This window comes from Ectothiorhodospira mobilis, assembly GCF_900114895.1.
Lineage (GTDB): Bacteria > Pseudomonadota > Gammaproteobacteria > Ectothiorhodospirales > Ectothiorhodospiraceae > Ectothiorhodospira > Ectothiorhodospira mobilis_A.
The window spans coordinates 1-114300 of the sequence record NZ_FOUO01000001.1; the positions used below are offsets into that span (position 1 = coordinate 1).

At 68.1% G+C, this 114300-nt stretch carries 102 protein-coding genes (1 of these 102 only partly in view); 30 read left to right on the forward strand and 72 right to left on the reverse strand.

Annotated features, from left to right (window positions below; all coding sequences use genetic code 11):
• Positions 1-156: 156 nt before the first annotated feature.
• Positions 157-1365, reverse strand: coding sequence for a tyrosine--tRNA ligase (tyrS, locus tag BM214_RS00005; RefSeq protein WP_090483157.1), 1209 nt, complete (start codon positions 1363-1365; stop codon positions 157-159).
• A 172-nt stretch (positions 1366-1537) separates the two neighbouring features.
• Between tyrS and BM214_RS00010 the strand changes: the two genes are divergently transcribed.
• Positions 1538-2677, forward strand: a complete 1140-nt coding sequence (locus BM214_RS00010; protein WP_218149015.1) for an anhydro-N-acetylmuramic acid kinase — start codon at positions 1538-1540, stop codon at positions 2675-2677.
• Between the two features lie 6 nt (positions 2678-2683).
• Here the strand turns inward: BM214_RS00010 and BM214_RS12890 are convergent, their stop codons facing one another.
• From BM214_RS12890 to argC, 3 genes are all read right to left on the reverse strand, one after another.
• Positions 2684-3334: a tetratricopeptide repeat protein gene (locus BM214_RS12890; protein ID WP_090483159.1), complete on the reverse strand. Its 651-nt coding sequence runs from the start codon at positions 3332-3334 to the stop codon at positions 2684-2686.
• A 13-nt stretch (positions 3335-3347) separates the two neighbouring features.
• Complete coding sequence (gene erpA / locus BM214_RS00020) at positions 3348-3710, reverse strand: iron-sulfur cluster insertion protein ErpA (protein ID WP_090483160.1); 363 nt, start codon at positions 3708-3710, stop codon at positions 3348-3350.
• Between the two features lie 170 nt (positions 3711-3880).
• Positions 3881-4927 (reverse strand): N-acetyl-gamma-glutamyl-phosphate reductase, encoded by a 1047-nt coding sequence (gene argC, locus BM214_RS00025; protein ID WP_090483161.1) that lies wholly within the window; start codon positions 4925-4927, stop codon positions 3881-3883.
• A gap of 393 nt (positions 4928-5320) precedes the next feature.
• On the opposite strand from argC, the gene BM214_RS00030 reads away from it, so the two are divergent.
• Entirely contained in the window at positions 5321-6145 is an 825-nt protein-coding gene (locus BM214_RS00030; protein WP_090483162.1) for a c-type cytochrome domain-containing protein, read from the forward strand.
• Positions 6146-6302: 157 nt separating this feature from the next.
• Positions 6303-6812, forward strand: a complete 510-nt coding sequence (locus BM214_RS00035; protein WP_090483163.1) for a TlpA family protein disulfide reductase — start codon at positions 6303-6305, stop codon at positions 6810-6812.
• A gap of 21 nt (positions 6813-6833) precedes the next feature.
• Here BM214_RS00035 and ptsP read toward each other — a convergent pair whose 3' ends face one another.
• Together ptsP and BM214_RS00045 are read right to left on the reverse strand one after the other, a co-directional pair.
• Positions 6834-9110, reverse strand: a complete 2277-nt coding sequence (gene ptsP / locus BM214_RS00040) for a phosphoenolpyruvate--protein phosphotransferase (RefSeq protein ID WP_090483164.1) — start codon at positions 9108-9110, stop codon at positions 6834-6836.
• A gap of 41 nt (positions 9111-9151) precedes the next feature.
• On the reverse strand, positions 9152-9673 hold the full coding sequence (locus tag BM214_RS00045; RefSeq protein WP_090483165.1) for an RNA pyrophosphohydrolase: 522 nt from the start codon (positions 9671-9673) through the stop codon (positions 9152-9154).
• 145 nt (positions 9674-9818) lie between these two features.
• Here BM214_RS00045 and BM214_RS00050 point away from each other — a divergent pair, with 145 nt between their 5' ends.
• Positions 9819-10478: a histidinol-phosphatase gene (locus tag BM214_RS00050; RefSeq protein ID WP_090483166.1), complete on the forward strand. Its 660-nt coding sequence runs from the start codon at positions 9819-9821 to the stop codon at positions 10476-10478.
• 27 nt (positions 10479-10505) lie between these two features.
• Here the strand turns inward: BM214_RS00050 and rd are convergent, their stop codons facing one another.
• A complete protein-coding gene (gene rd, locus BM214_RS00055; RefSeq protein ID WP_090483167.1) occupies positions 10506-10670 on the reverse strand; it encodes a rubredoxin in 165 nt (54 codons plus the stop codon).
• Between the two features lie 85 nt (positions 10671-10755).
• On the opposite strand from rd, the gene thiD reads away from it, so the two are divergent.
• The 4 genes from thiD (at position 10756) to BM214_RS00075 (ending at position 14504) form a co-directional block, all read left to right on the forward strand.
• Positions 10756-11595 carry a bifunctional hydroxymethylpyrimidine kinase/phosphomethylpyrimidine kinase gene (thiD, locus tag BM214_RS00060; protein ID WP_090483168.1) on the forward strand — a complete coding sequence of 280 codons (840 nt, stop codon included), beginning with the start codon at positions 10756-10758 and terminating at the stop codon, positions 11593-11595.
• Positions 11573-12214: a thiamine phosphate synthase gene (thiE, locus tag BM214_RS00065; RefSeq protein ID WP_090483169.1), complete on the forward strand. Its 642-nt coding sequence runs from the start codon at positions 11573-11575 to the stop codon at positions 12212-12214. The genes thiD and thiE overlap by 23 nt, the downstream gene beginning before the upstream one ends.
• A gap of 110 nt (positions 12215-12324) precedes the next feature.
• The gene (hemL, locus tag BM214_RS00070; protein ID WP_090483170.1) at positions 12325-13605 is read left to right on the forward strand and encodes a glutamate-1-semialdehyde 2,1-aminomutase; all 1281 of its coding nucleotides are present in this window, start codon (positions 12325-12327) and stop codon (positions 13603-13605) included.
• Between the two features lie 110 nt (positions 13606-13715).
• Positions 13716-14504 carry a sulfite exporter TauE/SafE family protein gene (locus tag BM214_RS00075; RefSeq protein WP_090483171.1) on the forward strand — a complete coding sequence of 263 codons (789 nt, stop codon included), beginning with the start codon at positions 13716-13718 and terminating at the stop codon, positions 14502-14504.
• Positions 14505-14519: 15 nt separating this feature from the next.
• Here the strand turns inward: BM214_RS00075 and trxA are convergent, their stop codons facing one another.
• From trxA to BM214_RS00115, 8 genes are all read right to left on the reverse strand, one after another.
• A complete protein-coding gene (trxA, locus tag BM214_RS00080; RefSeq protein WP_090483172.1) occupies positions 14520-14885 on the reverse strand; it encodes a thioredoxin in 366 nt (121 codons plus the stop codon).
• Between the two features lie 86 nt (positions 14886-14971).
• On the reverse strand, positions 14972-15550 hold the full coding sequence (locus BM214_RS00085; protein ID WP_090483173.1) for an LON peptidase substrate-binding domain-containing protein: 579 nt from the start codon (positions 15548-15550) through the stop codon (positions 14972-14974).
• Positions 15547-16176 carry a flavin prenyltransferase UbiX gene (locus tag BM214_RS00090; RefSeq protein WP_244887780.1) on the reverse strand — a complete coding sequence of 210 codons (630 nt, stop codon included), beginning with the start codon at positions 16174-16176 and terminating at the stop codon, positions 15547-15549. The genes BM214_RS00085 and BM214_RS00090 overlap by 4 nt, the downstream gene beginning before the upstream one ends.
• A 96-nt stretch (positions 16177-16272) precedes the next feature.
• Entirely contained in the window at positions 16273-18258 is a 1986-nt protein-coding gene (locus tag BM214_RS00095) for a diguanylate cyclase (protein WP_177217528.1), read from the reverse strand.
• A 17-nt stretch (positions 18259-18275) separates the two neighbouring features.
• Positions 18276-20621, reverse strand: a complete 2346-nt coding sequence (locus tag BM214_RS00100; protein ID WP_090483176.1) for a putative bifunctional diguanylate cyclase/phosphodiesterase — start codon at positions 20619-20621, stop codon at positions 18276-18278.
• A 78-nt stretch (positions 20622-20699) separates the two neighbouring features.
• Positions 20700-23039: a putative bifunctional diguanylate cyclase/phosphodiesterase gene (locus BM214_RS00105; RefSeq protein WP_177217529.1), complete on the reverse strand. Its 2340-nt coding sequence runs from the start codon at positions 23037-23039 to the stop codon at positions 20700-20702.
• Positions 23040-23147: 108 nt separating this feature from the next.
• Entirely contained in the window at positions 23148-23789 is a 642-nt protein-coding gene (locus BM214_RS00110; RefSeq protein WP_090483178.1) for a class I SAM-dependent methyltransferase, read from the reverse strand.
• A 27-nt stretch (positions 23790-23816) separates the two neighbouring features.
• Entirely contained in the window at positions 23817-24020 is a 204-nt protein-coding gene (locus BM214_RS00115; protein ID WP_090483403.1) for a heavy-metal-associated domain-containing protein, read from the reverse strand.
• A gap of 303 nt (positions 24021-24323) precedes the next feature.
• Between BM214_RS00115 and pufA the strand changes: the two genes are divergently transcribed.
• Both pufA and pufB read left to right on the forward strand, forming a co-directional pair.
• A complete protein-coding gene (gene pufA / locus BM214_RS00120; RefSeq protein ID WP_090483179.1) occupies positions 24324-24533 on the forward strand; it encodes a light-harvesting antenna LH1, alpha subunit in 210 nt (69 codons plus the stop codon).
• A gap of 16 nt (positions 24534-24549) precedes the next feature.
• Positions 24550-24687: a light-harvesting antenna LH1, beta subunit gene (gene pufB, locus BM214_RS00125; protein WP_025281777.1), complete on the forward strand. Its 138-nt coding sequence runs from the start codon at positions 24550-24552 to the stop codon at positions 24685-24687.
• A gap of 241 nt (positions 24688-24928) precedes the next feature.
• On the opposite strand, the gene BM214_RS00130 is transcribed toward pufB, so the two are convergent.
• From BM214_RS00130 to BM214_RS12315, 4 genes are all read right to left on the reverse strand, one after another.
• Positions 24929-25999 carry a nucleotidyltransferase domain-containing protein gene (locus BM214_RS00130; protein ID WP_244887796.1) on the reverse strand — a complete coding sequence of 357 codons (1071 nt, stop codon included), beginning with the start codon at positions 25997-25999 and terminating at the stop codon, positions 24929-24931.
• Positions 26000-26031: 32 nt separating this feature from the next.
• On the reverse strand, positions 26032-26904 hold the full coding sequence (locus tag BM214_RS00135; protein ID WP_090483181.1) for an HprK-related kinase A: 873 nt from the start codon (positions 26902-26904) through the stop codon (positions 26032-26034).
• A gap of 62 nt (positions 26905-26966) precedes the next feature.
• Positions 26967-27323 carry an HPr-rel-A system PqqD family peptide chaperone gene (locus BM214_RS13065; protein ID WP_090483182.1) on the reverse strand — a complete coding sequence of 119 codons (357 nt, stop codon included), beginning with the start codon at positions 27321-27323 and terminating at the stop codon, positions 26967-26969.
• Positions 27324-27350: 27 nt separating this feature from the next.
• Entirely contained in the window at positions 27351-27908 is a 558-nt protein-coding gene (locus BM214_RS12315) for a hypothetical protein (protein WP_143096315.1), read from the reverse strand.
• Between the two features lie 649 nt (positions 27909-28557).
• Between BM214_RS12315 and BM214_RS00145 the strand changes: the two genes are divergently transcribed.
• On the forward strand, positions 28558-28854 hold the full coding sequence (locus BM214_RS00145) for a hypothetical protein (protein ID WP_090483183.1): 297 nt from the start codon (positions 28558-28560) through the stop codon (positions 28852-28854).
• A 22-nt stretch (positions 28855-28876) separates the two neighbouring features.
• A complete protein-coding gene (locus BM214_RS00150) occupies positions 28877-30295 on the forward strand; it encodes a right-handed parallel beta-helix repeat-containing protein (protein ID WP_090483184.1) in 1419 nt (472 codons plus the stop codon).
• A gap of 23 nt (positions 30296-30318) precedes the next feature.
• Here BM214_RS00150 and BM214_RS00155 read toward each other — a convergent pair whose 3' ends face one another.
• The 9 genes from BM214_RS00155 to BM214_RS00190 form a co-directional block, all read right to left on the reverse strand.
• Positions 30319-31266, reverse strand: coding sequence for a glycosyltransferase family 2 protein (locus BM214_RS00155; protein ID WP_090483185.1), 948 nt, complete (start codon positions 31264-31266; stop codon positions 30319-30321).
• Positions 31263-32060 carry a class I SAM-dependent methyltransferase gene (locus BM214_RS00160; protein WP_090483186.1) on the reverse strand — a complete coding sequence of 266 codons (798 nt, stop codon included), beginning with the start codon at positions 32058-32060 and terminating at the stop codon, positions 31263-31265. Before BM214_RS00160 ends, BM214_RS00155 begins: the two co-directional genes overlap by 4 nt.
• A 78-nt stretch (positions 32061-32138) precedes the next feature.
• Complete coding sequence (locus BM214_RS00165; RefSeq protein ID WP_090483187.1) at positions 32139-33377, reverse strand: glycosyltransferase; 1239 nt, start codon at positions 33375-33377, stop codon at positions 32139-32141.
• A gap of 15 nt (positions 33378-33392) precedes the next feature.
• Positions 33393-34406, reverse strand: a complete 1014-nt coding sequence (locus BM214_RS00170; protein WP_177217533.1) for a sugar-transfer associated ATP-grasp domain-containing protein — start codon at positions 34404-34406, stop codon at positions 33393-33395.
• 326 nt (positions 34407-34732) lie between these two features.
• On the reverse strand, positions 34733-35539 hold the full coding sequence (locus tag BM214_RS00175) for a sulfotransferase family 2 domain-containing protein (protein ID WP_143096316.1): 807 nt from the start codon (positions 35537-35539) through the stop codon (positions 34733-34735).
• Positions 35540-35673: 134 nt separating this feature from the next.
• Positions 35674-36432, reverse strand: coding sequence for a sulfotransferase family 2 domain-containing protein (locus tag BM214_RS12320; protein WP_143096317.1), 759 nt, complete (start codon positions 36430-36432; stop codon positions 35674-35676).
• A 59-nt stretch (positions 36433-36491) separates the two neighbouring features.
• On the reverse strand, positions 36492-37280 hold the full coding sequence (locus tag BM214_RS12325; RefSeq protein ID WP_143096318.1) for a sulfotransferase family protein: 789 nt from the start codon (positions 37278-37280) through the stop codon (positions 36492-36494).
• Positions 37277-38311, reverse strand: a complete 1035-nt coding sequence (locus tag BM214_RS00185) for a glycosyltransferase family 2 protein (RefSeq protein WP_090483191.1) — start codon at positions 38309-38311, stop codon at positions 37277-37279. Before BM214_RS00185 ends, BM214_RS12325 begins: the two co-directional genes overlap by 4 nt.
• Before the next feature lie 49 nt (positions 38312-38360).
• Positions 38361-40160, reverse strand: a complete 1800-nt coding sequence (locus tag BM214_RS00190; RefSeq protein WP_090483192.1) for an ABC transporter ATP-binding protein — start codon at positions 40158-40160, stop codon at positions 38361-38363.
• Positions 40161-40361: 201 nt separating this feature from the next.
• Here BM214_RS00190 and BM214_RS00195 point away from each other — a divergent pair, with 201 nt between their 5' ends.
• Together BM214_RS00195 and BM214_RS00200 are read left to right on the forward strand one after the other, a co-directional pair.
• Positions 40362-41369 carry a glycosyltransferase family 2 protein gene (locus tag BM214_RS00195; protein ID WP_090483193.1) on the forward strand — a complete coding sequence of 336 codons (1008 nt, stop codon included), beginning with the start codon at positions 40362-40364 and terminating at the stop codon, positions 41367-41369.
• Positions 41370-41401: 32 nt separating this feature from the next.
• Positions 41402-42949 carry an asparagine synthase-related protein gene (locus BM214_RS00200; protein ID WP_090483194.1) on the forward strand — a complete coding sequence of 516 codons (1548 nt, stop codon included), beginning with the start codon at positions 41402-41404 and terminating at the stop codon, positions 42947-42949.
• Here BM214_RS00200 and BM214_RS00205 read toward each other — a convergent pair.
• From BM214_RS00205 to BM214_RS00235, 7 genes are all read right to left on the reverse strand, one after another.
• Positions 42910-44760 (reverse strand): hypothetical protein, encoded by a 1851-nt coding sequence (locus BM214_RS00205; protein ID WP_090483195.1) that lies wholly within the window; start codon positions 44758-44760, stop codon positions 42910-42912. The two genes, BM214_RS00200 and BM214_RS00205, sit on opposite strands and share 40 nt — an antisense overlap.
• On the reverse strand, positions 44757-46157 hold the full coding sequence (locus tag BM214_RS00210) for a putative O-glycosylation ligase, exosortase A system-associated (RefSeq protein ID WP_090483404.1): 1401 nt from the start codon (positions 46155-46157) through the stop codon (positions 44757-44759). Before BM214_RS00210 ends, BM214_RS00205 begins: the two co-directional genes overlap by 4 nt.
• A 68-nt stretch (positions 46158-46225) precedes the next feature.
• Positions 46226-46828, reverse strand: coding sequence for a tetratricopeptide repeat protein (locus BM214_RS00215; protein ID WP_177217534.1), 603 nt, complete (start codon positions 46826-46828; stop codon positions 46226-46228).
• Positions 46829-46924: 96 nt separating this feature from the next.
• On the reverse strand, positions 46925-47659 hold the full coding sequence (locus tag BM214_RS00220; protein WP_090483197.1) for a GNAT family N-acetyltransferase: 735 nt from the start codon (positions 47657-47659) through the stop codon (positions 46925-46927).
• Complete coding sequence (locus BM214_RS00225) at positions 47656-48534, reverse strand: hydrolase 1, exosortase A system-associated (protein WP_090483198.1); 879 nt, start codon at positions 48532-48534, stop codon at positions 47656-47658. The genes BM214_RS00220 and BM214_RS00225 overlap by 4 nt, the downstream gene beginning before the upstream one ends.
• Entirely contained in the window at positions 48531-49346 is an 816-nt protein-coding gene (locus BM214_RS00230) for a hydrolase 2, exosortase A system-associated (RefSeq protein WP_090483199.1), read from the reverse strand. Before BM214_RS00230 ends, BM214_RS00225 begins: the two co-directional genes overlap by 4 nt.
• Positions 49347-49372: 26 nt before the next feature.
• Positions 49373-49627 (reverse strand): acyl carrier protein, encoded by a 255-nt coding sequence (locus BM214_RS00235; protein WP_090483200.1) that lies wholly within the window; start codon positions 49625-49627, stop codon positions 49373-49375.
• Between the two features lie 149 nt (positions 49628-49776).
• Here BM214_RS00235 and BM214_RS00240 point away from each other — a divergent pair, with 149 nt between their 5' ends.
• Together BM214_RS00240 and BM214_RS00245 are read left to right on the forward strand one after the other, a co-directional pair.
• Positions 49777-51621: an asparagine synthetase B family protein gene (locus tag BM214_RS00240; protein WP_090483201.1), complete on the forward strand. Its 1845-nt coding sequence runs from the start codon at positions 49777-49779 to the stop codon at positions 51619-51621.
• A complete protein-coding gene (locus BM214_RS00245; protein ID WP_090483202.1) occupies positions 51621-52796 on the forward strand; it encodes a glycosyltransferase family 4 protein in 1176 nt (391 codons plus the stop codon). Before BM214_RS00240 ends, BM214_RS00245 begins: the two co-directional genes overlap by 1 nt.
• Here BM214_RS00245 and BM214_RS00250 read toward each other — a convergent pair.
• From BM214_RS00250 to BM214_RS00270, 5 genes are all read right to left on the reverse strand, one after another.
• Complete coding sequence (locus BM214_RS00250; protein ID WP_244887781.1) at positions 52784-53773, reverse strand: polysaccharide deacetylase family protein; 990 nt, start codon at positions 53771-53773, stop codon at positions 52784-52786. The two genes, BM214_RS00245 and BM214_RS00250, sit on opposite strands and share 13 nt — an antisense overlap.
• Positions 53770-54996 carry a glycosyltransferase gene (locus BM214_RS00255; RefSeq protein WP_090483204.1) on the reverse strand — a complete coding sequence of 409 codons (1227 nt, stop codon included), beginning with the start codon at positions 54994-54996 and terminating at the stop codon, positions 53770-53772. The genes BM214_RS00250 and BM214_RS00255 overlap by 4 nt, the downstream gene beginning before the upstream one ends.
• Positions 54997-54998: 2 nt before the next feature.
• The gene (locus BM214_RS00260) at positions 54999-56342 is read right to left on the reverse strand and encodes a phenylacetate--CoA ligase family protein (protein ID WP_090483205.1); all 1344 of its coding nucleotides are present in this window, start codon (positions 56340-56342) and stop codon (positions 54999-55001) included.
• Positions 56339-57100: a class I SAM-dependent methyltransferase gene (locus BM214_RS00265; RefSeq protein WP_090483206.1), complete on the reverse strand. Its 762-nt coding sequence runs from the start codon at positions 57098-57100 to the stop codon at positions 56339-56341. The genes BM214_RS00260 and BM214_RS00265 overlap by 4 nt, the downstream gene beginning before the upstream one ends.
• Before the next feature lie 91 nt (positions 57101-57191).
• Positions 57192-60425: a DEAD/DEAH box helicase gene (locus tag BM214_RS00270; RefSeq protein WP_090483207.1), complete on the reverse strand. Its 3234-nt coding sequence runs from the start codon at positions 60423-60425 to the stop codon at positions 57192-57194.
• 255 nt (positions 60426-60680) lie between these two features.
• On the opposite strand from BM214_RS00270, the gene BM214_RS00275 reads away from it, so the two are divergent.
• Complete coding sequence (locus tag BM214_RS00275) at positions 60681-61742, forward strand: 3-deoxy-7-phosphoheptulonate synthase (protein ID WP_090483208.1); 1062 nt, start codon at positions 60681-60683, stop codon at positions 61740-61742.
• 144 nt (positions 61743-61886) lie between these two features.
• On the opposite strand, the gene BM214_RS00280 is transcribed toward BM214_RS00275, so the two are convergent.
• The 12 genes from BM214_RS00280 to BM214_RS00335 form a co-directional block, all read right to left on the reverse strand.
• Entirely contained in the window at positions 61887-63782 is a 1896-nt protein-coding gene (locus BM214_RS00280; RefSeq protein WP_090483209.1) for an XrtA/PEP-CTERM system amidotransferase, read from the reverse strand.
• A gap of 45 nt (positions 63783-63827) precedes the next feature.
• On the reverse strand, positions 63828-65000 hold the full coding sequence (locus BM214_RS00285; protein WP_090483210.1) for a TIGR03088 family PEP-CTERM/XrtA system glycosyltransferase: 1173 nt from the start codon (positions 64998-65000) through the stop codon (positions 63828-63830).
• Complete coding sequence (xrtA, locus tag BM214_RS00290) at positions 64984-66549, reverse strand: exosortase A (RefSeq protein ID WP_177217535.1); 1566 nt, start codon at positions 66547-66549, stop codon at positions 64984-64986. Before xrtA ends, BM214_RS00285 begins: the two co-directional genes overlap by 17 nt.
• Positions 66550-66595: 46 nt before the next feature.
• Positions 66596-67822 (reverse strand): TIGR03087 family PEP-CTERM/XrtA system glycosyltransferase, encoded by a 1227-nt coding sequence (locus BM214_RS00295; RefSeq protein WP_090483212.1) that lies wholly within the window; start codon positions 67820-67822, stop codon positions 66596-66598.
• Entirely contained in the window at positions 67822-68886 is a 1065-nt protein-coding gene (locus BM214_RS00300; protein ID WP_090483213.1) for a FemAB family XrtA/PEP-CTERM system-associated protein, read from the reverse strand. Before BM214_RS00300 ends, BM214_RS00295 begins: the two co-directional genes overlap by 1 nt.
• Entirely contained in the window at positions 68879-69709 is an 831-nt protein-coding gene (locus BM214_RS00305; RefSeq protein ID WP_090483405.1) for an XrtA system polysaccharide deacetylase, read from the reverse strand. Before BM214_RS00305 ends, BM214_RS00300 begins: the two co-directional genes overlap by 8 nt.
• Before the next feature lie 38 nt (positions 69710-69747).
• A complete protein-coding gene (locus tag BM214_RS00310) occupies positions 69748-70773 on the reverse strand; it encodes an XrtA/PEP-CTERM system-associated ATPase (protein WP_090483214.1) in 1026 nt (341 codons plus the stop codon).
• A gap of 3 nt (positions 70774-70776) precedes the next feature.
• Positions 70777-72219: a TIGR03016 family PEP-CTERM system-associated outer membrane protein gene (locus BM214_RS00315; RefSeq protein ID WP_090483215.1), complete on the reverse strand. Its 1443-nt coding sequence runs from the start codon at positions 72217-72219 to the stop codon at positions 70777-70779.
• Positions 72216-73061, reverse strand: a complete 846-nt coding sequence (locus BM214_RS00320; protein WP_244887782.1) for an XrtA-associated tyrosine autokinase — start codon at positions 73059-73061, stop codon at positions 72216-72218. Before BM214_RS00320 ends, BM214_RS00315 begins: the two co-directional genes overlap by 4 nt.
• A gap of 254 nt (positions 73062-73315) precedes the next feature.
• Entirely contained in the window at positions 73316-74881 is a 1566-nt protein-coding gene (locus BM214_RS00325; RefSeq protein ID WP_090483217.1) for an XrtA system polysaccharide chain length determinant, read from the reverse strand.
• A gap of 74 nt (positions 74882-74955) precedes the next feature.
• On the reverse strand, positions 74956-75573 hold the full coding sequence (locus BM214_RS00330) for an XrtA/PEP-CTERM system exopolysaccharide export protein (protein ID WP_090483406.1): 618 nt from the start codon (positions 75571-75573) through the stop codon (positions 74956-74958).
• Positions 75574-75773: 200 nt separating this feature from the next.
• Positions 75774-76190, reverse strand: coding sequence for an OsmC family protein (locus BM214_RS00335; protein ID WP_090483218.1), 417 nt, complete (start codon positions 76188-76190; stop codon positions 75774-75776).
• A gap of 191 nt (positions 76191-76381) precedes the next feature.
• Here BM214_RS00335 and crp point away from each other — a divergent pair, with 191 nt between their 5' ends.
• Complete coding sequence (gene crp, locus BM214_RS00340) at positions 76382-77020, forward strand: cAMP-activated global transcriptional regulator CRP (RefSeq protein ID WP_090483219.1); 639 nt, start codon at positions 76382-76384, stop codon at positions 77018-77020.
• 1054 nt (positions 77021-78074) lie between these two features.
• Here crp and recQ read toward each other — a convergent pair.
• From recQ to pepN, 3 genes are all read right to left on the reverse strand, one after another.
• The gene (recQ, locus tag BM214_RS00345) at positions 78075-79892 is read right to left on the reverse strand and encodes a DNA helicase RecQ (protein ID WP_090483220.1); all 1818 of its coding nucleotides are present in this window, start codon (positions 79890-79892) and stop codon (positions 78075-78077) included.
• A 92-nt stretch (positions 79893-79984) separates the two neighbouring features.
• Entirely contained in the window at positions 79985-80212 is a 228-nt protein-coding gene (locus tag BM214_RS00350; protein WP_090483221.1) for a DUF2061 domain-containing protein, read from the reverse strand.
• 111 nt (positions 80213-80323) lie between these two features.
• Positions 80324-82960 (reverse strand): aminopeptidase N, encoded by a 2637-nt coding sequence (pepN, locus tag BM214_RS00355; RefSeq protein ID WP_090483222.1) that lies wholly within the window; start codon positions 82958-82960, stop codon positions 80324-80326.
• A 128-nt stretch (positions 82961-83088) separates the two neighbouring features.
• Between pepN and BM214_RS00360 the strand changes: the two genes are divergently transcribed.
• Positions 83089-84105: a CobW family GTP-binding protein gene (locus BM214_RS00360; RefSeq protein WP_090483223.1), complete on the forward strand. Its 1017-nt coding sequence runs from the start codon at positions 83089-83091 to the stop codon at positions 84103-84105.
• A 19-nt stretch (positions 84106-84124) separates the two neighbouring features.
• Here BM214_RS00360 and BM214_RS00365 read toward each other — a convergent pair whose 3' ends face one another.
• The 6 genes from BM214_RS00365 to BM214_RS00390 form a co-directional block, all read right to left on the reverse strand.
• A complete protein-coding gene (locus BM214_RS00365; protein WP_244887783.1) occupies positions 84125-84760 on the reverse strand; it encodes an REP-associated tyrosine transposase in 636 nt (211 codons plus the stop codon).
• 1384 nt (positions 84761-86144) lie between these two features.
• Positions 86145-88322 carry an HAD-IIB family hydrolase gene (locus tag BM214_RS00370; protein WP_090483225.1) on the reverse strand — a complete coding sequence of 726 codons (2178 nt, stop codon included), beginning with the start codon at positions 88320-88322 and terminating at the stop codon, positions 86145-86147.
• Positions 88288-89694 carry a glycoside hydrolase 100 family protein gene (locus BM214_RS00375; protein ID WP_090483226.1) on the reverse strand — a complete coding sequence of 469 codons (1407 nt, stop codon included), beginning with the start codon at positions 89692-89694 and terminating at the stop codon, positions 88288-88290. Before BM214_RS00375 ends, BM214_RS00370 begins: the two co-directional genes overlap by 35 nt.
• A 46-nt stretch (positions 89695-89740) precedes the next feature.
• Entirely contained in the window at positions 89741-90826 is a 1086-nt protein-coding gene (locus tag BM214_RS00380; protein WP_090483227.1) for an EAL domain-containing protein, read from the reverse strand.
• 171 nt (positions 90827-90997) lie between these two features.
• A complete protein-coding gene (locus BM214_RS00385) occupies positions 90998-91384 on the reverse strand; it encodes a type II toxin-antitoxin system VapC family toxin (protein WP_090483228.1) in 387 nt (128 codons plus the stop codon).
• Positions 91381-91632, reverse strand: a complete 252-nt coding sequence (locus BM214_RS00390) for a type II toxin-antitoxin system Phd/YefM family antitoxin (protein WP_090483229.1) — start codon at positions 91630-91632, stop codon at positions 91381-91383. The genes BM214_RS00385 and BM214_RS00390 overlap by 4 nt, the downstream gene beginning before the upstream one ends.
• A gap of 72 nt (positions 91633-91704) precedes the next feature.
• Here BM214_RS00390 and msrB point away from each other — a divergent pair, with 72 nt between their 5' ends.
• Positions 91705-92127, forward strand: coding sequence for a peptide-methionine (R)-S-oxide reductase MsrB (gene msrB, locus BM214_RS00395; protein WP_090483407.1), 423 nt, complete (start codon positions 91705-91707; stop codon positions 92125-92127).
• Here msrB and BM214_RS00400 read toward each other — a convergent pair.
• Positions 92066-93073: a glutathione S-transferase family protein gene (locus BM214_RS00400; protein ID WP_090483230.1), complete on the reverse strand. Its 1008-nt coding sequence runs from the start codon at positions 93071-93073 to the stop codon at positions 92066-92068. The genes msrB and BM214_RS00400 overlap by 62 nt on opposite strands.
• A 155-nt stretch (positions 93074-93228) precedes the next feature.
• On the opposite strand from BM214_RS00400, the gene BM214_RS00405 reads away from it, so the two are divergent.
• Positions 93229-94455 (forward strand): SAM-dependent methyltransferase, encoded by a 1227-nt coding sequence (locus BM214_RS00405; protein ID WP_090483231.1) that lies wholly within the window; start codon positions 93229-93231, stop codon positions 94453-94455.
• 81 nt (positions 94456-94536) lie between these two features.
• Here BM214_RS00405 and BM214_RS13105 read toward each other — a convergent pair whose 3' ends face one another.
• The 6 genes from BM214_RS13105 to BM214_RS00430 all read right to left on the reverse strand — a co-directional run bounded on the left by BM214_RS13105 (position 94537) and on the right by BM214_RS00430 (position 99709).
• Positions 94537-94653 carry a DUF3024 domain-containing protein gene (locus BM214_RS13105; protein ID WP_483392428.1) on the reverse strand — a complete coding sequence of 39 codons (117 nt, stop codon included), beginning with the start codon at positions 94651-94653 and terminating at the stop codon, positions 94537-94539.
• Between the two features lie 60 nt (positions 94654-94713).
• Positions 94714-94902: a type II toxin-antitoxin system HicA family toxin gene (locus tag BM214_RS00410; RefSeq protein ID WP_090483232.1), complete on the reverse strand. Its 189-nt coding sequence runs from the start codon at positions 94900-94902 to the stop codon at positions 94714-94716.
• Entirely contained in the window at positions 94899-95111 is a 213-nt protein-coding gene (locus tag BM214_RS00415; protein WP_090483408.1) for a hypothetical protein, read from the reverse strand. The genes BM214_RS00410 and BM214_RS00415 overlap by 4 nt, the downstream gene beginning before the upstream one ends.
• A 337-nt stretch (positions 95112-95448) precedes the next feature.
• Entirely contained in the window at positions 95449-96639 is a 1191-nt protein-coding gene (locus BM214_RS00420; protein ID WP_090483233.1) for an efflux RND transporter periplasmic adaptor subunit, read from the reverse strand.
• A gap of 47 nt (positions 96640-96686) precedes the next feature.
• Positions 96687-99050, reverse strand: coding sequence for an ABC transporter permease (locus BM214_RS00425; protein ID WP_090483234.1), 2364 nt, complete (start codon positions 99048-99050; stop codon positions 96687-96689).
• Complete coding sequence (locus BM214_RS00430; RefSeq protein ID WP_090483409.1) at positions 99050-99709, reverse strand: ABC transporter ATP-binding protein; 660 nt, start codon at positions 99707-99709, stop codon at positions 99050-99052. Before BM214_RS00430 ends, BM214_RS00425 begins: the two co-directional genes overlap by 1 nt.
• Before the next feature lie 197 nt (positions 99710-99906).
• Here BM214_RS00430 and kaiC point away from each other — a divergent pair, with 197 nt between their 5' ends.
• Together kaiC and BM214_RS00440 are read left to right on the forward strand one after the other, a co-directional pair.
• Positions 99907-101583: a circadian clock protein KaiC gene (kaiC, locus tag BM214_RS00435; RefSeq protein WP_244887784.1), complete on the forward strand. Its 1677-nt coding sequence runs from the start codon at positions 99907-99909 to the stop codon at positions 101581-101583.
• Positions 101580-101861 carry a circadian clock KaiB family protein gene (locus BM214_RS00440; RefSeq protein ID WP_090483236.1) on the forward strand — a complete coding sequence of 94 codons (282 nt, stop codon included), beginning with the start codon at positions 101580-101582 and terminating at the stop codon, positions 101859-101861. The genes kaiC and BM214_RS00440 overlap by 4 nt, the downstream gene beginning before the upstream one ends.
• A 60-nt stretch (positions 101862-101921) precedes the next feature.
• Here BM214_RS00440 and gshA read toward each other — a convergent pair whose 3' ends face one another.
• Positions 101922-103541, reverse strand: a complete 1620-nt coding sequence (gene gshA / locus BM214_RS00445; RefSeq protein WP_090483410.1) for a glutamate--cysteine ligase — start codon at positions 103539-103541, stop codon at positions 101922-101924.
• A gap of 128 nt (positions 103542-103669) precedes the next feature.
• Between gshA and BM214_RS00450 the strand changes: the two genes are divergently transcribed.
• The 4 genes from BM214_RS00450 (at position 103670) to BM214_RS12895 (ending at position 106389) form a co-directional block, all read left to right on the forward strand.
• A complete protein-coding gene (locus tag BM214_RS00450; RefSeq protein ID WP_090483411.1) occupies positions 103670-104446 on the forward strand; it encodes a M90 family metallopeptidase in 777 nt (258 codons plus the stop codon).
• A complete protein-coding gene (locus BM214_RS00455; protein ID WP_177217537.1) occupies positions 104443-104922 on the forward strand; it encodes a DUF2058 family protein in 480 nt (159 codons plus the stop codon). The genes BM214_RS00450 and BM214_RS00455 overlap by 4 nt, the downstream gene beginning before the upstream one ends.
• An 83-nt stretch (positions 104923-105005) precedes the next feature.
• The gene (locus BM214_RS00460; protein WP_090483238.1) at positions 105006-105431 is read left to right on the forward strand and encodes a flagellar basal body-associated FliL family protein; all 426 of its coding nucleotides are present in this window, start codon (positions 105006-105008) and stop codon (positions 105429-105431) included.
• 106 nt (positions 105432-105537) lie between these two features.
• Entirely contained in the window at positions 105538-106389 is an 852-nt protein-coding gene (locus tag BM214_RS12895) for a DUF2914 domain-containing protein (RefSeq protein ID WP_143096319.1), read from the forward strand.
• 7 nt (positions 106390-106396) lie between these two features.
• On the opposite strand, the gene BM214_RS00470 is transcribed toward BM214_RS12895, so the two are convergent.
• Positions 106397-108298 (reverse strand): ATP-binding cassette domain-containing protein, encoded by a 1902-nt coding sequence (locus BM214_RS00470; RefSeq protein WP_090483412.1) that lies wholly within the window; start codon positions 108296-108298, stop codon positions 106397-106399.
• A 205-nt stretch (positions 108299-108503) separates the two neighbouring features.
• On the opposite strand from BM214_RS00470, the gene BM214_RS00475 reads away from it, so the two are divergent.
• Complete coding sequence (locus tag BM214_RS00475; RefSeq protein WP_090483240.1) at positions 108504-109466, forward strand: GGDEF domain-containing protein; 963 nt, start codon at positions 108504-108506, stop codon at positions 109464-109466.
• Between the two features lie 56 nt (positions 109467-109522).
• A complete protein-coding gene (locus BM214_RS00480) occupies positions 109523-110746 on the forward strand; it encodes a TraB/GumN family protein (protein WP_090483241.1) in 1224 nt (407 codons plus the stop codon).
• Here BM214_RS00480 and BM214_RS12900 read toward each other — a convergent pair.
• Both BM214_RS12900 and BM214_RS00490 read right to left on the reverse strand, forming a co-directional pair.
• Entirely contained in the window at positions 110645-111787 is a 1143-nt protein-coding gene (locus tag BM214_RS12900) for a hypothetical protein (RefSeq protein WP_090483242.1), read from the reverse strand. The two genes, BM214_RS00480 and BM214_RS12900, sit on opposite strands and share 102 nt — an antisense overlap.
• Positions 111784-113211, reverse strand: a complete 1428-nt coding sequence (locus BM214_RS00490; protein WP_090483243.1) for an adenylate/guanylate cyclase domain-containing protein — start codon at positions 113209-113211, stop codon at positions 111784-111786. The genes BM214_RS12900 and BM214_RS00490 overlap by 4 nt, the downstream gene beginning before the upstream one ends.
• Positions 113212-113407: 196 nt before the next feature.
• On the opposite strand from BM214_RS00490, the gene BM214_RS00495 reads away from it, so the two are divergent.
• Positions 113408-114300: the 5' portion of a hydrogen peroxide-inducible genes activator gene (locus BM214_RS00495; RefSeq protein ID WP_090483244.1), read on the forward strand. The gene runs 43 nt beyond the window's last position; 893 of the gene's 936 nt are visible here — the first part of the coding sequence; it begins with the start codon at positions 113408-113410; its stop codon lies off the right edge, out of view.

Sequence of the window (114300 nt, forward strand, 5' to 3'; positions counted from 1 at the left end):
GCTCTTCACCGCCTCGCCGTTGGAGAGCGCGCATTATAGGCCATCCAGAATAACCGTCAATACCCCTACAACTCTTTTTTGACAGTTTTTTGAAAAAAATAATACAAACAAAGACTTATTCACCCAACACCAAGGCGGCCCCTCCCGGGGTCTGCCTCACCCCTCGGGGATGAGGCGGATCCGGGCGAAGCGGCGCTTGCCCACCTGGAACACCCCCTCCTCCCCGGGGGGGATGCGCAGGGCCGTATCCTCCATGCGCTCGCCATCCCGGCGCACCGCCCCCTGGCGGATCATGCGCAGGGCATCGGAGGTGCTGCCCACCAGTCCCGCCTGCTTGAGCAGGTTGGGGAGGGGCAGGCCCTCGGCGGGGGCGGCGATCCGCGTCTCGGGCAGATCGTCGGGCATGGCCTTCTTCTGGAAACGGGCGATGAAGTGCTCCCGGGCCCGCTGAGCCGCCTGCCGGTCATGGAAGCGGGTCACCAGCTCCTCGCAGAGCAGGAACTTGATGTCCCTGGGGTTGGCCCCCTCGGCCACGGCCTTGCGGTGTCCCTCGATCTCCGACAGGGGGCGGAAGGAGAGCAGTTCGAAGTAGCGCCACATGAGGTCGTCGGAGATGGACATGAGCTTGCCGAACATCTCGTCCGGGGGCTCCTGTACGCCCACGTAGTTGCCCAGGGACTTGGACATCTTCTGCACACCATCCAGCCCTTCCAGGATGGGCATGGTGAGCACCACCTGGGGGGGGTGGCCGTACTGCTTCTGTAGTTCCCGCCCCACCAGAAGGTTGAACTTCTGGTCCGTCCCCCCCAGCTCCACGTCGGCCTGCAGGTGCACCGAATCGTAGCCCTGCACCAGGGGATAGATGAATTCATGGATAGCGATGGCCTGGCCCGTGGTGTAGCGCTTGTGGAAGTCGTCCCGCTCCAGCATCCGCGCCACGGTGTGGCGTGAGGCCAGCTGGATCATGTCCGCGGCCGTCATGCGCCCCATCCACTCGGAGTTGAAGACGATGCGCGTACGCTCCGGGTCCAGGATCCTGAAGATCTGTTCCTTATAGGTGCGGGCATTGGCTGCCACCTCCTCCGATGTCAGGGGCGGACGGGTGGCGCTCTTGCCGCTGGGATCGCCGATCATCCCGGTGAAGTCGCCAATGAGGAAGTAGGTCTCGTACCCCAGATCCTGGAACTGGCGCATCTTGTTCAGCAGGACCGTGTGCCCCAGATGCAGGTCCGGCGCCGTGGGATCGAACCCGGCCTTCACCCGCAGCGGCCGCCCCGCCTTGAGGCGCTCGGCCAGTTCACTCTCCAGCAGCACCTCATGGGCTCCGCGGCGCAGGGTCTCGAGGGCATCGTCTTGGGGGGTCATGTCCTTCCTCTTGTCAACGGGATCACACGCCCCCGGGCGGCACGGGCAAAAGGCCACGCGCCGGTACACGGGGGCCGGGAATCAGGGCATGATACTAAGCGGGCCGAAGGCAAGGCCAGCGGCCAGCGGCCAGCGGAGCCATCCCCCCTACATTCCGTGCCGGAGGATCCCTTTGAACCCTCGCTTCATCGGTCTGCTTTCGGGCACCAGCATGGATGCGGTGGACGCCGCCCTGGTGTCCTTTGAGGACGCCGGTCCCCGGTGCCTGGCCACCCATTCCCATGCCATCCCCGAGGACCTGCGCCAGGGGCTGCGTACCCTGGCCGCCCCGGGCGCCCGTTCCGATCCCGACACCTGGGGCCGGCTGGATGCCCGCACCGGGGAACTGATGGCCGCGGCCGTGCAGGCCCTGCTGGAGAACCATGGCATCGATGCCGCCACGGTGCGCGCCGTGGGCAGCCACGGGCAGACCCTGCGTCACCGCCCACAGGAGCGGCCTCCCTTCAGCCTGCAGATCGGCTGCCCCCATCGCATCGCCCAGGCCACGGGCCTGACGGTGGTGGCGGACTTTCGCCGCCGGGACATGGCCGCGGGCGGCCAGGGGGCCCCCCTTGTCCCGGCCTTTCACCGCTACGCCCTGGGGGCGGAGGATGAGCAACGGGTCATCCTGAACCTGGGGGGGATCGCCAATGTGACGATCCTGCCCGCAAGGCGGGACGAAGCGGAACACGGGACCCCGGTGCGCGGCTTCGACACGGGGCCGGCCAACGCCCTTTGTGATGCCTGGATCCGGGTCTGCCGGGGGGATGCCTTCGATGCCGGGGGGGGATGGGCGGCGCAGGGCCGCGTGGATGAGGCCCTGCTGGCGGCGATGCGGACCGATCCCTACTTTCACCGCCCGGCCCCCAAGAGCACGGGCACGGAGCACTTTCATCTGGACTGGGTACGTGGCCACCTGGGGGGGCGATCGCTGGCCGCAGTGGACGTGCAGCGCACCCTGGTGGAACTGACCGCGCGCAGCGTGGCGGCGGCGATACTGGAGACGGCGCCGCGGGCGCGGCGCCTACTGGTCTGCGGCGGCGGGGTGCACAACCGCTGCCTGATGGAAAGCCTGGAGGCCAACCTGCCCGGCTGGGACGTGGCCTCCACCGCGGTGCTGGGGGTGCCCCCCGACTGGGTGGAGGCCATGGCCTTCGCCTGGCTGGCCCGGGAGACCCTGGCGGGGCGCCCCGGCAACCTGCCCGCGGTCACCGGGGCCCGGGAGGCGGTGGTGCTGGGGGCCATCCACCCGGGACGGGACGGACGTATCTGACGCCGCTTAGCCCGCCCCGGAGACCTCCCCGGCAGGCAGATCCACCTGGGGATACCCCTCTCCGGGGGTCCAGGCGCGGGCCATCTCCCGGGCCTGTTGGATCTGCGCCTCGGTCATGTGAGTGGCGAAGCGGTCCCGGTTGTCCCGGGCCAGATCGTATCCCTGGGTGGCGGCCAGATCGGACCACATGTAGGCCCGCACCCAGTCCTGGGGCACACCGCGGCCATTGGCATAGAGCACCCCCAGGTTGGACTGGGCAGAGGCGTTCTCCAGATCCGCGGCGTAGCGATACCAACGGGCCGCCTCGGCCTCATCCTGCTGCACCCCCCGGCCGTTGAGATACATGAAGGCCAGGTTGCACTGGGCGGTGGTGCTGCCCTGCTCCGCCGCCTGACGGTACCACTGCACCGCCTGGGCATCGTCCTGCGGCACGCCCCGGCCGTTGACATACATCAGGGCCAGGTTGCATTGGGCGTTGGCGTCCCCCTGCTCCGCCGCCAGACGGTACCATCGCACCGCCTCGGCATCGTCCCGGGGCACGCCCTGTCCATTGGCGTACATGAAGCCCACATTGAAGCGGCCGGTGGCATGGCCCAGGCGGGCCATGAGGTAGTACCACCGGAACCGCCAGCGGGCGAGGGTCTGACGCACCTGCATGCCGCGCCCCGGATCAGACGGAGAAGGAGGAACCGCAGCCGCAGGTGGTGGTGGCGTTGGGGTTGCGGATCACGAACTGGGCCCCCTGCAGGCTCTCGGTGTAGTCGATCTCCGCACCCACCAGGTATTGGTAGCTCATGGGGTCGATGAGCAGCGTCACCCCGCCCTTTTCCACGGTGGTATCCCCTTCGTTGATGTTCTCATCGAAGGTGAAGCCGTACTGGAACCCGGAGCACCCCCCGCCGCTGACGAAGACCCGCAGCTTCAGCGAGGGGTTGTTCTCCTCCTCGATCAGGGCCTTCACCTTGGCGGCGGCCGCGTCGGTGAAGTTCAGGGGGCTGGGGGTGGTTTCGTTCGCGGTCTCGGTTGCGGTCATGTCTGCGCCTCCGTTATCGGGGCCGCCCCGTTGGGCGGCGGGTTGCTGCGGTGTATCCGGCCTTTCGGGTGGGGTTGGATCCTCTGATCCCACCGGGGTTCCCGTCCGGTTCACACCGGCCATGGGGTGAACATACCCCAAGACGCCGGCGTTGCGCATCCGCCCCGATCTCAGGGCAGGATGGCAATCCCCTCCAACCCCTGGGTCTCGGGCAGGCCGAACATCAGGTTCATGTTCTGAACCGCCTGCCCCGAGGCCCCCTTGACCAGGTTGTCGATGGCGGAGACCACCACCGCCGTTTCCCCCTCCTGGGGCCGCTGCACGGCCAGGCGGCAGAGGTTGGTGCCCCGCACACTGCGGGTCTCGGGCAGTTCCCCCGCCGGGAGCACGTCCACACAGGGCTCATGGGCGTAGCGGCGCTCGAACAGGGCCTGCAGATCGGTCTGCGGCTGCAGCAAACGGGTGTAGAGGGTGGCCAGGATGCCGCGCACCATGGGCACCAGATGGGGCACGAAGGTGAGCTGGGGCTGCACGCCGGAGACCTCCCCCAGAGTCTGGAGGATCTCGGGCAGATGGCGATGCCCCCCCAGGGCGTAGGCGCGGAAGTTCTCCGCCGCCTCACAGAACAGGGAGCCCACCTGGGCCTTGCGCCCGGAACCGCTGACCCCGGATTTGGCATCCGCCACCAACTGGGCCGGATCCACCACGCCGGCCTCCAGCAGGGGCAGAAGCCCCAGGGTCACCGCCGTGGGATAGCACCCCGGCACGGCGATCAGCCGGGCCGCGGGGATGCGGGCGCGATTCAGCTCCGGCAGGCCATAGACCGCCTCTTCCAGCAGCTCCGGGGCCCCGTGGGGCTGGCCATACCACTGGGACCAGAGCTGCGGGTCGCGCAGCCGAAAATCCGCGGACAGGTCGATCACCCGTGTGCCGCGCTGCAGCAGATCCCCGGCCAGGGTGTGGGCCACACCATGGGGGGTGGCAAAGAACACCACATCGCATTCCCCCAGGGCACCGGCGTCCGGCGCCTGGAAGCGCAGATCCCCCTGCCCTCGCAGGTTGGGGAACAGCGCGGACAGGGGCGTGCCGGCCTGCCCCCGGGAGGTGACCACCGCCGGCCGTACCCGGGGATGGCCCAACAGAAGCCGCAGCAATTCCACCCCGGTATAACCGGTGGCACCAACGATACCCGCCCTGATGACCGAAACCTCTGACACGTATTCCTACCCTGTTCTGTAGCCGAATCGATCCCACCCAACGGCCCCTCGCCGGGGCCATCCTGAAACCGTTAGCATATCAGATGCCACCCGCCGCGATGGACTGCGCCGCAAAGGCTCGCCTTTCCTGATGAACCGCAGCGGGCAGACCAGGCCCGACGGCCCGGTCTCGAAGGGAACATAGCGATCCTCCGCAAAGGGCTCACTGGATGTAGCGTTGAGGCCTGGAGGTGGAAGCCGGTAAGATTGTGCATCCTGCGTTTGCGGTTACTCAACCCTGCACCCTGGCGCTACGGCCCAGGACGGGGCGGCTCGCGGGAACCAGCGGCAGTTCCTTGGCCCGCAACGGGCAGCCATTGCCTCCACTTGTCTACCAATCTTAAAGAGTAAGAGATGGGTATCGATTCGATCTACCGGTTTTTGGAGTTCCTGGGGTACACCCATCCGATTCACCCCATCCTGGTGCATCTGACCATCGGCCTGGTCATCGCGGCGCTGCTCTTCTCGCTCCTGTCCCGGATCCCCCGCTACAGCAAGTTTGCGGTGACTGCGCAACACTGCGCCACCCTGGCGTTCTTCTCCATCTTTCCCACGGTGTTGCTGGGGCTGATGGATTGGTTCCACTACTATGGTGGGAGCCTGATCTACCCGATCAAGATGAAGATCTTCCTGGCCAGCGGCCTGGGGGTAGTGCTGCTGCTCGCGGTCCTGCTCCACGTCCGCTTCAGCAGCCGCTCCGGCGTGATGATCACGATCTACCTCCTCGCACTCTCGGCCGTGACGGGTCTGGGGTATTTCGGGGGCGAGTTGGTCTTCGCCTCCCACTCCCCGGAGGGGCAAACGGCGGAGAAAAGCACCGTGACGGCCGAGGAAACGGGGCCCATCGTCTACGCCGACCTGAAAGGGATCCTCCAGAGCCGCTGCGTACAGTGTCATAATGAGGAGAACCCCCTGCGGGGTCTCGATCTCAGTTCGTATGAAGGGACGATGGCGGGCAGCGAGAACGGCCCAGTCGTCATCCCCGGCGACCCCGCGAAGAGCGCGCTCATCCAACGCATCAAGGGGATCACCCAGCCGCGTATGCCGCTGGTGGGGCCTGCGCTCACCGAGGACCAGATCCAGAGCTTCGAGGCCTGGATCGAGGCCGGCGCCCTCAAGGCACCCTCCGACAATAGGCTGGCGGCACCGCAGCAGCCCCCCGGGGAGTCCGGGGCGTAAGGCGTGGGGCGGATGACCCCGTTTCCGCCGATCAAGAGCGCCCCCTGACCGGCCCGGGACCCAGATTCCGGGCATCCGTCCTTGACCGGCGGGGGCCTTCATAGAATCCTTTCCGGTTGCATTCACGCCAACGAATTCGATCGCAAGGGGTAGACAGGTGAAGAAGCGAGACCTACTGGCCGGGTTATTCCTCCTCGTACTTATGGCCGGGATCACCCTCCTGTGGCTGGCCCCCGGCGGCGGCCGCGCCATGCCCGCCGTCACGCTGCCCACCCTGGAAGGCGACCCCCTGGACCTGGGAGGCCTCCGGGGCCGTCCCCTGCTGATTACCTTCTGGGCCAGCGACTGCAGTAGCTGCCTGGAGGAGATCCCGCACCTGAACGCCCTGCATCGGGACTACGGTCAGCGCGGGGTGGAGGTGATCGGCATCGCCATGCACTACGATCCGGCCAAAGAAGTGGCCCGGACCGCAGAGCGCCGCGGGATCGCCTACACCGTGGCCCTGGACCGCAAGGGGGATGCCGCCGAGGCCTTCGGCAATGTCCAGCTCACCCCCACCACCTTCCTGATCTCGCCCAAGGGGCGCATCGTCTATCAGAAAATGGGGCCACCGGACTGGGAACGGGTGGAAGGGACATTGGAGGACTGGCTCGCCGGGCGCGCCTGACCCGGCGCGGGACACCCCAGTTCAGGCCCGCCCGGCCCCTCGCACCAAGCCCCCCAGGCCCGCCTGCACCAGGGCGTTGTCCAGCAGGGCTCGGATGGCGGCGGGCTCCTCCATGGTCAGGCACTGCTCCAGCAGGTGCCGGGCCCGGGCCCTGGAGAAGCTGCGCACCACCCACTTCACCCGCGCCAGGGCCGCCACGTTCACGCTCAGGGCATCGATCTCCATGCCCAGCAGCAGGATGACGGAGGCGGGATCGGCGGCCATCTCGCCGCAGACGCTGATCTGCTTGCCCGCCCGATGCGCCCCCTCGGCGGTCTGCACAAGGGCATGCAGCACCGCCGGGTGCAGGGCGTTGTAGAGATCCGCCACGCGGGCGTTGTTGCGGTCCACCGCCAACAGGTACTGCACCAGGTCGTTGGTGCCCACGGAGAGGAAGTCCACCCGCCGCGCCAGGGTCTCCGCCAGGTAGACCGCCGAAGGCACCTCCACCATCACCCCCACCCGGGGCACCGGGATGACGTAGTGCTCGTCCAGCAGTTCATCCCGGGCCCGCTGCAGCAGCTGCAGGGCCCCCTTGAGTTCCGCCAGGGAGCTGATCATAGGGAACAGGATGTTGAGATTGGTCAACCCCTGGCTGGCCCGCAGCATGGCCCGCAACTGGGTGAGGAAGATCTCCGGGTGATCCAGGGTGATGCGGATGCCGCGCCAGCCCAGGAAGGGGTTGTCTTCGGAGACGGGGAAATAAGGCAGGGACTTGTCCCCGCCCACATCCAGGGTACGCAGGGTCACCGGACGCGGGTCGAAGGACTGCAGGATCTCCCGGTAGATCTCCGTCTGCTCATCCTCACCGGGAAAACGCTCCCGGATCATGAACGGCACCTCGGTGCGGTAGAGCCCGATGCCGTCGGCCCCCGACTGGATGGAGGGGGCGATATCCGCCAGCAGCCCGCTGTTGGCATAGACAGGGACCTCGTGACCGTCCTTGGTCACCGCCGGCTCCTGGGCCAGGGCCCGCAGACCGTCCGCCAGCTCCCGCTCCTCCTCCTGCAGGTGGCGGAACTCCTCCAGCAATTCCGGGCTGGGCTGGATGTAGAGGCTGCCGCGATAGCCGTCCACCACGAGCTCGCGCCCCTCCAGACGCCCCACCGGCAGGTCCGAGACCCCCATGACCGCCGGGATCCCCATGGCCCGGGCCAGGATGGCCACATGGGAGGAACCGGTGCCGCGGGAGGACACCACCCCCGCCAGCCGCTCCGAGGGCACCTCCGCCAGCTGCGTCGCAGTGACGTCCTCCCCCACCAGGATGGTGCGGCCGGGGAACTCCTCGGGATCGCGCACATGGGACTGCAGACGCATGAGGATGCGCCGGCCGATATCGCGCACGTCCGAGGCCCGCTCCCGCAGGTAGGGATCGTCCATGTCCTCGAAGTTGCGCGTGCTCTCCCGCACGGTGTCGCGCAGCGCCGCCGGGGCCCAGCGACCGCCGCGGATGCGCTCCACGGTGCCGTTCACCAGGCTGTCGCTGCCCAGCATCATCACGTAGGCATCGAACAGCAGGCGCTCCTCCGGCGGCAGCACCGACTCCATGCGGTCGCGGATCTCGGCCAGCTCGTCCTGGACGGCCTGAACCGCCTGCCGGAAGGCCCGCTCCTCCTCCTCCACGGAGGAGGCGGCCCGATCGGGTACCGAGTCCAGATCCGCCAGGGCATAGGCCACCACCCCCTGCCCCACGGCCACACCGGCGGCCCCCGGGATACCCCGGATCTGCACGTTCTCCTGCTGGAGGAGCTCGCGGCGGTTGTCCACCTCGCCGATGAGCTCCGCATGGCTGATGGCCCCCGCCAGCTGGGCCGCCAGGGTGATGAGGAAGGCCACGTGCTCATCGTCGAAACGGCGCCGCTCCCGCTGCTGCGCCACCAGCACCCCCAGCAGGCGGCGGTGGTGCACGATGGGCACGCCCAAAAAGGCGTGATAGCGCTCCTCGCCGGTCTCGGGGAAGTACTTGAAACGGGGATGGTCCGGAGCGTTCTCCAGGTTCACCGGCTCGGCCCGCTCCGCCACCAGGCCCACCAGGCCCTCCCCGGCGTTCATGATGACGTGTCCCACCGCCTCCGGGTTGAGCCCCTCCGAGGCCATGAGCAGGAGGCGCCGATCGTCCCCGTCCGGATCCCGCAGATAGACGGAACAGACATCGATGGCCAACTCCTGCTTCACCCGACGGACGATGATCTCCAGTGCCTCCGTCAGGTTGCCGGCGGCACCCACCTCCAGGACGATCCGTCTGAGTACATGCAACATGGGCGCGGGGTCGGGGTGCGGGCCGCCTCGGCGGCGATGGATCAAAGCCGGCGGCGGCTGCGCCGTTCGGCGGTATCGGAGGGCAGGCCGCCGTCGAAGAGCAACGGCGCCAGTTCCTTCAGGGCACGGCGATAGACCTGGCGCTTGAAGAAGACCACCTCGCGGGTGGGCTGCCAGTAATCCACCCAGCGCCAGGCATCGAACTCCGGATTGGACATGGCATCCAGGCGCACGCAGGACTCATCCCCCACCAGGCGCAACAGGAACCAGATCTGCTTCTGGCCGATGCATACGGGATCGGAACGCCGCCGGATGAGATGCTTGGGCAGACGATAGCGCAGCCAGTCCCGGGTACAGCCCACCACCTCCACATGCTGGGGCTGCAGGCCGGTCTCCTCCTCCAGCTCGCGGTACAGGGCCTGCTCGGGGGTCTCCTCCTGCCGGATCCCCCCCTGGGGGAACTGCCAGGCCTGCTGGCCGATCCGCTTGGCCCAGAACAGACGGCGCTCCGCGTTGCTGAGGATGATCCCTACATTGGGCCTATAACCATCGCAATCAATCACTTACAATGCCATCCGGATGCCGTTTCCTACGCCGCATTTTTCCATAAGCCGGGCGGCGCGGCAAATGCCCGACGGCCTGCGTGGCACATACAGGCCGCAGGCGGGTATCATGGGGCTCCATCCGCATCGACCCTGGAGGATTGGCGTGAGCCTGGCCCTGTTCGACCTGGACAACACCCTGCTGGCGGGCGACAGCGACTATGAATGGGGCCGCTTCCTGGTGGAACTGGGGGTGGTGGACCCGGAGACCTACCGGCAAAAGAACCGGGAGTTCTTCGATCAGTACCGCGCCGGCACCCTGGACATCCACGCCTTCTGCCGCTTCTCCTTTGCCCCCCTGGCCGCCCATCCCCTGGAATCCCTGCAGGACTGGCGGGCACGCTTCATCGACGAGCGCATCCGCCCCCTGCTGGCCCCCGGGGCCCGGAACCTGCTGCAGCACCACCGTGCCCGGGGGGACACCCTGGTGATCATCACCGCCACCAACCGCTTCGTCACCGAGCCCATCGCCCGCCTGCTGGAGGTGGAGCACCTGCTGGCCACGGAACCGGAATTCCGCGACGGCAGCTACACCGGTGAACTCGCCGGTATCCCCTGCTTCCAGCACGGCAAGGTGCAGCGCCTGGAGCATTGGCTCCAGGCACATCCCGAACTGGACCTGGAGGACAGCTGGTTCTACAGCGACTCCCACAACGACCTGCCCCTGCTGGAGCGGGTCCCCCACCCGGTGGCAGTGGACCCGGACGAGGACCTGGCGGCTACGGCCCGGGCCCGGGACTGGCCGCGCATCAGCCTGCGGGGCTGAGGGCTTCCCCAGCGTACCGCACCGGCCTCATTCGGCCATCAGCTCGAAATCCTCCTTGCTGGCCCCGCATTCCGGACACACCCAGTCCTCGGGGAGATCCTCCCAGGGCGTCCCCGGGGGATAGCCCTCGTCCGGCAGACCCTGGGCCTCATCGTAGATGTAACCGCAGATCACGCACTGGTACTTCTTCACGGCGAACCTCCTGCCATTGCCCTGCCCCGGTCCCGGGGGTGAAGCGGATGATACACTCGGTGCAGACACACTGCGGGAGCTTACCATGATCATGCAGCCGTCGGTCCCCATCGTCATGACCCTGGCCGGCAGCGATCCCACCGGCGGGGCCGGCATCCAGGCGGATATCGAGTCCATCCTCAGCATGGGGGGGCATGCCGCTCCCGTGATCACCGCCGTCACCGTGCAGGACACCCGTGACGTGGTGGCACTGGCACCCATGGACGGGGAACTGATCATCCAGCAGGCACGGACGGTGCTGGAGGACATGCCGGTGGCCGCCCTCAAGGTGGGTCTGCTGGGTTCCATGGAGGCCGTGGAGGCCCTGCACGCCCTGCTCAACGACTATCCCGAACTGCCGCTGGTCCTGGACCCGGTACTGGCCGCTGGCGGCGGCGCCGCCCTGGCGGACGAGGAGATGGTGGACGGCATCCTGCAGCTACTGGTGCCCCGCACCACCGTACTCACCCCCAACACCCTGGAGGCCCGGGCCCTGGCCCGGGGTTCCGATACCCTGGACGCCTGCGCCATGGCCCTCCTGGACCAGGGCGCGGAATATGTCTTCATCACCGGCACCCACGAGCGCACCAGCGAGGTGCACAACACCCTCTACGGCAACCATCGCCGTCTGGAGGTCTTCCCGGTGCCGCGCCTGGAGGGGGAATTCCACGGCTCCGGCTGCACCCTCTCCGCCGCCATCGCCGCCCTGCTGGCCCAGGGGACGGCGGTACCCGTGGCGGTCCACGAGGCCGTGAGCTACACCTGGCACAGCCTGCAGGCCGGCCGCCGCCTGGGCATGGGCCAGAAACTCCCCAACCGCCTGTTCTGGGCCCGGGACGAAGCAGACGAGGACGACACCGACGATGGCCCGCACGAACCCCACTGAAGCCCTGCGCGGCCTCTACCTCGTCACCCCCGAAGAGGCGCCCCACACCCTGCTGCCCCGGGTGGAACAGGCCCTGCAGGGGGGCGCCCGCATCCTGCAGTACCGGGACAAATCCGGTGACGCCACCCGCCGTCTGGAGACCGCCCGGGCCCTGAAGGCCCTGTGCGCCGATCATCACGCCCTGTTCCTCGTCAACGACGACGTGGAACTGGCCGCCGCGGTGGCGGCGGATGGCGTGCACCTGGGACGCGAGGATGCCGGCCTGGAAGAGGCCCGGGCGGCACTGGGCCCCGAAGCCTTCATCGGCGTCTCCTGCTACGACCGCCTGGAGCGGGCCGAGGACGCCGCCGCCCGCGGGGCCGACTACGTGGCCTTCGGCGCCGTCTTCCCCTCCAGCACCAAGCCCGGGGCCGTGCATACCCCCCTGGCGCTCATCCGTGAGGCCCGGACACGCCTGCACCTGCCCATCGCCGCCATCGGCGGCATCACCCCGGACAACGCCGCGCAGGTGGTCCATGCCGGCGCCCACATGGTGGCGGTGATCCAGGGGGTGTTCGCAGCACCGGACATCCGTGCCGCCGCCCAAAGCCTCCAGGAACGGTTTGCGCAGCAACCGTAATCACGCCCCGGGGCCGGCCTGCGCCGGGGCCCCGGTTTTATGCCCCGGGGCAGATGGAGTATCTTTTCTCCTTTGCCCTTCACCCAGTGACTCAGGAAAAAGAGCAGGCCATGACGAAAACCCATGAATGCTTCGAGGCAGCCCAGAAACACATCCCCGGCGGGGTGAACTCCCCGGTGCGCGCCTTCCGGGGCGTCGGCGGCGAACCCATCTTCATGGAGCGGGCCCAGGGGGCCTATATCTACGACGTGGACGGCAACCGCTACATCGACTACGTGGGCTCCTGGGGTCCCATGATCGTGGGTCATGCCCATCCGGAGGTGATTGAGGCGGTGCGCGAGGCGGCCCTCAACGGCCTCTCCTTCGGCGCCCCCACGTCCCTGGAGACGGAGATGGCGGAGCGGGTGTGCGAGCTGGTGCCCTCCATGGACATGGTGCGCATGACCAGCTCCGGTTCCGAGGCCACCATGAGCGCCATCCGCCTGGCCCGGGGCTTCACCGGGCGCGACAAGATCGTCAAGTTCGAGGGTTGCTACCATGGCCACGGCGACTCCCTGCTGGTGAAGGCCGGATCCGGGGCCCTGACCCTGGGGGTGCCCAGCTCCCCGGGGGTGCCCGCCTCCCTGGCGGAACACACCCTCACGGTGCCCTACAACGACCTGGAGCAGGTGCAGGAGACCTTCTCCCGCTTCGGTGATCAGATCGCCTGCATCATCGTCGAGCCGGTGGCGGGCAACATGAACTGCGTGCCCCCGGCCCCGGGCTTTTTGGAGGGGCTGCGCAGCGTATGCGATGACCACGGCGCCCTGTTGATCTTCGACGAGGTGATGACCGGCTTTCGCGTGGCCCGGGGCGGCGCCCAGGAGTTGTACGGCGTCAAGCCCGACCTCACCACCCTGGGCAAGGTCATCGGCGGCGGCATGCCGGTGGGCGCCCTGGGCGGGCGCCGCCAGGTGATGGAATACCTCTCGCCCCTGGGTCCTGTCTATCAGGCCGGCACCCTCTCGGGGAACCCCATCGCCATGACCGCCGGACTCAAGACCCTGGAGATCCTCTCGGCCCCCGGCTTCCACGACGACCTCACCGCCAAGGCCGAGACCCTGGTCTCCGGCATCCTGGGGGAGGCGCAGAAGGCGGGCGTGCCCATGGCCGCCAACCAGGTGGGCGGCATGTTCGGCCTGTTCTTCACCGACCAGCCCCAGGTGGGTAATTTCCAGCAGGTGAGCCAGTGCGACACCGAGCGCTTCGGCCGCTTCTTCCACGCCATGCTGGACAAGGGGGTCTACCTGGCCCCGTCCGCCTTCGAGGCGGGCTTCATGTCCAGCAGCCACAGCGCGGGCGACGTGGAGACCACCATCCGGGCCGCCGGCGAAGTGCTCCGGGAACTGTGATCCACGCCACCGGGGGCTGGAGCCCCCGGTGCCCGGTTCTCCTGGACGCCCCGCCATGCCACGCGCACGGCGGGGCGTTTTCATTCACCGCAACGCTTCGGGAAGGCGTGATGCTGGATCTGCTGGGCTATCTGTCGCTGGGGGCGGGCACGGGGGTGCTGGCGGGGCTCCTGGGCATCGGCGGGGGACTGATCATCGTGCCCGTGCTGGTGGGGCTGTTCACCCTGCAGGGTATGCCCCCCGGGGTCATCACCCACCTGGCCATCGGCACCTCCCTGGCCACCATCGTACCCACGGCCATCGCCTCCACCCGCGCCCATCACCGCCACGGGGCGGTGCGCTGGGATCTGCTGCGGGCCCTGGGCCCGGGGGTGGCCCTGGGGGCCTTGCTGGGCAGCACGGCGGCCGCGGCCCTGAGCACCCAGGCCTTGGGCCGGGTGTTCGGGGTCTTCGAGGTGCTGATGGGGGGCTGTCTCCTGGCGGGGCGACCGCCCCGGCCAGGGCGCATCCTACCGGCCGCGCCGGTCCTGGGGGGCTGGGGCGGGCTCATCGGGGGGGTCTCGTCCCTTTTGGGCATCGGTGGCGGCACCCTGACGGTGCCCCTGCTGACCTGGTTCAACGTCCCCATGCGCCAGGCCATCGCCACCGCCGCCGCCACCGGTCTGCCCATCGCCCTGGCGGGGACGGCGGGCTTCATCGTCCACGGCCTGGGGGAGCCGGGCCTGCCCGCCGGGGCCACCGGGTATGTCTACTGGCCGGCCTTCGTCGGCATCGCCCTGGCGGCCTTCTTCACCGCCCGCATCGGCGCCGCCCTCACCCACCGCCTGCCGGTGGCCACGGTGCGGCGCCTGTTCGCGGGCATGCTCATCCTGCTGGGGATCCGCATGCTCTGGGCATGACGCAATCCCGCAGGCTCAGCCCTCCTGCTGCTGCTCCACCTGGCGGCGCACCTCGTCCATGTCCAGCTCGGCCACCTTGCCCAGCACCTCGTCCAGCTGGCCGGCGGAGAGCATGCCCGGCTGGTTGAAGACGATGATGCGCTCGCGGAAGATGGTCAGCGTGGGGATGGAGCGGACCTGGAACATGGCCGCCAGCTCCTGCTGTTCCTCGGTGTTCACCTTGCCGAAGACCACATCGGGGAAGCGCTCCGAGGCCTCCTCGAAGATGGGGGCGAAGGCGCGGCAGGGCCCGCACCAGGGGGCCCAGAAGTCCAGGACCACGATGTCGTTGTCGTTGATGGTGGATTCCAGGTTGTCCTGGGTGATGTCGGTGGCGGCCATGGCCGGGCTCCCGTATATGAGAATGGACTAATACAATACCTTAGCAGTCCACTCCGGTAGGGTGTCAACACGCACGCGCCGGGGAATCAGCCGCCGGCGGCCAGCATGGCCTCCCGCAGCCGGAACAGGCGCGCCAGGTGATCGTCCATCTCCAGCAGGGCCTGCTTCTCCTCCAGGGGCAGGGGCATCAACTCCGTCAGGCGCGCCCCCACCCAGCCGGCGCGATCATGGCCCCCCTGCAGCAGGTGATACGGCGCCGGCATCTCCCCCAATACCCGCTGCAACAGGGCCGAAAGGGACAGGAACTCCTCCGGCAGGGGCACATCCTCGGGCCATTCCCGGGGGGTGACCTCGGCCATGAGCAGCCGGTCCTTCTGCACCCAGGTGCTCTTTACGTAAAAGCGCTGTTCCCCCAGGAAGGTGATCCCCAGGAGCCCGTCGGGGCGGCGATCCCAATCCACGATCCGGCCCCAGGTCCCCACCGGATGGACCTGCGCCGCCTCCCCGGCCTCCTCTCCTTCCCGGATCAGGCAGATGCCGAAGGGGGTGCCGTCGCGCATACTGCGGCGCACCATGTCGATGTAGCGGGTCTCGAAGATGCGCAGGGGCAGCACCCCGCCGGGAAAGAGGACCGTGTTCAGGGGAAACAGGGGCAGTTGCATCAGTCCATCCCTCCCGGCACTTCCCCCCAGCGGGGGATGAGATCGTTACGGATACCCAAGTGGTCCAGGGTACGGGCCACCACGAAGTCCACCAGGTCGTCGATGCCTTCCGGGTGGTGGTAAAAGGCCGGGGACGCCGGCAGGATCACCGCCCCCATGCGGGTCAGGCGCAGCATGTGTTCCAGATGGATCTCCGAGAGCGGGGTCTCGCGCACCACCAGGACGAGGCGGTGGCGCTCCTTCAGCATCACGTCGGCGGCGCGTTCCATGAGGGAGCGGCTGGACCCGGTGGCCACCGCCGCCAGGGTCGCCGTGGTGCAGGGACAGATGGCCATGGCCTGCGGCGCCGAGGAGCCGCTGGCCACGGGGGCGGTCCAGTGCTCACGGCCGAAGACCCGCAGCTGCCCGGGCCCGGCTGCGAAATGCCCCGTCAGCAGCCGCTCCATGTCGGCAGGCGCCTCGGGGAGGGTCAGGTCCGTCTCCAGCTCAGTGACCAGGCGCCCGGGCTCGGAGACCATCAGATGCACCCGCACCCCGGCCTGCAGCAGGCATTGCAGGAGACGCAGGCCGTAGCGCGCCCCGGAGGCGCCCGTCAGGGCCAGGGCCAGGGTGTCGGGGGGATGGGGCAAGGGGGCCTCCTGCGGTTGCGATGGATCCGGATCCCGCCGGGCCGGGATACCGGCCCCATGATACCCCATGCGGCCGGATATGCCTGCCGCCTTGCTTCAGTATTCGCCGCCGGAGGGCCACATCTGCGCCTCGAAGCGCACCACCCGGTTGCGTCCCCGCTCCTTGGCGGCATACAGGGCCACGTCGGCATATTTGAGCACCTGCCAGAAGGCCTGGGCATCCCCCGGATACTCCGCCAGGCCCACGGACAGGGTCTTGCGCAGCTCCCCGCCGGACACCTTGAACACGGTCTGCTCCACGGCGCCGCGGATCTTTTCCGCCACCTCCATGGCGGCGTCGGCCCCCGTATCCACGAGGATGACGAGGAACTCCTCGCCGCCGTAGCGCAGCACCAGGTCCGATTCACGCAGGTGGGTACGCAGGATCCCGGCCAGTTCCCGCAGGATCTGATCGCCCACGTCGTGGCCATGGGTATCGTTGACGGTCTTGAAGTAGTCCAGATCCAGCATCATCAGGGTCATGGGCCGCTGCCGGCGCCGACTCTGGGCCACCAGGGTGGGGGAGTACTCCTCCAGGAAACGGCGGTTGCGCAGCCCGGTCAGGGTGTCGTTGAGGCTGGATTCCCGCAGGCTGGCCATCAGGGCCTTGGCCTGAAGCACCGGGGCCGCCTCGCGCAGGTAGGCCCCCACCAGGGGCCGGGCGGCCCTGAGGCGCGCCACCTCCCCGGCGGGGACCACCAGCTGCACCACGTTGCCCACGCCGCCGGACTGGATCACGGGGATGCACAGGTAACGCATGCCCTCCTCCAGGGCCTGACCATCGAAGGCCCGGCACAGGCCCGGCTGCTCCAGTCCGTCGATGGGATGGCCGGTGCGCACCACACGGCAGATGGTGCAGCTCTCCAGGATATCCGGGCTGCACCAGCGCACGGACTCCGCCGGCATCCCGTCCACCAGGGCCACCCGCATGGTCTTGCGCTCCCGGTCCACCGCATAGATGGAGAAGTGCTCCAGGGCGAACTCCTGGCGCAGCACCTCACCGATGCGCAATACCACCTCTTCGGTGGATTGATCCTCCTCGATGGCCTGCTTGAACTGGGCCACCCGCACCAGGCCCGACACGGTTTCGGCGGTGTCGTTGAGGAGATTGCCCCGGGGATCGGGCAGGGCCTGCACCAACTGCGCCACATGGCCACGGATCTCGGTGAGCTTGGTGGTGATGCTGCGGCTCATATGATTGAAGTCCGTGGCGATCAGGCCGATCTCGTCATTGCCGCGCCGCTTCACCCGCTGGCTGAAGTCGCCTTCCGCAGCCCGGCTTGCGGCCTCCTGGATCTCGGCGGTGGTCTCCACCAGGGGCCGCAGCAGACGGCCCAGGAAGTACATGGACAGGGCCGCGAAAAAACCGACGATGAGCACCAGCAGGAGGGCGGTGGCGATGCCCAGGGTCTTCATGTGATCCATGGAGGCGGTCAGGGTCACCGCCCCCAGGGCGGCCCCCTGCGGGGCCACGTGACAGGTCATGCAGTTCACATCCCCCCGCGACTCGGCCACATAGGGGATGGTGGCGCGGAACTCGCTGCCCAAAAGCCCGCCGGTCACCCCGAAATAGGGTGTGCCCGTAGCCAGCACGCGGCGGTCGATGCGGTCCACCCGGGTCTCCAGGGGCAGCCCCTCGCCGTACTGCTGGATCACCAGGGGGCCGCGCACCACGCGCACCTCCTCCAGGCTGTGTACCTCACCCAGCCGTTGCAGGAGGGAGGCCCGGCGGTCGATGGTGCCGTTGAGCATGGCCTCGGTGAGGGCAACCCGGATCATCTCCGCGGCGGTGCGCGTATGTTCCGCCGCGGAACGCATGGAAAAGTCCCGCAGCAGGGCCATGCTGGAGACCCCGATGACCAGGGTCATGATCAGCATCACCACCAGCAGGGCCAGCTGGGTCTTGGTCTGCAGGCGCACGATGCGCCCGCCCCGGCGACGGGCGACCGCCCGCCGGGCCAGGACACGGCGCAGGCGGTGACCGATGGCCCCCAGGCGCCGCTGCATGCGAACCAGGGGATCGAGGATGGTTGTGGGGATCATGCCTTGCAAACTCCGTTTCATGATTCCGGCAAGGCCTCCTTGGCCGGCAATATGCCCGCCGCCAGCAACCGCTCACAGGCCTCGGCGGACTGGGGACGGGCGTAGAGATAGCCCTGGGCCTGGCGGCATCCGCGGGCGCGCAGCCAGTCCGCCTGGGCACGGGTCTCCACCCCCTCGGCAACACAGGTCAGGCCAAGGCTCTGCGCCAGGGCGAGGACGGCCCCGGCGATCACCTCGGCGTCCCCGCCGGCTTCCAGATCGCCGACGAAGCGCTTGTCCAGCTTGAGGCAGTTCACGGGGAACCGCCGCAGGTAGGCCAGGGAGGAATGGCCGGTGCCGAAGTCATCCACCGAAAGCCCCACCCCCATGGCCCGCAGTTGCGCCAGCACCTGGCAGGCGGTGCCCATATCCTCCATGAGCCCGGTCTCGGTGAGCTCCAGCTCCAGGGCCGTAGCGGGCAGGCCGGAGGCCTCCAGGGCGGCCCGAACCCGGTCCACCAGATCCGCCTGATAGAGCTGTACCGTGGACAGGTTCACCGCCACGGCAAGCCCCCCCAGACCGGCCTGTCGCCAGTGCTGAGCCTGGCGGCAGGCGGCATTGAGGACGAAATCACCGATGGCGATGATGGTGCCGTTGGCCTCCGCCCGGGGGATGAAGACATCCGGCGGGATCCATCCCCGTTGCGGATGATGCCAGCGCAGCAGGGCCTCCAGGCTGACGATGCGCCCGTCCTCCAGGTCCACCTGGGGCTGGTACACCACATGGAACTGGCCCTGATCCAGGGCCCGCTCCAGGTCGTGGTCCATCTCCACCAGGCGGGTGTGACGGGAGAGCATCCCGGGCTCGAATTGCAACCAGCGCGATCCCGGGGTGCCCTTGGCCCCCTCCACGGCGATGCCCGCGTGGGCCAGCAACTGCGAGCCGTGCTCGGGATAGGGCGGACAGGCCACCAGACCCGCGTGGCCATTCACCTCGATGCGCCGCGCCCCCACCTGGAAAGGGGTATCCAGCACCGCCAGCAGTTCCATCACCCGCCCCTCCCGCTGGGCCACGGAGAACCCCTGGCGCAGGATCACGCCGAACTGGTCGCCGTAGATCCGCGCCAGCAGGCCGTCATGGCCCACCTGCGCGGCCAGGCGCGCCGCCACCTGATTGAGGATCTCGTCGGCCACGGCATCACCCCAGATGCGGTTGATGTCGGAAAACCCCGCCAGATCCACCAGACACAGCCCCAGGGGGCGCCGGGCCTCCCGCGCCTGACCCAGTTCCACATCCAGCAGCTCGGTAAAGTGATGCCGGTTGGGCAACCCGGTGAGGGCATCGTGACGCACCAGGTATTCCGCCCGGTCCAGGGCCTGCTGATGGCTGCGGTGGCGCCGCATCAGATCCCGCACGATGGCGGCGGACAGGGCCAATACCAGGAGCAGGAGCACCCCGCCCGCCACCGACATCCAGGCAAAGCCCCGCCAGGCCCCGCTGCGGGCGGCCCGGGCCCGTTCCAGGATGCGCTCTGCCACGTTCTGCTCCAGGGAGCGCAGGCGTTCCAACCGCTCACGGGTGAGACCGAACCACTCCACGGCGCTCAGATGGGGCGGACGGCTGGCGACGCCGTGGTTGATGATGGCGGCGCGGGCCGCCCGCAGGGACTGGTAGGCGGTCTCCGATTCCAGCATGAGGAGTTCGTTGCCGAGCGCCGGCGGGGCCAGGGAGAGGAACTGGCTACGCTGCTGCTCCTGGATGGCCTGGTTGCTCAGGTAACGGTAGAAGACATCCGGGTCCTCGCTGGCGCCGCTGAGCCAGGCACTGCCCAGGGCCCGTTCCAGGGCGGCATGCTCCTTGAGCAGGAGCAGGGGCCGGTAGGCGTTGAGCAGCCCCGAAAAGTCATCCCCACGCCCCTCCCCCGTGAGATGAGCGGCGACGAGGATCAGCCGCTGGATGAGGCGATCGTAGACCGGCAGCACCTCCAGCGGGGGCAGTTGCAGGCGGTCCACCCGGTTGCGGTGGGCGTCCAGGTCCGCAAGATCGCGGCGGATCCCCGCCATCAACCCCTCCAGGGAGGGAGGCACCTGTTCAGCGCGCTGCCGAAAGCCCTCCATGACCTCATCCGTGCGCCGCCGCGCCCGCTCCAGGATGGAGAAGAACTCGTTGTCCCGCCCGCTGAGATAGCCGGCGGAACTGTCCCGCTCCGCCTGCAGGGCGTGCACCAGGGCCTGCACCCGGTAGCCCAGGGCGGCCTGGGCCTGCACCTGCTCCATGTGCCGGGCGGCCGCATAACGGTCCTCCAGCACCACCAGGGCCATGAGCAGGAAGGCCAGCAGGGGGATCCCGATGGCCAGGGTGATGCGTATACCCAGTCTGTCCACGCCGTCCTCCCGGGGGTACCGATCCGTGTCCGTATCCCCTACAGGATAACGGGCGACGGCCCCTGTCGCAGCAGGGAATCACCCCACGGGGGCCTCCCCCAGGGGATGCCCCCGGGCCGCCCCCGTCAGCAGGGACGCGCAGGCCTCGGGGGGCAGCGGCCGGGCGTACAGGAAGCCCTGACCGAGGGCACAGGCCCGCTGGCGGAGCCAGTCCGCCTGGGCGGTGGTCTCGATACCCTCGGCCACCACCTCCAGGGACAGGCTTTCGGCCAGCCCGAGGACGGCCTCGGCCACCTTGCGACCCTCCCCGCTGCCTTCCAGGTCCGCCACGAAACTGCGGTCCAGCTTCAGGATCTGCACCGGCAACCGGGTCAGATAGGCCAGCGAGGAATACCCCGTACCGAAGTCGTCCACGGAGAGCCGCACTCCGAGGGCGCGCAGGTCCTGCATCACCTCCCGGGCCATCTCCAGATCCTGCATGATCCCCGTCTCCGTGATCTCCAGCTCCAGGGCCGGGGCGGGCAGTCCCGATTCCTCCAGGGCACGGCGCACCCGCGCCACCAGATCCGCCTGGTAGAGTTGCACGGTGGACAGGTTCACGGCCACGCTCAGATCCCCCAGACCCCGGTCCCGCCAACGGCGAAGCTGCCGGCAGGCGCTTTGGAGCACGAAGTCACCGATGGCGATGATGGCACCGGTGGCCTCCGCCCGGGGGATGAAGACCGCGGGGGAGACCGCCCCCCGCTGGGGGTGATGCCAGCGCAGAAGGGCCTCCAGGCGCGTCACCCGGCCGCTGTCCAGTTCCACCTGGGGCTGGTAGTGCACCTCCAGCTCCCCCCGTTCCAGGGCCCGCTCCAGGTCCTGGTCCAGGCGGGCCTGCTCGGCGTGCCTGCGCATCCGCTCGGGATCGAACACCTGCCGGCGCTGCACCGGCTCGGCCTTGGCCTGATCCACGGCGAAGACCGCATCGGCCATCAGATCCGAGACCGTCTCGGGGAAGGGCGGACAGAGCACCACTCCCAGATTCCCCCGCAGTTCGATGAGCCGCTGCCCCACCCGGATCGGGGGATCCAGCACCCCCAGCACCCCATCGGTCAAGCCCTCGACATCCGCCCCTTGGGCCTCCCCGGATACACAGAGGGCGAACTGATCGCCGTAGATCCTCGCCACGGGCACGGCCGGGCCGGCCAGGGCCACGAGGCGATCCGCGATCTCCTTCAGGACCCGGTCCGCCGTCTCCTCCCCCCAGATCCGGTTCACCTCGGAAAACCCCTCCAGGTCCAACAGGCAGAGGGCGAGGCCACCCCCCGAGGCACGGGCCGCCTCCATGTGCACCTGGAGGATGCGGGCGAAGTGGCGGCGGTTGGGCAGATCGGTGAGGGGGTCGTGATGGGCCAGGTACTCGATGCGCCGGACATGATCCCTGCGCTCCCGTTCACGGCGCAGCAGGCGCCGGGCGATCACCGCGGACAGGGCCGTGGTCAATACCAGCAGCATCAGGACCGCGCCCCCCAGGAGCCACCTCTGGGCCTGCGCCCGTTCCCGCATGGTTCGGGCCTCGTCCAGGAGGCCTTGGGTCAATCCCATCTCGATCCCGGACAGGTGCCGCAGGCGCTCGCTGCTGACCCGGAACCAGCGCACGGGGCCAAGATAGGCGGGCGGACCCGCAGCCCCCTGGTTGAGGATGGCCGACCGGGCCGCCAGGAGCTCCTGATGGGCCGGGGTCCCCTCCACGGCCTCCAGATCCCGGCGCCGTGAGTCCGGGGTCATGGCAAGGAACTGTGTGCGCAGGAAGTCCTGTACGGACACCGCCTCCACGTAGCGCCGGAAGACCAGCGGATCGGGCGCGGCGCCTCCAATCCAGGCCGTGCCCAGGGCCCGCTCCAGACCGGCGTATTCCCGCATGAGCAGGAAGGTGCGGTAGGCATCCAGCCGCGCATACAGCGCGCCCCCATCATCCACCCCCGGCACGGAGGAGGCCAGGAGCACCAGCTGCCGCACCAATCGGGTGTAGGGCGGCAGGATCTCCAGGGGGTGCAGGGCCAGACGGTCCACCTCCCCCCGGTGCTGCGCCAACCCCTCCAGGTCGTCCCGGATCGCATCCAGCCAGTCGGCCCGATCCGGCCCCACGGCGAGATCGAAGCCCCGGATGCGTTGCAGGAAAGACTCCACCTGGGCATCGGTGGCGGCCCGGGCCTCCCCCAGGATCCGCCGAAACGCCTGATCCCGCACGCTGAGGTAGCCGACGGAAGCCCCCCGTTCCGCCTGCAGGGCCTCCACCAGGGTGCGCACCCCGGCGGCCAGGGCCACGTGCTCCATGAGGCGATCCATGCGCCTCGCCTCCATGCCCCGTTCCACCAACAGGGTCCCGGCCAACGGCAGCAGGGCCAGCACCGGGATGAGGATGACCCCGATCATCGGGCCCCGGAGGGAATCCATGCTCCGCGCACTGTCCATCGGCGCTCTCCTTGAGGTTGCATGTCTCCGGCCACGGGCCGGTATCCGGTACGGATCCGCCGCGGTGCTCTAGACCCGCTCCGCCGCCCCCGGCCGTTCGGCCCGGATCACCACGAAGGCCCCGCGCCCGTGGCCCTCCGCCACCGTGCCCGCCGGGGCCCCGGGGATGAGGGTCTGGCGCAGGACCGGTTCCACGAACCCGGCCGCCGACAGATGGGCCAGCACCTGTAGGGTGGTATAGAACCGGGCGTCGCGGTAGAAGACGCTCTCGGCCTTGTGGGCGTCGTATCGCCGGCCCAGGTCGCTGTCCAGATCCACGAACCCGGTCAAGATACACCCGCCGGGTTGCAGGACTCTGAAGGCCTCCCGGCAGGTACGGTCCAGGTCGTCCACAAAGCAGAGTGTGGTCACCAGCAACACCCCGCCAAAGGCCGCATCGACGAACGGCAGGGCCTCGCCGATCCCCTGCGCCACCGTCACCCCCCGGTCCCGGGCACGGCGGGCCATGACGGCGGAGGGTTCCACGCCAAAGCCCACCCCCAGGGGCGCGGCAAACCGCCCCGAACCCACCCCCACCTCCAGCATGCGGCCGGGATCGGGGGGCATCAGGGCCCTCACCGCCTGCAATTCCGCGTCGTATTCCCCGGCATGGCGCTCAAACCAATGCTCATAGCGCTCCAGGTGGCGATCAAAGGGTTCGGTTTTGGGCATACGGTTTCCCCCGGCGCGGTATACGCCTCAATCCATGACGCGGGCACGATAGCCCAGCGCCTCCACCGCCTGGCGCAGCGACTCGGCGGAGATCCGCCCCTCCACCAGGGCCTCCTGGGTGGAGCGGTCCACGGTAATCACCCGCTCCACGCCGGGCACCCCGGCCAGGGCCTCGCGCACCGCGGCCTCGCAGTGCCCGCAGCTCATCCCTTCCACATGCAGACGGATCATGTTCATGCCTCCCGATAGATATGGGTCGATTCGCCTCGCTTGCCCCATCCCCGGACCCGCAGACAACCACTCCACCCCTAAAAATGAACGCTCAACTGACCTCGCTCAAGCATTTTTGCGTTTCGGCCCCCAGGGGCCTTCCGCAGCGGTTCGCCCAGCTTGACATCCAACCTTGTCAACGTAGACTTACACCCTGACTGAAGACGTGGTTGTACGTATCCAAGCGATACGGCCCGCAAGGTCAACGATCAGATATCCCACGGGCCTTCGAGGGCCCGCCTTCAACGCAAGAGGGTACTATCGATGAGTGAGTACAGACCGAGCAAGCCGAGCAACCCCAGGGACGACTGGAAGCTGTGGCTGGTTGTCAACCCCGGCACTTGGCTGATGCCCATCCTGATGGCCGTGCTGGTTGTCGCCCTGGCCGTGCACGCCTTCGTGTACAGCAACGACAACTACAACCCGCTGACCTACGATGCGTCCGCGGCCGCTGCTGAATCCGAAGCCGAGTAAGTGAGGAGGAATCATCATGAATGACAGCATCTCCGGTCTGACCGAAGAACAAGCCAAGGAATTCCACGAACAGTTCAAGACCACCTTCACGGTGTTCATGGTCCTGGCTGCCGCCGCCCACTTCCTGGTGTACCTGTGGAGACCCTTCTACTAAGAAGGACTTTCTCCGCACACCGGTAAGGTGTAGCTGAAAACGGGGGCGCCCCGGCAGGTCATCGTGCGGATCCTTCCGCCGATGGGTTGCCCGGGGTAGCCCCCGTTTTTTGTGTCCATCTGCACGGCCTGCAATGCCGGTGCATGCAGGACCCCTTAAAGCAAACCCAAGGACCTATGGTAGGAGATCCCGATCCGGACATTCCGGATCGCGCGCATGCACATTGCCCAAGGCAGGCCAGCTATCGACCTGCGTCTCTGCCGTATTTTTCCGGGAAGATCCCGTACCAAGCCTTGCGGCCCAGATGCCGCACCAATAGGGGGAACGGCATCTTCTCCCGATGACCGCGTACAATCAGGTACCCCTTCTTTAGCGAATCTGCCATGGTCCTGTGATGACTGTCACGGACCCGTAGTGCCGAATCCAAAGCCCCTCGCAACATCCACCCCCTCACCCCACCGGGGAGGGTTCCCACTGCCCAAGCCCGTATCTCCCGAGGCAAGGCCACCCCCATCAGGCGATCCAGGAAATACACGGCCAGCACCAAGGGCTCCTCAAGGCCCAGCGCGGTGGCTCGGGCTTGCACTCGCCTCCAGAACGCCTCGTCCGCCTTGGTCCCGGCCATGAGATACAGATCCACCAAGTCACGGCTTCCATGGGGCATCTCCCCCTCAGAGAAGAACAGATGCGTGGCGCTGTGTAAGAACATATCCTCTGGCGCCAGCACCCGGAAGGGACAGTCATTGACCGCCACCGACGCAGAAATGAGCTGCCCGGGATCCACTTTCAGGCGCGCCGTGGGCGGTACGATGGAATGGTGCACATCCAGGATCGTCCCCCGGCGGATATGCTGCATCGGGGGGAGTTCGTGCATCCATTGACGGTAATAACGCTGATCATACGGGTCATGATGGGTATTCACCCATCCATGCTGCATTAGCGCGGCCTCCACAGCCCCGAGGGCCCGCCGCTCCACCAGGAGATCCACATCCCCGAAGAGGCGACCGATCGAAGCCTTCATGCCCGCCGCATGATAGGCAGCCCCTTTGAGCAACACCACGGGGGTATCCAGCGAACCCAAGGCCTCCGCGATGCTGAACAGCTCCCACTCCAACTCTGCACGATGGGTCTGCGTGATCCGGAGCGCCCAATCCAGATGACGTCGGGGCGCACACGGGATCTGCAACCACAAGCCCTCTTCGCTGAGGAAATGGGCCAGCGTTCCGAGCAGGCGGTTCACCCGCGCCTGGCGGATTACTGTATCCCATTGAGAAAGCTCCAGTTCACCCACACGAACCGGATCTTTCAGCATCGCCACCAAGAGCGGCTCCCGTTCGTGCCCCATCACACCCGCCCAGCACGATGGATATCCTGCACCAAGGCCATCCCGTCGGCCAGGGAACCATATTCAATGCAATAACAGCAGCAGTGATCCACCAAATTCCCCAGCGCGCTGAATCCCTTCTCACGCAAGGCTGATACATTGAACGCATTCTCCAAAAGCTTACCGAAAGCCATGGCGGGTCCCAACTCCATCATCGAAGGGGCCGTACCGAAAGAGAACGAGGGAAACACGACCGCAAAAGGCCTTGCCGGTTCTTCGGCCCGCTCCACACTCGCCCGTGGTGGCCGCATCAGCGCCACATCTCCCTTCAGGGTATCGGTTACCGTGGGACTAAAAGGCTCCTCTCCGGCGATCCCGCGCAGGACCCCGATGGAGGCATTCTTGAGACTGATGGGACGGCACAGCCCTTCCACCTGGCCGCCCGTCCACGTCAACAACGCCAATTCATCGGAAAGCAACCGCCATCCCGCACAGGATAACCCCGCCACGAGGGTGCTCTTGCCGGATCCCGGCGGTGCCGGGATGATCAGGGCCCGCTCCTCCTTTTCCACCACGGCTGCATGTAGCACCAGCCGATCCTGGACATGCTCATACACGCACCAGTTCAGCCCCCACTCCAGCAGGGGCAAGGCCTGATCCCGGGGAAGCGGCAGGAAGGTTGAGGCCCCGTCGTGACGAAAGCATGCCTGTCTGCCGAACCAACGCCGAAGGGAGCGAGGCGGCCCCACCTCTACGGAAAAATCAGCAAACCCATCCTGGGACATGGGATGATGATGGTAGAGATGATGCACCCCATCCGCCACGAAGCCTAGTCCGCTGCGCAGGCGAAAAGACAATGCTCCGATCCGGATCACCACTCCCGACCCAATCATCCCTTCCCGAAATTCATTTCGGGAAGCCTCTCCGACACGGCACGACACGAAGGGGCGAATCCTTATTCCATTCTTTCGATCAAGCGAAGACGTTCCATGCTCACCAATGCCTGATGCAGGGCCCCCCTCCCGGATTCCTCTTGCGCAAGACCCTCATAATCCAAGAGCAATTCTTCGGTGAGGGATTCCAGGTGCCAAGAGTGAGAAGACTGCATGCATTGAAGGATTGCCCCACACAACGGGGAAAGTACATAGATGTCCCCCGATCCTTGATGAAAGGCTGCAGCGCCATCCTGCCAGCAACGCAACAAGACCCCCCGCGGATGAAGACGCCACCGCACAGAGCAGATCTCCTCAAACCGGCCTTCAGTAAAGGGAAAATAACACAATAGAGACTGTTCCTGCACAAGCAGGATCACTTATTGGAGGAAACAGAAACAACCATATCAATCGTCTGCAGACCCTTCATATGTAGATTCAAGATACTGCTTCACCTGAAGCTTAGACCATTGCTGACCGGACACCATAAGATGGCCTCGAGTATCCACCTCGTTCCACATCTCAAGAACCAGGGATTCAGTTAACGGATACCCGTCAATTCTCTTCGCATTCATATAGGCCGCGACGAAGGCCCGCGCAAGATTACCTTCATCAGTAAAACGACTATCACGCTGTCCTGCAACCACATCTCCGAGCGTCAATTGATCTTTAGTAAGCGTTGAGGAGGACTCATCATCAGAATAAACATTAACACCAAAAAAATCCGATTGCATTTGAATATGATAAATGGTGCCAAAAACCTCCTTAAAGGGCCTATTCAGCTCTTCGTCGCTCGCACCTTGAACACCAGCGGCATTTCCCCAATAACCGGGAGATCGACCACAAACCAGATCCTCAGGATCTCCCCTTCTACCGCTGGCATTGGCCGAGGCGTGTCCCGACGGAGAATCGGCCGCACACGCCCCTTGCGCCATTAAAGGGCGATTCATCAAAGCGAAGAGCACGGGGGCTGCGCCTGCGGCGAGAGCGACCCTACGACGATTCCGCCCAGGAGAAGCATCATTCTCGGTATTCGGTATCGAACTCGGATCCCCCTCCTGCGGGAGGTGCGAACCGGAGTGCTCAGAATGCTGGGATTCAGACATACGTCTTTGGCCTCGAAACTAGGGCGGTGACATGGAGTAACCGGACAAACGGAACCCGCCTACCCCGGATCCATAGTGCACCTTCTGCCCTCATAGAGCGACAACAGCTTTGATGCAAGATGCGAGCCGCATACCATAACCCGACGAAAAATAACAACTTTGCAAGGCATTCCGTGATTTACATCACACAAAACCCCCGCATCATGTCAAATATGTCGACACGGCATACATAATGACATTTTGTCATACTAAGATTCGTAGCCGACGTAAGAAAAGATAAAGGGTGCAATTCCTTACCCCTATGGACTCTGACATCAGGATGAGCACGGGATTCCGTGCTGGACCATCAGCGAGAGGGATGTCAACAAATCCGACACCTTACTCCCTGGAAGGGCCTGACGAACCGGTGTTCCCACCGCTCCCGGAGCCACGGATAAACCGGGCATGGCCCCACCCAAGACAGAGGTCCCCAAGGATGCCGGCCAGCCAGTCATCGTACCGAAGCATCGTGGCGATCATCCTGGCCCTCATCGCCTATGGCTCGGTGTATCCGCGGCGCCATGCGGCGGGGGTCGATGTGGTGTTGGCAGAGGACGCGGACCCACCCCTGGCGGAGCACCTCAGCCGCACCGGTGCCTTCCAGGCGCAGGCCGCCGGCCAGGGACTGCTTGAACGCACCATCATCCTGCGCGAGGATCAAGCAAGGCACGTCGAGGCGCTGGCGGCTCAGGCGGGTATCAGCCCATCCCGCACCCTCCGCCGTGCGGTGGGGGTGTTCATGGAAGACGTCGCGAACGATGACTGAGACCACGGGAGGAAACCGCATCATGCCCCGTCACGCTCTCCGTTTGCATCCCACGTTCAGGTCCTTCCTCCTGCACCTGATGCTGATCCTGCTGATGCCCCTGCCGGCAGTGGCACCCGCCGCCAGCGGTGCAGCACAAGGCACTATCGCCACATCCACGGCCGCAGCGACCCACATCCTGGAGGCCAATCCCGACAACTATCGCGGCAAGATCCGCCAACTCCAGCCCGGCGACCATCTGCGGCTGGCCGCGGGCGCCTACCCGCGCAGTCTGCGCCTGCATGGCCTCAAAGGCACCGCCAGGGCCCCCATCGTGATCAGCGGACCCGAATCGGGGGAGCCTGCGGTCCTGCTTGGCCGCGATGGGGAGAACACCATCAGCCTGTCGGGCACGGCCCACCTCATCCTCCGCCATCTGACCCTGGACGGGCGCGGGCGCAACGCTGCCGGAGTGGTCCTGGAGGGGAACGGGCAGCCCGCCCATCACATCACCCTTGAGGGCCTCATCATCAAGAACTATGACGCCACCCAGGGACACACGGGCATCACCACCCGCGCCCCCGCCTGGAACTGGACCCTCCGCAACAACCACATCCACGACGTGGGCACGGGCCTCTACCTGGGGCAACCCGACGGCAGTGCCCCCTTCATCGGCGGACGCATCGAGAACAACGCCATCCAGCGTACCCTAGGCTACAACATGCAGATCAAGCACCAAGAGGTCCGTGACCCGGTGCCCGGTATCCCCACCGATCGTCGGGATACCATCATCCGCCACAACCTTTTCAGCAAGGCAGAACGGGCCAGCAGCGGTGATTCGGCGCGTCCCAACCTGTTGGTGGGCCACTGGCCACCCAAGGGACCTGGTCGCCATGACCGCTACCTGATCTACGGGAACCTGTTTTACGAAAACCCCCATGAACGCCTGTTCCAGGGGGAGGGGAACGTGGCGCTGTACAACAATCTGTTCTTCAACAGCCACGGCCCGGGGATCCTCATTATGCCCCACAACGACGTGCCCAAGGCTATCTACATCCTGCAGAACACCGTGGTCACCGCGGGCCCCGGCATCCGCATCCTGGATCCCCATCCCGATCATCCCTTGCAAGCATCCGGGAACGCCCTTTTCTCGCCGGAACCGCTGCAGGTCGTGGACGCCGTCCCCACGGGGGAGAACTTCACCGCCCCCCTGGAAGCCGCCGAACACCACCTGCACGCCCCCGAGCCACGCCTGGACCATCTGGACCTGTACCCCCGCCCCAATCGCCTGGGGCGCGACAAGAACACGTCCGCCATAGGGCCCCTGCCCCATCTGGATCGGGACTACAACCACCGACCCCGCAAACGGCCCACCTGGGGGGCCTTCAATGCCGCATCCACACGCAATCCGGGGCGCGCCCCCGGAATCGGTCCCCCGATGCTCCAGTGCCCCAACTGCTGAAGGCACCGGTCCAGCGATCCTCCTCAGCGGGGAAGCACCTCCCCCAGGCGCTGCCGCACCGACCGCGGCAGCGCCGTGGACAGCAGATGCAGCCACGCCTTGCCTCGTCCCGGCTGGTAACGCAGGCAGGCCAGGTACTCCCGCCAGGCCCACAGGCGACGACCCGCGGCCTCATGGCCGTAGCCCTGAGCAAAATGCAAACCCGCGATGCGCCGGCGCACCGCCTGCGGGTCGGCGCAGCGGCCATCGGGGCTGCATACCCCCCAGCGCCGTACGGCATCCTCCAGCACCCGCGCGCCATAGTTGGCCTGCGCCCCGCGGGCCGTGGCGCTGCGCGAATGATGGCGATAGTGGGCGAAGGGGGTGGCCAAAAAGTGGATGGGGACCTCCCGGGAGATCCGCAGCCAGAGGTCATAGTCCTGCCCCAAGCGCAGGGACTCGTCAAACCCCCCCACCTGCTCCAGCAGACGGCGCTCCACCAGCACCGTGGAGGTCCAGACAAAGCAATCCAAAAGCAGCAGGTGGTAGACCCATCCGGAGCGCTCCGGGTCCAGGACCATTTCCCCTGTGCCGGGCTGGGACACCTCGGTCTCCCCGCCTTCAGGAAACCAGTGCTCGAAGGCCGTGCAGCAGAAGCGGCAGTGCGGTTCCCCCTGCAGGCAGGACCACTGGGCCTGGAGCTTGCCCGGCAACCAGACGTCATCCGCGTCCAGGAAGGCCACGTGACCGCCCCGGGCATGGGCCACGCCGAGATTACGCGCCGAGCCGGCGCCGCCGTTGGCCTTGCGCAGGAGGGTCACCCACGGGAACCCTTCCGCCACCACCTTTGCGGTCCCGTCGCTGGAACCATCGTCCACCACGATCACCTCCAGGTCCGCCATGTCCTGGGCGGCCACGCTCTCCAGGGCCTGGGCGATGTACCCGGCGGCGTTGAAGGCGGGGATCACCACCGAGATCCGGGGTGTGCTCATGCCGACTCCTTGAGGGCGATCATCGTGGTACCGGGGGTGACCAGATGCCCCATCCAGCGCAGGGGGGGCAGCAGGCGCACGGCCCGCACCGCCAACCCCCGCAGGCCCCCACCCGCCTCCAGGGCATCGAAGCGGTCCAGCCCACGCATCCCCCGCTCGGCCAGCGCCCGGCGCAGTTGCCCCGGGGTGAACCAGTTCACCGCCGGGTAGGCGGCGTGATTGGCCAGGTCCGGCCGCGAAGACACCGCCAGGCCCTCGAAGTGACGCTTCAGCGGCCCCGGATACCAACTGTACAAGGGCAGATTGAACTCGTGCTGCACGGGGCACAGGCGGTTGGTGGTACTGAGAAACAGCACGCCCCCGGGGCGCAGGATACGAACGAATTCATCCAGGCAGGTCTCCCAGGGAGGCACATGCTCCAGCAGTTCCGGCGCGATGCAGACATCCATGGAGGCATCCCTGAACGGCAGGGCCGTGGCCGATCCCAGGTGAAACCACACCGGCAACCCCTCCCCGGCCATGCGTTCCTGGGCGATGCGCACCAGATCCGCATTGATCTCCACCCCGTACACCCGGTGCCCCAGCTCCGCCCACACCCGGGCCTGGGTCCCGGCATTGGAACCGATGTCCGCCACGTGCAGGGGGCCCTCCCGGGCCGGGGCGAAGCGCAGCAGCTTATCCCGCAGGCGCCGCGAGCGATCGAAGGCCGCCGCCGACAGGCTCTGGCGCGCGTAATAGTCCACGAAGGCCTGGTGGGTGCGGGTCTGCCAGCGGTGTTCCGAGCCGGACTGCATGGGAATCCCCTTGGTAAGGAAGGCCGCCGGTGAGGGCGCGCCACGGGTCTTGGCCCGAACCGGGACCGATTCAGCCTATCAGGGTGGATTTCCGGGGACCAGCGGATGTCCGGCTCGTCGCGCCGCGATCACCTGATCATAGAGCCCCTGGAAGGCGCCCAGCATTCCCTCCCTGGAAAAACGCGAGGCCACGAAGGCGCGCCCCCGGTCGCCGAAGCGGGGGATTTCCTCACGATGATCATCAAAATAGGCGATCCTTGTGGCAATCGCCCCCACATCCCGCGGCGGACAGAGAAACCCGGTCTCCCCGTCCACCAGGCTGTCCCGTACCCCCCCCACATCGCTGGCGATCACCGGCAGCCCCATGGCCTGGGCCTCGGCATAGACCAGGCCCTGCCCTTCCGCCCGCCCCGAGGCCTCCACCACACCTGTCAGGGCAAACACATCGGCGCTGCGCATCTCCTCGATCACCCGGTCCTGATCCAGACCGCCAACAAAGGTAACCCGATCGGTGATCCCCAGGGCCGCCGCCTGGGCTTCCAAGGTCTCCCGTAGAGGACCATCCCCCACCAGACCGAGCTCCACCCGCCGACCAGCCGCCGCCAGGCGCCCAATGGCCTCCAGTAGATCGCAGTGCCCTTTCACCTCCACCAGCCGCCCCACCGAGAGGATCCGCAGCGGGGCAGCCCCGGAAGCCCCCTCCCGAGGGCCCGAAAAACGCTGCAGATCGACCCCCATGGGGATCACCCGGATCGCCTCCGGCCTGGCCCCCAACTCGAGAAGCCGCTGCCGCATGAAGGCCGAGCCCACCGTGTGCAGGCAATCGCTCTGAAAGAGTGCCCGGAACATCTCCGGCCCGCGCAGGGAGGGCAATGCCGTCGCTTCATACCCATGCCAGGTGACCACGTCGGGGAATGCGATCCCCCGATCACGGCCAAGGCGGGCCATGCGTGCCCCCAGGTCGCCAAAATGGACGTGCACCACGTCGGGCCCATCCTCCAGGGCCGCCGCGTGATAGCGCACCGCCTCCAGCATGCGCCGGGGAGGCCAGGGGGCCCGCCGGGAAAACGGGAGCACCCAGGGACCATAACGGAGGATCATGCGGGTCGGATTCAGCAGCCCACTCCCCCGAAAGGATGGTAGACCGGCATAGGACACCCGCATACGTTCCCCCTTCACTTCCGGTATCCCGTCTCCGCCAGGCGCTCGCGCCACCACATGCACCCGATGGCCACGTGCGGCCATCCCCAGGGCATGCGCACGTACAAAGGTCTCCGACTGCACGGGGAAGAGATGGGCCAGGATGGCAATCTGCACGAAGGGATCCTTCTTTCAATCATCTGATTCGGCAAAGGCCCGGCGCAGGGCCCTGCAGAGCACACGGGGATAGGGTGTGGCCCCCAGCGGGATGCCCGAGGGCATCTGCACGATATGCTCCCCGGGCAGATGATTGGCCTCGAGGAGCACGGGCCCATCGGCGAGGATGGCCACATCCCAGCCGATGATGGGCAACGCGGAACGCACCCGTTCGTGGGCGGTCAGGGCCAGATCCAGGGTTGCGCGCCAATGCGGCAGCACCTGCCCCTCGATGACGACCCCCGTGTGCGGATTGCACTCCAAGAGGGGCAAGGGATATTCCCCCGTCTTCTGCACAGCCCGGCCGCATCGCCCGGTCCGGGGATCCACCCCCACACCCAACCCCCCCTGATCAAAATTGTCCGCGGCGCATTGCCCCATGGGGATGCGCAAAGCGGTGGCAATGACCTGGGGCCGTTGCCCCCCATCCCGCACAGTCATGACCCGGACCGAGCAAAGACACCCGTTGCCCAGTTCACGGATTGCCGGATGATTCACCAACCGGGGCTGCACCAACAGGGGGCGCCTCATGGCCACTGCAGACTGCTGCAGGTGCGCCCACAATGCCCGGGCATCGAGGCGCTTTCCTCCGTTGCCGTCTTCCCAGACGGGCTCGTTTCCCTGCAGGCTGCAGCGCCAGAGGGAGATCCCCTCCCCGGCGCGCCAGTTGATGGGCTTGACCACCAGATCCTCTGCCGGAAACGGGATGAACCCGGATTTGGAATCAGCGGCCATGGGATCGATCAAGGCATGGTCCCCCACCACCGGAAGCCCCCATGTACGGCACCAGGAAGCGAAGGCCACCTTGTCCGTGAAGATCCCATCGTCGGGACCCTTAGGGAGACGCTGGGCCAACACCTGCAGCAACTTGCCCGATACATCCAGGTATTCCCGTCGGCGCCCCCGACGCGACCGCAGAAAGAGTTGATATTGGTAATAGGTGACGGGGTCCAGCCCCGCACCGAAGACCTGGCCCAAGACATCGAGCACCTGACGCGGTATCCCGATGCCATGGATCCGCCGTACCCGCTCTCCATAGGCCACCACCGCGAAAAGAGCCGCCTTGCCGCACATCACGGGCCGCAATGCCAGGTCCCACATCGCCCTCAGACGCTGCAGCGGGGTGCGGGGCCTGGACCACCAGACCCAGAACAACCACCGGCGCAGGCATCTCACGTCCGGCTCATTTGCATACAACACCCATCGCCAGATCGCCGAGGGCCGGGGGCGGTACCAGTACGGCAGGGATCCTTTCATTTCAGCCTCCATCCCGAACGATCATCCACGCCCCTGGCACCAACGGATTGGATCCGGGATCACTGCTGCCGGATACGCCGGATCATGCGCTCATCCCTGCGGTAGATCCGCGAAAGACACGAGGCGAGATCCGCACGCAGCAGCTGCGCATAGGTGGGCAGGCTCCCATCCAACCCGTGGCGGGCCCGCAAGGAGGCCACATCCCATGAAGCCACGTCCGCGGCATCGATCCCCTTGCCGGCGCCCGCTACGTTCACCTTACGCCCAAAGTATTCCCGGGCCCGGTCCCGGCCAAGGATCGAGGCCATATCCGCCTCCAGCCGCTCCAGGGGAATCGCATGGGTATAGTGCAGGGGGCGCAGATGACTGACCTGTTCCCAAACATGGGGATCCAGTTCATTGACATTCCGCGCCCCATCCAGATACGCCTCCACAAAACGTTCAAAAGAGAGCGCCTCCACGGGACGGCCCAAGCGTTGCGCCACATCTTTGGAGATATCGGCAGCCCCTTCACTCAATACGAATTTATTGACGAACAGGCTCGCCATCCGCCGCAACACATCCCGATACACGAAGATACGATAATCACAGGCCGCCAATGCCTTGAGCCGATCTTCCCGATGATAGCGTTCCAGGAACCGGATCCGGCTACCACAGTCCTCCAGGGCCTCCCGATGCGGCGAGGAATCAACGATCAGGCGCTTGAAGGCGGTGCTGGCATTCTTTCGGATATAGCAATACGCCACACGCCTACCCGAGGCCTCGAATACATAATGGCTCCCCCCAAGACCACGGGGCTTTTCGAGAAAAGCAAGCATTTTATCACGCAGAAGCAATGCGATATTTCCATTATCAAATACACTCAAATTTCCCCACCCCAAAACTTTTTATATTGCTACCATCAATGGCGCACAGCAAATCATTCAAAAACCGATTAGGCACATATAACCAGATCCACAAAAAATCAAAATAAACCAAAAGCCTCAGACTTACATCACAATCAATTAGCCTCCATCCAATCCTCACACATTCGATAAAACTGAACATCCTGGGAATACCAGATCAGAAGATTTTGTTTCGCCTTATCCGAAAGCGCTGGCACCCCAGAATAATCATTCGCATGCGACCTCACGCTATCTTTTTCAACCCTCACCTGGTCAGCTAAATCAGAAAAGCCAGCCCGAAACATGAATTCACGAAGATCCTTCTCAAAGCATTCCTGCCGAATAATCCATAAAGGTGGACGCACAAAAAGGAAAGCACCGCACATACAAAACCAATCAAATTGATTTTGTGCCGTATGCCTTATCGATTTAACCGCAGCCACAGCCTGCCGACCGCGCATACCCTCATCAAAAAGAGATTCCGCAAGATCACTTGCCTCCACAAACTCACCAAAAGAGTACTCTTCAAATGACGTCCATTCAGAATAAATACGAGGCCTACCCTTCCTTTTTCTTGAATAAAACCCACTGACAAATCTTGTTAACGGATGACGAATACTGAAAAAGTAAGGCGCTCCCCTAGGAATGCCCATCAAAGAAACATCATGGCCATTCTTAACTATAACGCTTTCACCTTTACTTTTATTAACCTGATCTATCACGTTGCCGATTTGCGTGCCAGCGCATTTCCCTATATGGAGAAAATGAATAACATCATCACCAAACTCAGGCGTATGCAATAAATTACGCCCGATTCGGAGAAACTCCCTACCTAGCATCATCCTTATATTCATTTTTCCGACCAACCCCATCATTAAATTCAAAAACCGATCATAAAAAACAAGAAAAACCTCTCGCCTAACTCATTAAAGATTTAACAAAAACCATCAAAAGTTAATTTCTCTGATGCAATGGATAATAGAGTCTTACGTAAAAAACTATAGCGCTGCCTAGCCATAAGAACTGTTCCATGCGAAAGGGAAAGACTTTGAGGAATGGCAGATTCAGAAAGCACTTTTCCGGCCAGGATATTAACTGAGGAATCACCATGCCCCACCTGCCCGGAAAGCTTCATGATCTGATATTCGGTGGGAATTCTCACGGAAAGGCCAAGCGCTTCACTCAGCAACCGAGTCACGGCGTCGATATCCCGGGAAAGCGCTTCCGCATCGATATAGAGCACATCATCCCTTTGCAGGGCACCGGCCAGATCCACCAGCCCATCCAGCCGTTGGAGATAGTACCCAAGCGCCCCCTCCTCCGTGGCGAGATGGCCATCATGGGCACGCCCCTTATACAAGCGCATGATGCTTGAAAGTGTCTCCACCGGAGAGCGAAGCATGAAGATCGGGCGCACCCCGGAAGCGTTCAGAAGGCGATGATGCACCCGGTGGCGGTTATGAAGGATCTTATCAAAGTAAAGCCTTGTGGCAGGGGCATCGGGATGCAGGCTATGAAACAGCAATCTCGCCTTGAGCAAACTCCTGGGGCTGTAGTACCCGATATGCATCTCGTAATAACCCGAGATCTCGGGATGACTCCCCAGCAGATGGGAGAGCAGGCTGGTCTTCGCCCGCATATGGCTGAATAGCAGGAGATGTCTGGCAGGTCTGAACAGAGAGGGTCTTCTTGCGAGGAGCTTCAGGGCCTCCAGGTCATTCATGCCTGCCCCCCCCGAAAAGACCTGGATGAGGCCTTCCTGATGTACTGGAGCAGGGTCCTGTTCCAGCCCGGAGACAGGGCCTTCAGGCCTTGCCCGAGAAGGGGACGAGCCCTCTGGACCTCATAGCAAACCTTCATCATCTTGCGGTGAAGGTCTTCCTCTATGGCCTCGGCATCCGCCCGGGCATCCTCACTGCGCACGAGTAATTCCCTGCGCAGACCCCGCAGATAGCGGATTCGTGCAAGCAGGCCCCATGCCGACTCCCCTTGGGCCGTTTGCCCATAGATCCGCCGGCAGAAGGCGACATCCTCCCTGTTTGGAGACCTGCCCAGCACCCTGCCGTGCAGATCGGCCATACGCCGAAGGAGCAGGGCATCCAGCTCCGGTGCGGGATGCACCTTGCCTTGGGCGCTTACCCGTCGGTACAAGAGCACCTCGGGCAGACTTTGCATGCGGGTCTGAAGGGCGAGGCGCATCCAGAGCTCGAAGTCCTGAGCCCGCCGAAATCGCTCGTCGTACCCACCCGTCCGCTCCAGCACCTCCCGCCGGAACAAGACCGTGGGATGCGCAAGGGCGCTGTCGAACAGGGTTCGCCACAGGGTCAGACCCGGTGAGGAAGGCAAGGGCCAGGTCTCGGTCGAGAGCATGCCCTGAGAATCCATCTTGGCAATCCCCGTGCCCAAAACACCGACCCCCGGATGTGCGCGCATAAAATCCAGCTGCCTTTCCAGGCGTTGCGGGAGACTGACGTCATCGGCGTCCATGCGGGCCACAAATCGACCTCGGACCTCCCGCAGCCCCCGGTTGAGGGCCGCCGGTAACCCACGGTTCGCCTGTTGGATGACCCGGATCCTGGGATCCCTCCTTCCCCACCGGGACAGCACCCGATCGCTGCCATCGGTGGACCCGTCGTTCACAATGATGAATTCGAAATCCCCGAAGGTCTGATCCAGGATGCTCTCGATGGCCGCCGAGAGATGGGGCCGCCCATTGTGAACGGACATGAGCACGGAGATTTCCGGGGAACTCATGGTGGCCCCCCAGACTTAACCCCCGGGTAACCGCAGGGGATCCGCATCCTCATCCCCCCGCCGCCAGCCGCTGGAACTGCCGGCCCAGACGGTTCAGGCTCTCCCAGTCCCCCTCCTCCGCCAGCATGCCTTGATGCAGTACGAAGATGCGGTCGCAGGGCCGTACGGTGGTGAGCCGGTGGGCCACCAGGATGATGGTCTTCTCGCCAGTCAGGTTATGAATGGCCTCCATCACGGCCCGTTCGGTGGCGTTGTCCAGGGCGCTGGTGGCCTCGTCGAAGAAGAGCACATCGGGGTCGCGGTAGAGGGCCCGGGCGATACCGATGCGCTGTCGCTGGCCCCCCGAAAGGCGCACGCCCCGCTCCCCGATGAGGGTGTCATAGCCCTGGGGCAGTTCCCGGGTTACGAATTCGTGGAGATTGGCCAGGCGCGCCGCCCGCAGCACGGCCTCCCGGTCGATGGCCGATTCCGGCACCCCCAGGGCGATATTGGCGGCCACGCTCTGGTCCGCCAGGAAGATGTGCTGGGGCACATACCCCACCGCCGCCTGCCAGCGGCGCACCGTGGTCGCATCCAGGGGGGTGTCATCGATGCGGACACGGCCCTCATCGGGCTTCAGGAGCCCCAGCAGCAGGTCCACCAAGGTGCTCTTGCCCGCCCCGGAGGACCCCACCAGGCCCACGGTGGTGCGTGCCGGGATCTCCAGGGAGAGATCCCGCAGGGCGGGCTCGTCCGTCCCCGGATAGGTGTAGGAGACCTGCTCCAGCACGATGGCCTCCCGGGGGACGAGGCGCGCCTCGCGGGGGACCTGCCGGGTAAAGGGCTGGGAACCTTCCCGGTCCCCCAGATCCGCCAGCACGTCATCCACCGCGGCCAGATTGAAGCGAAGGGACGCCACCGCGGAGAAGATCTTCTGGAAGGCGGGGATCAGCTGCCGCCCCGCCAGGCCATAGACCCCGATGAGCGGCAGGGCCGCCCCCAGCCCCCCCTCACCGGCCATGAGGATCAGCACCAGCAGCAGGACCCCGCCGAAGGCCACCGCCTCAATGGCGTACATGGGCAGGCTGTTCAGCAGGGCGGCATTGGCCTGATGTCGGGCGAACTGCCTGGAGGGCTCCCGGTAGCGCTCCAGATAGGCCCGCTCACGCCCCAACAGGCGGATCTCCTTGGCCCCGGCGAAGGCCTCGGCGGCGGCGGTGAAGCGGGCCCGGTTGGCCGCCACCCGTTCCTGTCCGATGCGGCCGAGCCAGGCCCGGGAGAGGGCATAGATGGCCCCGTAGATCCCCCCCAGCACCAGGGACACCGTCAGGGCCAACCACGGTTTGACCACCACCAGCAGGATCACCAGGGCCAGGGCCAGCAGCACGTGGCTCAACAGCCGCAGCGCCGGCATCAGGGCCCCGTTCACCACCTGCGCGGTCTCGTTGAGGATGGTCTTGGACAGATCGCCGGAATTGCGCGTGAGGTAAAAGCTGAAGGGGCGGCGCAGGTAATCCGCCATGAGCCGGCGGGAGAGCTCGTACTGCTGCATGTGGGAATACCGGGTGATGGCCCAGAAGGTGAGGGCCTGCAGGGCGGTGCCCGTCACGAACACCACAAAAGACACCACCCCGAGGAAATAGAGAAACGCCCGCTGGGTCTCGAAACCCAGGGCTAAATAGATCCCCTGCAGCCACTCGCTGCGCTGGATGACGCCGGGATCGGACAGCACCGAGAGGAAGGGCATGATGGAGGCCACCCCCCCCGTCTGCATGAAGGCGGTCACCACCATGAGCAGGATCAGCAGGAGCACCTTGGGGCGGTCCCTGGGGTCCAGCAGGGCGTTCAGTTTCCCGATGATGTTCAGCATCTCGTGGCCCGGATCGCGACCGCCATGGCATCCTCCCGCGCAGGTCCGCCCTGGCTGTGGGCCAGGTGGTGGATCCGAGTGTAGCCCATCCCCGGGGATGGGCCTACCATGGGTTGGGGGCAGGGACACCCTGCCATTTTTCCGCTAGCATCCCTCCAGGGGCGATGCCCCGTGGCAGGACAATCAAGGAAAGCACGGATCATGCCCCAGACGCCCCCGCAGATCGCCATCGTCATCCCCTACTACCAACGCCGTGCGGGCCTGCTGCGCCAGTGCGTGCACTCCGTATTGGAACAACCCGGGGAGATCCGCTTCCGGGTCATCGTGGTGGACGACGGCTCCCCGGTCCCGGCCGCCGCCGAGGTGGCCCCCCTGCTGCCCCGCTTCGGGGATCACCGGATCCAGGTGGTACTGCAGCGCAATGCCGGCCCCGGTGCGGCGCGCAACACCGGCCTGGACCACGTGCCCGCGGGCACGCCGCTGGTCACCTTCCTGGATTCCGACGACCACTGGACCGGCCCCTTCCTGGAGGACGCCGTCACGGCCCTGGGGCAGGGTTACGACCTGTTCATCGGCAACAGCACGCGCACCGGACAGGAGAAGACACGGTTTGAATGGGAGGCGGACAAGGGCCTGGACCTGCAGGCCACCCGGCATCCCATCCTCGACCCCGAACGGGGGATCCATGAATATCATGGGGACTTCTTCGACCTGCTGGTGAGGCGCACCAGCCTGATCGGCCCCACCACCTTCGCCTACCGCTTCGAGAAGTTCCCCCAGGTACGCTTCGACCCGGGCATCTACAACGGGCAGGACCGGCTGTTCAAGCTCACCCTGGGGCAGGACCTGGAACGCGTGGCCTTCTCCCCCCGCATCTATGCCCACGAGGGCGAGGGGGTGAACATCTTCGACAAGGCCCAATGGGGCAGCGAGGGATCCCTGCGGCTGGTGTGCAGCTACATCCGTCTGGCCCGCCGCGTGCGGGAGCGGATCCGCCTGACCCCGGAACAGGAGGCCTTTGTGCAGGGACAGCTGGACGAGGCCCGCCAGGGCTTCGTAGCCACGCTGCTGCACCTGCTGCGCCGGCGCATGCCGGTGGACTGGCCGCGGGTGCTCGCCACCCTGCGGGAAGACCCGGCCCTCCTGGCCCTCCTGCCGGTGAATCTGGCACGTGTCGTCCTGGCAAGACGATCCAGTCACGAGGCGTAGGCACGATTACGACATCGGGGAGACAAGAGGGGATGGAGGAAACCACCCTGGAAGGGCTGTGCGGCCGCCGGCGGCCCTGGTTCGAGGTCCGCCATCGGGGTGGAACGACCCACACCCGGGGCACCCCCCACTGCCATCTGGGCCACCGCCTGGACCACGGCGGGCGTCACGGCCCCGACGGCGTATTCGCACAATGGGACTGGGATGGCCACCGGCTGGTGGTGCGCAACGACCGCTACGGCATCCATCCCCTGTTCTATGCCTGTCACGGGGGCATGATCCGCGTCTCCCCGTCCATCTTCCAGGTGCTGGACGGGGACGTCCCCAGGACCCTGGACGATACCGCCCTGGCCGTCTTCCTCCGCCTGGGCTTCTTCATCGGGGAGGCCACCCCCTTTGAGTGCGTACATGTCCTGCCGCCGGGCAGCACCCTCACCTGGCAGGATGGGGCCTGCAGCCTGGAGCGGGGCGATCCATCGGTGCCGGCGCCGGATCCGCCGGTGGCCTCCTTCGATGAGGCCGTGGAGCGTTATATCGCCCTATTTCGCCAGGCCATCGCCCGGCGGCCCCCACCCGAGGCGGGGTTTACCCTGCCCATCAGCGGCGGACGCGATTCCCGGCACATCCTCTTCGAGCTGCTGACCCAGGGGCATCCCCCCGCTGGGACCGTGACGGTGCAATCCCGCCCCCCCTCCGCCAACGAGGATCTGCGCATCGCCCGCATCCTGGCGGCCGAACTGGGCCTGGAGAACGTGCAGATCGCCATGCCGAGGGACTACTTCGCCGCCAGCCGCAAGGACATCGAACTCACCCAACTCTGTGGCAGCGGCCACACCTGGCTGCTCCCCGTAGCCGCCTGGCTGCAGGCCCACGGCGTGCAGACCCTCTACGACGGCCTGGCCGGGAGCGTCCTCTCCGGTGGATTTCAGGTGAACGAGGAGAAGCTGGCCCTGGCCCGGGCGGGCCACACCCGCAAGCTGGCCACCCGCCTGTTGCGGGAGAACGGCCTGCAACCGTTCCTGTCCCAGGCCCTGCGCCCGCCCATGGACCGGCGTCTGGACGAGGCCCCGGCCATGGAGGCCGTGGCGGCGGAACTGGAACGGCATGTGGACGCCCCCCACCCCCTCATGTCCTTCATCTTCTGGAACCGCACCCGGCGCGGCATCAGCCTCATCCCCTTCTCCATCCTCGGTTCGGTGGAGACGGTGTACTGCCCCTATCTGGACCACGACCTGTTCGACTTCCTCTTCCACCTGGATGCCGGGTACTCCATGGGCAATGCCCTGCACGACGAGGCCCTGCGCCGCGGTTACCCCCAGTACGCCCATCTACCCTTTGAAGACCCGTCGGCCCCAAAGGCCCCCATGTCCGCCGAGAGCGCCCATTACCGCCGCGCGGTGAGGGGTTTCCTCGCAGAGTTCGCGCGTCATCCAGGGCGACTGGGGTCCCGGATGGTGCGCTCCGAGCGCATCCTGGCCATGCTCACCCGGGACCTGCTCCGCCCCCGCTGCCCCCGCACCTGGTATCTCCAGCCCGCCCTCTACCTGCTGGAACTGGAGGCCTGCCTGGAGGCGGACTGATCCGCCCCGGGCCAGACCAGTTCCAGCAACAGACGCCAGTGCGGCCCGTTCAGGGTCAGGGGCGGCAGACAGCGGCCCATGCCCCCCGGCAGCGCGGCGGGCAGGCGGTCCCCGCGCCAGCCGCCGGAAGCCAGCGGGCGCCCCCCCGCCTGGATCCGCCAAGACACCCGCTCCGGCGGTGACGACTCCAAAAAGGTATGTCCACAGGGATTCAGCAGGGTCACAGGCCCCGCCCCTGTCAGATGCAGGGTCAGGTCCCATTCCAGCCTGGGGCGCTCAAGGGTCATGCGCACCCGCAGGGTGGCCTCCACCCCGGCCAGGGAGGAACGCTTCAGGGCCGCGGAGCGGCCCATCCGCCCCCCGAGGAGGCGCCAGTCCAGGGCCGCCACCCCCCGCCCCGCCAGACCCTCAGGGGGGCGGTTCACCAACTGGCGCGGGCTCCCATGAAGGGTCACCTGGAGTGAATCGCCTTGCCGCCTGGCCGCCCCCTGCAGCCAGTCCGTCAACCCGAACAACTGCCCATCCACCGACAACACGGAGATCCATCCGGCCAGGGCCGGATGATCCAGGAGTTCGGCCACCGCCACCCGCACCGGGGGCGGGCACAGCGGCCGCCCCTGCCAGGTGAGGTGGAAGGGCTGGCCCCCGGCATAACGCAGTTCCGCCGCCTTTCGGCCAAAGGATTGGGGCGCCTGGCCGCGGGTGGACAGCAGCAGGAGCAGCCCCCCGGGATCCCCGCAGCGCAGGATCCCGGCCCGTGCATCCCCCGAGGGGACCGGCACGCCCGGGGAGCGCCCCCCACGGGGGATACCCTCCCGATCCCCTTGGCGGCATGCCCGCGCCCAGGCCAGCAGGGCCGCGGTCCAGGCGTTGTACACGCTCAGGTACATGTATCCGTCCCACCCGCTGGTGTCCTCCCCTGCGGGATTGAGATGGATCAGCCCGTCGGGGCGGCTTTGCCTTCGCCAGCGCCGCAGGATCCCCAGGAGCAGGGCCCGTGCCGGATGCCCCACGGACTCCGGCCTGTCCATTCCCAAGAGGATCAGGGCCGCGACCAGGCAGGCGTCGCCGAACAGGGCGTGGGTACTGCGGCCCAGTCCGCCGGCATGGCCCTGACCGTCCCAGGTCATCAGGGACCAGCCCAGCATCCGCTGCACCCGTTCCTCCCAGGCGATCTGCCCCGAGGCCCGGGCGGCGGCGACGGCGATGAACAGGGCCTTGTGATGGTAGGCGATGGGGGTGGCCACAGCCCCCTTCCCGCCCGGTCGTCGCGGGAAATCCACGAAACCGCCCTCCGGGGTGAGCCAGGCATCCAGTTGTGCCAGGCAACGGGACCAGGCCCGGGGGGCCGCCGCCGGGGGGGCCTCCAGGGCCCTGCACAGTCCGGCCAGTAAGGTCCAGTTGTTGGAGGGATACCGCCGGTCCAGGGGGCAGCGCCTGCGCTGCCCCCGCAGGCACCGCAGATCCTCGTCGGCCGGGGCATCGGCCCGTATCCCCTCCTCCAGCAAGAGGAGCAGGAAGCGGTTGAAGGGGGCATGGTCCAACTGCCCATCGGGGATGCTCACCCGGACCTGGAGCAGATCCCGCCACCGGCTGTCAGGTCCCTGGTACAGACGCAGGGCCAGGGCGGTCGCCAGCGGGCCGTAGTGATCCGGCGGCGAGGGTCCACCGGTGACCGGGTCCTGCAGCACGCCGGCGGGGTCCACCCACTTTTCCAGCCCCGAGATCAGCCCCCGCAGCACATCGTCCAGCAGCCCGGAGATCTCGTCCCCAGGGGACGCCGGGGCTTCTGCCGCCCGGGGCCGGGTCACTGCCGTCCACCTGGCCGGCCGGATCCGGGGGCAACGACGAAGTCCGGAAACCTGGGGCCCGGCGCGCCTTCCTCATCGGCGGCCACCGCCGCCTGCGTGGCCGGCACCGTGCCCTCGTCCAGTTCCCGCCGCAGGATCACGGTGAGGGCAACCAGGGCATAGACCAGCTCGAAGTAGGCCATGTCCAGGAAGGCCCCGGCCACCAGGAAACCGATGAGCCCCACCTTGACGGCCCAGGCGTATTCCTCCAGCCAGGCCTGACCGGTACGCCTTCGGGCAGTCATCTGGATGCGGTGCAAGGTTGCCAGCATGGCCCCCATCAAGAGCAGGTAGATCCCCAAGCCGGTGAAGCCATGCTGCCCCATGAGCTGGAAGTAGGTGCTGTGGGGGGAAAGGGCGAAACGCCAGGTCCCCTCGAACTCGGCATACTGGATCCACCAGTTGTAGCCCATCCCCTCGTGGTTGAATCCCATCCCCGTCAGAGGGCGCTCCAGGGCCATGTTCCAGTTCACCCCCCAGGACTGGATGCGCTGCATGGCGGAGGTGTCCTCCTGATAATGGCGGATGCTCTCCCAGCGCTCCATCAGCTTGTCCGGCACGGTGACCCCCACCACGGACACCAGGACAAAGGCCAAGGCCACCAGCATCCCCTTGCGGCGCATTCGCAGGAAGAGGAAGGGGGCCACCGCCAGGATCCCCAGGAAGGCCCCGCGGGAATAAGTGGCCAGGATGGCGATGGCGGTGAGCCAGAAGGTGGCGTACGCCCCCCAGCCCAGGGGCCGCATCCAGCGCTGCAGCCGGGGGATCCCCCAGTCCAGCCAGCGATGGTGGAACATGCGCGCGGTGGCCAGGATCATGGGCAGGATCATCACCATGGCCATGCCGATGTAGGTGTTACCTTCCAGGAAGGAGCGCGGCGGCCCCAGCACCTGATGCTGGCCGCCGGTGAGGATGGCGAAGATGCCGCCCTTGAAGCCATAGAAGGCGATGGACCCGGTGATCACCAGCAGCAGCGGGACCACCCGCCGCTCACCGAAGATGAGCATGGGGGCGACGAAGGTGATGGCCAGGATCTTCACCAGCTTGATCCACTGCTCCCAGGCCCCGTCGGGGCTCACGGCAAAGACACTGGTCACGGTGACCCAGGCCAGGAAGAGGCAGAGCAGGAGCATCTCCCGGGTCATGGGCAGGGGCCGCCGGTCCTTTGCCAGGAACACGGCCACCAGGGTGGTGCCGCCGATAACCATGGCCAGGGGAAAGGTGCGCATGAACCCCCAGGTGAGGCCATGGGGCGACATGAGCCCCACCCAATACCAGCCCAGGATGCCCACCCAGGGGCGCATGAGGATGACGGGCACCAGCCCCATGACGATGGTGAAGAGGGCGAGATCACGCAGCGCCATGGCTCACCCGCATACAGCAGCGATGGATGGGCCCCCGGGTGCGGGAGCGGCGGTTCCTCGCATCACCCCCCCTCCCCGGCGGGGACGTCCACGGGATGACCTGATCGGCGCAGCATGTCCTTTAAGCCCGGCAGGGGATAACCCCGGGCATAGGCCTGCCGGGCGTGCTCCCGGGCCGCTTCGTATTCCCCCAGATCGAAGAGCACCAGCCCCAGGTTGTAATGGACTTCGGGGTTGTCCGGGGCCATGGAGGCGGACTCCTCGAGATATTTGCGGGCCGCGTCCATCTTCTTCGTACGAAAGGCGTGCAGCCCCTGGATCAGGGGCACCATGGCATCCTGCGGATTCACCTGCCGGGCCCACTGAAAACGGCACTCGATGGGCCATTCCGCGCGATGAGGTTGGGATCGCCCCTCGCGGACGGCGAGGCGGCTCAGGGCATCCAGGGCGGCATGATGGTTGGGATAGTAGTTGAGCACATATTCCAGGTCGCCGATGAGGTAACCGGTCGCCCCCCGGCGGAGGGTGCGCACCTCCTCGGTGAAATGGAAGCGCTCCACCAACCCTAAGCGCTTGCGGTGCTCGGGGTTGAGATAGTCCAGATTCTGCCCCGGTGGATCACCGCACCACCCCGCCGCCATGGCCATGGAAGGGAGGAGCGCCACGAGGGCGATGATCCAAACCATTCGCTGCAGAACCCGCATGCTGCCCCCCGCCTGTCCCGCAGGCCCGGATCGTATTCCATTGAAACATAGCAACACCTAGACGGCACGGGAAGGCACCCGCACCCGCGGCCGGGCGGCATCCCGCAGCGAGACATGGAATCCGGGCCGCCCCCGGCCCCAGCTTACCTGCAATGGTCCCAGGACGAGAAAGGTCCGCATGCCGGTGACCCGGGCCCCCAGACGCCGGTGGGAGGCCACGGAGGCGGCATTGAAGGCGGAGATGCGGCTGCAGCTGGCACGGTAGCCCCGCTGCCGCAGCCGCGCCCCCGCCTCGCCCCACAGGCGAGCGAAGGCGGTACCGAAACGATGGCGGGGGAACACATAGACATCGAAATCCCACACCGCCTCCCCTTCCGGCGCCGGTTCGAAACGGCAGCGTACCTCATCCTCCTCATAGGGGCCCTCGGTCCACCAGAGAAAGGCCATGGGGTCGGCGCCGCGGACCACTGCCAGGCAACGGGCCCCCTGGGCGAAACGGCCCCGGATCACGGCCGCCGGATGGGGCAGGTGCTGCAGCAGGGGATCCCCGTGACCGGCCTCGCGCACCGTCACCCCGGGATCCCGCAAGGCCCGGGCGGGGGGACCCTCCGGCAGGGGTTGGGCCACCAGGAGATAGCGGATCAGCCGCACCCGCCCGCCGCTGCCCCGTTCCAGGGCGCGGGAGAGAAGATACCACAGGCCATTGCGGCGGCCCAGGGTATGCAGCGGGGAGGACAGGCGATGCACGAGCCCCTGGAGCATGGACCGTTTCTGCGTCTGCACCCCGATCATGACCGCGGGACATCCGGCCATCGGGTGACCCATTCCCGGGTCCACCGCTCCACCGGCTCCCGCCACTCCCGCCGCGAGAAGGTGTGGTTGGCCCCGGGCAGTTCCCGCAGCGTCACCCGGGATGCCTCCAGCAGGCCGCGCCAGGCGGGATCGCCGCTGGCGCATTGCCGGAACTCGGCGGCGGTGAGGTCCTCCCCGCTGAGGATCAGCAGGATGGGGCCGGGAAAGCGCCGCCATCCCTCGGCCATGCGCCGGGGCAAGGGGGCGTCGTGGTCAACAACGGTCTCCCCCGGGTTCGCACCTTGCGGACGTCCCCGGGCCAGGGCGCGGCGCAACATCCCGGCGAGGGAGACCAGGGAGTGGCGCAGGTCCACCCTCCCCCGCAGCAGGTCGCCCCAGAAGGCAGGGCTCAGCAGGCGCTGACGGTAGTATCCCCTGAGATACGCCCGGGCCAGACCGGCCTCGGTACGCACCCAGGGGTTGAGCAGCACCAGCCCGGCGATGCGGGGATCCCGCCAGGCGTACAGGAGGGCCGCCGAGGCCGCGTCGCACAGGCCCCAGAGGACCACCCGCTCCAGTTGCGGGGCCCGGGCCAGGAAGGCATCCACGGCGGCGGCGATGTCCGCATCGATGTGCTCGAAATCCCGCGCTTCCCCCCCGGAATCCCCCATGCCCCGGGAATCGAAGCGCATCACGGGGATGCCGTGGGCGGCAAGATGCCGCGCCAGCAACAGGAACTGGCGATGGCTGCCCACCCGATACTGGGGGCCGCCCACGACCATCAACACCCCGGTACGCACGCCGGAGTCCCCCGCATGGACCAGGCCCACCAAGGGGTCATCCCCCACGTGAAAGAGAAAGGCCTCCGGGTTCATGGCCCCATGACCTCCTGGACGCAACGGGTCGTGGCCTCGATCATCTCCGGGACCTCACGGATCTCCTGGGTGGCCCAAAAGGGCTCGCCGGGGACGGCCCGGGCGGTCACCCCATGACCCGCCGTGCGCCAGGCCTCCACCTGCCGCGTGGCGGCGGGGGACAATGCCGGTTCGTCTCCGGCGGCCACCTCGAACCAGGCCACGTCCCCAGCCGGCGGGGGTTGCAGCGCCGCCGCCGCAAGCCCAGCCGCCCACTCCGGATGCAGGCCATAGCCCGCCACCTCCAGGGTCTCCCCGGCCTGCAGCCGCTGGCGCAGGGCCTGAGTGCCCTCCCCCGGGCCGCCCGCCAGGAGCCCCGAGGCCAGGCGCAGGCGCAGGATCTGATTCAGGAGCACCTCGCCCCGGGGCACCGGCTGCCAGAGGAGGGTGAGCCCGGGTGGGCGGGGGAGGTGGGGCAGCAGATCCGCTAAGAGCAGGCATCCCCCCCGCAGCCCCCACAGGATCAGGGGGTGATCCCCCTCCTTCGCCACCTCCCGCACACAGGTCAGCAGATCCTCGACCCAGCCCGACCAGCGGGCCTGCTCGAAATCCCCGTCGCTGTCGCCGCAGCCAAAGAGATCCGGCTGAATCACCGTCCATCCCCCGGCCGCCAGGCGGCGGGCCTGCAGGGCCGCCATGCGCCGGGATTTGTTGTGCTCCTCCAGGAAGGGATGGACATACAGGACGGATCCCCGCGCGGGGGTCCCGGCGGGGGGGCGATGGATCACCCGGAACAGGGCACCCCGCCCGCCCTGGATGAAGCCCACGTCCATCGCCACGCCCTACCGCCCCCCCGGGGTCAGGCCCCTGCCCGCTTCTGATCGACGAAGGTCGTGAGCGAACCCAGCGTCTCGAACGTCTCCCCGCTGATCTCGTCATCGTCCACCACGATGCCGAACTGCTCCTCCAGAGCGGTGAGGATGCCCACCACCGCCATGGAATCCAGTTCGGGGAGATGCCCCAGCAACGGGGTGGAGGCCTCGAACGCGGCCGAACGCCCGTTCAGGCCCAGGACGGTATCCAGGACCCCCTTGATCTGTTCCATGCTCGACATTCTGTTCCCCGTGTCTTGTCGCGGTCGGGGCCATCGCGACGAGGGTGCGTGGCTGGCCCGAAGAGGACCGCTGGGATTATGATGACCCACTGAAGGGATGCCTACCGGGCATAAAGTATATAACCCCATCCCCAGGGGCGAACAGGCATATGGCAGGACTCTGCGGTTGGTTTACCCCGGGCGATGGTGTGCCCGCACACGCCGGTCCCTCCTGCGCCGGGGAACTCCCCGCCCGGCCGGGGGCCCCGGCGCAGCATCGCGAGACCCATGGCGGGGCCTGCCAGGTCCGGGATGGCTGGACCGCGGGGGAGGCCGGGGGCGTGGTGGTCGCCCTCGCCGGACACCCCCGCTGGCGGGACGCGGAACTGGCCGCCCTGGCCCGCGACGGCGACCCGGCCCGGGCCCTGTGGGAAGGCTACCGGCGCCACGGGCGGGGCATGCTGGAGCGGCTGGGGGGGGACTTTGCCCTGTGCGTGCTGGACCCGGAGCAGCGGCGCCTGCTGGCGGCCATCGACCGCATCGGCCAGTTTCCCCTGTATTTCGCCCGCACCGCCACCGGGGTGGCCTTCGGCACCTCGGCCTCCAGCGTGCTGGCCCACCCCGGCATCGCGCGGCGCGTCACCCCCGACGGCCTCTTCCACTACCTCTTCTTTCACATGCTCCCGGCCCCGGTGAGCCTCTACGCCGGGCTGGAGAAGCTCCAGGGGGGCCACTGCCTGACCCTGGAGGGCGATGGTCCGGCACGGGTGGAGGCCTACTGGCAACCGCAGTTCCAGGAACCGGCCGGGGCCGATGCCAAGGCCCTGGGCCGGGAACTCCACCAGCGGCTGGAGACGGCGGTACAACGCCGGAACGAGGAACCCCGCACCGGGGCCTTCCTCAGCGGTGGCCTGGACAGCTCCACCGTGAGCGGTTACCTGGCCGCCCTGCGCCCCGGCGAGGCCGACACCTTCAGCATCGGCTTCCATGCCCCGGGCTATGACGAGATGGACTACGCCCGGGAAGCCGCCCGCCACTTCCGCACCCGCAGCCACGAATACTACGTCACCCCCGAGGACGTGGTGGCGGCGGTGCCCCTGATCGCAGCGGCCTATGACGAGCCCTTTGGCAATTCCTCGGCCCTGCCCGCCTATTTCTGCGCCCGCATGGCCGCCGATACCGGCATCCGGCGCATGCTGGCCGGGGACGGCGGCGACGAACTCTTCGCCGGCAACGCCCGTTACGTGAAACAGCAGGTGTTCGAACACTGGGGACGCCTGCCCGCCCCCTTGCGCCGGAAATTGCTGGAACCGTTGTTCACGCACCTGCCCCGGGGCGCGCCCCTGCTGGGCAAGGCCCGCAGCTACGTGGAACAGGCCCGCATCCCCCTGCCCGACCGCCTGCAGACCTACAACCACCTGTATCGCCTGGATGCGGAAACGGTGTTCGAGGCGGATTTTCTCGCCCAGGTGGACCGGGAGGCCCCCTGGACCCTCATGCGGGATCTCTACCATCGCCCCGACGGGGCGTCGCCCCTGAACCGCATGATGTACCTGGACTGGCAACAGACCCTGGCGGACAACGACCTGCGCAAGGTGAGCCGCATGGGCCAGCTGGCCGGGGTGGACGTGGTGTATCCCATGCTGGACGAGGACCTGGTGGACTTCTCCTGCCGCATCCCCTCGGCCCTGAAGGCCTCAAGAGGGCGCCTGCGCCACTTCTACAAGGAGGCCATGAGCGGCTTCCTCCCCGAGCGCATCATTCACAAGAAGAAGCACGGCTTCGGCCTGCCCTTCGGCGTATGGATGCAGGAACACCCTCCCCTTCAGGAGATGGCCTACGACGGGCTGCTGCGCTTCAAGGACCGGGGGATCCTGCAACCCGCCTTCATCGACCGGCTCATCCAGATGCACCGGCAACAGCACGCCGTCTACTACGGGGAGATGGTGTGGATCCTGATGATGCTGGACCTGTGGCTGGAGACCCATGATCTGTCCGTCGAGGGCCCGGGTTGATGCGTATCCTCTATCACCACCGGATCGCCTCCAAGGATGGGCAATACGTCCATGTGCAGGAGTTGACCCAGGCCCTGCAGCGCCAGGGCCACGAGATCATCATGGTGGCGCCTAGCCTGATGGAGGACCATGAATTCGGACACGGCAGCCGCCTGGTGGCCCGGTTGAAAAGACATATCCCGGCGGGCGTGTACGAATTGCTGGAGCTGGCCTATGCCCTGGTGGCCTTCGTGCAGATCCTTGCCCAAGCCCTTCGCCACCGCCCCGATTGCCTCTACGAACGCTATAACCTCTATCTGCCCTCGGGTACCTGGGCCAGCCGTTTGCTGAGGATTCCGCTGCTGCTGGAGGTGAACGCCCCCCTGTTCGAGGAGCGCCAGCGCTTCAACGGGATCGCGCTGCCCCGATTGGCGCGCTGGAGCGAGGATCATGTCTGGAGACGGGCCGATCGTGCGCTGCCCGTGACACAGGTCCTGGCGCAACGGATGATCGCCCGGGGCGTGGACCCCGAACGCATCCGCGTCCTTGCCAATGGCATCGACACGGAAAAATTCCAGCGCTTCCCCGCCACGCACGAGGCCAAGGCCGCACTGGGGTTGGAGGACCGGCTGGTGTTGGGCTTTACCGGCTTCGTGCGCGAGTGGCACGGCCTTGAACGGGTCGTGGACCTGCTCCGCGAGGATGCAGGCCAGCGGCACCTGCTCATCGTCGGGGACGGCCCCGCCTGTGCGTCCATCCGGGAACGCGCCCGGGCCTTGGGGGTCGAGGATCGGGTCACCATCACCGGCATCATCCCGCGCGACCAGGTGGCCAGATACGTGGCCGCCTTCGATATCGCCCTGCAGCCGGATGTGGTGGACTACGCATCCCCCCTCAAGCTGTTCGAATACCTGGCCCTGGGCCGCGCCATCGTGGCACCGGACAAGGCCAACATCCGGGAGATCCTGACCCACGGGCACAACGGCCTGCTCTTCGATTGCGGCAACAGCGATGCCTTCAAACAGGCAGTGGAGCGGCTATGCAATGATGCCCCCCTGCGGGCCCGGCTCAGCGCCCAGGCCCGGCGCACCATCCAGGAGAAACAACTCACCTGGGACCACAACGCCACGCGCGTGGTAGAGGCCGCTGCAAGGCTCATTGAAGACAACAGGAAGGCCCGATCTCAACGGGCCTGATCCGGTGAATTGCGCAGCAGATTGCGCCCCAAGCGCAGTGCGAATGGGATTGGCGTCGTGTCCCAGGGCGTGAAACGTGCCAGCTGAAAGGGATCCCGGGAGGCGTTGGACACCCCCCAGGCCGTGGCCACGGCGGCATCAAAGCCGCAGTCCCGGACCATGCCCACGTGCTCCAGACCATAGTCCTTCCCGGGCTTGCCATTGGGGTAGGCAAAGACGCGGATCCGGTGCCCCAGCATGGATTCCAGTATCCCCTTGCCCCGGGCGATCTCCTCCTTCGCCGCCGGCCCCGGCAGGCGGGCCAGAATGGGATGGGTATGGGTGTGTCCGCCGATCTCCATCCCGGCCCCATCCAGGGCCCGGACCTGCGCAGTGGTCATCATCAGGTCCCGGGGCAAGGGCGACGGAGTCAGGGCCTGCAATGCCGCCGCCCGTTGCGAACGCTCTTCCCCGGGCAGGTGCTTTACCGCCCGAATCGCCTCCATGGCCAGGGCATGGCGGGCTTCCATCTCCACCGGGATCTCCCGCATCCCCAGCCCCAGAAAGCCCAGATCCTGTAACCCCGGCGACAGCCGGCGGATCGTCTCGAGGATGCGGTCGTTGAACATCATGCCGCCATCGAGAAAGCCGGTGGCCACGAAGAAGGTGGCGGGCAATCCCAGGGATTGCAGGATGGGCAGGGCCACGTCGTGGTTGTCCGCATAGCCGTCATCGAAGGTGATGCAGGCGGCCCGGGGCGGCAGGCTGCCCCTTTGCAGACGCGCGGCCGCCTCCGCCAGGGGCAGCACGCGAAACAGCCCGGAGACCGTCTCCATCTGCCAGCGGAAGGTGGCGGCATCCGGGTCGCCGGGCAGCATCGGGTCCGGTTCAGGGCGGACCCGGTGGTAGATGAGGATGGAAAGGCGGGCTCGGCGCCCCCCGGGGGCCAGCAGGCCGGCGATGGGGCGCATCATGCGCACCGCAAGGGGGGGCGTCATGGGCGCCCCGCCCCACCGGTGCGCAGGGCCGTAAGCGTCGCGAAGGCGCGCAGCAGTTCCGGGATGCGCCGCTCCCAGGCCTGGGATCGCGCATGGGCGAGGATGGCCCCGTGGTCCCACTCCCCCTCCAGGGCCTTCACGATGGCCTCCCGCAGGGCCGGTCCGTCCCCCAGCGGCACCAGGTCCCCCAGCATGGGGGAACAGATCACCTCCGCATTTCCCCCCACCCGGGTGGTCACGGTGGGCAGGCTGCAGGCCGCCGCCTCCAGGAACACGTTGGCCCATCCCTCGAAGCGGGTGGGCAGCACGAACAGATCGGCGGCGGAGTAGTAATACCGCAGCACCTCGGGGGGCTGCTGCCCGGCAAAGTACACCTGCCCCTCCACCCCCAGCGCAGCGGCCAGTTCCTGCAACCGCCGCCGGTCTCCGTCGGGGTTTTCTCCCCCCACCGCCAGATAGATCAGATCGGGATAGCGCTCCAGCAGGGCCGGCATCTGTTCGATGACCCGATGGAAGCCCTTGCGTTCATTCAGTGTGCCCACGGTGATGAGCACCCGGGCATCGGCGGGGATACCCAACCGCCGCCGGCAGGCCTGCCGGTCCTCCGGCTGGAACAGCTCCAGGTTGATGCCATTGGCCACCACCTGGACCTGATCCGCGGGCACCCCCATGGAAAGGGCCGTGCGGCGCAGGGAATCCGCCACCGAAAACACCCGGGCGGCCCGTTGCATGGCCCGCGTGGCCAGCCAGCGGCGCAGGCGGGTGCGGGAGATGCGCAGGATGGTGCCCCGCAGGGTGATGGTGTGGGGCACCCCAAGCCACCGCCCCAGCAGCCACGCCGCCACCCCATCGGGATAGACGAAATGGGCATCGATCAGGTCCAGCCGCCCCTCCCGCTGGAGCCGGCGCATCAGCGGCCAAGTGAACAGGGCCTCCAAAAGGCCATCGGTACACTTGAGAAACCGGGGGATGCAGAGAAACCGGGGGTGGTAGACCTCGATCCCCTGTTGCACCTCGTGATAGGGCGGCTCGGGCCGGTAATGGGGACGCAGGCGGCGCAGCAGGCCCTGTCCGGGGAACCAGGGCACCGGCGCCACCACGGTCACCGGCAGGCTTTGGGCCACGCGGAACATGCGCTCGCGCACGAAGATGCCATAGGTGGGCTGGACCTGGTTGGGGAAGACATGGGTGTACACCACCAGACGGGGACGTTCTTGTTCCATGCTCATGCCAGCGCCTCGCTGATCACCCAGCGATACTTCCCCGACTTCTCGGGCGGGATGCCCTGCGTTGGATGGAAACGCACCGCCACGGCCTCGTCCAGGATGCGGCACAAGCCCTGGCGGATATGATCCTCCTCGGCCCCGGTCAACGGCCGGGACGGCACCAGGATCAGGTCGAAGCTGTGATCCGCACGCTGGCGCAGCTGATATTGCCGCAGGGCGGGGATCTCCCGGAGGATGTAATTGGCGGTGGAACTGTGCACCAGGCGGCCGCCCTGCCCCACCAGAAAGTCATTGGCCCGGCCCTGGATCTCCCGCAGCCGCGGCAGGGGCAGACCGCAGGGACAGGGTGCGTCGGTCAGGGCCCCGCGATCGCCGATGCGATAGCGGATGAAGGGCATGCCATAGCCATCCAGGTTGGTGATGAGCAGATCCCCGATCCCGTCCGCATCCGGCCGGTCCACCTCCACGATCACCTGCTCGCCGAGGATGTGCAGATGCCCCTCGGGGCATTCGTGGGCGATCATGCCGCCGTCCCGGGAGCCGTATTCATTGGCCACGGGGCAGACGAAGGCCCGGGCGATGGTCTCGCGCAGGTGGGGCAGAAGCATCTCGGAGGTGCAGGCGATCAGGCGCGGGCGGTAATCGCCCAATCGGCCCGGGTGTTCCAGCAGATGCTGGGCGACCCGGTAGATCACCGTGGGATAGCCGTAGATGAGGCGGGGCCGCCAGGTGGCCAGGAAACGGGCATAGGCATCGATGCGCCCCGGGGAGAGATGGGAGGCGGAGAGCACCACCTGATTCAGCAGCCAGCGGTCCTTGAGCCGGCGCACCCGGGTCTGGCGGTCCATCTCGATGGGGGAGCCCCAGAAATCCACCTGGCGATCCCCCGGCAGGACCCCGAACCAGGCCCTGGCCCGCAGCTTCTGGGCATTGAGGCAGGCCTCGCGGTGCTTGTCGGTGTAAAAGACCAGCGGCTGCCCGGTGGAACCGCCGGTGCTGTAGCGGATGAGGCGGTCCCGCCAGGCGGGGGCGATGAGCCGGTCGGCCTGGGTGCGCAGGGTATACCGCTCCAGCACCGGCAGCCGGCCCAGATCCTCCAGGGTGACCGCCTCCGGCCGCACCAGCCCCGCCGCGTGCAGCTGCTCCCGGTAGTGGGGGACCTCCCGCAGACAATGGGCCAGCAGGGCGCGCAGTTTCTCCAGGCGCCAGGCCTCCCAGGTGCTCGGGTCCAGGCGGTCCGCGGCGTGCAGCCGCCGCCACTGGGGGATGGTGGAGCGGCCCCGCAGGCGCTCGTGCAGGGGCAGCAGCAGACGCCGCGCCAGGACCTCCCCGGGGGCGGTCACGACCCGGCCCCATGGGCGGGCTGCACCCCCGTCTTCACCGCCGAGACGAGCACGGCGTGGCTCACCAGGGCCCCGATCCCGGGGACCGTCGCCAGCAGGCGGCGCACCGCCGGGGTCTCCAGCCAGGGCTGCAACCGCCGCAGAGGCCCCGGGAGGATGGGGACCCAGTGGATGCGCACGTCCTCGGCCCCGTGGGCCCGAAGCCAGTGGGCCAGCTGCCGGGGCCGGTCATAGCGCAGAACCATCCCCCGGCCCCGCAGGCGCGCCAGCCCCCGCTGCAGCCGGGTGATCAGGCAATCCGCGTTGAGCACGTCGATCCAGATCTGGCCGCCGGGGCGCACCGCCGCCATCAGCTCGGCCACCGCCGCCTCCGGCCGGGCCAGGGCCTGCATCACCCCCAGGCAGAGGATGCCGTCCAGGCTGGCCGGGGCCACCGGCAGGCGGGTGACATCCCCCACCATCCAGGGGATGTCCCCGGGGCTGCGCTGGCGGGCCTTGCGCAGGGAAGGCAGGGCATAGTCCAGGCCCACGGGGCGCACCCCGCAGGCGGACAGGTGCCGGGTGTAGCTCCCGGCGCCGCAACCGGCGTCCAGCCACAAGGCCCCGGGGCGGTCACCGGGCCAGACACGCCGGAAGTTGCGCAGCCGGGTCTCCAGGCCGGAGGGGGTCCAGCCGGCGATGCCAGCGTCGTCATCGAAGCGGCTGCCCCGCTGGACGAAACGCCGACGCCACTGCTCTTCGAAACCGGGGCGCGTCATGGGCGATGGTGCATCGATTTTTGCGCCACTGTAGCGCGCCGTGGGCCCGGGGGGAATGCCCTCAGGTCCCTCCTTCCCTTGGCCCGGGGATTCACTCCCCGGCGGAGAACAGGGCCTCGATCATGTCGGCGTCGATGGGCGGCTGATCCGGGGCCCGCTCGCCGGTGCGGTAGATCCGATCCGCCAGCTGCTGCTTGTGGGCCTGCATGGCGAGGATCTTCTCCTCCACGGTGTTCTCGGTGACCAGTTTGTAGACGAATACGGGCTTGTCCTGGCCGATGCGATGGGCCCGGTCCGTGGCCTGGGCCTCCACGGCGGGGTTCCACCAGGGATCGTAGTGGATGACGGTGTCCGCCTCCGTCAGATTCAGCCCCACACCCCCGGCCTTGAGGCTCACCAGCATCACCGGCACACGACCTTCCCTGAAGGCGCCGATGGCCTCGTCCCGCTTGCGGGTCTGGCCGGTGAGCTTGGAATAGGCGATCCCGGTCGCCTTGAGCTCCTTCTCGATGAGACCCAGCATGGTGGTGAACTGGGAGAAGATCAGTACGCGGCTCCCCTCGCTCAACAACTCCGGCAGGAGTTCCATGAGCATGCGCAGCTTGGCAGAGGGGACCGCTTCGTTGTCCCGGCGCACGGAGGCCGGCAGCAGGCGGGGGTCACAGCAGACCTGGCGCAGCTTGAGCAGGGCATCCAGTATGGTGATCTGGCTCCCGGCCAATCCCTTGCGGGCGATGGCATCCCGCACCTTGCGCTCCATGGTCAGGCGGATGCTCTCGTACAGGGCCGCCTGGCGCCCGCCGATGGGCACACTGCGCAGCAACTCCGTCTTCTCGGGCAATTCCGCCGCCACCACGTCCTTGGTGCGACGCAGCAGAAAGGGGGAGATGCGGCGATTCAGGCGCTGCATCCGGTCCTGGTCACCGTGTTTCTCGATGGGGGTGCGGTAGGTGCGGGAAAAGGCCTCCTGGGTACCGAGGAATCCGGGCAGGAGGAAATCGAATTGCGCCCAGAGCTCCCCCAGATGGTTCTCCATGGGGGTCCCGGTGAGGCACAGGCGGTGTTCCGCCTTGAGGCGACGGGCCACCTGAGCGGCCTGGGCCTTGGGATTCTTGATCTGCTGCGCCTCGTCCAGGATCAGGTGGCTGAAGGATTGCTCCAGGAGGGCCTCCCGATCCCTGGGCAGCAATGGATAGGTGGTCAGCACCAGGTCGTGCTCCGCCAGGCGGTGGAAATGGTCCTTGCGCTGCGGACCATGCAACACCAGCACGCGCAGATCCGGCGTGAACTGTTCGACCTCCCGTCGCCAGTTGCTCAACAGGCTCGTGGGCGCCACGATCAGGGCGGGATCGGAGAGGCGCCCCGCCTCCCGCTCCAGGGCCAGGTGGGCCAGGGTCTGGACGGTCTTGCCCAGCCCCATGTCGTCCGCCAGGATACCGGCCAGGCCATACTCCCGCAGGAACTGGAGCCAGGATACCCCCCGCTGCTGATAAGGGCGCAAATCCCCCGTGAACCCCCGTGGCGGGGGCACCTCGAGGATGGCCTCAAATCGCGTCAGCTTCCGGGCCATATCCTGGAGCGAGGCCCCACCCTGCACCGGCAGGTCCCCCAGTTCCAGCAGGCGCGGGGCATCCAGGCGGGAAAGGCGCAGGGCCGATGCATCGGGGGCGATCTGCTCGTGCAGATCCATCAGGGTCTGCAGCACCGGTTCGATCTGCTCCCGGGGCACCTTCACGTATTCCCCCGTCTCCAACTGAAGCCAGAGATGTTCCGGCAGGCTGCCGGGGGAATAGTCCTCGATGAGCTGGCTCACCAGGGGCAGCAAAGGGATCTTGCGTCCATCCACCTCCAGATCGAAATGGAGATCGAACCAGCCCTGCCCTTCCTCCACTTCGGCCCGGAGGCTGTCGGAACCGGTGAGCTGCGGATGGGTTCCCTGCACATATTCGATGCGCCATCCCTCCTCCTCCAGGCGCGGCAGGAAGCTGTCCAGGACATCCAGCCAGCGGCCGATGGCGGTTCCGCGATCCGTATCCTCCATGGAGGGGGTGTAGAGTTCGGGATGATCGGCCAAAGGCAGCAACCCTGCGGAACGCAGCGTGTCCATCGCCTGGGTCTCGGCGGCCGGATCCCGGTACACACGCACCAGTTCCCCGTCCACCTCGCCGCTGACCACCTCCTGGGGTGCCTCGGGCCTGACCGCCACCTGGTCATAGAGGAAATGCAGCAGCAGCCCCGACTGCAGCAGGTCCTCGTCGTAGAGCATGACCGCCAGGGCCGGGACGGGGGATGCGTGCACCTCCCGCCATTGTACGGGGGTGGGGGTGGGCATCTGCGGGAACTCCAGGGCCAGACGGCGGCTGACGGCCTCGGCCTCACCGGCCTCCACGGGTGGGGAGTCCTGGATGCGGTGGACCCATTGCGGATCGAATCCCTCGGGCAACACCAGGGGGCCGGCCTCGAATCGTTGCATGTCCAGATAGGCCGGCGGTTCCGTGGGAAGGACGTCTCCCCCACCCTGATCCATCTCCATGCGCAGCCGGTACCGGTCCCCTTCCCGCTCCCAGTCCAGGTTCAGTTCCCGTTGCGCCCCCTGGGTCAGGGGGGTGGGCGTCTGGGTTGCGGCGAACAGCCGGCCCGTGCGCAGCATCATATCCAGGGCGATGGCCCCGGCCCGCCCCTTGAGCGCAGGGTCCCGGTAGCCATCCAGGTCGTTGGCCACGAACAACAGCTGGATGATCTCCCGGTCGGTTTCGGTCATGTACAGGCAGCAGGCGCTTTGGTAGGGCTCGGCCAGGGTGCCCAGGGAGACCATCCTTCCCTTGCCCAGGGTGCCGTCCTTGCGCGGGCGGGCCACCCGGAACTGCACCAGGGCGCCGCTGTGCATGGGCAGCAGGTGATAGGCCAGGCATTCCTCGGTGAGTCGATACTCCCGCTGCGCTTCCCGCTGTTGGATCCGATCCAACCAGTCCACAAATCCATTCCGGTTCTGGATCTGTAGTTCACCCGCCGGGATCTGCTCCCGATAGGTCAGGGCCGCGGACACCACGTGCTTGCAGTTAAAGCCCATGGGACAGGAACACTCCCCCTCCAGATGAGGGTCCGGATCCCCATCCACGAGAAAGACGCGCACATATTGCTGGTAAGGCCTGCGGCCACTGCCCTGGGTACGGGCATGGAAGATCAATTCCGTGGGGGTTTGCTGCACCCGCTCCACCCGCAAGGTGGCCCCTTTTCTGAAGTAGTCCCGACCGCGGGTATAGGCGTTTTGACCACATTCCTGCTGGAGCAGGGTGGGGGTGATCCATTCTCGGGTTTGGGTCATTGCACGCAGGGTTGGGCATGGGGTTCTCTCGCAGGATACCCGTCCAGCCGGGATCGGTTAAGCGCCAGGATCATGGCCATCCCTGCGCTCACGATCCCACGCGCCCATACAGCGTGGATTCAGCCGGTCGGGCGCCTAGCTGATCCGGCTGAGGGCCATGGCCATTTCACACCCCTGGGAGCCCCCTGCGGCGGCGCACAAGGGCCGGATTCGCGTTAGACTGTGGGGATTGTCATCCATCTGCCGGACCCGCCCATGACCACCGCACAGACCGACAACCTCAACATCGCCGCCACCGACTACATGCCCTCCCCCCAGGAGGTGAAGGCACAGATCCCCATGAGCGAAGCGGCTGCCCGGACGGTCCTGGAGGGGCGCCGCACCCTCTGTGACATCCTGGATCGCAAGGATCCGCGCCTGTTCGTGGTGGTGGGCCCCTGCTCCATCCACGACCCGGAGGCGGGTCTGGACTACGCCCGGCGGCTCAAGGCCCTGGCGGACGAGGTCTCCGACGCCCTGGTGGTGGTGATGCGGGTCTATTTCGAGAAGCCGCGCACCGCCGTGGGCTGGAAGGGGTTCATCAACGACCCCTATCTGGACGACAGCTTCCGCATCGACGAGGGCATGGCCCGGGCACGGCGGTTCCTCATGGACGTGAACGAACTGGGGCTCCCGGCCGGCACCGAGGCCCTGGATCCCATCGCGCCCCAGTACTACGGTGACCTGGTCAGCTGGACCGCCATCGGCGCGCGCACCGCCGAGTCCCAGACCCACCGGGAGATGGCCTCGGGGCTGTCCACGCCGGTGGGCTTCAAGAACGGCACCGACGGCGACCTGGGGGTGGCGGTGAACGCCATCCTCTCCGCCTCCCACCCCCACAGCTTCCTGGGCATCGGCGGCAACGGCCAGTCGGTGATCCTGCGCACCCGGGGCAACCGCTACGGCCATCTGGTGCTGCGGGGCGGCAACGGCCAGCCCAACTACGACACCGTCTCCGTGGCCCTGGCGGAACAGGCCCTGGCCAAGGCGGGCCTGGCGCAGAACCTGGTGGTGGACTGCTCCCACGCCAACTCCTCCAAGAAGCCCGAACTCCAGCCCCTGGTGATGAAGGATGTCCTGCACCAGATCCGGGAAGGCAACCGTTCCGTGGTGGGACTGATGATCGAGAGCTTCCTGGAGGCGGGCAACCAGCCCATGGCGGAGGACCGCGCCAGGCTGCGCTACGGCTGCTCCATCACCGACCCCTGCGTGGACTGGGCCACCACCGAGCAGATGCTGCGGGACGGCGCCGAGGCGCTGCGCAAGGTGCGCAAATAGGGAATCGCCCCTCCATCCAGCCCGGCCCTGACGCAGAGGGGCATCTCCGCGAGATCTGCATCCCCCCGTCCTGCCCGGTGAGAGACCCGTCCTGGCGGGCCAGGAGCAGGTTCATCGCTCAACGGATGTGAGACGGAAACGGGGTTAACTGCCCTCATTGCGTCGCAAAAACGCCTCGAACATGAACAGCGACCACAGCGGCGCGCTGTAGTCCCGGCGGCCGCTGGTGTGGGCCTCCACCAGGTGGCGCAGGGTGTCCGGGTTGAAGAGCCCGCAGTCCCCCATGCGCTCCCCCAGCAGGGTCTCCTCCAGGCGCCCCGCCAGGGGGCCACGGAACCACTGGTCCAGGGGGACGGCGAAGCCCTGCTTGCGCCGGTACAGGATGTCATGGGGCAGATAGGGCTCCATGGCCTTCTTGAACAGATACTTGCCCTCCCCCCCGCGAAGCTTCATCTGCGACGGCAGCCCGGAGATCCACTCCACCAGGGGGTGATCCAGGATGGGCACCCGCACCTCCAGGGCATGGGCCATGCTGGCCCGGTCCACCTTGGTGAGGATATCCCCGGGGAGATAGGTCTTCAGGTCCAGGTACTGCGCCAGGGAGACGGGGTCCTCCGTGGGCGCACGGGCGGCGTGATGGCGCAGCACCGACACCGGATGATAGCCGTCCAGCTGGCGCCGGAAGGCCTCGCTGTAGAGGCGATTCCGCTGCTCATCCCGGACCACGGCGACGCTGTGGAAATACCCCTCCACCGCATCCCGCGCCAGGGCCTGGAAGGTGGCCTTGGCGCGAAGCACCCGCGGCGCCCAGTCGGCCTTGGGATAGGCCCGTGCCAGGGCACCGAACAGGGGCCGGCGCAGTGCCCCAGGCATCAGGCCGCGCCAGCGCTCCTCCGCGGCGTGGAAGCGGTAGCGGCGATAGCCCGCCAGGTTCTCATCGCCGCCATCCCCGGAGAGGGCCACGGTCACCTCCTGGCGGGCCAGTTCGCACACCCGGTAGGTGGGCAGGGCCGAGCTGTCGGCGAAGGGTTCGTCGTAGAGCCCCGCCAGGCGATCCAGGAGATCGAAATCGTCCGGGTCCACCTGGCGTGTACGGTGGCGGGTATGGCAGTGCTCGGCCACCTGAGCGGCAAAGGCCGACTCGTCATAGCGCGGCACGTTGAAACCGATGGCACAGGTGTTCACCGGCGCATCCCCGAGACCGGCCATGAGGGCCACCACGGCGCTGGAGTCCACCCCACCGGAGAGGAAGGCCCCCAGGGGGACTTCCGCCACCAGGCGGATGCGCACCGCATCGCGCAGACGCGCCACCAGTTCCTCCGCGGCCTCGGCCTCATCCAGCGCGGCGTGGGGAGTGAAGGGCACGTCCCAGTATTCCCGGGGCTCGGCCGGCGGCGCGCCGCGGCGCAGGGTGAGGGTGTGACCCGGGGGCAGCTTGCGCACCGCCTGATAGACGGTGCGGGGCTCGGGGACATAGCCGTAGGCGAAATAGTCGTCCACCCCCCGGGGGTCCAGCGCCCGGGGCAGATGCGGATGCACCATGAGGGCCTTGAGTTCCGAGGCGAACAGGCACAGGCCGTCGGGCAGCAGGGCATAGTACAGGGGCTTGATGCCCAGCCGGTCCCGGGCCAGGAAGAGGGTTTCACTGTTCCGGTCCCAGACGGCGAAGGCGAACATGCCGCGGAAGCGGCGCACGCAGTCCGCCCCCCACTGCTCCCAGGCGTGGACGATCACCTCGGTGTCGCAGTGGGTGCGAAAGCGGTGCCCGGCGGCCTTCAGCTCCTCGGTGAGTTCGGCGAAATTGTAGATCTCCCCGTTGTAGGTGACGGCTACGCTGCCGTCCTCGTTGAACAGGGGCTGGCGGCCGCTGGAGAGGTCGATGATGGACAGCCGGCGGTGGGCCAGCCCCAGCCCCGGTTCCAGGTGCACCCCGCCCTCGTCCGGGCCGCGGTGGAACTGGGCCAGGTTCATGGCCTCCAGCAGGGCCCGGTTCACGGGGCGCCGATCGCGGGTGTCGAAGATGCCGGTGATGCCGCACATGGAAGGGTCTCGGTGGATGGTGTGGATGGGGGATGGGGCGCGGCCTCAGCCGGCCATGAGGCGGTCGTAGACCGCCAGGTAGCCCTGCACCATGGCCTCCAGGCTCAGGGCCTGCTCGGTGTGCGCCCGGGCCGCCGCCCCCAGGGCCCGGGCCGCCGCCGGATCCCCCAGGCAGCGCTCCAGGGCCACCATGAGGGCCTCGGCATCCCCGGGGGGGACCAGCAGGCCGGTCTGGCCGTCCCGGATCAGGTCCGGATTGCCCCCCACGCGGGTGGCGATCACCGGCAGCCCGGTGGCCATGGCCTCCAGGATGGTGTTGCAGATCCCCTCCGCCAGGGAAGGCAGGACCAGGACATCCAGGGCCCGCAGGATTTCCGGGATGTCGTCCCGGGCCCCGGGGAGCCAGGCCAGATGGGCGGCCCCGGCCGCCTCCAGGCGGGCGCGCAGATCCCGCAGCAGCGGCCCGTCCCCCACCATCACCAGGCGCGGCTCGCCTCCCGGCGGGGCCTGCCCTAGCAACCCCAGGAAGGCCTGCAGCAACACCTCCGGGGCCTTCACCGCCTGCAGGCGCATCACCGCGCCGAGCACCGGTGTCCCCGGCGGGGCGAAGCCCGGCGGCAGCGCGGCCCGCGCCGCCACCCGGTCTTGCGGGGGATGGAAGCGCCCCGTGTCCACGCCGTTGCAGATGTGGTTCAACCGGTCGGCGGGCACGCCGATGGCACCGGTCAGATAGTCCATCTGATGCCGCGACAGGGCGATGTACTGCCCCACCAGCGGGCGCAACAGGCGGCGCATGCGGCGGGGGCCCTCGCCGGAGCCGTCCAGGTCGCCCACGTTCCAGCCGTGCTCGCCATGGACACGGCGCCGCACCCCCGCCAGGGCCGCCGTGGCCTGGGCCTCCAGGGTGGCCAGGTTACGGGTGTGTACGATGGCCGGCCGCAACCGGCGCAGCAGGCGCCACAGGCGCAGGTGCACCGCCGGATCCTTGCCCTCGCGTTTGTCCAGAGCATGCAGGGAGACGTCCTCCCGCTGCAGCCGCCGGGCGAAACCGGTGTAGCCGGTCATGCACAGGATGGCATGGCGGTAGCGCTGCGGCGGCATGTGATTGATCAGATTCACCAGGCCGTTCTCCATGCCCCCCACATCCAGGCGATGGATGACATGGGCCACCAGGGGCGGGGGCTGCGTGGGTGGATCCGCCTCAGTCATCGGCACCATTGCCCGTCTCCACGGCCACCCGCCGGGGGGCCTGGCGCAGGAATCCCGCCAGGGTCTTGCGGGCCTCCTCAGGCCCGGCCCGGAAACCGGTGCTCACGGTCACCAGCAGGGAACCTTCCTCGTGCCCCGTGAGCCGGGCCCAGGCCTCCAGGAGCTTCACCTCCACGGGGCGCACGGTGGTGCGGCCGGCCACCTGATACCAGTGCCAGACCAGGCGGTCCTCCCCTTCCCGGCCCCGCAGGAAGGTCTCGCGCACCTGGTGCCGCGCACCGCCGGTCAGGGAGACGGACCGGATATCCTGTTGGATCCGCCGCCATTGCCGCCCATCCTGGATGCGGTTGTCATAGCGGATCAGGTCGGTCCCGGACCGGTCGTAGCGGTAGTGATAGACCTGCCACGCCACCTCCCCCCCATCGCCGGCATAGGCCGCCTGGATGCGGCCATCGGGCTCGGCCCAGGCGGGGGTCCAGGCCGGGTCCTGCAGGGGCAGCGGCCCCTGCCAGCCGGCCACCTGCGGCGCCACGGGCCGCGCATCGCCGTCCGAGGCGATCATGCGCCAGTCCATCCAGGCCTCCCCCGCTGGCGCCAGGACCAGGGCCACCGCCGCTGCGGCCAGGACGGGCAGGATCCCCAAGGCCGGACCGCGAACCGCCGGGGCCCCGGCGGACGACCCCCGGCCGGGGGTGGCCAGCGGGAGGTGATCCTCCCGGAAGAAGGCGCCGATCCAGAACAGCAGGAACATCACGAACCCGAAGAAGAGCCAGCCGTAGATCAGATGATCCACCCCCACGGCATGCTCCATGCCGGTCCAGTGGGCGATCAGGATGATGCCGTAGGCGCGCAGGCCGTTGGCGAGGATGGGCACGACGATGGACAGGCCCACGAAGGCCAGGCGCCGCCAGAGGCTGCGGTAGACCAGATAGGCATAGACCAGACCCAGGGCCACGGAGGCGATGAGATAACGGATGCCGCTGCACACCTCCGCCACCACGAAGTCCCCGGCGGGGATACTGATGTAGTGGCCCTCGCTGAAGGTGGGGATGCCGGAGAGGCGCAGCAGCGCCACGCTGATCCAGGCGGTGAAGTCCTGCAGCACGGGCACCAGGAAATTGCCCACGGGCCAGGCGAAGAAGAGATAGGCCAGGGGGAAGAGCAGCACGCGGGTGACCCGCCGTCCCAGCAGGGCCAGCACCAGGGCGGGGACCAGGGCCACCACCACGAAGGTCTGCACGGTGGTGATGTCCGCCGCCCGCCCCAGGAACCAGACGCCCCCCAGGAGCAGGATACCGAGGGCCCCCAGCAGGCTGGGCTCGGGGAGCAGACGGGCCAGGTCCTGGCGCCGGGTCCACACCAGAAAGAGGCTGATGGGGAAGATGACCATGCCGTGGGCATAGGTCTGGGAGTGGGTCCAGATGTGCACCAGGCGCTCCACCCCCGGCCAGTAGAGCCCTACCGCCACCAGCAGGGCGGTGGCGAACCCCGCCAGGGCCCACGGCCAGGGCAATCCGGTGCCCCTGCGGGGCGCCGACGCCACGGTGTCCGGGTTCATGGGTGGTTCCCCTCCGGCATCCATGATCCTGCCCTCCTTGCGCCCTTCATCCCGACGATCCGTCCGCTGCCGCCGTCTCCAGGAGATGCACGAACCGCCCCATGTGCTCGGCCCAGCTGTAGTGGCGGCACACGCAGGCCCGGTTGCGTTCCCCCGCATCCGCCGGCAGCGCCCCCGTCAGGGCCGACAGGGACAGTGCCGCCAGCGCCTCGGGGTCTTCCGCCAGCAGGGGCTTGAGATCCGCGCACATGCGCAGCCCGTCCATGGCCTGGGGGGTGACGATCACCGGCCGGGCCATGGCCATGGCCTCCAGGACCTTGTTCTGCACCCCCCGGGCGATGCGCAGCGGGGCCACGGCGGCGGCGGCATGGGCCAGGTAGGGACGCACGTCCCGCACCGCGCCGGTGACCTGCACCCCCGGGATCCGCTCCAGGCGCTTCACCTCCGCACCCGGCCGGGCGCCCACGATGGTGAACCGGGCCTCGGCACAGCGGGCGCGCACCCGGGGAAAGACCTCCCCGGCGAACCAGCGCACCGCGTCCACGTTCGCCCAGTAGTCCATGGCCCCGGTGAACACCAAGTGGCGCTCGCCGGAGGGGAAGGGATCGGCATGGGGGCCTTGCGGGGAGAAGTAGTCCACGTCCACACCGTTGTCGATGGCGTGGGTGGTGGAGGCGGTCTCGGGGGAGAGCCGCCGGAACAGCTCGGCCTCCTGTGGACTGACGAAGACCCCGGCCCCGGCCCGGGCGGCGACCTGGCGTTCGTAGGCCAAAAGCCGCCGGGACTCCCGCGCGTACAGGCGGTTCATGGGAAAGCGGTGGGACGGGGCGTACTGGCGCCATTTGTCGGAATCCACGTCGACGAAATCCACCACCACATGGCAGCGCTCGTAATCCTGCGGCCCCAGGTACTGGGCCATGGCCGAGGAGAAGACCAGCACCCGCCCCACACCGCCCTCCAGGGTGGCCCGCACCCAGCGCCGCAGGCGCCGATCGGCGTAATAGGGCAACGTCAGGGGACGGCCGTCCAGCAGGCCGCGCAGGCTCTTCACCCGGGCCATGCCCGGATCCAGCCGCTGCAGGAAGAGATCGTGGCAATAGGCGGCGACGTCTTCCCGGTATGCCCAATCCTGGGGATCGTCGACGAAGCATCCCAGGTGGATGCGGTAGTGCCCCGCCAGGTGTTTGAGCAGGTTGAAGGAACGGATCTTGTCCCCCTTGTTGGGGGGATAGGGGATGCGGTGGGCCAGAAACAGCAGGCTGGGCCTTGGCATCAGCCCAGCCCCCGGGAGAGATACGGCCCAAGGACATTGGCCACGGGGGTGGGCAGGCGCTTCCAGCCCTGGATGAACAGCCGGTAGCGGGGATTGAGGGGATTGATCTCCGGGATCGCCCGGGCCCGCACCAGGTGGTACTCGTAATACAACGGCTCGGGCTCGAAGCCCCAGTTCTTCTTGAACTGGAACGAGCCGGTGCCGCGCTTGCTGCGACCGTAGTCGAAGACACGGCACCCCGCCCCGGCGGCGCGGCGCATGACCTCCCAATAGAGGAAATCGAAGGCCGCCAGGCCCCGGGCCTCGGCCGTACCGCCACCGTAGTAGGGCAGCACCTCGTCGCGGAAGAGGAAGCTGAGCACGCTGCTCACCGGCCGCCCCTGATGGTGCACCGTGGTCACCCGGGCGGCGTCGCCGAAGGTGTCCATGAGGGCCCGGAAGTAACGCCGCGGGAATACCGGCGTCCCCAGCCGGCGCACGCTGTCGGCATAGATGGGGAAGAAGCGCTCGATCCCCCCCTCCTCCTCGGAGATGAGCCCCCGCTGCATGCCCTTGCGCACCATGGCCCGCTGCTTGCGGGGGATGGCCTTGAGGTTGACCTCCGGATCCGGGTCGATGGCCTTGCGGAAGGTGACGTACAGATCGTCCTTACACGGCCACTGGGGCAGACGGCGTTGCCGGTGGCGCAGTTCCAGGTAGTCCACCTGCAGGGACTCGGCCAGGTCCCGGGCCGCTTGGATCAGGGCCCCTTCGGCCTCGGCATCCTCGGCCGCCACGCCGCCGTAGACGCAGAACGGTACCGAGATCAGGGCGTTGCCGAACAAGAGGGTCTTCACATGCCCCAGGGGCAACACGCCCCGGATGCGCCCGCCGGACTCGGCATAGAGATAATGGCCCGGATGGCCGAAGGCCTGTTCCAGCACCCGCCTCCAGCCCGCCCGGTGGAAGAAGGTGGCCTCGGGGCATGCCTGCACGAAGGCCTCCCAGGCGGGCTCCGCCGCCGCATCCAGGCGGCGGACGGTCAGGCCTGCGGGGCCCTGTGGGCGTGGCCTTGCCTCAGTCATGGGCACTGTCCGGTTCCAGGAACACGCGGTCCATGCGGTCCCAGCGGAAGTCGTCCAGGAGTTTTCCGAGGCGCGACTCCATGCGTCCCAGGTTGAGATAGTGGCGCACGCGGGTCTTCATCCCGATGCCCCCCTGGCGGGGCTGGTCCGGGTCGATCTCCCAAGGGTGGAAGTAGAACACCGCGGACTGCCCATCATGGCGGTTCACCCGGCGCAGGGCCCAGCGGGACAGGGCGTAGGGATAGAGCCGGAAATACCCGCCGCCGCCGCAGGGGAAGTTGCGTCCCCTCCACACCACGGTGCTCACCGGGATCTCCAGCAGGTCGCCGTCCCCCGGGCGGAAGGGGAAGCGCGGCGCCTCGGGCATGCCGTAGAGGTCGTGGTGCACGGGATAGATGCTGGAACTGTAGCGATAGCCCGCCTCCTGCAGCAGGTCCAGGGCCCACAGGTTGTCCCGGCCGATGGAGTAGCTGGCGGCGCGGTAGCCCTGCACGGGGGCCCCCGCGGTGTCCTCCAGCAGGGCCCGGGTGCGGGTCACGTCCTGACGGAAGGCCTCTTGCGTCTGCTCCGTGGCGCGGATATGGGACCAACCATGGCTGGCGATCTCGTGGCCCGCGTCTCTTGTGCGGCGCACCAGGGCGGGATAGCGCCGGGCGATCCAGCCCAGGTAGAAGAAGGTGGCCCGCACACCGTGATCGGCAAAGAGCTGCAGGATCCGGTCCACATTGCCCTCCACGCGGTGGGGCAGGTCGTCCCAGTCACCGCGGGAGATATGGGATTCAAAGGCGGAGACCTGGAAGTAGTCCTCCACGTCCACGGTCATGGCATTGAGGGGTTCCAAGGGGACGGGCTCCACGGGATCTACTCCTTCAGCAGTTGCTTCACCGCGCGGCGCAGGATGGACAGTTCCCGGAAGACCGTGCGCTCCAGGGTCTGGATGCGGCTCTCCAGGGCGGAGACCCGCAGATCGATATGCCCCCAGGAATACCCCGCCGGGCGGCCCTGGGCATCGTAGAGCCCCCGTTCCAGGCCGGCGTCCGCATCCGCGGCCCCGGTGTCATCGGAAGCGGCGCTCAGTTCCTCGTCCAGCTCCCGGGCCACGGTCTCCACCACAGCGGCGTCGATGGCATGGCGCTCCTCCAGAAAGGCATAGAGCAGCAGCCGGTCCGCCAGGCTGTTGATACGCCGGGGGATGCCCCCGGTGCGGGCCTGGATCTCGGCAAAGGCCTCGTCCCCCAGGGCCGGATCCTGACGCCAACCGGCGTTCTCCAGGCGGTAGAGGATGTAGTCCCGGGTCTCCTCTTCCGACAGGGGCGTGAGATGGCAGGCGGCGAGGAAGCGCTGCCGGAACTGTTCCAGTTCCGGCAGTTGCAGGGTGCGGCGGAACTGGTTCTGCCCCAGCAGGAAGCTCTGCAGCAGCGGTCGCCCCGAGACTTGGAAGTTGGAGAGCATGCGCAGCTCCTCCAGGGCATGGGGCGGCAGGTTCTGGGCCTCGTCGATCACCAAAAGGACGCGCCGCCCCTCCCGGGCCTTCTCCACCAAAAAGCCCTCGATGCGGTGCAGCAGACTGGCCTTGGTCTCGTTCTCCGCCACCTCAAGACCGAAGGCGATGGCCACCATGCGCAGCAGGTCGTCGGCATGGAGCTGGGTGGTGACGATCTGGGTGGCGAACAACTCCTCCTGGGGCAGATCCTGGAAGAGCGTGCGCACCAGGGTGGTCTTGCCCGTGCCCACGTCCCCGGTGATGGCGATGAAGCCCTCCCCCTGACTCAGGCCGTAGCGCAGGTAGGCCAGGGCCCGCTTGTGGATGCGGCTGCCGAAGAAGAAGCGCGGATCCGGACTGAGCTGGAAGGGCTTGCGGTCCAGGTTGAAGTAGGCTTCGTACATGGCTCAGAAGGTGGCCGTGAGGCTTGCAGTGAGGCGGTTTTCCTCGTAATCCCCGCCGGCGGCGGTGGAATCCCGCTCCTGCCGGCGCAGATCCAGGGCCGCCGTGGTGCGGGGACCCAGTTGCCGGGTGACGCCAAGACCCAGGGTGAGGAGATCGTCCTCACGGCCGTCCGTGGCATACTCCGCCCATTGCCAGCCGCCATTGGCGCGCAACCGGGTGCGGGGGGCCACATCCAGACTCAGGTTGAACCGCAGGGCCTCGATCTGTTCATCCCCCCGCTGCGTCTCGAAGCTGCGTTCATCCCGCAGGGCGGTGACGGCCCAGGAGAGGCGGCGGCGCTCCCCGGAGACGGTGAGATCCAGGCGCTTGGAGACATAGACGTCCGGCACCAGCTCCCAGGCCTCGAAGGTGAAGGTCTCGGGGTTAAAGATGATGAAGACATCCTCGCCCTGCAGCCCCTGCAGCGTATCTACCCGCTCGTAGCCGCTCAAGGTGTCCACGGTCTCGGCATAGCTCAGGCGCCAGTTGGCGAAGCGGGAGCGGTGACGCAGATCCAGACTGTAGGTGTCGCCGAAGAAGCGCTCCCCGTAGGAGGCCCCCAGGCTCGTGCGTACCGTGGGGGCCCAATCGAAGCCGGCGCGCCAGAAATTGTCATCCGGCCGGGCCCGCCCCGGATCCTGCTGGAAGTCGTTGCGCTCCTCCCCAGCGGCGGCGTAAAGACTGAACTGAGGCGACAGATTCAGGCGCAGCAGGGCCTCCAGGGTCTCGAAGGTGACCGCCGAGCCGTCCTCGTAGTCGCTCTCCTCCCGGCTGTAGGTAAGCCCCCAGCCCAGGGTGGTGAACATGGGGCCACTGCTCAGGCTCGCCTGCAGGCGGTCTCCGGTGCTGTCCAGGGAATCCGCCTCGGCCTCGGCATAGTCGACCCCTTCGCGGCTGTAGCGCACCTGGGCGCTGGCCAGGCGCCCGAAGGCCCGGCGCCAATAGGGGCTGACCCGGTAGCGGAACACATCGGTCTGGTTGTCCCCGGCGGTGATGGCGTCCTGCCCCAGCCCCTCCCGGGCATCCAGGATGCGTTGGTCATAGCTGGCGGAGGCATCCAGGAAGAGGCTTTCCCGCAGCAACTCCGTGGTGCTATTGGCGCGAAATTGATGATCCACCCGGTTGCGCTGGTCGTCGTCCCAATAGGCCATTCCCCGGAGGTTGTAGGCCAGGTCCAGGGCCGTGCGCCCGCCGGCGCGGCGGGCCGTGAGCCCGGCATTGACCTGGCTCACGGAGTCGGACTCCGCCTCCCGGGAGGTGGCCGCCCGGTTTACGTTATCGGTGAAGGTATGGGAGAGGCGCACCCGGGGGGTGACCTCCCACGGCCCGGCCTGGGCCGGGGCCACCCCGCCGGTGAGCAGCAGGCCGCAGGCCAGAAGCAGGCCGATCCTTGGCAAAGCGGTCATGCGGCGGGACCCTGGGCGGCCGGTTCATCGTGGTGGTAGTGGTAGCCGTAGCCATAGCCATAACCATAGCCGGCGTAACGGCCGCCGAAGGGGTTGCGCATCTTGTTGAGCACCAGACCGATGGGCTTGGAGGTGTCCAGCATCGAAAGGGCGTCCTTCACCGCCCCCTGGAGGGTGCGGCTGGACTCCACCACGAAGACGATCTGCCCCAGCAGGCCCGCCAGGACCACCGCCTCGCTGGTGAGCAGCAGCGGCGGGGAATCGAAGATCACCATGCGGTCGGGATAGCGCTGTGCCAGTTCCTGGGCGAGGCGTTCCATGTCCCGGCTGGCCAGCAGCTCATTGGAATGGGGGTGATAGCGCCCCATGGGGATGACCCGCAGCTTGGGGATGTTGGTCTTGATCATCACGTCCCCCACGTCCAGGTCCCGGTCCAGGAGCAGATCGATGAGCCCGGGGCCCATGGGGGTGCCGAGGATCTCGTGCACCCGGGATCGGCCCACGTCCGCGTCCACCAGCAGCACTGTCTTGTCCATCTCCATGGCGATGCTGATGGCCAGGTTGATGGCGGTGAAGGTCTTGCCCTCCCCGGAGCGGGCGCTGGTGACCATGACGAGATTGCCGTTGCGCACCAGATCCGCCCCCTGGCCGAAGGCATTGGCCAAAAGCGGCCGCTTGATCATGCGAAATTCCTCGGAAACCGGGTTGCGACTGGCATCGGCGGTGACAAACCCCTGTTCCTTCAGCCTGGCCAGGTTCAGCTCCGTGTAGCGGTCCCTGTGGGGATCCACATCCGGCGGTGGCGGCGGCACCTCCGGCAGGGGCTCGGGCGTATATCGCACCCCCTCCGGGCCTATCAGGGTCTCACCTTGGGCACCGGATACCGCCTCCCGAGATGCCCTGGACGCCTCCGCCTCCCCGGCGGGGATGCCATGGGTCGAGGGCGATGCCTCCGGCACCCTCCCCCTCTCGGACGCTGGAGCTCCTTTCGCCTCAGCGGGTGGCGAAGCCCTCTCTTCTCCCGGGCGGCGCGTCTCCAGACGACGCACCGCCTTTTCAATGAGGCTCAGGTCGTTCTCTTTTCCCTCTTTTCCGCTCATCCCAGCAGCCGCTCCGCGATGGACCAATGGATACCGCCCGCCGCCAGCACGGCCAGATAGGCCCCCAGCAGCAACAGTCCGCCCACGGTAAAGGCCCCCAACTCCACCCGCTCCCGCATGCGGACCTGGGGTCCGGTGACGCGGGAGACGGTGCCCAGTACGGGGAAACCGGTGACACTGTTGAGGCTGCGGCGGTTGTGGAATACCGGCCGCAGCTGGCCGATGAGAAAGGCCAGCCCCGCCCCCAGGGCGATCCCCCCCAGGCTGGACAGGGTGAACAGGGCCGGCCGGTTGGGGGCTGAGGGGGTGGAGGGCACACGCGCCGGCTCGATGACCCGGAACTGCACCTGGTTGCCCTGCTCCTCCAGGCGCTCGCTGACATTGGCGATCTCCCGCCGGCGCAGCAGCTGCTGGTATTGCTCCCGGTTGACCTCGTAATCCCGGTTCAGGCGCTTGAGCTGCGCCTCGATCTCGGGAATGACGTCCACCAGGCGCTGCAACTCCTCCACCTCCGCCTGTTGCTGGCGTTCCCGGGCCCGCAGACTGGCCAGTTCCACCTCCACACTGGAGAGACTCATGCGCATCTGCTGGTAGACGGGGTTGGCGTTCAACTGCTCGGCAGTGGGCCCGGACTGGCGCGCCAGACGCAGGGTCTCCTCCCGCTGTGCCTCCAGATCCTCGATGGTGCGCTGGATGCTCTGGATGTCGGGATGGCGCTCAGTATAGGTGAGCAGGAGTTCGTCCAGGCGCTCTTGCAGGTTGCGGATGCGGGCATCGATGGCCGCCGTGGCCGAGATGCCGCCCCCGCCCATGATGCCGAAGGTGGGGGCCTCGCCCACCAGTTGCCGGCGGATCTCATCCCGGCGATTGACCGCCTCGCGGATCTTCAGGCGGGTCTCTTCCAGGGCGTTGCGGGCGGCCTGCAGACGGGCGTAGTAATCCCCCCGGTCATCCGGCAGCATGCCCGCATTCTCGCGGCGGAACTCGGCCAGGCGCTCCTCGGCGGCCCGCAGGCGCTGTTCATAGGCCTGGATCTGGGCCTCCAGGAAGCGCTGGGCCTGATCGGTACCACTGCGGAATTCACCCAGGGCCCCCTCCACAAAACGGTTGAGCAGGGCCTGCACCACATCGTAGGCCCTCTGGGGATCGGCATGGGTGTAGCTGATGCTGTAGATGTTGTTGTCATTGCGTCCACCGGCCGAGATGCGGATGCTGCTGCGCAGCTGCTCCACGATGCGCTGCATGTCGGCATCGCTGCGGGCCTGCAGGTGCAGGTCGGTGGCCCGGGCCACCGATTCCAGGTTGGGTGTGGTGAGCATGGTGCGGGTCATGAAGGCCACCCGCTGCCCGGGGTTGGAATCCACCGCCAGCCCCCGCAGCAGGGGACGCAGCATGGAGTCGGTGTCCACGTGCACCCGGGCGGAGGCCTCGTAGACATCCGGAAGGCGGGTGGCATAGGCCCAGCCCACCAGGCTCACCACCCAGGCGATCAAAAGGATGATCCAGCGATAGCGCCAGGTGTCCCTGACATAACCCAGGATCTGGTTGAGGATGTCCTGCATGCTGGCCTTCCGCCCCCGACATGGTGTATCCGGGGTGCGAATGCGCCCCGGTACGGATTCGGATCAATTCCGGATCAGAACCAGGATTCCGGGATGATGAGGATATCCCCGGGATACACCGGCGCGTTGGCCTCGATGTCCCCATCCCGGATCAGGTCGTCCAGACGGACCTGGTACTGCTCGGTCTCGCCATTGACCTTGCGCACGATGGAGGCGCGGTTGCCCGCGGCGAACTCGGTCATCCCCCCCACGGCGATCATGACATCCAGCAGGGTCATGTGTTCGTTATAGGGGATGGCCTGGGGATTGGTGGCCTCCCCCACCACCCGGATCTGCTGGTCGTAGGGTCCGCGAAAGCCGGTGACGATCACGGTCACCACCGGGTCGCGCACGTAGACCTGGAGGACCTCCTCCATGTCCCGGGCCAGCTCCGTGGGGGTCTTGTTGGCGGCCTGCACGTCCTCGATCAGCGGGGTGGTGATCCTGCCGTCCGGCCGCACCGGCACCGACATGGACAGCTCCGGCTGCCCCCAGACGAAAATATTGAGGTTGTCCCCCGGACCGATGATGTAGTCCGGATCCTCCTCGTAGTCGATGTCCTCCAGGGGCGGCAGATGGCTGGCGCAGCCCCCGAGAAAGACCGCCAGGACGAGAAACGCGAGGGACCGGACAAGACCGCTTGACTGACGCATGTTCCGTACATCCTCCATAGGTCGGCGTGCCGGACCCGGAGGCGATGCCATCCAGCCCGGGGGACGAAGATCCTTAACAAGGGACATTAGCACAGAAAACGGGAACTGCATCACATTTCAGTTCGTACCGATCCGGGGGAACGGATGCCCTGCATCCAGCCCAGGAGTCTAGCAGAAGCCCCCGGGGCCGGCAGGCCGTTTCAGGTGCCGCGGATCTCGAAATCGTGGCTGATGCGGGCGGTCTTCCCCAGCATGATGGAGGCGGAGCAGTACTTGTCCGCGGAGAGGGCCACGGCCCGGGCCACCTGCTTCTCCGACAGCCCCTCGCCGGTGACGATGAAGTGGACATGGATGGCGGTGTAGACCCGGGGCGGCTCGTCGGCCCGCTCGGCGGAGATCTCCACCTCGCAGTCCATGATGGGCTGACGCGCCTTTTGCAGGATCTGCACCACATCGAAGGCGGTGCACCCCCCCAGCCCCAGCAGCAGCATCTCCATGGGACGGGGCCCCAGATTGCGTCCCCCCTGCTCCGGGGCACCATCCATCACCAGGGCATGACCGCTCGGTGACTCCCCCACGAAGGTGACGTTTTCCAGCCAATGGATCCGTGTTTTCATCCTTCGGTTTCTCCCCCGGCGGCCCTGGTGCCGCCCAGCATTCGACAAGCCCAATCCGGTACCATAAACTCCTTGATGGCGATCGCAAAGCATCCAAAACCGCCACAGATCCAGTGCTGCACCGGGTTCGCGACCTTGCCAGTCCGCCCTGGGTGTCGGCCACCCACACGTCCCTCCTGGTGAGGTGGAGCATGAGTCGCCTGCCCGTACAGAAGCAGACCCCGGATCCGGCCCTGGAAAAACTCCTGGCACACAGCCACCGGAGACAATACCCCGCCCGCTGCACCATCATCCACGCCGGGGACCGGCCCGAGACCCTCTACTACATCGTGCAGGGCTCGGTGAGCGTCATCATGGAGGACGAACTGGGGCACGAGATGGTGCTGGCCTACCTCAATCCCGGACAGTTCTTCGGCGAGATGGGCATCTTCGCCTCCCAGGCCCGCAGTGCCGGGATCACTACCCGCAGCGCCACGGAGACGGCGGAGATCCACTACGCCAAGTTCCTGGAACTGGCCATGGACGACCCGCAGATCATGTTCCTGCTGGCCACCCAACTGGCGGACCGCCTGCGGGAGACCAGCCGCAAGGTCATCGACCTGGCCTTCCTGGACGTGACCGGACGCATCGCCCGCACCCTCATGGAACTGGCCCAGCAGCCCGACGCCCTCACCCATCCCGACGGCATGCAGATCCGCGTCACCCGCCAGGAACTGGCCAAGATCGTGGGCTGCTCCCGGGAGATGGCCGGACGCGTGCTCAAGGACCTGGAGGAGAGGGGGCTGATCACCGCCCGCGGCAAGACCATCGTCGTCTTCAACGCCCGCTGACTCCTTCCGCGCCCCTTCACCCAAAGGGTCCCCGATCGCCCTTGCCATGAGCCGCAGCCCGGAGCGGATGGGCAGCTGGGAACCCCGGGGCCACCCACCCCCTGGGAAAGCCGGGTCCCAACCCCCCCTGGGAACGCCGAGCCCCAACCCCCCCTGGGAACGCCGAGCCCCAGCTCGGCACGAACAGAGCCAAGCGGGTGCTTGGCGCTCCCAGCAACCCCATCAGGAACGCCGGGCCCCTACCCGCCCCCCTGGGAACGCCGAGCCCCAGCTCGGCATCCCACTTGAGCCAAGCGGCTGCTTGACGCTCCCAGCAACCCCATCAGGAACGCCGGGCCCCAACCCGCCCCCTGGGAACGCCGAGCCCCAGCTCAGCATCGCACTGAGCCAAGCTGGGGCTTGGCGCTCCCAGCAACCCCATCAGGAACGCCGGGCCCCTACCCGCCCCCCTGGGAACGCCGAGCCCCAGCTCGGCAAGAACAGAGCCAAGCTGGTGCTTGGCGCTCCCAGGCGATCCCAATGGGGCCGCCGAGCCCAGCCGGCCCCCGGGAACGCCGGGCCACCCGGCCCCCTGGGAACGCCGAGCCCCAGCTCGGCATCAACAGAGCCAAGCTAGTGCTTGGCGCTCCCAGGCGATCCCAATGGGGCCGCCGGACCCAACCCGGCCCCCGGGACCGCCAGGCCCACCCGGCCCCTGGGAACGCCGAGCCCCAGCTCGGCAAGAACAGAGCCAAGCGGGTGCTTGGCGCTCCCAGGCGATCCCAATGGGGCCACCGGGCCCGACCCGGCCCCCGGGACCGCCGGGCCACCCGGCCCCCTGGGAACGCCGAGCCCCAGCTCGGCAAGAACAGAGCCAAGCCGGTGCTTGGCGCTCCCAGCAACCCCATCAGGAACGCCGGGCCCCAGCCCGCCCTCCTGGGAACGCCGAGCCCCAGCTCGGCATCGCACTTGAGCCAAGCAGGGGCTTGGCGCTCCCAGCGACCCCCACGGGACTGGATTCACGGCGTCCCGCGCAAGGCCCCCCGGCCCACGGCGCCCCCTGCCTGACTCAGGATCATCCCTCCCCCGCGATCACCTCCAGAAAATCCGCCCCGAAGGTCTCCAGCTTGCGCTCCCCCACCCCCGGGATCCCCGCCAGATCCGCCAAGGTGGAGGGCCGCCGCCGTGCCATCTCCATGAGGGTGGCATCATGGAACACCACATAGGGGGGCACCCCCTGTTCCTCCGCCAACCGCCGCCGGCAGTCCCGCAGGGCCTCGAACAGGTCCCGGTCCGCCGGATCCGTCAGGGCCGAGGCGGCCGTGCGCCGCGCAGCACGCCCCCCGGCCGGGGCCCGCACCTCCCGGCGCAGCAACAGTTGCGTCTCCCCCCGCAGCACCGGCCGGCAGGACTCATCCAACCGCAGCGCCCCGTGCCCCTCCACGTCCACGGCCAGCAGACCCCGGGCGATGAGCTGGCGGAAGACCCCGCGCCAGGCCTCCACCGCCAGATCCGCGCCGATGCCAAAAACACTGAGCTGATCGTGGCCGAAGTGCTTGATGCGCGGATCCTCCCGACCACGCAGCACGTCCACCAGATAATTCACCCCAAAGCGCTGCCCCGTGCGGTGCACGCAGGACAGGGCCTTCTGCGCCGCCACCGTGGCATCCCAGGTCTCCGGCGGCTGCAGGCAGTTGTCGCAATTGCCGCAGGGGGCCTCCAGGGTCTCGCCGAAATAGGCCAGCAGGGCCTGGCGGCGGCAGGCGGTGGTCTCGCACAGCCCCAGCATGGCATCCAGTTTGTAACGCTCCAGGCGCTTGCGGGCATCGTCCGCCTCCGAGGCATCCAGCATCTGCCGCAGGGTGATCACGTCCTGCAGGCCGTAGCGCATCCAGGCATCCGCCGGCAGCCCGTCGCGGCCGGCGCGCCCCGTCTCCTGGTAATAGGCCTCGATGCTCTTGGGCAGGTTCAGGTGCGCGACGAAGCGCACGTTGGGCTTGTCGATGCCCATGCCGAAGGCGATGGTGGCGACGATGATCACCCCCTCCTCGTTGAGGAACCGCCGCTGGTGCGCCTCCCGCACCTGGGGACCCAGGCCCGCGTGGTACGGCAGGGCGTCGAGCCCCTGCTCCTGCAGCCAGGTGGCCACCTCCTCCACCCGCTTGCGGGACAGGCAATAGACGATCCCCGCCTCCCCCGGATGGGTCTCGCGGATGAAGCGCAGCAGGGCCTGGCGTGCATTGCCCCGCCCCTGGTGGATGCGGTAGCGGATGTTGGGACGGTCGAAACCGCTGATGAACGCCCGCGCCCCCTCCAGACCCAGGCGCTCGCGGATCTCGTCACGGGTGCGGGCGTCGGCGGTGGCGGTGAGGGCGATGCGCGGCACCCGGGGCCAGTGCTGGGCCAGCAGCGAAAGACGGATGTACTCGGGGCGAAAGTCGTGGCCCCACTGGGAGACGCAGTGGGCCTCGTCGATGGCGAAGAGGTTGATGCGCGCCCGGGAAAGCAACTCCAGGCTGCGCTCCGACAGCAGGCGCTCCGGCGCCACGTAGAGCAGATCCAGGTCCCCGTCCAGCAGATCCCGTTCCACCTGGCGCACTTCATCCAGACTGAGGGTGGAATTGAGACAGGCGGCGCGCACCCCCGCCTGGCGCAGGGCCGCCACCTGATCCTGCATGAGGGCGATGAGCGGGGACACCACCACCCCGGTACCGGGCAGGGCCATGGCCGGGATCTGATAGCACAGGGACTTGCCGCCGCCGGTGGGCATGATCACCAGGGCATCGCCGCCGCCCATGAGGGTCTCGATGACGGCGTCCTGGGGGGGACGGAAGGAGGTGTAGCCGAAGGTGTCCTGGAGGATGCGCAGGGGGTCCGCGACGGATGACTGCATGGAGGACGGAATCCGGGTGTGGCGGTACGGGGGATGTCCTCCTCAAGATACAGGCTGGGGCCGGGAAGCAAAAGCGCCGGGCCGCCGGGGGGTCAACCCCCGACGGGCATCCCGGTCATCTCCTGCGGGTCGTCCTGGGTCCGCGCCCGGCGGGCGCGGATGCGGTCCCAGAGCTTCTCGTGGAAGTGGTACACCACGGTGTTTACCGTGGGCTCCACCAGGGCCACGAGCCCGCCGATGACGACACTGCCCGTGAGGGCGAAGGTGACGGAGAAGGCCACGGTGAAATGGGCGATGGCGAAGCTGATGGTCTTGATCATGGCGTATTCCTCTCTGCGCTGAACTTCTTTACTGAGAATAATACGCAGTTGATAACCATTCTTGAAATTGAATTTCGCCATCGATCCCATTGACCCCGCCTATGGCCCGACTCAGGCCAGGGCGCGGGAGGCCACCTCATAGACATCCGGCGACCCCCCCGGCCGGGCCACGATGCGCTCCAGGGCGGCGCGCATGCGCTCCTGGCGAGCGGCATCGAAGCGCCGCCAGCGCACCAGGCTGGTGGCCAGGCGCGCGGCCACCTGGGGGTTGAGGGCGTCCAGTTCCAGGATGGCCTCGGTCACCAGGCGGTAGCCCTCGCCGTCCGCGGCGTGGAAGTGCACCGGATTGCCCATGGCGAAGGTCCCCAGCAGGGCCCGCACCCGGTTGGGATTGCGCAGGGAGAAGCCGGGATGGGCCATGAGGGCCTCCACCCGCTCCCGGGTGCCGGGGGCGCCGGAGGCGGCCTGCAGGGCGAACCACTTGTCCAGCACCAGGGGATCCTGGCGCCAGCGGGCCTCGAAATCCGCCAGGGCCTCGTCCCGCTCCGGCCCCGGATGGTCCATCAGGGCCCGCAGGGCCCCCATGGTCCCGGTCATATCCTGGGCCTGCTCATAGCGGGACCGGGCCAGGGCCAGGGCCTCCTTCTCCCCGGGGGCACACAGGTAGGCCAGGCACAGATCCCGCAGGCGCCGACGGCCCATGGCCACCGCATCCCCGCCCCGGCTGTCCGCCAGGGCATCGTGGCGCGCCCGCCAGCGCCCCGCCAGGGCCCGGCCCAGGGCCTGCCGGGTGAACCGCCGGGCCCGGTGGATGGCATCCACGTCCACCACCTCCATCTGCTCCGCCAGATAGCCCTCCCCGGGCAGGGTCAGGGCCTCGGCCACCAGGGCGGCGTCCAGGGCCTCGTCCTCCAGCACCCGGGCGAAGGCGGCCTCCAGGGCCGGGTCCAGACGGGGTTCCTCCCCCGCCTGCAGGGCCCGCACCTGCGCCAGCAGGACCTTCACGGCCAGCTGCTGACCCGCCTCCCAGCGGTTGAAGTCATCCCCATCGTGGGCCATGAGGAAGGCCAGGTCCTCGTGGGTGTATGGGAACTGCAGCTTCACCGGGGCGGAGAAGCCCCGCAGCAGGGAGGGCACCGGAGGCGCCTCCACCCCCTGGAAGACGAAGGTCTGCTCCGCCTCGGTGACATCCAGCACCCGCTCCACGGGCGGCGCTTCCCCGTCCCCGTCGCCATGCAGCCGCAGCGGCAGGGGGCGGCCCGAGGGATCCAGCAGCGCCATGCGCAGGGGGATGTGCATGGGCCGCTTCTCCGGCTGGTCCGGGGTGGGCGGGCAGGACTGGCGCACCGTGAGCCGGTAGGTGGCGGTGGCGGCGTCATGATGGCCGTCCACCTCCAGGCGCGGCGTACCGGCCTGCTCGTACCAGAGGCGGAACGGGCCCAGGTCGCGGCCGGTGGCGTCCTCCATGGCCCGGACGAAGTCCTCCGTGGTCACCGCCTGGCCGTCGTGGCGCTGGAAGTACAGATCCAGCCCGCGGCGGAATCCCTCCCGGCCCACCAGGGTCTGGATCATGCGCACCACCTCGGCCCCCTTCTCGTACACCGTCATGGTGTAGAAGTTGTTGATCTCGATGTAGGAACGGGGGCGCACGGGGTGGGCCATGGGGCCCGCATCCTCGGGGAACTGCAGCGAGCGCAGGTGCTGCACGTCGTGGATGCGCTTGACCGCCCGCAGGCTCTGGTCGGCGGTGAATTCCTGATCCCGGAAGACGGTGAGCCCCTCCTTGAGGGAGAGCTGGAACCAGTCACGGCAGGTGACCCGGTTGCCCGACCAGTTGTGGAAATACTCGTGGGCGATGACCCCCTCGATGGCCACGAAGTCGTCGTCGGTGGCCGTCTCCGGGCGGGCCAGGACGTACTTGGAATTGAACACGTTCAGGCCCTTGTTCTCCATGGCCCCCATGTTGAAGTCGTCCACGGCCACGATCATGTAGATATCCAGGTCGTACTCCCGGCCGAAGGTCTCCTCGTCCCAGCGCATGGCCTTCTTCAGCGAGACCATGGCGTGGTCGCAACGATCCAGGTTGTGCCGCTGCACATAGATGCGCAGGTCCACCTCCCGGCCCGAGCGGGTGGTGAAGCGATCCTGCTGGCAGACCAGATCCCCGGCCACCAGGGCAAAGAGATAGCTGGGCTTGGGGAAGGGGTCGTGCCAGACGGCGTAGTGGCGGCCACCGGGCAGATCCCCCGTCTCCACCGGATTGCCGTTGGAGAGCAGCACCGGGCAGGTGGCCCGGTCCGCCTCCAGACGCACGGTGTAGACCGTGAGCACGTCCGGCCGGTCCGGGAACCAGGTGATGCGCCGGAACCCCTCCGCCTCGCACTGGGTACAGAAGTTGCCGCCGGAGACATACAACCCCTCCAGGGCCGTGTTGGCCCGGGGCTCGAGCACCGTCTCCAGCTCCACCACGCAGGTGGCGGGCAGGTCGTGCAGCACCAGCCGCTCCGGCTCCAGGCTGCGCCGGTCCTCGGGCCAGTCGCGGCCGTCCACCTGCAGCCCCTCCAGGCCCAGATCCTGGCCATTGAGCACCAGCGGGGCCGAGCCGTCCACGAGCCGGGTCAGCTCCATCCGGGAGCGCACGCGGGTCCTTTCCGGGTCCAGGTCGAAGTCCAGATGCACCGTATCCACCCGCCACTGGGGCGGCGCGTAGTCCTCGAGGCGGATGGCGCGGGGGGTGGCGTCTTTCATGGGCAGGGGTCCTTGGGCAGGGGATCATGGAGATCGTGGTTCAATCCCAACTATAGCGCCCGGAAAAGGGGCGGCCAAGGCGGGGGGCTTCGTGTCACAATAGGAACGAATCCCCAGCCCCATCCCCCATGACCACCGCCAAGACCCCCGCCCCCCGCACCACCTTGAACCTCATCAGCGGCTTTCTCGGCGCCGGCAAGACCAGCGCCATCCTGCACCTGCTGCGTCACCACCCCGCCGGCGAGCGCTGGGCGGTACTGGTGAACGAGTTCGGTGAGGTGGGCATCGATGGCGGCGTGCTGGAGGATGCCGGCGGCGGCATCCCGGTGCGCGAGGTCTCCGGGGGCTGCATCTGCTGCACCGGGGCCATGAACCTGCGCGTCGCCCTCACCCGCCTGCTGCGGGAGGTGCGCCCGGACCGGCTGCTGCTGGAACCCACGGGGCTGGGCCACCCCGCCGGCATCGTGGACACCCTGCGCGACCCCTGGCTGGCGGGGGCGGTGCGCCTGGGCAACATCATCACCCTCGTGGACCCCTCGGGCTTCAGCCAGGAGCGCCTGGAGCAATCCCTCATCTACGCCGATCAGCTGTCCCTGGCGGACGTGGTGGTCCTCAACAAGACCGACGTGGCCCCCGAGGAGCGGATCCGGGCCCTGGAGGCCCATCTGGCCGGGCTCTACCCCCCGAAGCTGGCGGTGGTGCGCACCACCCGCGGCGCCCTGGACCCGGCCCTGCTGGACCTGGAGGGCCGGGCCCGCCCCGGCGGTGCCTTCACCCCCGTACAGCCCGGGGCGGCCAGCGCGGAGGCGGCCTGCCCCCTGACCACCCCGGGCCTGCCCGACCACGGCCAGGCCCCCCAGGCGGACACGGCCCGGGGCTGGTGCTTCCCCCCGGAGCTGATCTTCGACCGCAAGGGCCTGGAGGCCCTGTTCGCCGCGCCCCCGTTCCATACCCTGACCCGGGCCAAGGGGGTGTTGCGCACCGGCCGGGAATGGCAGCGCCTGGACTGGGCCGAAGGCCGCCTGGAGATCACCCCCATCACCTGGCGGCGGGACAGCCGCCTGGAACTCATCGCCCCGGAAGACGCCGTGCCCGACTGGACGGATGTGGAGACCCGGCTGCGGGCGGTGACACGCACGGGGTGACGGACAAGTTCAATCCCCTTCAATCCCCGGTAGCGCCGATCCCGGTCCTCCTGGACGCACTGGACCACAACCATTCCTCCGGCCTGCCGCAGAGCCCGGCCTTCACCGGATTTCGATGGATATACTCCACTACTGCATCCAGATGCCGCTGATCACGGATATATCGGTCCCAGTACTCGCGCATCCATAAACGTGCACCGGGAACGCCGAGCCCCAATTCGGCATTGCGCGCCAGCGCCCAGCGTCCGGTGTATGACTTCCACGACTGCACGATCTTTGGCAACGCATCAGCGGGTTCGATGAGCACATGCACGTGGTTGGGCATCACGCACCAGGCCAATAGCCGGTAGCGCGAGCCATCGAACCGCAGCAACGTCTCCTGCACCACATCCGCAACCCGTGGATGACGGAGGGCGCAACAACCCATACCGGCATCCAGCCAGTCATCGATCGTGCGCCGCCACACCCGATCCCGCCTGCCCGCAGGCATGGCCTCAAGCTCACGCGCCCATTCCCTGCACTTTTCTTGCGGCAACGAGTCCGCCAGACGGAAGGTGATGGATTGCGGTACCGAGCGGGCATCCAGGTGCGGCAGATAGCCCCGGGTGTACCATCCTTTGGATCCGCAACAGGTCATCGATCTGGCCTTTTCCATGCCGGATTAAGGTCCATCTCACAACTGGGAGCGCCAAGCGCCAGCTTGGCTCTGTTCGTGCCGAGCTGGGGCCCCGACGTTCCCGGGGGCCGGCGGGGCTCGGCGGTTCCATTGGGATCACCTGGGAGCGCCAAGCACTAGCTTGGCTCTGTTGATGCCGAGCTGGGGCTCGGCGTTCCCAGGGGCCGGCTGGGCTCGGCGGCCCCATTGGGATCGCCTGGGAGCGCCAAGCCCCAGCTTGGCTTTGTTCTTGCCGAGCTGGGGCTCGGCGTTCCCAGGGGCCGGGTGGCCCTGGCGGTCCCGGGGGCCGGCTGGGCTCGGCGGTCCCATTGGGATCGCCTGGGAGCGCCAAGCACCCGCTTGGCTCTGTTCTTGCCGAGCTGGGGCTCGGCGTTCCCAGGGGGCCGGGTGGCCCGGCGTTCCCGGGGGCCGGCGGGGCTCGGCGGTCCCATGGGGATCGCCTGGGAGCGCCAAGCACCCGCTTGGCTCTGTTCGTGCCGAGCTGGGGCTCGGCGTTCCCGGGGGGCCGGGTGGCCCGGCGGTCCCGTGGGGGCCGGCTGGGCTCGGCGTTCCCGGGGGCCGGGTCGGGTCCGGCGGTCCCATGGGGGTCGCCTGGGAGCGCCAAGCACCAGCTTGGCTCTGTTCGTGCCGAGCTGGGGCCCCGACGTTCCCGGGGGCCGGCGGGGCTCGGCGGTTCCATTGGGATCACCTGGGAGCGCCAAGCACCCGCTTGGCTCTGTTGATGCCGAGCTGGGGCTCGGCGTTCCCAGGGGGCCGGGTGGCCCGGCGTTCCCGGGGGCCGGCTGGGCTCGGCGGTTCCATTGGGATCGCCTGGGAGCGCCAAGCACCGGCTTGGCTCTGTTCGTGCCGAGCTGGGGCTCGGCGTTCCCGGGGGGCCGGGTGGCCCGGCGGTCCCGGGGGCCGGCTGGGCTCGGCGGTCCCATGGGGATCGCCTGGGAGCGCCAAGCACCCGCTTGGCTCTGTTGATGCCGAGCTGGGGCTCGGCGTTCCCAGGGGCCGGGTGGGCCTGGCGGTCCCGGGGGCCGGCTGGGCTCGGCGGCCCCATTGGGATCGCCTGGGAGCGCCAAGCACTAGCTTGGCTCTGTTGATGCCGAGCTGGGGCTCGGCGTTCCCAGGGGCCGGGTGGGCCTGGCGGTCCCGGGGGCCGGGTTGGGTCCGGCGGCCCCATTGGGATCGCCTGGGAGCGCCAAGCACCAGCTTGGCTCTGTTCTTGCCGAGCTGGGGCTCGGCGTTCCCAGGGGGCCGGGGTGGGCCCGGCGTTCCCGGGGGCCGGGTCGGGTCCGGCGGTCCCATGGGGATCCCCTGGGAGCGCCAAGCACCCGCTTGGCTCTATATTCTGCCGCGGCCATGCCCTACGCGGGGGTTATTTGCTTTTTTCTCCCGGGACGCCGCAGCGGCCGAAGAACTGGTAGTGGTCGAAGGCCTCGGCGATGCCGCCGGCGTGGGTGGCGTCGGCGAAGTAGATGCGTTTGAAGCCGTAGAGCTTTTCCAGTTCGCGGGCGTGGTTGCCCACCACCACCCCGAGGGTGCTGCCCCGGAGCATGTCCTCGTCGTTGCCCGAGTCTCCCGCCACCAGGACCCGTTCCACGGGGATGCCCCACTTGTCGGCGAAGTAGCGCACGGCGAAGCCCTTGGAGGCCCGCACCGGGAGCAGGTCCAGGAAGCGGTCGTGGGAGTAGATGATGTTGGCGTGCAGGTCCTTCTGGTGCAGCAGGCGTTCGATCTCCTTCATGCCCGGGGCCTCGGCCGGGTCCACGAAGAAGCTGATCTTGTGGCGGCGCTGGTCTTCCTCGGGCTGGAGCTGGATTCCCGGCAGTTCCAGCAGGGCCTGGCGCAGGGCGTCCGGTTCCCAACGGTAGTCGATGTGCCGCGCCCAGCCCAGGTCCTCGGTCATCTCCGGGCCGTAGTGGATCTCGGCCCCCACGGAGGTGATCATCAGGTCGGGGGTGGGCACACCCCATTCCCGCAGGATCTGGATGGCGGAGTCCAGGCGGCGTCCGGTGGCGATGCCGAAGGCCACGTCCCGGCCCTCGTCCTTGAGGCGTTGCAGCATGGTGCGCAGGCCGCCCCGGTCCCCCAGGAGGGTGTTGTCGATATCGGAGATGAGGGCCCGGTCCGCCTGGGCCAGCTTGCCGGAGAGGCGCTGCTGGCCGCGGCGGATGCGCCCGGCCTCGCGGCGCAGGCCCTTGATGCGCTTGACGTACTTGTCGGCGTGCCCTTCCCAGGAGTAGTGCTGGCGCACCCCCTTGAGGCCGTTGTCCGAGAGGCGTTTCCAGCGCTCAGGGTCGCTGATGATGGCGAAGATCTCCCGGGCCATGGCCTCGCTGTCCAGGGCGTTCACCAGCACGCCGTTGTTGCAGTGGGCGAGGATGTCCCGCGGGCCGCCGTCGTCGGTGGCCACGAAGGGGGCGCCGCTGGCGGAGGCCTCGATGAGGGTGAGGCCGAAGGGCTCGGTAAGGGCCGGGTTGACGAACACGCCGCGGGTGCGGGTCACCAGCCGGTACAGGTCGGGGACGTCGTCCGGGCTGTGGTGCTTGGGATAGGCCACCTGGCCGTAGAGGTCGTGGTCGTCGATGCGCATCAGGACCTCGGTGAGCACGTCCCGGGCACCCCGGTCCAGGTCGCGGATGCGGTCCCGGTTGCCGGCCACGATCACCAGGTTGGCCATCTCCCGCAGGGCCTCGTGCTCGGCGTAGGCCTGGATGAGGGTGGGGATGTTCTTGCGTTCGTCGGGCCGGGAGAGGGCCAGGACGATGGGCTTGTCCGGCTTTTTGAGAAAGCGCGCCAGGGTCTTGTAGATGGGCGGCCGCGGTGAGCGGGCCTTGGGGGGATGGAAGCGCTTCAGGTCCGTGCCCGGGGGGATCACCACCATGCGCTCGGGCTGGTAGTGGTCGTACTGGGCGTACTGCTCCTCCACCTCCTGCTGGGTGCTGGCGATCACCATGTAGGCGTTGGCCAGCACCTCCTCCTCCGCCTCGATGCGGCGGCCGATGCTATAGCGGGACTCGAGGTCCTGCTCCGTCGCGCCCTTGGCCAGGAGACGTTCGCGCTTGACCCGGCCCAGGGAGTGGCCGGTCTGCACCACCGGCACCCCCAAAAGATTGGCCACGCGCACGGCCACATGGCCGGCATCGGCGTAGTGGCCGTGGACCACGTCGGGCCGCAACCCCACGCGGCGGATGTGCTTGATGGCGTTGTCTGCAAAGCAGTCCAGGTAGGGCCAGAGCTTTTCCTTGCGCAGGTAGCGGCGGGGGCCGCAGTCCAGGCGGATGATGCGCGCCCCGTGGCCCAGGTCCTCCTCCGGCTGGGCGTAATCGTCGGAGATGCGGTTGTCCTCCACGCGGCGGGTGAGCAGGTCCACCCGTCCCACCTCCGGGTGACGGGCCAGGGCCCGGGCCAGTTCCACCACGTACTTGGTCTGTCCGCCGGTATCGGCGTCCCGTCCCAGTTCCAGGTCCTGTCCACGGATGAGGCCGTGGACGCTCACCAGGACGATATAGAGACCTTCACCCCGTGTCGCCTTGCTCTGGGTCTTCTTCATGCGTCTTCCCGTATCCCTTGAGGCTGAGCACGTCCAGGCTGGACGGATCGTTGAGGAACTTGTCCGCCACGATCAGGGCCGTGGCCGACCAGGTCTGATTGAAGTTGGCCCGGCGTCCCATGAGCCGACCGTTGCGCCCGTCGTAGTACTCCGGCCAGCCGTTGCGGGCCAGGCGCGTGGCGGCGCTGTCGAAGGCCCGCCGCGCCAGGTCCGGCCGCTCGGCCTGCAGCGCCGCGGCCACGAAGGCCCAGAGCAGCGCAGGCCAGTTGCCGCCGTTGTGGTAGGACCAGGGGATGTTCTTGGGGTCGGAGCCGGTCTTCAGGCGCCACTCCCCCCCCTGCATGGCCGGGAAGCAGATCTTCACCGGCATCATGCCCATGAGGTCGTCCCAGCGCTGCTCGTAGAGGCGCATCATGGCCCGGGACTGGTCGGCGTCGGTGAGGCCGAACAGCGCCGAGAGCAGGTTGCCCAGGGCGAAGAAGCGAAAATCCATGCGCCCCGGGCCCAGGTTGCCCACCAGGTAGCCGGCGTCCACCGGCAGCCAGTCGCTCACCCAGTCGGGGATACTCTCGGGGTGGATGTTGAGGGCATTCTCCGAGTCGTGGCCGAAGACCTCGGTACGGAAGCGGTGGATGCGGTTTAGCCGGTCCTCATCCAGCCAGTAATAGTGGCGCACGTATTCGGTGAGCTGGCCGATGCGCTTGGCCGAATGTTCGCGCACGCCCCGGTTCTCCGGATGGGCGTCGTCCAGCATGGCCAGGGCCGCCTTCAGGGCACCGAAGAACAGGGCCTGGATCTCCAGGGGATGGCCGTAGACCCCCATGCGCCGGTCGATCATGAAGGAGCCGTCGGGCACCAGCAGCGTGGGGAAGATCTCGAAACGGTCCTGCAGGCAGATGTTGAGGATCATGCGTATGCCCCGCTGGCACTCCGGCGAGCGGGTGAAGGCCTGGTCGCCGGAGATGCGCTCGTAGGCCACCAGCAGGATGAGCCACCACATCATGGAGTCCACCGGGGCCACGCGGCCGATGGCCCGGTCGCCGAAATCGGCGTGGATCTGCTCATTTCCATTCTCGTCGCAGTGCACGCGGAAGCTGGCGGGCATCACCTTGGCCACGGTGCGGTGCCCCTCCACCTCCTCCTGCTGGTCCCGCAGCCGCAGCACCAGGGCCAGGAAGTTGCGCACGATGCCACTGCGGCCGTCCAGGAGGAAGACCAGGGCCGAGGGGACGAAGTCGCGCACGAAGCAGTCGGCGTAGTTCTCCGCCGGGGCATGGGCGTCCAGACTGGCGATGGTGCCCACCTCCCGGCCCTCGCTGTACACCAGGGAGGCCTCGAGCAGGCGGTAGGCGGAGGCGATGGGATCGGTCAAGGGGGGCTCCGTGTCGTATCCAGGCCGGTGTGGACCCGGGTGGGGTTCAGTGCCCGCCCCGCCCGACGGGCAGGACCGGCTCGGGCGGCGGCGAGGCGGGACGGGCGAAGAGATAGCCTTGCACATAGTCCACCGCGCGCGCGCGCAGCCATTCCCATTCCCCCACCTGCTCCACCCCCTCGGCGATGGTCTGGATCCCCAGCTCCTGCGCCATCTCGATGAGCTTGGAGAGTACCGTCTGCTTGTAGGTGTCCTCGTGCACGTGGGAGACCAGCTCCCGGTCGAACTTGACGAAATCGGGCCGCAAGGTGGAGAGCAGGTTCAGCGAGGAATACCCCGCCCCCAGGTCGTCCAGGGCCACCTGGAAACCCGCCTGCTTGTAGTGCTCCACGATGCGCTGCAGGTGGCGCGTGTCGGAGATGTGCTCAGACTCCACCACCTCGAATACCAGCCGGTCGGCGTCCGCCCCCAGGCGGTCCACCTCTTCCAGGGTGCTCTTGAGGCAGAAGGCCGGGTCGTAGATGGTGGTGGGGTTGAAGTTGATGAACACCCGGGCCTCGAAGCCATGGGCCACCGCCTGGCGGATGGCATTGATGCGGGCGGCCCGGTCCAGCTGGAAGAGCAACTGGGAGGCCCGGGCCTGGGCGATGAGCCGGCCCGGCGACACGCGTTCCTCCTGGCCCGGGATCACCCCGCGCATGAGGGATTCGTAGGCAAAGGGCCGGCCCGGATCGGCGCAGGAGACGATGGGCTGAAAGTGGAACTCGAAGCGCTCCGCCTCGATCAGGTCCGCCAGCCAGCCGCTGCCGGCGCGGGCCAGCAGGGTCTCCAGGCTGTGGGTATCCCGCAGGGAGGCGATGCCGAAGGTGTTCCCCTGGGGCAGGAAGGCGGCGCGGCAATCGCGGATCTCCGCCTCGCTCATGAGTTCCCGTAGGGACCCGTCCACCGCCGCCGGCCCGCCCTCGGGCAGGAACACCGACAGCACCCCGGGACTGGCCTCCCGGGCGGTCAGGCCTCGGGCCTCCAGGCCCCGGCGCACGCTTTTGAGGGTGTGGGAGAGGAAGGGGGCCAGCAGCAGTTCCCCTGGTCCTTGGTGGCAACGCTCGATGGTCTGGCAGTCAGGGCAGGTCATGGACGATTCCGGAATCGAGGATCATGGGGGCGATGCTGTGGTCCAATACCCACGGGCCGGGCATGCACCACCGGCCCATGATCATACCCGATCCATTCCACACCATGGCAAGGCGATCCCGAGGATCGGCCCCATCTGTTCCCCGCTGATCCCGCGAATTCTTTACCTCGGCTAAACCATCAGAACGGGACCGGGATAGCGTGCCACCGTCTCATCCGCCGTAAGGAGCAGTATGCCTTCGCTCTCTGCCTGAGCGACGAGCATTCGATCAAAGGGATCCCGGTGGATCGGCGGCAGATGGTGGACGGCAAGGGCGTGGGCACCGGTGATGGGGAGTTCCACATAGCCATTGTCCATCAGCCCGCGTTTGAGCAGGTAGGGGTCCACTCGAAAATCGGGACGCCCTAGACCGGACTTGATGGTTACCTCCCAAAGGCTGGCGACACTGAACCAAAGCGCATTGCTCTCGTCCATCAATTTCTCTCTCGCCTTCGCCGATAGCCGCTCGGGTTCCGCAGCGGCCCAGAGTAGCAGATGGGTATCCAGCAACAGAATCATGATCGCTGATCATCGCCGAACATCCCGGTGATCTGCTCACTACCCATGGAGTCAAAATCTTCCGGGATCTGAAAAGCCCCCTTCAGGAACCCAAGCCGGTGCACCTGGCTTGAGGATGGAGTCTCCATGGGCATGAGCTTGGCCAGGGGTTGACCTGCCTGGGCGATGATCACGGTCTCCCCGTTTGCCGCGCGCGCCAATAGCCGGGAGAATTGGCTCTTGGCTTGGTGGATATCGACCGTATCCATTTCGACTTCCCGATTCGCATTGACTAAGCTCATTAAAGTTAGCCTCTTTCAAGGATGGCTACAATGACCGAGATGAACGACAAGATCCGCAAATCCGAGGCCGCCTGGCGGGCGGAGCTCTCCCCGGAGGCCTTCGAGGTGACCCGCCGCGGCGGCACCGAGCCGCCGTTCACCGGCCGCTACTACGGCCACGAGGCCCCGGGGTTGTATCGCTGTGTCTGCTGCGGCGCGCCGCTGTTCGACAGCGAGCACAAGTACGAATCCGGCAGCGGCTGGCCCAGCTACTGGCAGCCGGTGGATGAACATGCGCTGGAGGAGCATGCCGATCACCGCCTGGGCATGAAACGGGTGGAGGTGCGCTGCCGCCGCTGCGACGCCCATCTGGGGCATGTCTTCAACGACGGCCCCTGGCCCACGGGGCTGCGCTATTGCATCAACTCGGCGGCGCTGCGCTTCGAGCCCCGGGAGGCGTCTCCCGGCCATGGGGGGACGTGAAATCCAGTTCCGGCCCCAGGGGGATGATGCCGCTGGGGTTCAGGTGGCGGTGACTGCCGTAGTAATGGGTCTTGATGTGATCCAGGTGGACGGTCTCGGCCACCCCGGGGATCTGATACAGGGCACGGGTGTAGGCCCATAGATTCGGGTAGTCCACCAGGCGCCTGAGGTTGCACTTGAAATGGCCGTGGTACACGGCATCGAAGCGCACCAGGGTGGTCAAGAGGCGCCAGTCCGCCTCGGTGAGCACCTCGCCGACGAGCCAGGGCTGGCGCGCCAGGCGGGCCTCCAGATCGTCCAGGGCGGTGAACAGCCGGCGGCAGGCCGCCTCGTAGGCCCGTTGCGTCGTGGCAAAACCGGCGCGGTAGACGCCGTTGTTCACATCCTCGTAGACCCGCGCGTTGATGGCGTCGATGGCCGGGCGCAGGTCCAGGGGATAGAAATCGGTGCGCCGGTCGGTGAAGGCGTCGAAGGCCCCGTTGAACATGCGCACGATGTCCGCCGATTCGTTGTTGACGATGGTGCGTCGCTGCGTGTCCCAGAGCACGGGGACGGTGACGATGCCGGTGTACTGGGGGTCCGCCAGGGTGTACACCTGATGCAGGTGTTCGAAGCCGTTCACCCGGTCTCCGGTGGCCCCGGGGTACGCGCCGAAATGCCAGCCCGTGTCCGGCATGACCGGGTGCACCACCGACACGCCGATCAGGTCCTCCAGCCCCTTCAGTGCGCGAAGGATGAGGGTGCGGTGGGCCCAGGGACAGGCCAGGGAGACATAGAGATGATAGCGGCCGGGCTCGGCGGGGAATCCCCCCTCCCCCGTGGGCCCGGGGGCCCCGTCCGGGGTGATCCAGTGCCGGAAGCGGGAGTCCTGGCGCTCGAACTCCCCGTCCCGGGTCTCCTCGGAGAGCCAGTCGCCCTGCAACCGGCCCCTGATCAGCAGACTCATCATCCCCTCCCCGGCCGCGACGGTCCCGGCGGCCCTTCCGATTCCGACCCCGACGGCGGCCGGATCGTTCCTTCTCCGGGCGTCTTGCCCTGCGCCTTACGGCAACTATACTTTTTGGACGGTGATCCTCGCACGGAGAAGAGGAGGGCATCCCGATGTGGCTCGAGAACATGCTCCGTCGGCAGATGCGCGACGGCACCCTGGTGCTGCACCTGCCCGATGGCAGTTCGCGGCGATTCGGCCAGGGCGAACCCGAGGCCAGCCTGCATGTGAAGGATCCCGCCGTGCTGCGCCGCATCGCCTGGGATCCGGGCCTGGAGTTCGGCCAGACCTACATGGAAGGGGGCTGGGAGCCCGGTGAGGAGGGCCTGCGCCCCCTGATCCACCTGGTGATGCGCAACTTCGCGCCGGTGTTCCGTCGCCGGCGGGGGCTATGGATGCACCTGCTGCGCCGGCTCTGGGAACAGGGCAACCGCATCACCCGCAGCTACCACAACGTCTCCCATCACTACGACCTGGACGAATGGCTGTTCCGGCGCTTCCTGGACCGGGAGATGTTCTACTCCTGCGCCTACTTCGAGCGCCCGGAGGTCTCCCTGGAGGAGGCACAGCAGGCCAAGGCGGACCTCATCCGCCGCAAGCTGCTGCTGCAGCCGGGTATGCGCGTGCTGGACATCGGCTGCGGCTGGGGCAGCATGGCCTTTTACCTGGCGCAGCACGCGGACGTGGAGGTGCACGGCATCACCCTCTCCCGGGAACAGCTGCGTGTGGCCGAGCAGGAGGCCGAGCGCCGCGGCCTGTCGGACCGGGTGCACTTCCACCTGCAGGACTACCGGGAGCATCGCGGCCAATACGACCGCATCGTCAGCGTGGGCATGTTCGAGCACGTGGGCCAGCCCTACTACCGGCGTTTCTTCCAGCAGATGAACGATCTGCTCCAGCCCGAGGGGGTGGCCCTGCTGCACACCATCGGACGGGTGGACCCACCGGGCAAGACCAACCCCTGGCTGAGCCGCTACATCTTCCCCGGCGGCTACACCCCCGCCCTCTCGGAGGTGACCGCGGCCCTGGAGAAGACCCCGCTGATGAGCACCGACGTGGAGATCTGGCGCCGGCATTACGCCTACACCCTGGGCGAATGGTACCGTCGCTTCCAGGCGGTGCGCGCCGAGGCAGCGCAGCACCTGGACGAACGCTTCTGCCGCATGTGGGAGTTCTACCTGGCCAGCTGCGAGGGCACCTTCCTCTTCTGGGGTCAGGTGGTGTTTCAGGTGCAACTGGCCCGCCAGCATGGCGTGGTGCCGGAGACGCGGGACTACCTCTACCAGGGGGGCAGCGCCACCGGCGCTGCCACGGGGCCGCGGCAGACCGCGGCGGCCTGAGGCCTCACCCCGCCTCGGGGGCCACGCGCACCCCGTCCGCCACCCGGGAGCCGGGATGGCGGACCGCTGCTCTGACTCCATTTACTCCGACGGATCATCCCATCTCGGCCGCACCTCAAACAATTCAAGGCTCTGTCCCGCCACGCGGTATCCAATATCGAGTTCCGGCCGGATATGCTCAGGGGGAGGACGGCGCAGCTTTGTGGCAACAAAGGCGCGCCGTAGTCAAGCGTCTGACTGCAGCGCCCTTGTTGTGTGCTATTTCGGGTCTTCGATGCCGAGGTCTCGGCAAATCTTGCGAGCCAAATAATCATTGATCTCTCTATGCCTTGGCACCGCAGATCGCCTGTTTTGGGCAGGATTGTGCCACCATGAGTGTCGTCCTCCCTCTCGGAGTAACTCGCAACCAAACGATTCGAGATGCCGAATCAGGTCGCGGCGTTTCATACCGCGATTTCGAGTTCCTCAAAGTCTCCGCCGGCTGCGCCAATAGCGTCCGTGCGATTCAACTCCAAGGCTTCCCGAAGCGTGATTTTCAACGATTCAAGCAGTTCATCTCGGGTCGCTTCCTGGCAATTGACGCCAGGTACTTCTTCGATCCATCCGATCCACCACTCGCCTTCCTGTTTCACAATTGCTGTGTAGCTAGATTTCATGGTTAGATTGTACTCCATATAATCTATCGAGCACGTAACGGCCAGCTTAACCGGCCGGCTTTGGTGCGCCAGCGGAAAAGCCGGCCCCGGTTGAAGCTGTTGTTAGAACGGCTAAGACGTCCCCACTGTGTTATGCGATGATTCCGCATGATATCGCCTGATGCGGCGCATCCGCCGCATCAGGCTGCACACCGATCGCAACCATCCTTTAGCAGTTCCATAAATTACGCAAGCTGCCAGCGTGGCGTGGTGCCCAAGACGCGGGACTGCCTTTACCAGGGACGCGGCACCACCGGCGCTGCCGCAGGGCCGCGGCAGACGGTGGCGGCCTGAGGCCTCACCCCGCCTCGGGGGCCACGCGCACCCCGTCCTCCACCCGGGAGCCGGGATGGCGGACCACCCTCTCGCCGGGGGCCAGGCCGGATACGACCTGGGTCCAGAGGCCGCTGCTGCGTCCCGTCTGCACCGGGCGCAGCTGCGCCCGGCCGGATTCCACCACGAACACCGCCTGCCCCTCCCCGTGGCGGAACAGGGCGCTGCTGGGGATCTGGATCACGTCCTCCCCTTCCCACAGGACGAATCGGGCCTCCACGCGATAGCCGTCCCCCAGGCGGTCCCACTGCCCCCGGGGTGAGGTGAGGACGGACCAGACCGTGACCCGGCGCTCCTCCACCCCCAGGGCCGACACCTCCTCGAAACCGGACGGTTCCACCCGGCGCACGCGCCCCTCCAGGGGCTCGCCCCCGCCCCAGCGCTCCAGGATCACCCGCATCCCCGGGCGGACCTGGACGGCGTCCATGGAGAGCAGGTCCACGCGCACCTCCAGGGCGGCGGGGTCCCCCAGCTCCAGCACCGGCTCACCGGCGGCCACCGGGCCCTCGCTGCGCCGGTGGCGGCGCATCACCACCCCGTCCGCCGGTGCGGGCACCGCCACCGCCTCGCCGGCGCGCAGCCCGTCCCCCACCTCCAGCCGCAGCCGGGCCGCCATCCATTCGGCGCGGGCGGCCTCCAGGGCCCGTGTGGCCCGCTGCCGCTCTGCACTGGCGCCCTCCCGGGCGGTGCCGGCTTGATCCAGGGCCTGCGTGGCGGCCAGACCGCGGCCATGGAGATCCCGGATGCGTCCGAACTCCGCCTGCGCCAGGCGCTCCTGGGCGCGGGCCGACTCCAGATCGGCGGCCGCCGCCTCCATGCGCGCCCGGGCCGCCGCCACGGCCTGGGCCGCCCGTTCCCGCTCGCGCGCATCCAGGGCCGGGACCGGCGGCGGTTCCAGCCAGAACAGGGGCGCCCCCGCCGTCACGGGATCTCCCGGCTCCAGGGAGACGCGGCGCAGGTATCCCCCCATGGGCGCGGTCACGGTGAAGGGCTCCCGCAGGCGCGTCCAGCCCTCATCCTCCACGAACACCTGCATGGGCCCCTGTTGCACGGGGGTGACGGTCACCGGCACCGGCGCCGGGCGCAGGGCCAGGAGCAGCAGGACCGGGATGAGCAGGGCCACCAGGGCGATGATCAGCTTTCTCGTCAGGGACATGGGCTTGGCATCCGCGGGTCCGGGTCTGGGCGCTTGAACGCTTCAGGTCATTCGGTGGTCTTCAGGGCCGACAGCATGTCCAGGTGGTACAGCCGGCGGCCGATCAACAGCATGGACAGGGCCGTGGCCAACAGCACCCCCGCGGCGGAAAAGGCGTAGATGCGCGGGGTGAAGGCCAGGGGAAGGCGGAACAGATCCGCCGCCAGGGCCTGGTTCAGCCAGATCACCAGCCCCGTCCCCAGCAGCCAAGCCAGGGGGATGGCCAGGAGGGTGATCAAGCCCATCTCGCCGATGAGGATCCAGCCCACCTCCCCCCGGGAAAAGCCCAGGACCCGCAGGGTGGCCAGTTCCCGGGAGCGCTCGGCGAAGGCGATGCGGGCGTTATTGTAGGCTACGGCAAAGGTGATGGACCCGGCCATGGTCAGCAGGATGCCCATCATCACCAGCAGCGTGCCCTGGATATAGTCCCGGAAGCGGCCCTCCAGGACATCCATGCGGCTGATCTCGGCGATCCGGGGGGCCCGCCACAGGGTATCGAAGAGGGTCTGCATCCGCGCCTCGTCCACCAGCAGCCAGGCCCCGGAGAGGGCGGGCCCCTCCCCCATGAGACGGTTCAGGGCGCGGCGTTCCATGTAGGCGCCGGTGCCGATGGGCTCATGGATGATCCCCGCCAGTTCCAGCGACCGGGTACGGCGGTGCCCCTCCAGCACCTCCACCTGCAGGGTATCCCCGGGGGAGAGATGCAGGCTCTGCGCCAGGTAGCCGGTGAGCAGGACCCCGCCGGGCGGCAACGCCACCGGGGCCTGGTCCGCATCCAGCACCCCCCGCAGTTGTGGATGGGTCTCCATGCCCAGGAGGACGCTGCGCTCTTCCCGATGCCCGTGGATGAGGCGCACCGGCACGCTGCGAAACCCCTCCGCGAAGCGCACCCCTGGGGCCGCCCGCAGCGAGGCCAGGACCCTCTCGGAGGTGGGCTCGGTGAAGCCCACCTGCAGGTCCATGGTCAGGACCTTGCGGTACTGGAGATCCAGCAGCTGATCCACGGCCCCGAACTGGTAGCTGCCCACCATGAGCAGACTGCCGGAGAGGGCGATCCCCACCATGGACAACCCGGCCTTGAGGCGGTGGCGGCCCAGGTTGCGCAGGATGATGCGCGAGGGCTGGGAGAGCAGGCGCCCGATGCCGCTGCGATCCACCCAGCCGGCGCGGAACCGCTCCGGGGCCGGCGGCTGCATGGCCTCGGCCGGGGCCATGCGCATCACACCGGCCACCGCCTGGGCGGTGCCCAGAAGACCCGCGCCCAGGGCCACCGCCACCCCCAGGAGCACCACCCCCGGCTGCAGGCGGAACCCCATCTGGGGAAAACGGTAGTACTGGGCGTAGACCCCCGCCAGGGCCTCCGCCGCCCACATCCCCAAAAGGACCCCCAGGACCACCCCCAGGGCCACGATGACCAGGGTGAACAGGCCGTAGTGGACGGCCAGCTGGCGGGGGTCGTATCCGAAGGCCTTGAGCAGGGCCACCTGCTGGCGCTGGGTGCGGATCACCCGCGCCACCAGGACGTTGAGCAGGAAGGCCGCCACCCCCAGGAAGATCACCGGCAGCACCGTGGCGTTCACCCGCAACTGGCCCAGTTCGTCCTCCAGGAAGCGATGGGAGAGCTGATCCTCGCGGGAGATGGCCCCGATGCCGCCATAGGGGGCCAGATGGTGGTCCACGGCGCCGATCACCGTCCTGGGGTCCGTCCCCGGGCGCAGCCCCAGGACCACGTTGTTGAAGGCCCCGTCCAGGTCCATGGCCCGGGCCAGCCCGCTGCGGTTCATCCAGAGCACACCGAAGCGCCGGTAGTCCGGCAGCAGGTCCCCCGGCCCCACCTGATAGACGAACTCCGGGGACAGGGCGACCCCGCTGACCAGCAACCGCTCCTGCCGCCCGTTGAGGATGACGGTGAAACCGTCGCCCGGACGCAGGTCATGGGCCTGGGCGAAGGGCTCGCTGATCACCACCTGGTCGTGGCGGCCCGGGGCCGGCAGTCCCCCCTGGCGCAGGGCGAGGCGGTTGAGCCGGGGCTGGGCGCCGTCGGGGATGGACAGGGCCAGCCCCCGCACCGGCTCGTCGAACCCCGGCACCTCCAGGCGTACACCGGCCCGCACCCGGGTCTGCACCCGGTCGACCCCGGGGACCTCGGCCAGCCCCCGGGCCACCCGCTCCGGGGCGCGCTTGAGATCGGCGAAGACCTGGGCAAAGTGATAGGTTTCGTAGAAGCGGTCCCGGGACAGGGTGAGGGCATCCAGGGTGGTGCCCCCCAGGACCAGCACCAGGACCCCGGCGGCGATGACCACGGCGATGGCCGCCACCTGCCCCTTCATGTGGTTCAGGTCCCGCAGCAGCTTGCGGTGCAGCGGGTGCATCACCACACCAGTTCCGACGGGGCCCGGCGCCGGGTGTTGCGCCAGGTCTCCTGGACCCGGCCGTCCGCCACGCGGATCACCCGGTCGGCCATGTCGCCGATGACGGCGTTGTGGGTGATCACCGCCGTGGTGGTGCCAAAGCGGGTGTTGATCTCCTGCAGCACCTCCAGCACCCGGGTGCCGGTGCGGGAATCCAGGGCGCCGGTGGGCTCGTCGCAGAGCAGCACCGCCGGGCGCTTGGCCACGGCCCGGGCGATGGCCACCCGCTGCTGCTCCCCGCCGGAGAGCTGGGAGGGGAAGTGATCCATGCGCGCCTCCAGCCCCACCAGGGCCAGGGCCGCCTCCGGGGTCATGGGATCCCGGGCGATCTCGGTGACCACGGCCACGTTCTCCCGCGCCGTGAGGCTGGAGATGAGGTTATAGAACTGGAAGACGAAGCCCACGTGCTCCCGGCGGAAGCGGGTAAGGGCCCGGTCCGGGGCGCCGGAGAGCTCCTGGCCGCGGTAACGCACCGAACCCGTGGTGGGCCGGTCCAGCCCCCCCAGGATGTTCAGCAGCGTAGACTTGCCGGAGCCCGAGGCCCCCAGCATCACGGCCAGTTCACCGGCGTACAGGTCCAGGTCCACGCCCCGCAGGGCCTGGATGTGGACCTCGCCCATGACGTAGGTCCGGGTGATGCCACGGGCGCAGAACACCACATCGCCATCGGCCGCAGGGATCGTGGGCACGGCGGGTCCCTTGAAAAACCATGAAACAAAGCCGCAGTATCCCGCGCAGACCGGTCCCGTACCAGGGCCCGGATCAACTACGACGCAGGGCCCCGCCGGGGGCGCCCACCGATCCAGGGAGCAACGCAGTGAATCCTCCAGCATCCAGCCATGCCGGCACCGGTATCCAGGGCCTGGACTTCGTGCTCCAGGGTGGCCTGCCCGAGGGGCGGCCCACCCTGGTGCGGGGTGGCCCCGGCACCGGCAAGACGGTGATCGCCCTCACCTTCCTCTGCCACGGTATCCGCGACGGGGGAGAGAACGGCGTGCTGGTCACCTTCGACGAATCCCCCCAGGCCCTGATCCACCATGCCCAGGGGTTCGGCTTTGCGGCGGAGGAATACCGCCAGGACGGGCGTCTGCGCATCCTGGACATGCGCCCCGATCAGGACGAAGTGGTAGGCCAGGGCCTGGAGTTGACCGCCGTGCTGGCACGCATCGACCATGCCCTGCAGGAGGCCGGCGCACGGCGCCTGGTGCTGGATGCGGTGGAGGGCCTGGAAGGGGCCTTCGGGGGTCAGGGCAGCCTGCGCCGGGAGCTGGGCCGGCTCTTCGACTGGATCCGGGAACGGGAGATCACCTCCCTGATCACCACCGGGGAGATCGAGGACTTCAACACCCGCTTTGGCCTGGAGGATTACGTGGCCGACTGCGTCATCGCCCTCAAGCAGGACCTGGAAAACCGGGCCATGACCCGCCTGCTGCGGGTGGTGAAACGCCGCGGCGGCCCCCATGCCGGGGGCGAATTGCCCTTCCTGCTGGACGCACAGGGCATCTTCATGGTGCCGGTGAGCGGGGCCGTGCTCAACGCCCGCATCTCCGACGAACGCCTCTCCAGCGGCATCCCCGACCTGGACCGCATGCTGGGGGGCCAGGGTCCCTACCAGGGCTCCACCGTGCTGCTCTCGGGCCAGGCGGGCACCGGCAAGACCAGCATCGCCGCCACCTTTGCCCAGGCGGCCTGCAGCCGCGGCGAGAAGGTGCTGTTCATCAGCTTCGAGGAGAGCGTGGATGAACTGGTACGCAACCAGCACAGCATCGGCGCCGATCTGGCCCACCATGCCGGGGAGGCCGGCGGGCGGCGGCTGGTGATGGAGCCGGTGCGGGCCATGGAGATGGGGCTGGAGGAGCACCTGATGCGCATCATGCGCGCCCTGGATCGCCACCGCCCGGACATGGTGATCCTGGATCCGATCAGCAGCCTGGCCAGCCGCCACGTGGGGGACGGGACCAAGGAGATGCTGCTGCGGCTGATGTATCTTATCAAGGAGCGGGGCATCACCGCCGTGGCCACGGAACTGCTGGCGGACGACAGCCGGGGCGTGAGCCAGCTGGATATCTCCTCCATGATCGATGTCTGGATCAAGCTGCGCCGCCATGAGGAGAACGGCGAGCTCAACCGCCTGATCCAGGTGGTGAAGGCCCGCGGGCTGCCCATCTCCAACCAGGTGAAGGAATTCCGCCTCTGCGACCAGGGCCTGGTGATCCAGGAGCCCTATATCGGCGAGGGGGGCATCGCCTACGGCACGGCCCGGGAGGCGCGCCAGGCGGAGGACGAGCAGCGCCAGGAGCAATTGGAGGAGGAGCTGACCCGGCGCCGCCGCCTGCGCCAGGAGATGGATGCCATCCACGAGGCCCGGGAGCGCCTCACCCGGGCCGAAGACGATGCCCGGGCGGTGGAGGTGGACCGGGAGATCGCCGAGCTGGAGCGCCGCCTGGCCAACATCCAGCGGGCCCGCTCCACCGTCAGCCGGAGCCGCACATGAAGAAATATCTCCTCAAACTCTATATCGCCGGCATGACCCCCGCCGCCCGCCGCGCCCTGGAGAACCTGGAGGCCCTGTCCCGGGACCTGGCCGCCGCCGACATGGAGCTGGACGTGGAGGTGGTGGACATCCTGGAGCGGCCCCAGCTGGCGGAGGACGAGCGCATCCTGGCCACCCCGGTGGTGGTGCGCAAGCTCCCGCCCCCCATCCGCCGCGTGGTGGGGGACCTGTCGGAGCGGGAACGCCTGCTGGTGGGGCTGGATATCCAGGAGCGCTGATTCCGTCCCCCTCAGGGTGCGCCCAGAGCGCACCCCATCATCCGAAGGGGTAAAGGCCGTTCACTGGGCGAAGTAGCGGCGCAGGTATTCCGCGAAGTCCGGCTCATCGGCCGCCTCCAGGTCCCGTTGCTCACGCAAGGAGCGGGAGGCGGCCGCCTCCAGCTCCGCCTCCCGCGCCGCTTCCAGGGCAACATCCCGAAAGTAGGCGGCATGCTGCAGGGACACCCGCCGGGCGAATAGGTGAAACCCCTCCTCGCAGGCGGCCATCTCCTCCAGCATGCGCGCCGAGGGGGTGAGGGCGGCATCCGCCACCTTGGCCCGCTGGGCCTGCAGCGCGGTGGTGTAGGGCCTTCCCGGAGTCTCCCCGTCCAGCACCCGGCACAGGGGTTCCATGGCCGCCAGGACCTGCTCTGCCCACGCCCGCAGGGGGATGGGCTGCCCGTCCCGCTGCAACAGCTTCAGGCCCGGGTCGCGGCCGCGATGGGCCGTGGCGCTCTGGTTGTGGTCGATGGAGAGCTGCTCCAGCTCGTCGAGCTCGGGGCTGTCGTCCAGCAGGGCGAAGATCATCAGGGCCTCCAGGAAGTGCAATTGATCCCGCCCCAGCCCCATGGGTTCGAAGGCGTTTACGTCCAGGGAACGCAGTTCCACATAGGCCACGCCACCGCGGCGCAGGGCCCGCACGGGCTTCTCGTTGCCCTGGATCACCGGCTTGGGGCGCACCGTACTGTAGTACTCGTTCTCGATCTGCAGGATGTTGGCGTTGAGCTGGCGGTACTCCCCGTCCACGCAGACCCCGATGCGCTGGTAGTCCGGCGAGGGGGTATGGATGGCCCGCTCCAGGGACTGCACATAGGCCTCCAGGCTGTTGTAGTTGGCCTTGATCCCCGTCTCCTCCTCCTTGCGGTTCTGGTAGCCGATGTCCCCCATGCGCAGGCTGGTGGCATGGGGCTCGTAGTAGGTGCCCTCGTCGAACTCCGCCAGGGTGGTGGGCCGGCCGGCCAGGAAGGAGCGGCACACCGCCGGCGAGGCGCCGAAGAGATAGGGCACCAGCCAGCCCAGGCGCTGCAGGTTGCGGATCATGCCGAAGTAGACGCGGTCACGGAACCGGCGCGGGTCCTCGCCGCCGCCCGTCACCTCCCGGTACACGGGCCAGAAGTCATCCCCCATGGAGAAATTGAAGTGCACCCCGGCGATCACCTGCATGAGGCGGCCGTAGCGGTGCCCCAGCCCCAGACGGTAGACGGTCTTCATGCGCCCGGCGTTGGAGGTGCCGTAGCGGGCCACCGGGATGCTGGCCTCCCCGTCCAGCACGCAGGGCATGCTGGTGGCCCAGAGGAACTCCTCGCCGATGCGCGGATAGGTGAAGGCCTGCAGGTCCCGCAAAAACCCCAGGGCCGCGTCCCCGCCGTCACAGGGCGGGGTGATGAACTCCAGCAGGGCCTCGGAATAGTCCGTGGTGATCCAGGGATGGGTGAGGGCCGCCCCCAGGGCCGGGGGATGGGGGGTCTGGGCGATACTCCCGTCGGGGTTCACCCGCAGGCTCTCCTTCTCCAGGCCCACACGGCAGGAGCGCAGGCAATGGGACTGCCCCCGCTTTTGCAGGGCCTGGAGGCGCGCTTCGTAGGCTGCGTACAACGTTCCGGATCCTTGTTTCGGGATGCATGGCGGGGAAACCCCCATGGACACAGGATACTGCATGCGCCGGGGCGAGGGGCGGGGGCATCCCGCCGCCACCCGGCCGATGCGGGCCATGACAGCGCCGCGCCGCTGACCGATAATACGCAATGAATCGACCACGGATGCGCCCCATGGCCTCACTGCTGCGCAACTGGCGCCGCCGCCGCGCCCTGGCCCGCGCCCCCATCCCGGATGCCCTCTGGAACCGGGCCGTGCAGGCCTTTCCCCTGTCGGCGGGACTGAGCCCGCCGGATCGGGCCCGCCTGCGGGTCCTGGCCACCCAGTTCCTGGAGGAGAAGCGCTTCTTCGGCGCCCATGGCCTGGAGATCACCCCGGAGATGGCCCTGGACATCGCCCTGGAGGCCTGTCTGCCCATCCTGGAACTGGGGCTGGACTGGTACGACCAGTGGACCAGCATCATCGTCTACGCCGACGACTTCCTGCCCCGCCACGAGGTGGTGGACGAATGGGGTGTGCTGCACGTGGACGAGGCCCCCTACAGCGGCGAGGCCTGGGAGCGGGGGCCGGTGGTGCTCTCCTGGGGGACGCTGCAGCGGGGGGAATCCCTGGCCATCCACGAATTCACCCACACCCTGGACATGCGCAACGGCAGCGCCAACGGCATGCCCCCGCTGCACCGGGACATGCCCCCCCGGGACTGGACCCGGATCATGACGACGGCCTACGATGACCTGCAACGGCACGCCGATACCCGCCCATTCGACCCCTATGCCGCCCAGGATCCGGCCGAGTTCTTCGCCGTCATGAGTGAATACTTCTTCGCCCACCCCCGCCTGCTGGCGGAACACTACCCCGAGGTCTACGGTCAATTCCGGCGGTTCTTCCGCCAGGACCCGCTGGCACGCATGCCATGGGAAGGAGACATCACGACCGGGAGGACAGCATGACCCAGAGCCTGCGCGAACAACTGCTTCAGGCCGGACTGGTGAGCGAGGAACGGGTCCGGCAGGCCGAGGCCCCCGCCCCGCGCAAGTCGGGCAAGGGTCGGCGCGGCAAAGGGCCGCGGCGTGCTCCGCGCAAGGGTCAGGCCCCCGGCGGCGGGGCCCGCACCGCCCCCCGCCAGGAGGCCGCGCCAGCCAGTGGCACCACGGACCGCGCCCTCAAGGCCCGGCTGCGGGAGCTGGTCTCCGCCCACCGCGAGAACAGCGAGCAGGCGGATCGGCCCTACCACTTCCAGGTGGGCAAGACCATCAAGCACGTGTACGTGACCCCGCCCCAGCAACAGGCCCTGGCCGAGGGGCGGCTGTGCATCGCCTTCCTGGACGGACGGCGCCATCTCCTGCCCGCCGAGGTGGGCCGGGAGATGCTGCGCCTGGACCCGAAACGCACCGTCCTGTTCCCGGCAGAGGAGGCGGGGGAATGAGCCCCGCACCGGGACCGGTCCGCCCAAGGCGGACCGCCCTCCTCCCAACCCCCCTTGATCCCGACACGGGAGTAGCCAGACCCATGCAAGCAGTAATCCGTAGTATCGCCCGCCCCATCCTGATCCTGGCCCTGACCCTGGGTCTGGCCGCCACGGCCCAGGCCGCCGGCGGCGGCAAGCCGGAGAAGACCTACCCCGGCTACCTCCCCCTGGAGCCGGCCCTGGTGGTGAACCTGGACAACCCGCGCCGCCCCCAGTACCTGCAGATCCAGGCCCAGTTCTACGTGGAGACGGCGGAGGACGCCGCCAAACTGGAGAAGCACATGCCCGTGGTCCGCGACCGCCTCATCACCTTCTTCGGCGGCCGCGACCCGGAGACCGTGCAGAAGGCCAGTGAGCGCGAGACCCTGCGCAGCGAGGCCCTGGCGCGGCTACAGCAGACCATGCAGGAGATCACCGGCTCCCAGGCGGTGAGCAATCTCTACTTCACCGGCTTCATCGTGCAATGAGCCCGGACGCGGTCCCCATCACGATCCCGTTCCACGACCCTGGCGCAACGCCCATCCCACCCCTATCCTTCGTGGGGAAAAAGGCGACCCCAGGGAGACCGAGAACATGAGACAACCGAACCCGTTGCAACACCTCCTGCCCCGCCTGGCGGTGCCCACCGTCCTGGCCCTCGCCCTGCCCCTGCAAACGGCGGCTGCCCAACACCTCGGGGAGACGAACGCCCCCACACTGCACCTGGCCCAGTCCGGCGAGGCGCCGGCGGTCTCCCAGCAACCGGCATCGCCCCCGGATGGGACCGACGACACCGGCATGCCCGAAGAAGCGGATCAGGCCGCGCAGGAAGCGGTTGTGCCTGACGGACCCGAATCCCCCGATGAGTCAGGCCCTGCGGACACGGCTGCCACCGACGGGGACGGTGCTGAAAACGGGAACGAGGCCGAGGAGGAAGCCCCCCGGACCGCCCCCCCCGAAGGCAGCGAGGGGGAGGATGGGTCCCGGAGCGACCAGGAGGCCCTGGGGGACGAGGAAACCCGGGCCGCAGAGGAGGAAGCCGAAGGGCAGGACGGCGAGGACCAAGGGGATGAGGATCACGCCGCTGACGAAGGTTCCCGGGACGACGATGCCGGCCCCCATGGCCGCGTCGCCCGCGCCGCCTTCACCTCGGGCATCGAGGACCGGGAACCGGTGGACCGCCTGGAGACGGTGGATGCCGGCAACGGGGAGGTCCTGTTCTTCACCGAGATCCGGGACCACGAGGGCGGCACCATCATCCACCAGTGGCGTTACCAGGGCTGGGACATGGGCGAGGTGCGCTTCGAGATCGACGGACCACGCTGGCGGGTCTGGTCCAGCAAGACCCTGCGGCCGGAGTGGACCGGGCCCTGGACGGTGCGGGTGGTGGACCAGGACGGCCGCCTGCTGGACGCATACCACCTGCGCGTCACCGGCGGCGACTAACGGCCGATCACTCCCCGGCCCCGTCCCGTTCCAGGGCCTCGCAGGCCTCCAGCCATTCCCCCTCCAACCGCGCCAGGTCCCGCTCCACCCGGGCCTGGCGCGCCAGCAGTTCCTGCAGGCGGGCCTTGCCGCCCTCCTCGTAGAGGGCGGGATCGGCCAGGTCCTGTTCCAGTTCCGCCCGCTGGCGTTCCAGGTCCTCGTGCTCCCGCTCCAACCGGGCCACCCGGTCCCGCAGGGGCTTCTGGCGGCGCCGGCGCTCCGCCTCCTCCCGCCGGCGGGCCTTGCGCTGGGCAGCGCCGTGATCCCCGGTGGCCGTTCCCTGGCCGTCCTGGGCCGCCCGCTCCCGCTCCGCCAGCCACTGGCGGTAGTCTTCCAGGTCCCCATCGAAGGGGGCCACGCCGCCGTCGGCCACCAGCAGGAAGTCATCGCAGACGCTGCGCAGCATGTGGCGGTCGTGGGAGACCAGCACCACCGCCCCATCGAACCCCTGCAGGGCCATCTCCAGGGCATGGCGCATGTCCATGTCCAGGTGGTTGGTGGGTTCATCCAAGAGCAGCAGATTGGGCCGCTGATACACCAGCAGGGCCAGTACCAGGCGGGCCTTCTCCCCGCCGGAGAAGGGCCCCACCGGCGCCAGGGCCTGGTCGCCGTGAAAACCGAACCCCCCCAGGAAATCCCGCAGGGGCTGTTCCCGGGCCCCCGGGTCCAGGCGCTGCAGGTGCAGCAGGGGGCTGGCCTCCAGGTCCAGTTGTTCCAGTTGATGCTGGGCGAAGTAGCCCACCGCCAGGTCCGGGGCCGGCTCGCGCCGCCCCGACACCGGCTCAGCCGCCCCCGCCAGCAGCCGCACCAGGGTGGACTTGCCGGCCCCGTTGGGCCCCAGCAGCCCCAGGCGATCCCCGGGGTGCAGGGACAACTCCACGCCGGACAGCACCGGCGTCTCGCCGTAACCCGCCGCGGCCCGGTCCAGCTTGAGCAAAGGGTCCGGCAGGCGCTGCGGGGCGGGGAAGGCGAAGCGGAAGGGGGTGTCCACATGGGCGGCGGCCACCCGGGTCATGCGCTCCAGGGCCTTGAGCCGGCTCTGGGCCTGGCGGGCCTTGGTGGCCTTGGCCCGGAAGCGGGCCACGAAGCCCTCCAGGTGGGCGATCTCCCGCTGCTGGCGCTCGTGCTGGGCCTGCTGGCGGCGCAGGGCCTCGGCCCGGGCCTGCTCGAAATCGGAATAGGTGCCGGTGTACAGGGTCAGGCGGCCCCGCTCGATGTGGGCCACGTGGCTCACCACCCGGTCCAGGAAATCCCGGTCGTGGGAGATGAGCAGGAGGGTGCCGGGATAACCCGCAAGCCATTGCTCCAGCCATAGCACCGCCTCCAGGTCCAGGTGGTTGGTGGGCTCGTCCAGCAGCAACAGGTCGGAACGGCACATGAGGGCCCGGGCCAGGTTCAGGCGCATGCGCCAGCCGCCGGAGAAGGTGGATACGGGCCGCTGCTCCTCGCCGGGGGCGAATCCCAGGCCGTGGAGCAGACGCCCCGCCCGGCTCTCGGCGGTCCAGGCGTCGATGGCGTCCAGGCGGCTGTGCAACGCCCCCAGGCGGGTGCCGTCACCGGCGGCCTGGGCCGCGTCCACCTCGGCCTGCAGGCGGCGCAGCTCCGCATCGCCGTCCATGACGTAGTCCAGGGCCGTGCGCGGCGACGCCTCCACCTCCTGGGCCACGTGGGCGATCACCCAGCCCTCCGGCAGCCGGCAGTGGCCCCAGTCAGGCGACAGTTCCCCCAATAGCAGGGCGAAGAGGCTGGACTTGCCCGTGCCGTTGGCCCCGGTGAGGCCCACGCGCCAGCCCGGATGGAGGGTGAGTTCGGCCCCTTCGAACAGGACATGGGGCCCCCGGCGCAAGGTCAGGTCTTCCAGTTTCAGCATGGGGCGGGAGTCTACCAGCCCACCGCGCATACCGCCGCCCCGGCGGGACCGGAATTCCGTCACACCCTGGAACGGAACGGCCCATGGCGGCGACGGATTTCCGTCGCCTATCCCCAATAAAAGCACAAGCCGTTGAATCATCGGCATATCCATGCCTGGCATGGAAATCGCAAGAAGGCAGGCAACACCCAGCCGAGTCTCCGCCATGATGCGCCACATCATCCGCTCACCGCTCCAACAGGCCCACAAAGGCGACAACACGCTGATGGCCGGCCCGAGGCTGCTGCAGGGGGGCAAGCGGGACCTGCCCCCCCAGGGGGCCGCGGCCATCCCGCCGAACCCGGCGGCCATCCTGCAGCGCCTGCAGACGACCCTGGAGCTGGGGCCCCTGATCCAGATCTTCTCCGAATCCCTGCACCCGCTGGTGCCCCATGACGGCATCGCCTTCGACTGCCCGGAACAGGGCATCCACATCAGCCACGGCCGCATCTCGCGCCATGTCTGCAGCTACAACCTGATGGTGGAACAAACCCCCCTGGGGGAGCTGCGCATCCTGCGCGGGCGCAAGTTCCGCACGGCGGAGCTGAACGCCCTGGAGGAGGCCCTGACCGTGCTGGTCTACCCCCTGCGCAACGCCCTGCTCTATCACCAGGCCGTGAAATCGGCGCAGACCGACCCCCTCACCGGCCTGCTGAACCGGGCCGCCCTGGACCGCATGCTGGAGCGGGAACTGGCGGTGTCACGGCGCTCCGGCGGACACCTGTGCCTGCTGGTGCTGGACGTGGACCACTTCAAGGCGGTGAACGACCGTTTCGGCCACCAGGCGGGGGACCAGGTGCTGCTGGCGGTGGCCGACCGCCTGCGCGCCCTCACCCGCCGGAGCGACATGGTCTTCCGCTACGGTGGGGAGGAGTTCGTCCTGCTCATGGGAGACACCGATCCCGAGGCGGCGGATCAGGGGGCCCGGCGTATTCATGAGGCCATCCGCGAGCGTCCCCTGGAGATCACCCCGGGCCAGTGCATCGGCATCACGGTGAGCATCGGCATCGCCTGCGGCGGCGGCAGCGAGGAGCCCGGCAGCCTCTTCCGCCGCGCCGACCGGGCCATGTACCGGGCCAAGGACAGCGGCCGCAACCGCATCGTCTGGGCGGATCCCCTGCCGGGCTGAAGACAGTACCGGCGGGGGCTGTTATCGTTACCCCTTTGCCCGGATCCCGCTCGCCCATGGAACCCGCCACCCCCGCAGACCATCCCCCGCAAGATCCCCGCTTCACCCTGGAACTGGACGGCGCCCGGGTGACCGTGCTGGGCACGGCCCATGTCTCCCGGGTGTCGGCCGAGACCGTGCGTGACCTGCTGCGCAGCGGCACCTTCGACGCCGTGGCGGTGGAGCTCTGCCCCAGCCGCCATGACGCCCTGGTGGACCCCGGCGCCCTGGCGCGCATGGACCTGTTCCAGGTGCTGCGCCGGGGCAAGGCCCCCATGGTCACCGCCAGTCTGGCCCTGGGGGCCTACCAGCAGCGCATGGCGGAGCAGTTCGGCATCGAACCCGGCGCGGAGATGCGCGCCGCCCTCCACGAGGCACAAAACGCCGGCCTGCCGGTGCTGCTCATCGACCGGGAGGTGGGCACCACGCTGCGCCGCTGTTACCGCAACATCCCCTGGTGGCGGCGCATGAACCTGTTCACCGGCCTGCTGGCCGGGATCCTCACCCGGGAGCGCATCTCCGAGGAGGAGATCGAGCGCCTCAAGGGCGGGGACCTGCTGGAATCCACCTTCGACCAGTTCGCCCAGGAGTCCCGGGCCCTGTACGATCCCCTGATCCGGGAACGGGACCGCTACATGGCGGCCCGTATCCGCCAGGAGGCCACCGGCGGAGATCATCGCCACCTGCTGGCGGTGGTGGGGGCGGGCCACCTTGGCGGCATCCGCAAGGCCCTGGAGACGGACACTGCCGAACCCCCGGAGGCGGTGATCCGCGAACTGGACCAGGAACCCCCGCCGGCGCGCTGGCCGCGGGTCATCCCCTGGCTGATCGTGGCCCTGATCCTGGCGGGCTTCGTGCTGGGGTTCAGCCGCAATCCGCAGCTGGGATGGCAGCTGGTGGCCGACTGGGTGCTGATCAACGGCCTGCTCACGGGCCTGGGAGCCATCCTCGCCGCCGCCCATCCCCTCACCGTGGTCACCGCCGCCCTGGCGGCCCCCCTGACCTCGCTGAACCCCACCATCGGTGCGGGCTTTGTCGCCGCCGCCGCCGAGGTCTGGCTGCGCAAGCCCACGGTGGGGGATTTCTCCCAGCTGCGCCGGGACACGGCCCATCTGCGCGGCTGGTGGCGCAACCGGGTGTCACGGGTCCTGCTGGTGTTCCTGTTCTCCACCCTGGGTTCGGCCCTGGGCACCTATATCGCCGGCTTTCGCATCGCCGGGCGCCTCTTCGGCGGGGACTGACATCCCCTCCAGGGCGCGCAGGGACTCCAGGGCCCGTTCGGCGCGGCGCACATGGGCCGCCAGCTCCGCATCCCCCGGCCGCAGGCGCTGCAGGCCGCGCCAGACCGCCAGGGCCTCGCGGATCCGCCCCGCCAGGTAATGGCGCCGCCCTGCCTCCAGCCCGGACTCCATGCGCGCCGTGACGGCCCGCTCCAGGTCGGCGCGCAATGCCTCCAGGTCCGCCCCCGCAGGGGGATCCGCCGCCAGGGCCTGCAGGTGCCGGCGCGCCCCCATCAGCTCCCCCGCCGCCAGGGCCCCGCGCAAGGCCGCCAGCCGGGCCCGCCCCTGGGATTCGGCCTCGGCCCGGCGCCGTTCCTGCAGCGCCTGCAGGCGGTCCTCCCGGGCCGCACGGGCCGCCTGCAGGCGCCGCTCGGCGGCCTCCCCCGGGGCCAGGGCGCGGGCCAGTTCCAGGCTCTCCACGGCCAGGAAGGGGGCGTCCTCGGCCAGGGCACGGGCCCCCAGCCGGGTCAATGCCTGCGCCATCGGTCCCACCTGGGCCCGGACCATCTCCCACTCCCGCCGTGCCGCCGCATCCTGCGGGGCGAGACGAAGCCACTGCGGGTACAGCCCCGCCAGGCGCGCAAGATGACGCCCCCGGGCCAGGAGCAGACGCATGTGCAGGGCCTGCAGCCGGGCCGCCTGCTCCTCCCGGGCCCGGTCCCGTGCCGCCGCCAGTGCGCGGCTGTCGGGGCAGCAGGCGAGCCCCCGCCGGTAGGCCGCCTCCGCCGCCGCCCATTCGCCCCGCCGCAGATGTCCCGCCGCCTGCAGCAGCATCGCCTGTTCCAGGGCGGCGGCCAGGCGCTGCACGTGCACCGCCTGGGACCGCGGCAGCGCCGCCTCCCCGCGCGCCTCCTGCCGGCGCAGGATCTCCCGGGCGCGGCCATAGTCCTGGCGCTCCACGGCCCGGCGCACCGCCTCGGCGGGGCTCAGGTCCATGGAGGCGGTGATGGGGGCGCAGCCCGCCAGCAGGAGCACCGCGCCCAGGATCACCCCCCTCATCATGCCGCGGTCTCCTCCCCCAGCAGGCGCGTCAGGCGCGCCTCCATGGCCTGCCGGCAGGTGGGGGCCAGACCCGCCACTCGGCAGGTGGGCACCGGTTCCGCCTTGCCCCGCACCGGGATGTCGCGGTGGGCCTGTACGCGCACCCGATGGCGGACATCCCCGTGCCGACACAGGTCCCGGGGGGCCAGCACCTCCCCCGGCCCGGCGGCGGCCATGAGCCGCGCCGCCAGGTTCACCGCATCCCCCACCACGGTGTACTGCAGCCGGTCCTCCGCCCCCATGTTGCCCGCCAGCATGGGGCCGCTGTTGACCCCCACGCGAAACTGCACCGGCGGCTCCCCCGCCGCCTGGCGCAGGCGGTTCAGGCGTGCCACCAGGGATTGCAGCATCACCCCGCTGGCGATGGCGTGGAAGCGGTGGTCCGGGTCATCCTCGGTGACACCGAAGACCAGCATGACGCCGTCGCCCATGAACTTGTCGATACTGCCGCGGTAATGGCGGGCGATGTGGCTCACATAGGTGAAATAGGTGTTCAACAGGCCGGCCACCCGGTCCGGGGGCAGGGTCTCCGCCAGACGGGTGAAGCCGGCCATGTCGGCAAACACCACCGAGGCCTCCACCTGGCGCCCCCCCAGACCGAGCCGGTCCAGGTTGCTCAGGATCTCCCGGGCCACGCCGTCGGAGACATAACGGCTCAGGGCCCCCTCCACCTGGGACTTCTCCTGCAGGCCGAGGGCCATGCGGTTGAAGGCGCGCATGAGATGCCCCAGTTCGTCCCGGCGCGCCTCCGGCAGGCGGTGATGGTAGTCCCCGGCGCCGATGGCCCGGGTGGCCTCCACCAGACGGTGCAGGGGACGGGAGAGATGGCGCCCCACGGCGAAGGCGGCGGCGCCCCCCAGCAGGCTGACCGCCAGGGTGGTGAACAGGATGCTGCGCAAGGTGGCCGCCACCGCGCGGCGCTCGCCGGCCTGGCTCAGGGTGACCATGGCGGTGCCCAGGGTCATGTCCCGGAAGCGGATCGACTCGCGGTAGACCGCCGCGTCCGCTCCCGGCGCGAGCGCCTGTGTGCCGGCGGGCACCCGGCCCGCACGGGCCAGGACCCGCCCCGAACGGTCCTGCACGGCCGCCCCCAGCACCGCACCGCTGCCCACCAGGTTGACGATGAGGGCCTCCAGGGCCAGGCCGTCGTCGGCCAGGACCAGTTCCTTGGAGGACTCCGCCAGCTGCACCACGGCGGAGTGGCCGAAGGTGTCCATCTGCGCGCGCAGCAGCGCCCGCTGCTGCTCCAGGATCACGGCCCCCAACAGGGCCATGGATCCCACCAGCAGCAGGGAGATGATCGCGCCCAGCTTGTAGGCAACGGGGATGTGCCGCGGCAGGCGGGAGACCACGCCGCTGCGCACCCGGGTGAAGAAGGATCCCATACCGGTCCTCTGTGGAGGAAAAACCCCTTCCCCCCAGGGTGGGGGATGAGGGGCATCATACGCATCCCCGGCGTCCCCATACAGCCCGCCCCCACGGGAAGCCCCCCGAGGCATGCGGATCCATTACACTCCCGAGGAGGACCCATCCGGCGGACCGGATGACGCGGCAGCGCCCCCACCACGAGAAGAGTTCCCCATGACCCTGACCGAGCTCCGCTACATCGTCGCCGTGGCCCGCGAGCGCCACTTCGGCCGCGCGGCCGAGTGCTGCCACGTGAGCCAGCCCACCCTGAGCGTGGCGGTGAAGAAGCTGGAGGAGGAGCTGGGGGTGATCCTGTTCGAACGCAGCAAGACCGAGGTGAGCATCACCCCCGTGGGGGATCAGGTGGTGCGCCAGGCGCAGCGGGTGCTGGAGGAGGTGGACACCCTGGGGGAACTGGCCCGCCAGGGCCGGGATCCCCTGAGCGGCCCCCTGCGCCTGGGGGCCATCCACACCATCGGGCCCTACCTGCTGCCCCACCTGGTGCCGGAGGTGCACCGGCGCGCGCCCAAGCTGCCCCTGGTGATCGAGGAGAACTATACCGCACGCCTGGCGGAACGCCTCAAACAGGGGGAACTGGATGCCATCATCATCGCCCTCCCCTTCGAGCAGCCCGGGGTGGTCACCCTGCCCCTCTACGAGGAACCCTTCGTGGCGGTGCTGCCGGCGGGGCACCCCCTGGGCGCGCGGCCACGGCTGCGGGTGAACGACCTGGCGCGGGAGAACCTGCTGCTGCTGGGGGCGGGGCACTGCTTCCGGGAGCAGGTGCTGCACTTCTGTCCGGAGTGCCACACCATGGTGGGCTCGGGCAACGATATCCAGTACACCGTGGAGGGCAGCTCCCTGGAGACCATCCGCCACATGGTGGCCACGGGCATGGGGGTGACCGTGCTGCCCTGCTCCGCCGCCGGGGACGACCGCTACACCCGGGACCTGCTGGCCATCCGCCCCTTCGAGGCGCCCGCCCCCTTCCGCCAGGTGGCCCTGGCCTGGCGCTCCAGCTTCCCACGCCCCAAGGCCATCGAGGTGATACGTCAGGCCATCCTGCA

Excerpts from the sequence above, each read along its gene's own strand:
- tyrS (WP_090483157.1), bottom strand. The coding sequence starts at position 1,365 with ATGACCCCCCAAGACGATGCCCTCGAGACCCTGCGCCGCGGAGCCCAT.
- BM214_RS12890 (WP_090483159.1), bottom strand. The coding sequence starts at position 3,334 with ATGCAGGTGCGTCAGACCCTCGCCCGCTGGCGGTTCCGGTGGTACTAC.
- erpA (WP_090483160.1), bottom strand. The coding sequence starts at position 3,710 with ATGACCGCAACCGAGACCGCGAACGAAACCACCCCCAGCCCCCTGAAC.
- BM214_RS00030 (WP_090483162.1), top strand. The coding sequence starts at position 5,321 with ATGGGTATCGATTCGATCTACCGGTTTTTGGAGTTCCTGGGGTACACC.
- ptsP (WP_090483164.1), bottom strand. The coding sequence starts at position 9,110 with ATGTTGCATGTACTCAGACGGATCGTCCTGGAGGTGGGTGCCGCCGGC.
- thiD (WP_090483168.1), top strand. The coding sequence starts at position 10,756 with ATGATCATGCAGCCGTCGGTCCCCATCGTCATGACCCTGGCCGGCAGC.
- thiE (WP_090483169.1), top strand. The coding sequence starts at position 11,573 with ATGGCCCGCACGAACCCCACTGAAGCCCTGCGCGGCCTCTACCTCGTC.
- hemL (WP_090483170.1), top strand. The coding sequence starts at position 12,325 with ATGACGAAAACCCATGAATGCTTCGAGGCAGCCCAGAAACACATCCCC.
- BM214_RS00075 (WP_090483171.1), top strand. The coding sequence starts at position 13,716 with ATGCTGGATCTGCTGGGCTATCTGTCGCTGGGGGCGGGCACGGGGGTG.
- trxA (WP_090483172.1), bottom strand. The coding sequence starts at position 14,885 with ATGGCCGCCACCGACATCACCCAGGACAACCTGGAATCCACCATCAAC.
- BM214_RS00095 (WP_177217528.1), bottom strand. The coding sequence starts at position 18,258 with ATGATCCCCACAACCATCCTCGATCCCCTGGTTCGCATGCAGCGGCGC.
- BM214_RS00105 (WP_177217529.1), bottom strand. The coding sequence starts at position 23,039 with ATGATCGGGGTCATCCTCATCCCGGTGCTGGCCCTGCTGCCGTTGGCC.
- BM214_RS00110 (WP_090483178.1), bottom strand. The coding sequence starts at position 23,789 with ATGCCCAAAACCGAACCCTTTGATCGCCACCTGGAGCGCTATGAGCAT.
- BM214_RS00115 (WP_090483403.1), bottom strand. The coding sequence starts at position 24,020 with ATGATCCGTCTGCATGTGGAAGGGATGAGCTGCGGGCACTGCGAGGCC.
- pufA (WP_090483179.1), top strand. The coding sequence starts at position 24,324 with ATGAGTGAGTACAGACCGAGCAAGCCGAGCAACCCCAGGGACGACTGG.
- pufB (WP_025281777.1), top strand. The coding sequence starts at position 24,550 with ATGAATGACAGCATCTCCGGTCTGACCGAAGAACAAGCCAAGGAATTC.
- BM214_RS00130 (WP_244887796.1), bottom strand. The coding sequence starts at position 25,999 with ATGCTGAAAGATCCGGTTCGTGTGGGTGAACTGGAGCTTTCTCAATGG.
- BM214_RS00135 (WP_090483181.1), bottom strand. The coding sequence starts at position 26,904 with ATGATTGGGTCGGGAGTGGTGATCCGGATCGGAGCATTGTCTTTTCGC.
- BM214_RS00150 (WP_090483184.1), top strand. The coding sequence starts at position 28,877 with ATGCCCCGTCACGCTCTCCGTTTGCATCCCACGTTCAGGTCCTTCCTC.
- BM214_RS00155 (WP_090483185.1), bottom strand. The coding sequence starts at position 31,266 with ATGAGCACACCCCGGATCTCGGTGGTGATCCCCGCCTTCAACGCCGCC.
- BM214_RS00160 (WP_090483186.1), bottom strand. The coding sequence starts at position 32,060 with ATGCAGTCCGGCTCGGAACACCGCTGGCAGACCCGCACCCACCAGGCC.
- BM214_RS12320 (WP_143096317.1), bottom strand. The coding sequence starts at position 36,432 with ATGATGGGGTTGGTCGGAAAAATGAATATAAGGATGATGCTAGGTAGG.
- BM214_RS12325 (WP_143096318.1), bottom strand. The coding sequence starts at position 37,280 with ATGAATGACCTGGAGGCCCTGAAGCTCCTCGCAAGAAGACCCTCTCTG.
- BM214_RS00185 (WP_090483191.1), bottom strand. The coding sequence starts at position 38,311 with ATGAGTTCCCCGGAAATCTCCGTGCTCATGTCCGTTCACAATGGGCGG.
- BM214_RS00190 (WP_090483192.1), bottom strand. The coding sequence starts at position 40,160 with ATGCTGAACATCATCGGGAAACTGAACGCCCTGCTGGACCCCAGGGAC.
- BM214_RS00195 (WP_090483193.1), top strand. The coding sequence starts at position 40,362 with ATGCCCCAGACGCCCCCGCAGATCGCCATCGTCATCCCCTACTACCAA.
- BM214_RS00200 (WP_090483194.1), top strand. The coding sequence starts at position 41,402 with ATGGAGGAAACCACCCTGGAAGGGCTGTGCGGCCGCCGGCGGCCCTGG.
- BM214_RS00220 (WP_090483197.1), bottom strand. The coding sequence starts at position 47,659 with ATGATCGGGGTGCAGACGCAGAAACGGTCCATGCTCCAGGGGCTCGTG.
- BM214_RS00225 (WP_090483198.1), bottom strand. The coding sequence starts at position 48,534 with ATGAACCCGGAGGCCTTTCTCTTTCACGTGGGGGATGACCCCTTGGTG.
- BM214_RS00230 (WP_090483199.1), bottom strand. The coding sequence starts at position 49,346 with ATGGACGTGGGCTTCATCCAGGGCGGGCGGGGTGCCCTGTTCCGGGTG.
- BM214_RS00235 (WP_090483200.1), bottom strand. The coding sequence starts at position 49,627 with ATGTCGAGCATGGAACAGATCAAGGGGGTCCTGGATACCGTCCTGGGC.
- BM214_RS00240 (WP_090483201.1), top strand. The coding sequence starts at position 49,777 with ATGGCAGGACTCTGCGGTTGGTTTACCCCGGGCGATGGTGTGCCCGCA.
- BM214_RS00245 (WP_090483202.1), top strand. The coding sequence starts at position 51,621 with ATGCGTATCCTCTATCACCACCGGATCGCCTCCAAGGATGGGCAATAC.
- BM214_RS00250 (WP_244887781.1), bottom strand. The coding sequence starts at position 53,773 with ATGACGCCCCCCCTTGCGGTGCGCATGATGCGCCCCATCGCCGGCCTG.
- BM214_RS00255 (WP_090483204.1), bottom strand. The coding sequence starts at position 54,996 with ATGGAACAAGAACGTCCCCGTCTGGTGGTGTACACCCATGTCTTCCCC.
- BM214_RS00265 (WP_090483206.1), bottom strand. The coding sequence starts at position 57,100 with ATGACGCGCCCCGGTTTCGAAGAGCAGTGGCGTCGGCGTTTCGTCCAG.
- BM214_RS00270 (WP_090483207.1), bottom strand. The coding sequence starts at position 60,425 with ATGACCCAAACCCGAGAATGGATCACCCCCACCCTGCTCCAGCAGGAA.
- BM214_RS00275 (WP_090483208.1), top strand. The coding sequence starts at position 60,681 with ATGACCACCGCACAGACCGACAACCTCAACATCGCCGCCACCGACTAC.
- BM214_RS00280 (WP_090483209.1), bottom strand. The coding sequence starts at position 63,782 with ATGTGCGGCATCACCGGCATCTTCGACACCCGCGATCGGCGCCCCGTG.
- BM214_RS00285 (WP_090483210.1), bottom strand. The coding sequence starts at position 65,000 with ATGGTGCCGATGACTGAGGCGGATCCACCCACGCAGCCCCCGCCCCTG.
- xrtA (WP_177217535.1), bottom strand. The coding sequence starts at position 66,549 with ATGAACCCGGACACCGTGGCGTCGGCGCCCCGCAGGGGCACCGGATTG.
- BM214_RS00295 (WP_090483212.1), bottom strand. The coding sequence starts at position 67,822 with ATGCCAAGGCCCAGCCTGCTGTTTCTGGCCCACCGCATCCCCTATCCC.
- BM214_RS00300 (WP_090483213.1), bottom strand. The coding sequence starts at position 68,886 with ATGACTGAGGCAAGGCCACGCCCACAGGGCCCCGCAGGCCTGACCGTC.
- BM214_RS00305 (WP_090483405.1), bottom strand. The coding sequence starts at position 69,709 with ATGACCGTGGACGTGGAGGACTACTTCCAGGTCTCCGCCTTTGAATCC.
- BM214_RS00310 (WP_090483214.1), bottom strand. The coding sequence starts at position 70,773 with ATGTACGAAGCCTACTTCAACCTGGACCGCAAGCCCTTCCAGCTCAGT.
- BM214_RS00315 (WP_090483215.1), bottom strand. The coding sequence starts at position 72,219 with ATGACCGCTTTGCCAAGGATCGGCCTGCTTCTGGCCTGCGGCCTGCTG.
- BM214_RS00325 (WP_090483217.1), bottom strand. The coding sequence starts at position 74,881 with ATGCAGGACATCCTCAACCAGATCCTGGGTTATGTCAGGGACACCTGG.
- BM214_RS00330 (WP_090483406.1), bottom strand. The coding sequence starts at position 75,573 with ATGCGTCAGTCAAGCGGTCTTGTCCGGTCCCTCGCGTTTCTCGTCCTG.
- BM214_RS00335 (WP_090483218.1), bottom strand. The coding sequence starts at position 76,190 with ATGAAAACACGGATCCATTGGCTGGAAAACGTCACCTTCGTGGGGGAG.
- crp (WP_090483219.1), top strand. The coding sequence starts at position 76,382 with ATGAGTCGCCTGCCCGTACAGAAGCAGACCCCGGATCCGGCCCTGGAA.
- recQ (WP_090483220.1), bottom strand. The coding sequence starts at position 79,892 with ATGCAGTCATCCGTCGCGGACCCCCTGCGCATCCTCCAGGACACCTTC.
- BM214_RS00350 (WP_090483221.1), bottom strand. The coding sequence starts at position 80,212 with ATGATCAAGACCATCAGCTTCGCCATCGCCCATTTCACCGTGGCCTTC.
- pepN (WP_090483222.1), bottom strand. The coding sequence starts at position 82,960 with ATGAAAGACGCCACCCCCCGCGCCATCCGCCTCGAGGACTACGCGCCG.
- BM214_RS00360 (WP_090483223.1), top strand. The coding sequence starts at position 83,089 with ATGACCACCGCCAAGACCCCCGCCCCCCGCACCACCTTGAACCTCATC.
- BM214_RS00365 (WP_244887783.1), bottom strand. The coding sequence starts at position 84,760 with ATGGAAAAGGCCAGATCGATGACCTGTTGCGGATCCAAAGGATGGTAC.
- BM214_RS00370 (WP_090483225.1), bottom strand. The coding sequence starts at position 88,322 with ATGAAGAAGACCCAGAGCAAGGCGACACGGGGTGAAGGTCTCTATATC.
- BM214_RS00380 (WP_090483227.1), bottom strand. The coding sequence starts at position 90,826 with ATGACCTGCCCTGACTGCCAGACCATCGAGCGTTGCCACCAAGGACCA.
- BM214_RS00385 (WP_090483228.1), bottom strand. The coding sequence starts at position 91,384 with ATGATTCTGTTGCTGGATACCCATCTGCTACTCTGGGCCGCTGCGGAA.
- BM214_RS00390 (WP_090483229.1), bottom strand. The coding sequence starts at position 91,632 with ATGGATACGGTCGATATCCACCAAGCCAAGAGCCAATTCTCCCGGCTA.
- msrB (WP_090483407.1), top strand. The coding sequence starts at position 91,705 with ATGAACGACAAGATCCGCAAATCCGAGGCCGCCTGGCGGGCGGAGCTC.
- BM214_RS00400 (WP_090483230.1), bottom strand. The coding sequence starts at position 93,073 with ATGAGTCTGCTGATCAGGGGCCGGTTGCAGGGCGACTGGCTCTCCGAG.
- BM214_RS00405 (WP_090483231.1), top strand. The coding sequence starts at position 93,229 with ATGTGGCTCGAGAACATGCTCCGTCGGCAGATGCGCGACGGCACCCTG.
- BM214_RS00410 (WP_090483232.1), bottom strand. The coding sequence starts at position 94,902 with ATGAAACGCCGCGACCTGATTCGGCATCTCGAATCGTTTGGTTGCGAG.
- BM214_RS00415 (WP_090483408.1), bottom strand. The coding sequence starts at position 95,111 with ATGAAATCTAGCTACACAGCAATTGTGAAACAGGAAGGCGAGTGGTGG.
- BM214_RS00420 (WP_090483233.1), bottom strand. The coding sequence starts at position 96,639 with ATGTCCCTGACGAGAAAGCTGATCATCGCCCTGGTGGCCCTGCTCATC.
- BM214_RS00425 (WP_090483234.1), bottom strand. The coding sequence starts at position 99,050 with ATGCACCCGCTGCACCGCAAGCTGCTGCGGGACCTGAACCACATGAAG.
- BM214_RS00430 (WP_090483409.1), bottom strand. The coding sequence starts at position 99,709 with ATGGGCGAGGTCCACATCCAGGCCCTGCGGGGCGTGGACCTGGACCTG.
- BM214_RS00440 (WP_090483236.1), top strand. The coding sequence starts at position 101,580 with ATGAAGAAATATCTCCTCAAACTCTATATCGCCGGCATGACCCCCGCC.
- gshA (WP_090483410.1), bottom strand. The coding sequence starts at position 103,541 with ATGGGGGTTTCCCCGCCATGCATCCCGAAACAAGGATCCGGAACGTTG.
- BM214_RS00450 (WP_090483411.1), top strand. The coding sequence starts at position 103,670 with ATGGCCTCACTGCTGCGCAACTGGCGCCGCCGCCGCGCCCTGGCCCGC.
- BM214_RS00455 (WP_177217537.1), top strand. The coding sequence starts at position 104,443 with ATGACCCAGAGCCTGCGCGAACAACTGCTTCAGGCCGGACTGGTGAGC.
- BM214_RS00460 (WP_090483238.1), top strand. The coding sequence starts at position 105,006 with ATGCAAGCAGTAATCCGTAGTATCGCCCGCCCCATCCTGATCCTGGCC.
- BM214_RS12895 (WP_143096319.1), top strand. The coding sequence starts at position 105,538 with ATGAGACAACCGAACCCGTTGCAACACCTCCTGCCCCGCCTGGCGGTG.
- BM214_RS00470 (WP_090483412.1), bottom strand. The coding sequence starts at position 108,298 with ATGCTGAAACTGGAAGACCTGACCTTGCGCCGGGGGCCCCATGTCCTG.
- BM214_RS00475 (WP_090483240.1), top strand. The coding sequence starts at position 108,504 with ATGATGCGCCACATCATCCGCTCACCGCTCCAACAGGCCCACAAAGGC.
- BM214_RS00480 (WP_090483241.1), top strand. The coding sequence starts at position 109,523 with ATGGAACCCGCCACCCCCGCAGACCATCCCCCGCAAGATCCCCGCTTC.
- BM214_RS12900 (WP_090483242.1), bottom strand. The coding sequence starts at position 111,787 with ATGATGAGGGGGGTGATCCTGGGCGCGGTGCTCCTGCTGGCGGGCTGC.
- BM214_RS00490 (WP_090483243.1), bottom strand. The coding sequence starts at position 113,211 with ATGGGATCCTTCTTCACCCGGGTGCGCAGCGGCGTGGTCTCCCGCCTG.